The organism is Synechococcus sp. MIT S1220 (genome assembly GCF_047303025.1).
Taxonomy (GTDB): Bacteria; Cyanobacteriota; Cyanobacteriia; order PCC-6307; family Cyanobiaceae; genus Parasynechococcus.
On the sequence record NZ_CP138939.1, the window covers coordinates 2,941,225 to 3,056,567 of the forward strand.

101 protein-coding genes and 2 tRNA genes (2 of these 103 only partly in view) are annotated in these 115,343 nt (G+C 54.8%); 49 read left to right on the forward strand and 54 right to left on the reverse strand.

Translation table 11 applies throughout. The features are described from left to right. Positions 1-865, reverse strand: the 5' portion of a protein-coding gene (locus SIB64_RS14930) for a bile acid:sodium symporter family protein (RefSeq protein WP_413443052.1). The gene continues 104 nt to the left of window position 1, outside the view; only the first 865 of its 969 coding nucleotides appear in the window; its start codon is at positions 863-865; the stop codon falls past the left edge of the window. Between the two features lie 53 nt (positions 866-918). Between SIB64_RS14930 and SIB64_RS14935 the strand changes: the two genes are divergently transcribed. From SIB64_RS14935 to SIB64_RS14955, 5 genes are read left to right on the forward strand one after another with little or no spacing between them, the layout of a single operon-like run. Then, the gene (locus tag SIB64_RS14935; protein ID WP_413440977.1) at positions 919-2,049 is read left to right on the forward strand and encodes an aminotransferase class I/II-fold pyridoxal phosphate-dependent enzyme; all 1,131 of its coding nucleotides are present in this window, start codon (positions 919-921) and stop codon (positions 2,047-2,049) included. Then, the gene (locus SIB64_RS14940) at positions 2,046-2,747 is read left to right on the forward strand and encodes an alpha/beta hydrolase (RefSeq protein WP_413440978.1); all 702 of its coding nucleotides are present in this window, start codon (positions 2,046-2,048) and stop codon (positions 2,745-2,747) included. Before SIB64_RS14935 ends, SIB64_RS14940 begins: the two co-directional genes overlap by 4 nt. Beyond that, complete coding sequence (locus SIB64_RS14945) at positions 2,657-3,499, forward strand: methyltransferase domain-containing protein (protein ID WP_413440979.1); 843 nt, start codon at positions 2,657-2,659, stop codon at positions 3,497-3,499. Before SIB64_RS14940 ends, SIB64_RS14945 begins: the two co-directional genes overlap by 91 nt. Further along, entirely contained in the window at positions 3,496-4,155 is a 660-nt protein-coding gene (gene bioD / locus SIB64_RS14950) for a dethiobiotin synthase (protein ID WP_413440980.1), read from the forward strand. The genes SIB64_RS14945 and bioD overlap by 4 nt, the downstream gene beginning before the upstream one ends. After that, positions 4,152-4,307, forward strand: a complete 156-nt coding sequence (locus SIB64_RS14955) for a hypothetical protein (RefSeq protein WP_413440981.1) — start codon at positions 4,152-4,154, stop codon at positions 4,305-4,307. The genes bioD and SIB64_RS14955 overlap by 4 nt, the downstream gene beginning before the upstream one ends. 34 nt (positions 4,308-4,341) lie before the next feature. Here SIB64_RS14955 and SIB64_RS14960 read toward each other — a convergent pair whose 3' ends face one another. Next, positions 4,342-4,608: a hypothetical protein gene (locus tag SIB64_RS14960; RefSeq protein ID WP_413440982.1), complete on the reverse strand. Its 267-nt coding sequence runs from the start codon at positions 4,606-4,608 to the stop codon at positions 4,342-4,344. Between the two features lie 60 nt (positions 4,609-4,668). Here SIB64_RS14960 and bioA point away from each other — a divergent pair, with 60 nt between their 5' ends. After that, positions 4,669-5,955 carry an adenosylmethionine--8-amino-7-oxononanoate transaminase gene (bioA, locus tag SIB64_RS14965; RefSeq protein ID WP_413440983.1) on the forward strand — a complete coding sequence of 429 codons (1,287 nt, stop codon included), beginning with the start codon at positions 4,669-4,671 and terminating at the stop codon, positions 5,953-5,955. On the opposite strand, the gene SIB64_RS14970 is transcribed toward bioA, so the two are convergent. After that, the gene (locus tag SIB64_RS14970; RefSeq protein WP_413440984.1) at positions 5,946-6,155 is read right to left on the reverse strand and encodes a DUF3143 domain-containing protein; all 210 of its coding nucleotides are present in this window, start codon (positions 6,153-6,155) and stop codon (positions 5,946-5,948) included. The genes bioA and SIB64_RS14970 overlap by 10 nt on opposite strands. Next, positions 6,139-6,693: a J domain-containing protein gene (locus SIB64_RS14975; RefSeq protein ID WP_413440985.1), complete on the reverse strand. Its 555-nt coding sequence runs from the start codon at positions 6,691-6,693 to the stop codon at positions 6,139-6,141. The genes SIB64_RS14970 and SIB64_RS14975 overlap by 17 nt, the downstream gene beginning before the upstream one ends. A 48-nt stretch (positions 6,694-6,741) precedes the next feature. Between SIB64_RS14975 and rsmG the strand changes: the two genes are divergently transcribed. Then, a complete protein-coding gene (rsmG, locus tag SIB64_RS14980) occupies positions 6,742-7,485 on the forward strand; it encodes a 16S rRNA (guanine(527)-N(7))-methyltransferase RsmG (RefSeq protein ID WP_413440987.1) in 744 nt (247 codons plus the stop codon). Here the strand turns inward: rsmG and SIB64_RS14985 are convergent. From SIB64_RS14985 to rpoB, 12 genes are all read right to left on the reverse strand, one after another. Continuing rightward, entirely contained in the window at positions 7,482-8,687 is a 1,206-nt protein-coding gene (locus SIB64_RS14985) for an aldo/keto reductase (RefSeq protein WP_413440988.1), read from the reverse strand. The two genes, rsmG and SIB64_RS14985, sit on opposite strands and share 4 nt — an antisense overlap. After that, positions 8,684-9,025: a ferredoxin gene (locus SIB64_RS14990; protein WP_413440989.1), complete on the reverse strand. Its 342-nt coding sequence runs from the start codon at positions 9,023-9,025 to the stop codon at positions 8,684-8,686. The genes SIB64_RS14985 and SIB64_RS14990 overlap by 4 nt, the downstream gene beginning before the upstream one ends. 50 nt (positions 9,026-9,075) lie before the next feature. Next, on the reverse strand, positions 9,076-9,468 hold the full coding sequence (locus SIB64_RS14995; protein ID WP_413440991.1) for a DUF1257 domain-containing protein: 393 nt from the start codon (positions 9,466-9,468) through the stop codon (positions 9,076-9,078). Then, complete coding sequence (locus SIB64_RS15000; RefSeq protein WP_413443053.1) at positions 9,468-9,671, reverse strand: DUF2997 domain-containing protein; 204 nt, start codon at positions 9,669-9,671, stop codon at positions 9,468-9,470. The genes SIB64_RS14995 and SIB64_RS15000 overlap by 1 nt, the downstream gene beginning before the upstream one ends. Positions 9,672-9,756: 85 nt before the next feature. Further along, entirely contained in the window at positions 9,757-10,566 is an 810-nt protein-coding gene (locus tag SIB64_RS15005) for a HEAT repeat domain-containing protein (RefSeq protein WP_413440992.1), read from the reverse strand. Positions 10,567-10,597: 31 nt separating this feature from the next. Further along, entirely contained in the window at positions 10,598-10,723 is a 126-nt protein-coding gene (locus tag SIB64_RS15010) for a hypothetical protein (protein ID WP_413440993.1), read from the reverse strand. A 3-nt stretch (positions 10,724-10,726) separates the two neighbouring features. Next, a complete protein-coding gene (locus SIB64_RS15015) occupies positions 10,727-12,490 on the reverse strand; it encodes a sodium:solute symporter family protein (protein ID WP_413440994.1) in 1,764 nt (587 codons plus the stop codon). A gap of 42 nt (positions 12,491-12,532) precedes the next feature. Then, a complete protein-coding gene (rlmN, locus tag SIB64_RS15020) occupies positions 12,533-13,576 on the reverse strand; it encodes a 23S rRNA (adenine(2503)-C(2))-methyltransferase RlmN (protein ID WP_413440995.1) in 1,044 nt (347 codons plus the stop codon). Next, positions 13,573-13,725, reverse strand: coding sequence for a high light inducible protein (locus tag SIB64_RS15025; protein ID WP_413440996.1), 153 nt, complete (start codon positions 13,723-13,725; stop codon positions 13,573-13,575). Before SIB64_RS15025 ends, rlmN begins: the two co-directional genes overlap by 4 nt. Before the next feature lie 49 nt (positions 13,726-13,774). Beyond that, positions 13,775-17,875, reverse strand: coding sequence for a DNA-directed RNA polymerase subunit beta' (locus tag SIB64_RS15030; RefSeq protein WP_413440997.1), 4,101 nt, complete (start codon positions 17,873-17,875; stop codon positions 13,775-13,777). 44 nt (positions 17,876-17,919) lie between these two features. Next, entirely contained in the window at positions 17,920-19,824 is a 1,905-nt protein-coding gene (locus SIB64_RS15035; RefSeq protein WP_413440998.1) for a DNA-directed RNA polymerase subunit gamma, read from the reverse strand. 64 nt (positions 19,825-19,888) lie between these two features. Beyond that, positions 19,889-23,182, reverse strand: coding sequence for a DNA-directed RNA polymerase subunit beta (gene rpoB, locus SIB64_RS15040; protein WP_413440999.1), 3,294 nt, complete (start codon positions 23,180-23,182; stop codon positions 19,889-19,891). 42 nt (positions 23,183-23,224) lie between these two features. On the opposite strand from rpoB, the gene SIB64_RS15045 reads away from it, so the two are divergent. After that, positions 23,225-23,440 carry a hypothetical protein gene (locus SIB64_RS15045; protein WP_413441000.1) on the forward strand — a complete coding sequence of 72 codons (216 nt, stop codon included), beginning with the start codon at positions 23,225-23,227 and terminating at the stop codon, positions 23,438-23,440. A 31-nt stretch (positions 23,441-23,471) separates the two neighbouring features. Here SIB64_RS15045 and SIB64_RS15050 read toward each other — a convergent pair whose 3' ends face one another. Together SIB64_RS15050 and rpsT are read right to left on the reverse strand one after the other, a co-directional pair. Then, positions 23,472-24,260, reverse strand: coding sequence for a TatD family hydrolase (locus SIB64_RS15050; protein ID WP_413441001.1), 789 nt, complete (start codon positions 24,258-24,260; stop codon positions 23,472-23,474). Between the two features lie 48 nt (positions 24,261-24,308). Next, positions 24,309-24,605: a 30S ribosomal protein S20 gene (gene rpsT, locus SIB64_RS15055; RefSeq protein ID WP_413441002.1), complete on the reverse strand. Its 297-nt coding sequence runs from the start codon at positions 24,603-24,605 to the stop codon at positions 24,309-24,311. A gap of 137 nt (positions 24,606-24,742) precedes the next feature. On the opposite strand from rpsT, the gene hisD reads away from it, so the two are divergent. Continuing rightward, positions 24,743-26,050: a histidinol dehydrogenase gene (gene hisD / locus SIB64_RS15060; protein ID WP_413443054.1), complete on the forward strand. Its 1,308-nt coding sequence runs from the start codon at positions 24,743-24,745 to the stop codon at positions 26,048-26,050. On the opposite strand, the gene rpiA is transcribed toward hisD, so the two are convergent. Then, positions 26,043-26,762, reverse strand: a complete 720-nt coding sequence (gene rpiA, locus SIB64_RS15065; RefSeq protein ID WP_413441003.1) for a ribose-5-phosphate isomerase RpiA — start codon at positions 26,760-26,762, stop codon at positions 26,043-26,045. The genes hisD and rpiA overlap by 8 nt on opposite strands. A 36-nt stretch (positions 26,763-26,798) precedes the next feature. Beyond that, entirely contained in the window at positions 26,799-27,854 is a 1,056-nt protein-coding gene (locus SIB64_RS15070; protein ID WP_413443055.1) for a trypsin-like peptidase domain-containing protein, read from the reverse strand. A gap of 149 nt (positions 27,855-28,003) precedes the next feature. Between SIB64_RS15070 and grrP (SIB64_RS15075) the strand changes: the two genes are divergently transcribed. From grrP (SIB64_RS15075) to SIB64_RS15125, 11 genes are all read left to right on the forward strand, one after another. Next, positions 28,004-28,999 carry an extracellular substrate binding-like orphan protein GrrP gene (grrP, locus tag SIB64_RS15075; protein WP_413441004.1) on the forward strand — a complete coding sequence of 332 codons (996 nt, stop codon included), beginning with the start codon at positions 28,004-28,006 and terminating at the stop codon, positions 28,997-28,999. A gap of 37 nt (positions 29,000-29,036) precedes the next feature. After that, the gene (gene grrA, locus SIB64_RS15080; protein WP_413441005.1) at positions 29,037-29,417 is read left to right on the forward strand and encodes a GrrA/OscA1 family cyclophane-containing rSAM-modified RiPP; all 381 of its coding nucleotides are present in this window, start codon (positions 29,037-29,039) and stop codon (positions 29,415-29,417) included. After that, the gene (gene grrM, locus SIB64_RS15085) at positions 29,363-30,607 is read left to right on the forward strand and encodes a cyclophane-forming radical SAM/SPASM peptide maturase GrrM/OscB (protein ID WP_413441006.1); all 1,245 of its coding nucleotides are present in this window, start codon (positions 29,363-29,365) and stop codon (positions 30,605-30,607) included. The genes grrA (SIB64_RS15080) and grrM overlap by 55 nt, the downstream gene beginning before the upstream one ends. 119 nt (positions 30,608-30,726) lie before the next feature. Then, positions 30,727-31,131, forward strand: a complete 405-nt coding sequence (locus SIB64_RS15090; protein WP_413443056.1) for a hypothetical protein — start codon at positions 30,727-30,729, stop codon at positions 31,129-31,131. Positions 31,132-31,268: 137 nt separating this feature from the next. After that, complete coding sequence (gene grrP / locus SIB64_RS15095; RefSeq protein ID WP_413441007.1) at positions 31,269-32,126, forward strand: extracellular substrate binding-like orphan protein GrrP; 858 nt, start codon at positions 31,269-31,271, stop codon at positions 32,124-32,126. A 66-nt stretch (positions 32,127-32,192) separates the two neighbouring features. Beyond that, complete coding sequence (grrA, locus tag SIB64_RS15100) at positions 32,193-32,573, forward strand: GrrA/OscA1 family cyclophane-containing rSAM-modified RiPP (protein ID WP_413441005.1); 381 nt, start codon at positions 32,193-32,195, stop codon at positions 32,571-32,573. A 344-nt stretch (positions 32,574-32,917) separates the two neighbouring features. After that, a complete protein-coding gene (gene rimP / locus SIB64_RS15105) occupies positions 32,918-33,385 on the forward strand; it encodes a ribosome maturation factor RimP (RefSeq protein WP_413441008.1) in 468 nt (155 codons plus the stop codon). A gap of 28 nt (positions 33,386-33,413) precedes the next feature. After that, positions 33,414-34,895: a transcription termination factor NusA gene (nusA, locus tag SIB64_RS15110; protein WP_413441009.1), complete on the forward strand. Its 1,482-nt coding sequence runs from the start codon at positions 33,414-33,416 to the stop codon at positions 34,893-34,895. Continuing rightward, entirely contained in the window at positions 34,892-35,170 is a 279-nt protein-coding gene (locus SIB64_RS15115; RefSeq protein WP_413441010.1) for a YlxR family protein, read from the forward strand. Before nusA ends, SIB64_RS15115 begins: the two co-directional genes overlap by 4 nt. A gap of 69 nt (positions 35,171-35,239) precedes the next feature. Continuing rightward, positions 35,240-38,803 (forward strand): translation initiation factor IF-2, encoded by a 3,564-nt coding sequence (infB, locus tag SIB64_RS15120; protein WP_413441011.1) that lies wholly within the window; start codon positions 35,240-35,242, stop codon positions 38,801-38,803. A 13-nt stretch (positions 38,804-38,816) separates the two neighbouring features. After that, positions 38,817-39,662: a low-complexity tail membrane protein gene (locus SIB64_RS15125; protein WP_413441012.1), complete on the forward strand. Its 846-nt coding sequence runs from the start codon at positions 38,817-38,819 to the stop codon at positions 39,660-39,662. A 645-nt stretch (positions 39,663-40,307) separates the two neighbouring features. Here the strand turns inward: SIB64_RS15125 and SIB64_RS15130 are convergent. Continuing rightward, positions 40,308-40,571 (reverse strand): DUF3493 domain-containing protein, encoded by a 264-nt coding sequence (locus SIB64_RS15130; RefSeq protein ID WP_413441013.1) that lies wholly within the window; start codon positions 40,569-40,571, stop codon positions 40,308-40,310. A gap of 47 nt (positions 40,572-40,618) precedes the next feature. Between SIB64_RS15130 and SIB64_RS15135 the strand changes: the two genes are divergently transcribed. The 3 genes from SIB64_RS15135 (at position 40,619) to SIB64_RS15145 (ending at position 42,578) form a co-directional block, all read left to right on the forward strand. Further along, on the forward strand, positions 40,619-40,933 hold the full coding sequence (locus tag SIB64_RS15135; protein WP_413441014.1) for a hypothetical protein: 315 nt from the start codon (positions 40,619-40,621) through the stop codon (positions 40,931-40,933). Positions 40,934-41,083: 150 nt separating this feature from the next. Then, positions 41,084-41,156, forward strand: a tRNA-Thr gene (locus SIB64_RS15140). A 483-nt stretch (positions 41,157-41,639) separates the two neighbouring features. Next, positions 41,640-42,578 (forward strand): bestrophin family ion channel, encoded by a 939-nt coding sequence (locus tag SIB64_RS15145; RefSeq protein WP_413441015.1) that lies wholly within the window; start codon positions 41,640-41,642, stop codon positions 42,576-42,578. Positions 42,579-42,969: 391 nt separating this feature from the next. On the opposite strand, the gene SIB64_RS15150 is transcribed toward SIB64_RS15145, so the two are convergent. Then, positions 42,970-43,269, reverse strand: coding sequence for a hypothetical protein (locus SIB64_RS15150; RefSeq protein ID WP_413441016.1), 300 nt, complete (start codon positions 43,267-43,269; stop codon positions 42,970-42,972). On the opposite strand from SIB64_RS15150, the gene SIB64_RS15155 reads away from it, so the two are divergent. Genes SIB64_RS15155 through SIB64_RS15165 form a run of 3 tightly spaced genes read left to right on the forward strand, consistent with a single transcriptional unit; the run spans position 43,249 to position 46,459 of the window. After that, the gene (locus SIB64_RS15155) at positions 43,249-43,818 is read left to right on the forward strand and encodes a succinate dehydrogenase cytochrome b subunit (protein ID WP_413441017.1); all 570 of its coding nucleotides are present in this window, start codon (positions 43,249-43,251) and stop codon (positions 43,816-43,818) included. The two genes, SIB64_RS15150 and SIB64_RS15155, sit on opposite strands and share 21 nt — an antisense overlap. After that, entirely contained in the window at positions 43,818-45,734 is a 1,917-nt protein-coding gene (locus SIB64_RS15160) for a fumarate reductase/succinate dehydrogenase flavoprotein subunit (protein WP_413441018.1), read from the forward strand. Before SIB64_RS15155 ends, SIB64_RS15160 begins: the two co-directional genes overlap by 1 nt. Further along, a complete protein-coding gene (locus SIB64_RS15165; RefSeq protein WP_413441020.1) occupies positions 45,731-46,459 on the forward strand; it encodes a succinate dehydrogenase/fumarate reductase iron-sulfur subunit in 729 nt (242 codons plus the stop codon). Before SIB64_RS15160 ends, SIB64_RS15165 begins: the two co-directional genes overlap by 4 nt. A gap of 2,083 nt (positions 46,460-48,542) precedes the next feature. Here the strand turns inward: SIB64_RS15165 and SIB64_RS15170 are convergent. Together SIB64_RS15170 and SIB64_RS15175 are read right to left on the reverse strand one after the other, a co-directional pair. Then, a complete protein-coding gene (locus tag SIB64_RS15170) occupies positions 48,543-49,487 on the reverse strand; it encodes a calcium-binding protein (RefSeq protein WP_413441021.1) in 945 nt (314 codons plus the stop codon). After that, on the reverse strand, positions 49,484-49,687 hold the full coding sequence (locus SIB64_RS15175; protein ID WP_413441022.1) for a hypothetical protein: 204 nt from the start codon (positions 49,685-49,687) through the stop codon (positions 49,484-49,486). The genes SIB64_RS15170 and SIB64_RS15175 overlap by 4 nt, the downstream gene beginning before the upstream one ends. Before the next feature lie 370 nt (positions 49,688-50,057). Between SIB64_RS15175 and SIB64_RS15180 the strand changes: the two genes are divergently transcribed. Then, complete coding sequence (locus tag SIB64_RS15180) at positions 50,058-50,969, forward strand: hypothetical protein (RefSeq protein ID WP_413441023.1); 912 nt, start codon at positions 50,058-50,060, stop codon at positions 50,967-50,969. A 15-nt stretch (positions 50,970-50,984) separates the two neighbouring features. Here SIB64_RS15180 and SIB64_RS15185 read toward each other — a convergent pair whose 3' ends face one another. The 4 genes from SIB64_RS15185 to SIB64_RS15200 all read right to left on the reverse strand — a co-directional run bounded on the left by SIB64_RS15185 (position 50,985) and on the right by SIB64_RS15200 (position 55,177). Continuing rightward, positions 50,985-51,758 carry a hypothetical protein gene (locus SIB64_RS15185; protein ID WP_413441024.1) on the reverse strand — a complete coding sequence of 258 codons (774 nt, stop codon included), beginning with the start codon at positions 51,756-51,758 and terminating at the stop codon, positions 50,985-50,987. Positions 51,759-51,865: 107 nt separating this feature from the next. Continuing rightward, on the reverse strand, positions 51,866-53,650 hold the full coding sequence (locus tag SIB64_RS15190) for a glycosyltransferase family 2 protein (protein WP_413441025.1): 1,785 nt from the start codon (positions 53,648-53,650) through the stop codon (positions 51,866-51,868). A gap of 611 nt (positions 53,651-54,261) precedes the next feature. Then, positions 54,262-54,702 carry a tetratricopeptide repeat protein gene (locus SIB64_RS15195; RefSeq protein WP_413441026.1) on the reverse strand — a complete coding sequence of 147 codons (441 nt, stop codon included), beginning with the start codon at positions 54,700-54,702 and terminating at the stop codon, positions 54,262-54,264. Between the two features lie 220 nt (positions 54,703-54,922). After that, positions 54,923-55,177, reverse strand: a complete 255-nt coding sequence (locus SIB64_RS15200) for a hypothetical protein (protein ID WP_413441027.1) — start codon at positions 55,175-55,177, stop codon at positions 54,923-54,925. Between the two features lie 1,666 nt (positions 55,178-56,843). Between SIB64_RS15200 and SIB64_RS15205 the strand changes: the two genes are divergently transcribed. Beyond that, entirely contained in the window at positions 56,844-57,590 is a 747-nt protein-coding gene (locus SIB64_RS15205; protein ID WP_413441028.1) for a glycosyl transferase family 90, read from the forward strand. A 156-nt stretch (positions 57,591-57,746) separates the two neighbouring features. On the opposite strand, the gene SIB64_RS15210 is transcribed toward SIB64_RS15205, so the two are convergent. Beyond that, positions 57,747-58,907 (reverse strand): glycosyltransferase, encoded by a 1,161-nt coding sequence (locus SIB64_RS15210; protein WP_413441029.1) that lies wholly within the window; start codon positions 58,905-58,907, stop codon positions 57,747-57,749. A 666-nt stretch (positions 58,908-59,573) separates the two neighbouring features. On the opposite strand from SIB64_RS15210, the gene SIB64_RS15215 reads away from it, so the two are divergent. Then, positions 59,574-60,050, forward strand: a complete 477-nt coding sequence (locus SIB64_RS15215; RefSeq protein WP_413441030.1) for a hypothetical protein — start codon at positions 59,574-59,576, stop codon at positions 60,048-60,050. Between the two features lie 533 nt (positions 60,051-60,583). Here SIB64_RS15215 and SIB64_RS15220 read toward each other — a convergent pair. Then, the gene (locus SIB64_RS15220) at positions 60,584-60,919 is read right to left on the reverse strand and encodes a hypothetical protein (RefSeq protein ID WP_413441031.1); all 336 of its coding nucleotides are present in this window, start codon (positions 60,917-60,919) and stop codon (positions 60,584-60,586) included. Positions 60,920-60,928: 9 nt separating this feature from the next. Between SIB64_RS15220 and SIB64_RS15225 the strand changes: the two genes are divergently transcribed. Next, positions 60,929-61,075, forward strand: a complete 147-nt coding sequence (locus SIB64_RS15225) for a hypothetical protein (protein WP_413441032.1) — start codon at positions 60,929-60,931, stop codon at positions 61,073-61,075. 91 nt (positions 61,076-61,166) lie between these two features. On the opposite strand, the gene SIB64_RS15230 is transcribed toward SIB64_RS15225, so the two are convergent. The 4 genes from SIB64_RS15230 to SIB64_RS15245 all read right to left on the reverse strand — a co-directional run bounded on the left by SIB64_RS15230 (position 61,167) and on the right by SIB64_RS15245 (position 63,340). After that, a complete protein-coding gene (locus SIB64_RS15230) occupies positions 61,167-61,352 on the reverse strand; it encodes a hypothetical protein (RefSeq protein ID WP_413441033.1) in 186 nt (61 codons plus the stop codon). Next, a complete protein-coding gene (gluQRS, locus tag SIB64_RS15235; protein ID WP_413441034.1) occupies positions 61,336-62,229 on the reverse strand; it encodes a tRNA glutamyl-Q(34) synthetase GluQRS in 894 nt (297 codons plus the stop codon). The genes SIB64_RS15230 and gluQRS overlap by 17 nt, the downstream gene beginning before the upstream one ends. Positions 62,230-62,281: 52 nt before the next feature. After that, entirely contained in the window at positions 62,282-62,557 is a 276-nt protein-coding gene (locus tag SIB64_RS15240; RefSeq protein WP_028952679.1) for an HU family DNA-binding protein, read from the reverse strand. A gap of 129 nt (positions 62,558-62,686) precedes the next feature. Beyond that, positions 62,687-63,340, reverse strand: a complete 654-nt coding sequence (locus tag SIB64_RS15245) for an MBL fold metallo-hydrolase (protein WP_413441035.1) — start codon at positions 63,338-63,340, stop codon at positions 62,687-62,689. Between the two features lie 59 nt (positions 63,341-63,399). Between SIB64_RS15245 and SIB64_RS15250 the strand changes: the two genes are divergently transcribed. Next, positions 63,400-65,478 carry a glycogen debranching protein gene (locus tag SIB64_RS15250; RefSeq protein WP_413441036.1) on the forward strand — a complete coding sequence of 693 codons (2,079 nt, stop codon included), beginning with the start codon at positions 63,400-63,402 and terminating at the stop codon, positions 65,476-65,478. A gap of 4 nt (positions 65,479-65,482) precedes the next feature. Here SIB64_RS15250 and SIB64_RS15255 read toward each other — a convergent pair. Beyond that, positions 65,483-65,553, reverse strand: a tRNA-Gly gene (locus SIB64_RS15255). A gap of 134 nt (positions 65,554-65,687) precedes the next feature. Here SIB64_RS15255 and SIB64_RS15260 point away from each other — a divergent pair. The 6 genes from SIB64_RS15260 to plsY all read left to right on the forward strand — a co-directional run bounded on the left by SIB64_RS15260 (position 65,688) and on the right by plsY (position 70,779). Continuing rightward, positions 65,688-67,016, forward strand: a complete 1,329-nt coding sequence (locus SIB64_RS15260; protein ID WP_413443057.1) for an MFS transporter — start codon at positions 65,688-65,690, stop codon at positions 67,014-67,016. Next, entirely contained in the window at positions 67,013-67,762 is a 750-nt protein-coding gene (locus tag SIB64_RS15265) for an MlaE family ABC transporter permease (RefSeq protein WP_413441037.1), read from the forward strand. Before SIB64_RS15260 ends, SIB64_RS15265 begins: the two co-directional genes overlap by 4 nt. Continuing rightward, a complete protein-coding gene (locus SIB64_RS15270) occupies positions 67,759-68,169 on the forward strand; it encodes a DUF3119 family protein (protein WP_413441038.1) in 411 nt (136 codons plus the stop codon). Before SIB64_RS15265 ends, SIB64_RS15270 begins: the two co-directional genes overlap by 4 nt. A 94-nt stretch (positions 68,170-68,263) precedes the next feature. Then, entirely contained in the window at positions 68,264-68,422 is a 159-nt protein-coding gene (locus tag SIB64_RS15275; RefSeq protein WP_413441039.1) for a hypothetical protein, read from the forward strand. Positions 68,423-69,072: 650 nt separating this feature from the next. Continuing rightward, a complete protein-coding gene (locus SIB64_RS15280; protein ID WP_413441040.1) occupies positions 69,073-70,080 on the forward strand; it encodes a DUF3086 domain-containing protein in 1,008 nt (335 codons plus the stop codon). Positions 70,081-70,191: 111 nt separating this feature from the next. Beyond that, entirely contained in the window at positions 70,192-70,779 is a 588-nt protein-coding gene (plsY, locus tag SIB64_RS15285; RefSeq protein WP_413443058.1) for a glycerol-3-phosphate 1-O-acyltransferase PlsY, read from the forward strand. 40 nt (positions 70,780-70,819) lie between these two features. On the opposite strand, the gene SIB64_RS15290 is transcribed toward plsY, so the two are convergent. Further along, a complete protein-coding gene (locus tag SIB64_RS15290) occupies positions 70,820-76,171 on the reverse strand; it encodes a DUF4347 domain-containing protein (protein WP_413443059.1) in 5,352 nt (1,783 codons plus the stop codon). Between SIB64_RS15290 and SIB64_RS15295 the strand changes: the two genes are divergently transcribed. Beyond that, a complete protein-coding gene (locus SIB64_RS15295; protein WP_413443090.1) occupies positions 76,115-76,345 on the forward strand; it encodes a hypothetical protein in 231 nt (76 codons plus the stop codon). The genes SIB64_RS15290 and SIB64_RS15295 overlap by 57 nt on opposite strands. Before the next feature lie 143 nt (positions 76,346-76,488). Here the strand turns inward: SIB64_RS15295 and SIB64_RS15300 are convergent, their stop codons facing one another. Further along, complete coding sequence (locus tag SIB64_RS15300) at positions 76,489-90,486, reverse strand: DUF4347 domain-containing protein (RefSeq protein WP_413441041.1); 13,998 nt, start codon at positions 90,484-90,486, stop codon at positions 76,489-76,491. 284 nt (positions 90,487-90,770) lie between these two features. On the opposite strand from SIB64_RS15300, the gene SIB64_RS15305 reads away from it, so the two are divergent. Then, positions 90,771-92,171, forward strand: coding sequence for an autotransporter outer membrane beta-barrel domain-containing protein (locus tag SIB64_RS15305; protein ID WP_413441042.1), 1,401 nt, complete (start codon positions 90,771-90,773; stop codon positions 92,169-92,171). Positions 92,172-92,294: 123 nt separating this feature from the next. Here the strand turns inward: SIB64_RS15305 and pyrF are convergent, their stop codons facing one another. The 5 genes from pyrF to SIB64_RS15330 all read right to left on the reverse strand — a co-directional run bounded on the left by pyrF (position 92,295) and on the right by SIB64_RS15330 (position 96,178). Then, positions 92,295-93,023, reverse strand: coding sequence for an orotidine-5'-phosphate decarboxylase (gene pyrF / locus SIB64_RS15310; RefSeq protein WP_413441043.1), 729 nt, complete (start codon positions 93,021-93,023; stop codon positions 92,295-92,297). Positions 93,024-93,413: 390 nt separating this feature from the next. Next, entirely contained in the window at positions 93,414-94,040 is a 627-nt protein-coding gene (locus SIB64_RS15315; RefSeq protein ID WP_413443060.1) for a phosphotransferase family protein, read from the reverse strand. A 3-nt stretch (positions 94,041-94,043) separates the two neighbouring features. Continuing rightward, the gene (locus SIB64_RS15320) at positions 94,044-94,388 is read right to left on the reverse strand and encodes a hypothetical protein (RefSeq protein ID WP_413441044.1); all 345 of its coding nucleotides are present in this window, start codon (positions 94,386-94,388) and stop codon (positions 94,044-94,046) included. 161 nt (positions 94,389-94,549) lie between these two features. Further along, positions 94,550-95,797, reverse strand: a complete 1,248-nt coding sequence (tyrS, locus tag SIB64_RS15325) for a tyrosine--tRNA ligase (RefSeq protein WP_413441045.1) — start codon at positions 95,795-95,797, stop codon at positions 94,550-94,552. 51 nt (positions 95,798-95,848) lie between these two features. Continuing rightward, on the reverse strand, positions 95,849-96,178 hold the full coding sequence (locus tag SIB64_RS15330; RefSeq protein ID WP_413441046.1) for a DUF1825 family protein: 330 nt from the start codon (positions 96,176-96,178) through the stop codon (positions 95,849-95,851). Between the two features lie 255 nt (positions 96,179-96,433). Between SIB64_RS15330 and SIB64_RS15335 the strand changes: the two genes are divergently transcribed. The 8 genes from SIB64_RS15335 (at position 96,434) to SIB64_RS15370 (ending at position 101,305) form a co-directional block, all read left to right on the forward strand. Next, entirely contained in the window at positions 96,434-97,195 is a 762-nt protein-coding gene (locus SIB64_RS15335) for a LuxR C-terminal-related transcriptional regulator (protein WP_413443061.1), read from the forward strand. A gap of 40 nt (positions 97,196-97,235) precedes the next feature. Next, positions 97,236-97,562: a hypothetical protein gene (locus SIB64_RS15340; RefSeq protein WP_413441047.1), complete on the forward strand. Its 327-nt coding sequence runs from the start codon at positions 97,236-97,238 to the stop codon at positions 97,560-97,562. A 176-nt stretch (positions 97,563-97,738) separates the two neighbouring features. Further along, the gene (locus SIB64_RS15345) at positions 97,739-98,350 is read left to right on the forward strand and encodes a hypothetical protein (protein WP_413441048.1); all 612 of its coding nucleotides are present in this window, start codon (positions 97,739-97,741) and stop codon (positions 98,348-98,350) included. A gap of 3 nt (positions 98,351-98,353) precedes the next feature. Further along, positions 98,354-98,944, forward strand: coding sequence for a GIY-YIG nuclease family protein (locus SIB64_RS15350; protein ID WP_413441049.1), 591 nt, complete (start codon positions 98,354-98,356; stop codon positions 98,942-98,944). After that, entirely contained in the window at positions 98,944-99,420 is a 477-nt protein-coding gene (locus SIB64_RS15355; RefSeq protein WP_413441050.1) for a hypothetical protein, read from the forward strand. The genes SIB64_RS15350 and SIB64_RS15355 overlap by 1 nt, the downstream gene beginning before the upstream one ends. A gap of 15 nt (positions 99,421-99,435) precedes the next feature. Next, positions 99,436-99,633, forward strand: a complete 198-nt coding sequence (locus SIB64_RS15360; protein ID WP_413441051.1) for a hypothetical protein — start codon at positions 99,436-99,438, stop codon at positions 99,631-99,633. Next, positions 99,587-101,062 carry a leucyl aminopeptidase gene (locus SIB64_RS15365; RefSeq protein WP_413441052.1) on the forward strand — a complete coding sequence of 492 codons (1,476 nt, stop codon included), beginning with the start codon at positions 99,587-99,589 and terminating at the stop codon, positions 101,060-101,062. Before SIB64_RS15360 ends, SIB64_RS15365 begins: the two co-directional genes overlap by 47 nt. Before the next feature lie 3 nt (positions 101,063-101,065). Beyond that, a complete protein-coding gene (locus SIB64_RS15370; protein WP_413441053.1) occupies positions 101,066-101,305 on the forward strand; it encodes a hypothetical protein in 240 nt (79 codons plus the stop codon). Here the strand turns inward: SIB64_RS15370 and SIB64_RS15375 are convergent, their stop codons facing one another. From SIB64_RS15375 to SIB64_RS15415, 9 genes are all read right to left on the reverse strand, one after another. Next, the gene (locus tag SIB64_RS15375) at positions 101,306-101,500 is read right to left on the reverse strand and encodes a hypothetical protein (RefSeq protein WP_413441054.1); all 195 of its coding nucleotides are present in this window, start codon (positions 101,498-101,500) and stop codon (positions 101,306-101,308) included. A 225-nt stretch (positions 101,501-101,725) separates the two neighbouring features. Beyond that, complete coding sequence (msrA, locus tag SIB64_RS15380) at positions 101,726-102,373, reverse strand: peptide-methionine (S)-S-oxide reductase MsrA (protein ID WP_413441055.1); 648 nt, start codon at positions 102,371-102,373, stop codon at positions 101,726-101,728. Then, entirely contained in the window at positions 102,370-103,551 is a 1,182-nt protein-coding gene (lpxB, locus tag SIB64_RS15385; RefSeq protein WP_413443062.1) for a lipid-A-disaccharide synthase, read from the reverse strand. The genes msrA and lpxB overlap by 4 nt, the downstream gene beginning before the upstream one ends. Next, the gene (gene lpxA, locus SIB64_RS15390; protein WP_413441056.1) at positions 103,551-104,375 is read right to left on the reverse strand and encodes an acyl-ACP--UDP-N-acetylglucosamine O-acyltransferase; all 825 of its coding nucleotides are present in this window, start codon (positions 104,373-104,375) and stop codon (positions 103,551-103,553) included. Before lpxA ends, lpxB begins: the two co-directional genes overlap by 1 nt. Before the next feature lie 5 nt (positions 104,376-104,380). After that, positions 104,381-104,836: a 3-hydroxyacyl-ACP dehydratase FabZ gene (fabZ, locus tag SIB64_RS15395; protein ID WP_413441057.1), complete on the reverse strand. Its 456-nt coding sequence runs from the start codon at positions 104,834-104,836 to the stop codon at positions 104,381-104,383. Further along, on the reverse strand, positions 104,833-105,690 hold the full coding sequence (gene lpxC / locus SIB64_RS15400) for a UDP-3-O-acyl-N-acetylglucosamine deacetylase (RefSeq protein WP_413443063.1): 858 nt from the start codon (positions 105,688-105,690) through the stop codon (positions 104,833-104,835). Before lpxC ends, fabZ begins: the two co-directional genes overlap by 4 nt. Further along, the gene (locus tag SIB64_RS15405; protein ID WP_413441059.1) at positions 105,690-107,933 is read right to left on the reverse strand and encodes a BamA/TamA family outer membrane protein; all 2,244 of its coding nucleotides are present in this window, start codon (positions 107,931-107,933) and stop codon (positions 105,690-105,692) included. Before SIB64_RS15405 ends, lpxC begins: the two co-directional genes overlap by 1 nt. A gap of 41 nt (positions 107,934-107,974) precedes the next feature. Then, a complete protein-coding gene (gene purC / locus SIB64_RS15410; protein WP_413441061.1) occupies positions 107,975-108,727 on the reverse strand; it encodes a phosphoribosylaminoimidazolesuccinocarboxamide synthase in 753 nt (250 codons plus the stop codon). Beyond that, complete coding sequence (locus SIB64_RS15415) at positions 108,724-109,653, reverse strand: hypothetical protein (RefSeq protein ID WP_413441062.1); 930 nt, start codon at positions 109,651-109,653, stop codon at positions 108,724-108,726. The genes purC and SIB64_RS15415 overlap by 4 nt, the downstream gene beginning before the upstream one ends. 57 nt (positions 109,654-109,710) lie before the next feature. Between SIB64_RS15415 and purD the strand changes: the two genes are divergently transcribed. Beyond that, positions 109,711-111,018, forward strand: coding sequence for a phosphoribosylamine--glycine ligase (gene purD, locus SIB64_RS15420; protein ID WP_413441063.1), 1,308 nt, complete (start codon positions 109,711-109,713; stop codon positions 111,016-111,018). Next, entirely contained in the window at positions 111,018-113,078 is a 2,061-nt protein-coding gene (locus tag SIB64_RS15425; RefSeq protein WP_413441064.1) for an ATP-binding protein, read from the forward strand. Before purD ends, SIB64_RS15425 begins: the two co-directional genes overlap by 1 nt. 37 nt (positions 113,079-113,115) lie before the next feature. Here the strand turns inward: SIB64_RS15425 and kaiC are convergent, their stop codons facing one another. The 3 genes from kaiC to SIB64_RS15440 all read right to left on the reverse strand — a co-directional run. Next, complete coding sequence (kaiC, locus tag SIB64_RS15430) at positions 113,116-114,654, reverse strand: circadian clock protein KaiC (RefSeq protein ID WP_413441065.1); 1,539 nt, start codon at positions 114,652-114,654, stop codon at positions 113,116-113,118. Positions 114,655-114,720: 66 nt separating this feature from the next. Then, positions 114,721-115,080 (reverse strand): circadian clock protein KaiB, encoded by a 360-nt coding sequence (gene kaiB, locus SIB64_RS15435; RefSeq protein ID WP_413441066.1) that lies wholly within the window; start codon positions 115,078-115,080, stop codon positions 114,721-114,723. Next, positions 115,077-115,343, reverse strand: the 3' portion of a protein-coding gene (locus SIB64_RS15440) for a circadian clock protein KaiA (protein WP_413441067.1). The gene runs 612 nt beyond the window's last position; only the last 267 of its 879 coding nucleotides appear in the window; the start codon falls outside the window, past its right edge; the stop codon is at positions 115,077-115,079. Before SIB64_RS15440 ends, kaiB begins: the two co-directional genes overlap by 4 nt.

The following is a 115,343-nucleotide window of genomic DNA, read 5'->3' on the forward strand; positions in this document are numbered from 1 at the left end:
GCACTGCCGAAATAGCCCCAGGCAAAGCCGTCAGCGGGCTCACAAAACCTCCACTGCGGGCCAGAACCACGGCCAAGCCTGAGTTCTGCATCCCCACCTCAATGCTGATCGTTCGTTGCACTGAACCGGGATAGCCGAACCAGCGGGGCAACCAAAAGCCCAACAAAAAACCTCCCGCATGAAGGAGCAGACAGGCCAAAAGCAGCAACGGCCCCTGTTGCTGAAGGGCAGCGCGCTGGCTACCGACAATGCTCGAGACGATCAGCACGATCGCCGTCACTGCCAGTGGCGGCATGACTGGCTCAACGCGACGGGCCACGCGAGGAAGCCCCTGCTTAAGAAACACGCCGATCGAAAGCGGCAGCAGGACCACCTGCACAACTTTCAGGAACAGTGCCCAGCCATCCACTGGCACGTACTGACTTGCCAGCAGCTCCGTGAGACGTGGTGTTAAGACGACCGCTGCAAGGGTGCTGCACGTGGTCATCACCACGGATAAAGCCACATCAGCGCGTCCAATCAAAGCCACAACATTGCTGGCTGTCCCTCCAGGACAACACCCGACAAGAATCAGCCCCACGGCAAAGGGCGGATCCAGTCTCAGCCCCACGGCAAGCACAGCAGCGAGCGATGGCATCACCAAAAACTGAGCCAACACGCCAAGACCCACAGGGGCAGGGCGTCGACCGACCCGCACGAAATCCCTTGGTGCCAGCCCAAGCCCCATGCCAAGCATGATCAGACCGAGTCCGCTGGTGATCCATGGTCCCCGAAACCACGTGAACCACTCGGGCACAACCAGAGACAGGCTCGCACCCAACACGGTCCAGACGGGGAACAGCAGCGTGTAGCGCTCTGGGGTCATCGGATGCAAACGGGCCATCCATCCTGCGTCGGGGTGACACGCAGACTGAATGAATGCGTGGACTTCCACCATCCCGCCGTCGACACCTGCGCACGTGGCAGCCGGGGGAACACCCCTGGCTGCTCGAGGACGCCAGCCTGACCAAACGGACAAAGCTGCTGGATTTGGCCAGCAACGACTATTTCGGGCTCAGTCGCCATCCGGCCGTGATCCAAGCCGCCGTCAGCACACTCCAGAACGAAGGGGTTGGATCAGGGGGATCCCGATTGGTGACAGGCAGTCGCCCCAGTCATGCGGCACTGGAGGACGCCATTGCGCAATGGCTCGGTCGTGAGCGCGTTCTGCTGTTCCCCAGCGGATTTCAAGCCAACATCGCCGCAGTCGCCGCGTTGGCAGATCGCCATTCGGTCGTCCTCGCCGATCGCTTGATCCACCACTCACTCTTGGTTGGTGTGCGTGCCAGTGGCGCCAGGCTGCTTCGCTTCTCTCATAACAACCTCGAGGACCTCGAAAAACGTCTGAAACGGCACTCCAATGGCAGCTCCACCGTTGTCATTAGTGAAAGTCTGTTCAGCATGGAAGGCACAAGCCCCGACATCCAGGGGATGGCAGCGCTCTGCGCCCATTGGGGAGCACGACTGCTTGTGGATGAAGCCCATGCTCTCGGTGTGATGGGTTCGCAAGGGCGTGGACTCTGTTTCGGGGTCGACGAACCGATCCACCTGATCAGCGGCACGTTTGGGAAGGCCTTTGGTAGTGGTGGAGCCTTTCTTGCCACAAACCGCCATTGGGGGGATCAGCTGCTTCAAACGAGTGGGGCATTCCGATACACCACAGCCCTTGCCCCACCGATCGTGGGAGCCGCGCTTAAAGCTCTGGATCTGATTCGTTCCCACCCCGAATGGGGAACGGAGTTGCGCTTAAGAGCACAGCAATGGCGCTGCGCTCTCAACAAGAAGGGTTGGCCGCGGCCGAGGGGTGATGGACCGGTTCTGCCGCTGCTGATCGGCTCAGATGCCGATGCGCTTTCTGTTCAACAGACCCTGGAAACCTCTGGTCTGTTGACCGTAGCGATCAGGCCGCCGACCGTGCCTGAGGGCTCCTCGCGTCTGAGGCTGGTTGTGCGCCGGGATCTGCCCGATGACACCTTGAACACACTGCTCTCAGCCCTCGCCCGCGGATGAAGCAAGTGATCGCGATGCATGGCTGGGCCGGCGATGCAAGCCATTGGACGCACTGGCAAAGGGCCTTTGCGGCCAAAGGTTGGCTCTGGTGCAACGCGGAGAGGGGCTATGGGGAGGAGCACCCCGTTCAACCCAGTTGGCACACAAAGGCCAATCGAAGAGTGTTGATCTGCCACTCGCTGGGATTCCACCTGGTTGATGCAACCACGCTGAAAGCGGCAACAGATCTAGTGCTCTTGGCCAGTTTCAGTCGCTTTGTTCCTGAAGGTGCGGCGGGCCGTGCACTGAGAACCGGACTCCAGGGAATGGCACGCCAAATCGGCACTTCGGCAGAGCAGACCATGCTGAAGCGGTTTCTGGAACGTGTCGCAGCCCCCCTCCCCTTGCATGCGCTGCCAGGTTCACTGCTTCGTCAAGGCCCCTCCAGCCGAGGGCGCGATCGACTGCGTCAAGACCTGCAGTTGCTGAGCAGGATTGACGATCTACCGCCTGGATGTCCTCGGCAGGCCGGTGTCCTGGTGCTCCAGGGGGATCAAGACGCCATTGTGATCGAGCCAGTCCGCCGGCAAATTCTGCATCACCTCAAAGATCACCTCCTGACACCCCCATGCACGCCGCAACTTCAGGGCGAGGGGCACGCTCTTCTGATCACACCACAGCTGCAACGGCTGGTCATCAAGTGGCTTGCCGGCGAATGAGCACGAGCTGGACCGATCAGGTGTTGCGCGGCTTCGGGCAAGCCGCAACGCGTTATGAAAGCCTCGCCGTCCTCCAGCGTTCCGTTGCACAGCGCCTGGCTGGACTCTGCGCGAGAAGCCCCATTCCCCAGGGTCTCTGGGTGGACCTTGGCAGCGGCACAGGTTTGTTAGCTGATGCCCTGGAGGCACGCCATCCAGGGCAGCCGGTGCTTCGCATCGATGGCAGTGCCGAAATGTTGAAACTCCATCCCAAGAAAGCGGTAACAGCTCTCGTTGATCTGAACAATGGCCTCCCTGAGTGGTCAGCGGATCCGATGCTGCTGGCTTCGAGCTTCACACTGCATTGGCTCCCAGCCCCTCATGAAGTGCTGAGGCGCTGGTTTGATTGTCTTGGACCGGATGGGTGGCTTGCCCTCACCGTGCCCGTTGCCGGAAGCTTCCCGCAATGGCGAATGGCTGCAGAGATCGCGCAGGTGCCCTGCACGGCACTGCGATTTCCTGAAGCCCATGCACTGATCCAGGAGCTTCCTGCAACTGCCGTTCAGCACCAAGTCATCTTGAAACTGAGCCAGAGAGCGGATCATCCGATCCGACTGCTGAAGCCAATCAGCGCGATCGGTGCCGGCTCGACACCAGCTCCGTCACTGAATCCTGCAGCCTGGAGACGCCTGTGCCGCGCCTGGCCGAAACCGTCAGAGAAAGACACAGTCACACTCACCTGGCATGTGCTTTTGCTCCTCTTGAAGCGATGACACAACCACCCCCTCGTCTAGTTGTCTGCGGCACCGGTACGGATATTGGAAAAACCGTGGTGAGCGCCCTCTTGGTGCAAGGGCTCCATGCGACGTATTGGAAACCTCTCCAAAGCGGTTTGGACGGGGGGGGAGACCGTGGGCGTGTGCAAGCACTCCTTCAACTCCCAGCTGATCGGTGCTTGGCGGAGGCTTATGCCTTCCATTCCCCCGTGTCCCCCCACTGGGCAGCAGAGATCGATGCGGTGGAACTCGATCGCCATCGGTTGGACCTGCCCGATCATTCAGGGGCGCTTGTGGTGGAAACCGCAGGTGGACTGATGGTGCCGCTCACCCGTAACTGGTTGCAGATCGATCAGTTGAAACAGTGGAGGCTTCCCGTCCTCCTCGTTGCGGATAGCGGGCTTGGCACCCTCAATCACACCCTGCTCAGCCTTGAGGCTCTCAAGCATCGCGAGATCCCTGTGCTGGGACTCATCCTCAACGGTCCGCGTCACGCGGACAATCCGATCACCCTTGAGCAGTTCGGTCAGGTCCCTGTCCTGGCCGAACTTCCACCCCTAAAACCTCTTGATGCGTCAGCTCTGGCGATTGAATGGCACAGGCAGGATCTGGGCTCTAAGTTCCGACAACGGCTCAAAACAGTTGTTCCATGAACCCTCGTCAGTCCCTGGTCATTGCGGCGGTAGGGCTTCTCTGTGCCGGAGTGCTTGTGCTGTTTACTGACGTGGAAGTGCAGCTCGTTCGATGGGTGAACTGCGGGCCGCTTGCAACGGAGTCCGAGAAGGAAACTGACCTCTGTCGCTGAAAGGACGTCAGCCACTGAAATGAACGGGCCGGATTCAGCCCAGGAACTTTGATCGTGCCGGACAGGCGCCCATCTGCATGGAGACCTGCCTGGCAGCCATCGCCAACGGCCATCCCTGACGCAAGTGCTCATGGATCCGCTCCACGTGGAACGGCGCCCATCCCCTGGCTTCAAGCAGAACACGGATGGAGGGCCAGGTTCCTTCAGCAAACACCTCTCGATGCAGTGAACCGGCTGTACAAGCTCTCCGGGACGCCCAGTCCACCGGAATGAATCGTTTGGAGATCCGTCTGGAACGCATGAACGCGAAAGGGGAATCCGCTCCTCGGCTTTCAATATGGCAAAACCGGCGCGATTGACCATGGGGTCCCAACCCAAGACGGAATCTCATCCGAACCTGTGGCCACCTTTCACACAGATCGGTTCTTCCCCCCCTCAGCAGCGGATCCGCTCCGGAAAGGGTGCTCTTCTTCATCGTGAGGGTGCTCCACCCCTGATCGACGCCATCAGCAGTTGGTGGGTCACGCTCCATGGGCACAGCCATCCCGTGCTCGCTGATGCGATCGCAAAACAGGCTCGAACGCTGGAGCAGGTGATCTTTGCGGACTTCTGCCATCAGCCGGCCGAACGGCTGGCCGAACGACTCAGCAAGCTCACCGGGCTTGAACGGCTCTTTTTCTCTGACAACGGATCAACCGCCGTCGAGGTGGCCCTCAAGATCGCCTGCCAGTGGTGGCACAACCGCGATGAACCTCGCCATCAAATCATTGCCTTCGACGGTGCGTATCACGGCGACACTTTCGGGGCGATGGCCGTGGGTGAACGCAACCTGTTCAGCGCGCCGTATAACGACAAACTCTTCCCCGTCGCACGCGTTCCCTGGCCCGCCACCTGGTGGGGCGACGCCACGGTGGAGGATCGCGAACACAACGCCCTATCCGTCCTCGAAAGGTGTCTTGAGACTCCGACGGCGGCTGTAATACTCGAACCTCTGTTGCAAGGCGCAGGCGGCATGTCCATGGTGCGGCCGCACTTCCTGAAACAGGTGGAGCACAGGGTCCGGCAGGCCGGTGCCCTGTTGATCGCAGACGAAGTGCTCACGGGTTTCGGGCGCTGTGGAGACTGGTTCGCAAGTCGACGCGCCGAGCTGAAGCCCGACCTGATCGCCCTTTCCAAAGGGCTGACGGGGGGTTGCCTTCCGATGGGTGTGACGATGGCAAGCGAGAGGGTGTTCGGCGCCTTCATCGGCGTTGACCCGCAGCTGACCTTCTGGCATGGCCACAGCTTTACAGCCAACCCCTTGGGCTGCGCCGCCGCCAATGCCAGCCTTGATCTTCTGGAAGCGGATCCGTCACAGTTCCTCGGATTCGAACAGCGACATCGCCCCCATCTGCAGGCACTCGCATCCCATCCGCGAGTCCAGCGACCGAGACTGATCGGCACACTGGCAGCCTTTGACCTTGTGGTGGGCGGAACCGCTGGCTACTTAAACCCAGCCGGACCCACCGTGAAGCGCATTGCCATGAACCACGGCGTTTTTCTGCGCCCCCTTGGTCAGGTGGTGTACCTGCTTCCGCCACTGTGCATCAGTGATGCCCAACTGGAATGCTGTTATGACGCGATCACCAAGGCTTTGGATCAGCTGTAGTCAGGGCCCGCTTGAATCGCAGCAGTCACGTCGGCCCGCGACAGACCATATGGGAGAACACACTGCCTCGATCGTTGTTCTGGTTGTTGCCAGGTGACATGGAGATGTTCTCGATCGAGCAGCAGCTCCGCGGTCCAATCGGGGTGAATCAGGCTCCAACAGCAGGGATTCCCGACCATTGGATCAGCCCCCAGCTCCATCAACCACTGCTCCAATGCCCGGAGTGAATGCTGATTCAAAGGGGTCTGGTCGGGCGGCAGGGATGGCATCGGAAGGAAGCAGGGCGGTGCTGGCCTGGGTCTGCTCAACATTCAACCAACCTGGCGAGACCTGCCATTCACGGCCCTGCACGAGCGCAACACCAAGGCCGAGCACCAAGCTGAGCAGCAATGCACCACCAAGCAGCACCAACGAAAACCACTCCCCACCGGATAGAGGGCGGCGTTCTCCAATTCCGCTCCAGTGATCCTTCCGGGGCGCAGACGTTGACACTGGCACTGACGGTTGGCTGCGCTGGCCGTTGAGTTGATCGTCATAACGGCGACGACGCTCCGGATCGGCCAGGAGCTCATATGACTGACGGAGCTGCTGAAATTGCTGGGCCGCCTCCAACGCCGGCAGGGTTGTGGTGTCGGGATGCAAATCTTTGCTGCGCCGACGGAATGCCTGACGGAGCGTTTCCGGATCAGCATGACTAGGGACCCCAAGCCTCTCGTAATGGCTGGTCGATGGGGACAACGGTGGAGGGCCGGTCCTTCACTGTAGAGAGAGTTGGATCATGGTCCGATGCCCATCTCCATCGGACCCGGGCCCGATTTCTGGCAAGCCCTGGGGTGGCATCCACAGCCGGAGCAGCTCAGTCAACTCAATCAGCTGCAGGGACTCCTGCGGGAGTGGAACGGACGAGTCAATCTGACCCGTCTTGTGGAGGGGGACGATTTCTGGATCAATCAGATTTTCGACAGCCTCTGGCCGCTGCAGCATCTTCTGCAGACAGGCGGGAAATCGCGGCGCTGCATCGATGTAGGAACTGGCGGCGGGTTCCCAGGTCTTGCCATTGCCATTGCCTTGCCGGGCGCGGAGATGACCCTGCTGGATTCGGTCGGACGCAAGACCGCTGCTGTACAAGCCATGGCCGATGGCATTGGCCTAACAAACAGAGTGCATGTGAGAACTGAACGGATCGAGACAACTGGTCACGATCCTGGGTCTCGGCAGGGTTTCGATCTGGCCGTGGCGAGGGCGGTTGCCGCAGCACCCATAGTTGCCGAATACTTGGTCCCCCTGCTTAGCCGCGATGGCGAAGCACTGCTGTATCGCGGTCAGTGGAGCGTCAACGATGAACAGGAGCTGAATCAGGCTCTCAAGCCCTTGCAGGCAGCAGTGATCGGTGTCCAGCAGAACCAATTGCCAGATAACCGTGGCATCCGCCACGTGCTCACGGTGAAATCCCGTGGCCTCTGTCCAGCGACCTATCCAAGAGCAATCGGCATTCCGGCCAAATTTCCACTGAGCGGACTCGGCCGTTAAGCACTGCTCAGCCGGGCCTGCGTTTCTCCAGCCAGGCGCTGCCGGAGCGACCGAAGGATGGAAGGGATCCGCCGGCGCCATGGACTGGCTGAAAGAGCCTGATCCAGCATCCTGGGATCTAGATCCCGATCCAACCCATCGGCATTGGCTCCAGGGAACCAATGTCCACCCTGACCGAGAAGTCGGTACCGCGCTTTGGCAAAACTCTCCAAATCCCAGGCCTCGAGAATGTTGTGAAGCCAGAGAAGGATTGGCAGGTTGATCTGACCTGGAGTCTGATGCCAGGCCGGCAGACCGATGTGCCAGCTCCTGAGCCAGTCTTCCCCCAGGGCCTCTGAAGCAGCTGAAACCAAGCGGCGCTGCACAAGGGGTAACAACTGATCAGCCTCCTGAAGTCGGGAGACGGCTTCAAGATGCAGATCCAAGTCGGTGGGCTTTGCCGCACCAACACTGATGGTGTGAACACGAGGATCGCTCAGGCAGAACAGGTCGTTGAACACGATCGGATGCAAGGGCTGACAGAGCTCGAGCAACCGCTCTGATGGTGTGTGGAGATGACCTCCCTTATCGGTAGGGCTGATGATGAAGACACCCATGTCCTGTTGGCGGGCGGCGTCGAGGGCAGGACTGTTGTCCTGACGGATGTAATACCAGTGCAGATTCACATAATCAAAAGCACCGGTCTTGATCGCCTGAGTGATCAGCGTCGTGGGGCCATGGGTGGAGAAGCCCACATGACCGATCCGACCGTCGTTTTGCCAGCGCCGCACGACGTCCATGCACCCTCCCGGACGAAGGGTCTGGTTGAGATGCTCCTGAAGGTTGATGCCATGAATTGCCAAGAGATCAAGGTGCTGACAGGAGAGCCGCTCGAAACTCACTTCCAGCTCCGCTTCAAATTCAGCGGAATCCTCGCGGGGTGGAACCTTGCTCTGAATCAATCGCTCTGGGTCAGGGGACTTAGGTAGCGCCCAGCCCAGTTGCAGTTCTGACGTGCCGTAATGGCGCGCCGTCTCAACGTGATGAAACCCAGCACTCACAGCACGGTCCAACGTCGCCTGAAGCTGAAGCTGAGAGGAGTCCGCGATTTGCGCAGCTGATAAATCAGACCAGCTCTGCTGAAAACGCATCCCACCGAGAGACAACATCGGGATTGCAAGTTCCGTGCGGCCGAAACGACGCGTTGGAATAGCGGAGCTCATGCCCCAGCGCGAGGCTTCAAACGCCTGTGACCGACTGGTCTCGGCAGACCGAGAGGCTGCATGATCTGTGTGGAGAGCTCGTCATTCAACTGATCGAGCTCCTCAAAAGGAACCCAGTGGATGCAATCGACTGGGCAGGTGTCAATCGCTTCTTGAATCAGCTCGGTGCTGTCGCCGTCCTGGCGAACAGCGCGGGAACGTCCATAACTGGCTTCAACGATAAAAGTATTGGTGGCCACGTGAGCGCAATAACGACATCCGATGCAAACAGCTTCGTCAACCCAGACAGCTTTTTCGCGGAGGGAGCCACCTAGCAACGGCTCCCTTCCCGATGTCATCTGCTCATCAGTTGAGGCAGTCTTGAAAGCAAGTGACGGATCGTTCAGCGTCAGGCGTCCCAGCGGGTCACAACCAACTCGATCGATCCATCCTGTTGGTTGGTCTGTTCAGAAACCTGAAAACCCTCCTCGTTGGTGGCTGCCAGAACAGTATTCAAGGCATAGCGCTGGGTCAATTTGGCCAGGAACCTCTCTACTGGAATGGTTTGTTTCCACAAGTCGAGATCGGTAACAAGCTCGTAGGAGTCGGACGAGGCGTTCCAACGAAAACCGAGATCTCCCCCGTCCTGCATCACAACGGCCAACTCTGCCTGTGTGGTTTGGCCGCGGTAGCCACGGACCGGACGTTCGCCATGTTCAGGGCTGTAGCCAAGATCATGGAGAGCTTTCTTTAGGGGCTCCAACTGACGCAGCTTGGTCTTTACGGTGCTGAAATGCGACATCAGTGAAGGTGTGCGGGGAGAGTCTGGGGCTGGGTTTCCGGCTGAAGGAATGCTTCAGCGGTGGGCTCGCGTCGCTGGACCGAACCGAGTGCCTCCTCCAGATGTTGAGTGAGCTGCTGACAGGCTTCGCCAGCGACCCCTTCAACCCGCTCTTCCACACGACCATCGGGTCGAATGATGAAACGGATCGTTCTCTGGGGCATCCCGGTCGTGAGCTGAGGCACGCATGCTAAGGGCGTTGAACCCAAGCTGCTGAGCTCTTCGTAACACCTGCATCAATCGCTTGTTTCAAGCGAAAAAACCGTCTTCGATTAACGCCTGAAGCCGCTTGAGAACTTCAGGATCCTCAAGCTGTTCGAGCGCCGTGCGCGCTTCATCCCGCACAGAAGCCTCCCCATCATTAAGCAAGGAATCAACGAAGGCCTCCACGATCTCCTGCCGGCGAGGTTCAACGAGCTGGTCGTAAAGCCGGCCCAGGGCCCAGATGCAATTGCTGCGCACCACCGGTTCACTGTCGATACGAAGACTGGAGAGCAATTGACCTGCAGCGGGATCAGCCTTGACAGGCGAACGACTTCCCGCCTCAGCAAGTGAACCAGGGCACCAGAGGCGAACGGCTGCCACATCGCACTGCAGAGCACGAATCAGGGGATTGAGGATTGGAGCGTCTGGATAGTTGCCCAGGCTCCATGCCGCCGCTTTCCTTACGTAGGCATTGCTGTCGACCTGCAGAAGCTGCAGCAATGGCTCCACCGCTGGAGGAGAGGGATTTCTGCCAAGGGCATAGACCGCACTCATCCGTTCCACAGGGCAGGAACGGTTCAAGAGCGGGAGCAGCTGGGGGACGGCGCGCGGATCGCGATGCTCACAGAACACCCGCAAAGCCTGAAGCCGCTCGTTGTGCCCTTGCCCAAGCCAGATGAGTCCCTGATCACAGGATCTGGCCGCCTCAAGCGAACTATCCGCCTCTGGATCGAGCTCGAGCGCATCCAACGGATCCCCATCTTCTTCAGCAGCCAGCTCTTGGGCCAGCAGATCCGGATCGATGGAGAGCCTGGCGGGACTCTGTTCCCGCTGAGGACCAGGAGCGTCTGTCATGGCGCCGATCGTAGAGCTGGCCTGTCCGAGATCATCCGATCGGTGCTGGAGCGAGCATGTCTCCAGGAAGCCAAATCCTTGCGCTCACCGCTACTAGTGCAAGGACGAACAGCACCACGATCAGAGCAGGCAAAATTGTGGAACGGAAAAAGGCCAATGCTCAGCAGCTGGAGCGGACATTCTGCTCAATTCGTCGGCGCAGCAGCAGAGCAGAAACAACCAGAACGCAAAGCCCTCCCCAGGCTGAACTCTGCTGGTGCAGCAAAAAGCCCCCGGTACCGATCAGTCCCCCGAACAACACACCGCAGGCGAGCAGAAAACGCGTCGCCATCACAGGAACAGTTTCCAAAGGAGTGACATTGAACTGCTGCCTCAGCTGGCTCCAACCGGGACCCGGCGGACGAACCCGCCTGACGAATTCCGCCAGCACCTCATCGGACTCAGGCGGGGTGACCAGCATCACGCCAACCCAGACAACCGCTGTCACAGCAGTGATGACCGCCAGACGGATGCCGTAATCCTCAATGCGGACGAGCGGGATGACCGAAGTGAACAGGCCAACGCCGAACCCGCAGAGCATGGCGGCAAGTTCAGCGGCAGCATTGACTCTCCACCAGAACCATCGCAAAACAAGCACCACGCCTGGACCGGAACCAATGGCAATCACCAGGCGGAACACCGTGCCGATGCTGTCGCTGATGAGTGCTGTGATGACCCCCAATGCCAGCAAAAGTACTGTGGTGAGCTGACCGACCAGTAGCAGTTCACGGGAACCCGCCTTCGGGCGGATGAAGCGTTGATAGAGGTCGTGGGTGAGATAACTCGCCCCCCAGTTCACCGATGTACTGACGGTGCTCATGAAGGCCGCCACAAGGGACACAACCACCAATCCGAGCGCAACCGGTGGCAACAGTTGAACGGCGAGAGCGGGGTAGCTGATTTCCCAATCGGCCTGATCCGGCAGGAGAACAAGAGCCGCAAGCCCCACCACGACCCAGAGCCAGCTGCGAAGCAAGTAATTGACCACCAGAAAGACCCACCCAGCCAATCGCGCCTGCTGCTCATCCTTCGTGGCGAGCATCCGCTGAATGAATTCGCCGCCACCATCGCTGCGGCGGAAGCTCCACCACTGGATTGCGATGTACGACAGGAACATCGGCACGCTGATCTCGGCCCCCTGCAGCCAGTTCAAACGCCCGTCGGACCAGGACCAAGGCACGAGGGACAACAGTTCCGGACGGCCGAGGTCCTCAAGCTGAACAAGCAGCGAGCCCATCCCTCCGCATGCATGCAACGCTGCCACGGCCACGGCGACAGCCCCTGCAAGGGCAAGTAACAACTGAAGCAGATCCGTCACGACCACAGCCCAGAGTCCACCAGCGACCGTGTAACTCACGACCAGAAGAGCAACAACGGCCAGCAGCCAGACCGTATCGGTGATCCCGAGAGCTGCTGGATGACCCTGAACAATGCCGAGGGCTTCCACCACCTTGCGCAAAGCCAGGAAGGCGTAACCAATGCCGATGCAGTTCACGGGCAGGGCAAGCAGAAACGCCTTGATGCCCCGCAGCCATGCCGCCGCTGCCCCGCCATAACGGAGCTCGGTGAACGCGGCATCGGTCAGCACGCCACTGCGCCGCCAGAGAGGTGCGAACACCACGGCCATCGCCACATGGGCCAAGCCGAACCCCCACCATTCCCAGTTTCCGGCGAGGCCACGGGTGCCGATTAATCCAGCAACGTAGAGGGGGGTATCGATGGAGAAGGTGGTGGCTGCCATTGAGGCCCCCGCCAGCCAGCCGGAAAGACGTCGACCGGCAACGAAATAATCATCCTCCGCCTTGTTGCGTTTAGCGAGCCAGAAGCCCAGCACGAGGGTCAGCGTCAAGTAACCGACAAGGAGAATCCAATCAACGGCAGCCATGGAACAGGGTCATTGACGGCAGTTAACCGCAACAGAATGGATTCAGACGGTCTGGCGCTGGCGTCGTAACTGACCGCAGGCCGCGTTCTGGTCCAAACCACGGCTGGCGCGGAGACTGACGGCGACACCACGCTGTTCCAACACGCGACGGAAGGCCTCGATCCTTTGCGGTGTCGGGCGTTTGAACTCCTCCTCTTCGATCGGGTTGTAAGCGATCAGGTTGACGTGGCTCTGGAAGCCTCCAACCCTGTCCGCCAGCTCCGCGGCATGCTCCGGGAGATCGTTGAGCTCACCGAGCAGGATGTACTCAAAACTCACCCGACGTCCCGTAACGTTGAGGTAATGGCGGCAGTCCTCCAGCAGAGCGTCATAGGGATAGGCATGGGCCGTGGGGATGAGTTCCTCTCGCAGCCGCTGGTTGGGCGCATGGAGACTCACGGCAAGGGTGAACTGGGCCCGGCCGAGGCGCTGCATGGCCAGTTCAGCCAGTTGCGACAAGGTCTTCGGAACACCCACCGTGCTGACGGTGATGCGCCGTTGGCCGATGCCGAGATCATCATTAAGACAGCGGATCGCCTCTAGAACAGCGTCACTGTTCAACAGAGGCTCTCCCATGCCCATGAACACAATGTGGGAGGGACGTCGCTCCATCGCCTCACGCACACTCAGCACCTGATCAACGATCTCGTGGGTCCGAAGCGAACGCTGTAGGCCCCCTTTGCCGGTGGCACAGAAGCGGCAGGCCATAGGACAACCCACCTGGCTGGACACACAGACCGTGAGCCGCTGGTCGGTGGGTATACCGACGGTTTCGATCGTTTCCGAATCATCCGTGGACAGCAAAAGCTTGGTGGTCGCATCAGCGGCCACGGATCGATGAACTTCGGTTAAACGACCGACCTGAATGCCCTGATCCTGCAAGGTCCGCCGCCAGGCCTTGGGAAGCACCGTGATCTCATCTAGGGAGTGGGCACCCTTGGTGTAAAGCCAGTCATGGAGTTGGCGCCCCCGGAAGGACTTTTCACCCTGAGCGACGGCCCAGTCCTGGAGCTCGGCCGCGCTGCGGCCGAGCAACGCATGTGTCACCAGATCAGCAGTCCATGACCCAACTTGAACTCCACCACAAGCAGAGCGATGAAACCCAGCATGGCGGCTCGACCGTTGAGCTTTTCGGTATGACCGTGAAAGCCGTAGCGAGGCAGACGACGCTGGGGAATGTCCTTGGGTTCAAGCATGGAAGAGATGGGAGAGGTGAATCATGACGGGACAATCACTAATCACTAATCACTCATCGGAGAGCAGACCCTCCTCTTGAAGACCTTCAACGGCTTCGGCATCCACCACCTGCTCCTCGGCCATTTCGTTCTCGCCATCCGGACGGGCGAAGGCTGCGAAGTTGCTGGATGAGGCCTCGATGTTATGTCGCGTACGGGTGGCTTCGAGATCTGCATCACTCGGATCATCCAGCACGGAACTCGCACTGGCGGCTGGAGGCATCTCCACGGTGTAATCCGGGCGGAGATTCTGCATGCGGCGGTAGCCGGCGGGATCCTCAGCAAGAATGTCGGGATGGGGGCCAGCTTCTTTCTGAAGCTCCTCCTCGAAACCGCTGAAGCCAGTGCCAGCGGGAATCAGGCGACCGATGATCACGTTCTCCTTCAGACCCCGCAGCCAGTCACTCTTGCCTTCAATCGCCGCCTCGGTGAGAACACGGGTGGTCTCCTGGAACGAAGCCGCTGAAATGAAGCTGTCCGTGTTCAAGGACGCCTTGGTGATCCCAAGAAGCACAGGCGTGAACTCCGCCGGCGCCCCGCCTGTGATGGACATGGCCTGATTGGTGTCTTCCACCTGGCGCAGTTCGATCAACTCTCCAGGCAACAGGGTGGTGTCACCGGCATCCTCAACACGAACTTTGCTGGTCATCTGACGAACAATCACTTCGATGTGTTTGTCGTCAATGGAAACGCCCTGAGATTTGTAGACGTTCTGCACCTCAGTTACCAAACGGTGCTGAAGGTTGGCAATCGCCTCCTGAGCAGCGTCCATCAAGGGTTTCCGACTCCTCAGATCCTCGAAGAAACACTCCAACAATTCGTGGGGGTTAATCGGACCGTCGGTCAGCAGCTCTCCAGCAGTGACCTGCTGGGCGTCGCTGACCATGACATTCCGTCCAAGAAGAATCGGGTATTCACCAATGGCATCATCAGCCTCGATCACGTTGACGACAAGTGATTCATTCTCATCGTCCTGCTTGATCTCAACGGTTCCTGGTCTCTTGCAGAGGATCGCCGACTCGCGTGGACGCCGTGCCTCCAGAAGTTCCTCGATTCGGGGAAGACCCTGAACGATGTCGCCGGTCTTCTGGCGTTCGAACACAAGCAAGGCCAAGCCATCACCCCGCTGCACCAGATCACCGTCTCGAACGTGCAAAACGGAATCGGGGGACACCATGTACGGGCGCCCGATGCGGAGCGTGATCTTTTTGCCCTCGACTTTCTCCACCTCTCCACAGCAACTGGAGGGTTCCCCCTCGGCCAGCAACTCACCGTCGACAATGCGTTGTCCAACAGTCACCAGAGGAGTGCCACCAGTTGTGAGGTTGGCCGTGTCTTCCGCACGTTCAACAATTAGGCGACGCACCGGCTCATCGTCGGCGGCTTCAGGAAGCTGAGCCAAGCCTTCCTGTTTGCAAAGGATCTGGGTCGTCGCCACCACGTCTCCCGCCTTGACGGAAATCCCGTCTTCCACCTTGAGTTCGGTGTGAGTCGAACCGTGGCTCGAGTCGGACATCGTGTCGCGACGCACTAAAATTGATTCCAAAATCACCAGTCGCAACCGGGAGATCGTCTTGGCACGCCGGTCTGGTGCCTTTTCGACATCCACTGTCATCTGAGGTGTGGTGTCGAAGGTCTCCAGGAGAAGCTGCGTCTTCAACAGCTCCACTCCCTCAACGGACTTGATCAGCTCATTGTCTTTGAAGGCCAAACGCTGGGTCGCTTTGATCCCGAGGTGCGGACCATTGGCCTGTTTGACATGGGACAACTCGGGGAGCTGCGCTTCGTTGGGAATGGTGTACTCCTCAACCGGTCGAAGCAGCAGACCCATGCCATCGGGGGTTTCCACGGTCTGCACGAACTTCATCTCCTCGGAGCTGAGATCCTTGGAGATCTCCTCACCGGGGTTGACCATCTGACCATCACCCTGGAATCTCTCCAGCGCCTTGCTGTCACTGCACAGATGGAAGTCTCCGCTGCGAACAATGATCTCCCGGAGGATGTCGTTCTTCTGGGTCACAGTGACGATGCCGGCCGTCTGGCTGAAGATGTCCTTGACCACTTCCGTGCCCGCTTCGATCCATTGGCCGTCTTTGATCATCAGCAAGGAAATGTCCTTGTTGATTTCATGGGTTTCCTGGGGAATCCACAGCAGGGTTCCCCCCTTGCTGACCTCGTAGCCGTTCTTGGCTGAACGCGCCTTCTTGATTGCCAAGCCCGGAGCGAACCGCACAAGACCACCGGTGTTGGTACGGAACCGGTCGTCTGCGAGTTCAGCAATCACCTCGCCGGATCCGATCTTGCTACCAGGGATGGTGTTCAAGCGATATCGGGTGCCGTCCTTCGCTTCCAGATTCCAGATCTCACCGGAATGGGTTGATTCCTCAAGGAGTTTGAAATCCTTGAGGGTCATCGCAGTGGTGACGATCTGCACTTCCCTCGAGTCACCGATGGAGTCACGCAGGCGAACTTCACCGCCAAACTCGCTGCGCTGACTCGCCTCGGCCAGCACCTGCCCCTCGGTGACGTTCGTTTCTCCAGTCACCACTGGCTGGGCGTTCGGCGGAAGGTTGTAGACGTCTCCAGCGAGCACCCAGAGGCGGCCCAAGCGTTGGGCCTTCATCGTGATGTTGCCCTGGCGGTCAGTGACCTCCCTTGGCTGGATCTTGTCCTCATAACGCACCTGACCTGCCAGATCACAGATCACATCCTTCGTGGCTTTCTCAACGCTCTTCTTGACCGCACCGGCAGCGATCTGCGCCACGGTGACATCCGCATCAATGGGTTGGCCGTCGTTGACAAACAGCAAAGAGCCGTTGGTCACTTCGATCTTCTGAGCCTTGCCCTTGCCGCTTGGTTTGATCGTGAGGATGAAGTCCACCTCTGCCTGCTGGGCCTCCACACCGTGGGGGGTGCGATAGGGGCGCACGCGGGCCTTGCTGCCGAACTCAATGTCGCCAGCCAACTTGGAACGAACCACACCTGTTTCCGCGGTGGACACGCCACCGGTGTGGAACGTCCGCATGGTGAGCTGGGTTCCGGGTTCGCCAATCGACTGAGCCGCGATGATGCCGACGGCTTCTCCGAGGTCGACGAGTTCGTTGTGAGCCAGAGCCCAGCCGTAACATTTTCTGCAAACGGAACGGTTGGCTTCGCAGGTAAGGGGTGAGCGGACGCTGACCGCTTTGACTCCCGCTTTTTCGAACGCCTTGGAAAGGGGAGGATCGATTTCCGTATCACGCTCAGCAAGGACTTCGCCATCCGAACTGAGAACCTGCGCAGCCGTGAGACGTCCGACAAGACGGCTCGCAAACTTGCCATCTTCCGCCTCAACAACGATGTGACGGAGGGTGCCACAGTCGTCTTCCCGAACAATCACATCCTGGGCGACGTCAACGAGACGACGGGTGAGATACCCCGAATCGGCCGTGCGAAGAGCCGTATCCACCAGGCCCTTACGAGCTCCGTAGGAAGAGATGACGTATTCGGTGACCGTCAACCCCTCGCGAAAGTTCGTCCGAATCGGAAGGTCAATGATCTCCCCCTGTGGATTCGCCATCAAACCGCGCATGCCGACCAGCTGGCGCACCTGAGACATGTTTCCTCGGGCACCCGAGTTGGCCATCATCCACACCGAGTTCAATGGTGCGTTCTCGTCGAAGTTCTTCTTCACCGCATCGACGAGACGCTCATTGGTCTCTGTCCAGGTATCAATCACCTTGGTGTGACGCTCCACCTCCGTGATCTCGCCAAGGCGATACCGCTCCTCGGTCGCTGTGATCTGTTCCTCAGCCTCTCCCAGCAGAGCCTTCTTTGCTTCGGGGACCCGCAGATCATCCACGGAGATGGAAACAGCGGCCTGCGTGGCGTATCGAAAACCAAGATCCTTGAGGTTGTCGGCCATGGAAGACGTCACGGCGGTTCCATGGGTCTTGTAAGCCCAGGCGACCAGCTGTTTCAGAGCACGTTTGTCGACAACGTGATTTCTGAATGGTGGTGGTGTCTTTGCAAGCGGGCGTGACGCGCTCTTGGGAGCGGCCGCCTGGGCCGCCTTGGCGGCCTTGGCGGCTTTAGAGGATTTAGAAGACTTGCGGGATTTGGAGGAGGTCATGGCTGCGCGCAGATCGAAGGACAGAGATGGAGGTTCAGTCGGTATCAGGCGACGGCCACCGCGTCGATGATGGTGTGATTCATCACCACGCGGCCAACGGTGGTGAGCAGGTAGCGGCTGAGCAGGGCGCCATCTTCATCAAAACGATCCCGTCGGAAGGTCCATTGCTCGATGCGGGTGCCATCGCCGAGGTCCTCAGTCTTGAGTGGCTGCTCGAGATCGTCGTCATCTTCAACCTCACCGTTGAAACGCACCCAGACCCAGTCGTGCAAGCCGATGCGCTTGTCTTCAAAAGCGTGAAGCACATCTTCAAGGTCGGCGAAGGTGCTGCCGCGGTCACCGAAGTCAGGTTTGGGGGACTCAGGCTTAAGAGCCGTGAGGTAGTAGGAACCGAGCACCATGTCCTGGGAGGGCGTGACGATGGGTTGCCCCGTGGCTGGAGAAAGAATGTTGTTGCTGGCCAGCATCAGCATGCGGGCTTCGGTCTGAGCCTCGATCGCCAGTGGGACGTGCACGGCCATCTGGTCACCGTCAAAGTCGGCGTTGAAGGCGGGACAGACCAGCGGGTGGAGCTGAATGGCACGACCGTCGACCAACTTCGGCTCAAACGCCTGAATACCCAGACGGTGCAGCGTCGGAGCACGGTTCAGCATGATCGGGTGGCCGTCGATGACCTCCTGAAGCACCTGCATCACTTCATCATCAGCACGCTGAATCAGCTTCTTGGCCGCCTTGATGTTATTGACGATGTTTTGACGGATCAGACGGTGGATGACGAAGGGCTGGAACAGCTCGATCGCCATCTCCTTGGGCAGACCGCACTGATGCATTTTCAGCTTCGGTCCGACAACAATCACGGAACGGCCTGAGTAGTCGACCCGTTTTCCGAGGAGGTTCTGGCGGAAGCGACCCTGCTTTCCTTCGATGATGTCGCTCAGTGACTTGAGTGGCCGGTTGTTGGCCCCCACCACCGTGCGACCACGGCGGCCATTGTCAATCAGGGCATCAACGGCCTCCTGAAGCATTCGCTTCTCGTTGCGAACGATGATCTCAGGGGCCAGGATTTCCTGGAGGCGCGCCAAACGATTGTTCCGGTTGATCACCCGGCGGTAGAGATCGTTCAGGTCACTCGTGGCGAAACGTCCGCCATCCAGCTGCACCATTGGACGCAGATCCGGAGGAATCACCGGAATCACATCGAGCACCATCCACTCAGGACGTGCATTGGTGGCGATGAAGTTATCGATCACGCGAAGACGCTTGATCAACTTGGCCCGCTTCTGCCCCTTGCTGCCGTTGATCTCCTCACGCAGCTGTTCAGCCACCTCCTCAAGGTTCAGATCCTCCAGCAGCTGTTTCAGAGCTTCAGCACCGATGCCCACCACGGGCTCATTTTCAATTTCGGAATCCTCGGCATAGATCTCGTCTTCGATCTCCAGCCATTCGTCTTCCGTAAGAAGCTGCTTGTATTTGAGGTCTTTGTGATCGCCGGGATCTAAAACCACATAGCAGTTGAAATAGACAATCTGCTCGACATCCCTCAGGGGCATGTCGAGCAGAATTGCGACATAGCTGGGGATCCCCTTCAGGTACCAGACGTGGGAAACAGGAGCCGCCAGTTTGATGAAACCCATCCTGTGGCGTCGCACCCGACTTTCCGTCACCTCCACACCGCAGCGTTCACAAACGATGCCGCGATGCCGCACCCTCTTGTATTTCCCGCAGTGGCACTCCCAGTCTTTGGAAGGGCCAAAGATCTTCTCGCAGAACAGCCCGTCCATCTCGGGCTTGAGGGTGCGGTAGTTGATGGTCTCCGGTTTGGTGACCTCGCCCACCACCTGGCCGTTAGGCAGGGTGCGCTGCCCCCACTCCATCACCCGTTCGGGTGAAGCGAGGGTGATCTTGACGTAATCGAAGTGGTTCTCGGTGCGGAGGTTGCTATTGGTCATGGACGATTCAGAGAGGAGGGGCTGTCAGTTGCTGTTGATCAGGTGGGCCTGATCAGGCGGTCCGTCAGTCTTCGTCGTAATCCGCGACGCCGAGGGATTCGTAGGTGGGACGACTGGGAGTGCTGCGACGGGGATTCACGTCCTGCATCAGATCCACTTCCTTGCCTTCATCGGTGTAAACGGCAATGTCGAGACCCAGCGACTGGAGCTCGCGCATCAGCACCTTGAACGACTCCGGTGTGCCGGGACGCGGGATCGGTTTCCCTTTAACGATGGCGTTCAACGCTTCGTTACGGCCCTGCATGTCGTCTGATTTGACCGTGAGCAGCTCCTGAAGCGTGTAAGCAGCTCCATACGCCTCCAGTGCCCAGACTTCCATTTCTCCTAAACGCTGACCACCCTGCTGGGCCTTACCACCCAGAGGCTGTTGTGTCACCAGGGAGTAGGGGCCGGTGGAACGGGCGTGGATTTTGTCATCCACCAGGTGAACGAGCTTGAGGAAGTGGGCGTAACCGACGGCAACAGGCTGGTCGAACGGCAAACCGGTTCGACCATCGCGAAGCACCAGTTTCCCTGGATCGTTGGGGTCATAAACCCAGTCTTTACCTGGTTGCTTGGCAGCTTCCTTCAGGAACGTTTCACAGGTCTTCTGGGACATTTCTGGGCCATGCATCTCATCGAATGGAACGATTCGGACGCGGCTGTCGAGGTTGGACGCAGCCCAGCCCATCAGCAGTTCGAAGACCTGGCCGACATTCATGCGGCTTGGCACACCCAAGGGATTGAGGCAGATATCCACCGGCGTCCCATCGGGCAGGTAGGGCATGTCCTCACGAGGAAGGATGCGGCTGATGATGCCCTTGTTGCCATGACGTCCAGCCATTTTGTCGCCGACCTGAATCTTGCGACGCTGCGCCACGTAGACCCGCACCACCATGTTGGCGCCGGGGGGAAGCTCATCACCCTGTTCACGGGTGTAAATCCTCACGTCGACAACCCGGCCTCGTTCCGTACCTGGAACCCGCAAGGAGTTGTCGCGAACATCGCGAGCCTTCTCGCCGAAGATCGCACGGAGCAGCTTCTCTTCCGGGGGCTGATCGGATTCCCCCTTGGGGGTCACCTTGCCCACGAGGATGTCTCCGCTCTCGACGAAAGCACCCACTCGGATGATGCCCATCTCATCCAGGTTGCCGAGACTCTCCTCAGCAACATTGGGGATTTCCCTCGTGATCTCTTCGGGACCGAGCTTCGTCTGTCTCGCCTCGATCTCGTACTTCTCGATGTGAACCGAGGTGTAGAGGTCGTCGGTGACCAACCGCTCGCTCACCAGCAGAGCATCCTCGAAGTTGTAGCCCTCCCAGGGCATATAGGCGATAAGAACGTTCTGACCAAGAGCGATCTCACCGCCTTCACAGGCCGAACCATCGGCCAGAACCTGGCCGATAATCACCTGATCACCGCAACGGACGATCGGACGGTGATTTAAGCAGGTGTCCTGGTTGGAGCGCTGATATTTCTGCAGGAAGTGGGTGTGTTCGTTCCCATCCTCGTCCTGAACGAGGATCGCTGTCGCATCAACAAAGATCACCGTGCCGTTAACCCTGGAGATCGGCACCATCCCGGAGTCGCGAGCCACCTGGGTTTCTAGACCGGTTCCCACCAGCGCTCGCTCAGGACGCAACAGGGGGACGGCCTGACGCTGCATGTTTGAACCCATGAGCGCACGGTTGGCATCATCGTGTTCCAGGAATGGAATCAGTGATGCCGCAACGGAGATCACCTGAACCGGTGAAAGCGCTACGTAATCAACCTGTTCCGGGGGAACTTTCTCAAAATCCTGGCGGTAACGGACGGGAATCAGATCGGCTTTGATCCGTCCGTCGTCCTCGGTGGCGACATCACCTGGTGCAACGCGAACCTCATCTTCACGATCAGCAGAGAGATAGATCGGATCTCCCGTTTTCTGCACTACACCATTTTCAACCTTCCAGAAGGGGGTTTCAATGAAGCCGTACTCATTGACCCTGGCGTGGGTCGCCAGTGAGTTGATCAGACCGGCGTTCGGGCCCTCGGGGGTCTCGATCGGACAGAGACGGCCGTAGTGCGAGGGATGGATATCGCGAACTGCAAAACCGGCACGCTCCCTGGTCAATCCCCCAGGTCCGAGGGCAGAAATACGGCGTTTGTGGGTGAGCTCCGCCAGAGGATTGGTCTGATCCATGAACTGGCTCAGCTGGCTGGAACCGAAAAATTCCTTGATCGCTGCGACCAAGGGCTTTGGATTCACAAGCTGTGCTGGGGTCAGCGAATCCGTTTCGCCAACGGTCATGCGCTCCTTGATGATCCGCTCGAGCCTGTTCAGACCGACGCGGACCTGGTTTTGCAGCAATTCGCCAACGGATCGAACCCGGCGGTTGCCGAGATGATCAATGTCATCGAGGCTTGCTCCGCCAACATCAAGTTCCAGATTGATCAGATAGTCCAGGGTTGAGAGCACGTCCTCATGGGTGAGGGTGCGAACTGTGTCTGGAATCGTGAGGCGCAGTTTTTTATTGATCTTGTAACGGCCGACCCGACCGAGGTCGTAACGCTTGGGATCGAAGAATCGTGTCTGAAGGAGTTGCTGTCCACCACTCACCGATGGAGGCTCACCGGGCCGAAGCTTTTTGTAGAGCTCGAGCAGGGCCTGATCTTCCGAACTGATGCCCTCATCGTTCGCCGCATCAATTGACTTCTTATAGAACTCAGGGTGGCGCAGCTTGTCGACAACGTCGTTGTCGGACAAGCCCATCGCACGCATGAGCACGTGGGCATTGATCTTGCGTGTTTTATCTACACGCACGTGAAGTAAGGAATTCTTATCCGTCTCAAATTTCAGCCAGGCACCCCGATTCGGAATCACGCTGGCGTTGTAGGTACGGCGACCGTTTTTATCCTGCTCATCTTTGAAATAGACGCCCGGGCTACGCACGATCTGATTCACAATCACGCGCTCGGCGCCGTTGATGATGAACGTTCCGCGTTCAGTCATCAATGGAAGTTCCCCGATGAAAACCTCCTGCTCCTTGATTTCACCCGTCTCTTTGTTTACCAGCCTGCAAGTGACGTACATCTGAGACGCAAAGGTTGCGTCCCGTCGCTTCGCCTCTTCAACGTCGTGACGCGGTCGCTTGAGCCGGTACTCACTACCGATGAAATGAAGTTCGAGTTTGCCTGTGTAATCGGTGATGGGTGAGAAGCTTTCAAGCTCCTCGATCAGACCTTTATCCAGAAACCACTTGAAACTGGCCCGCTGAACCTCCACCAAATCAGGAAGATAGGTGGCGGTCTTGGCGACCTGAATCGCACTGCTGCTCATGCGGGAACCCGACTGAGAGGACGAATGGGACAAGAGACCTGAATGGCCGTCGCCAGCAACCGGACAGTTTCTGGACCCAAAAAAGCGGCGGCTGTCGTTCCTCCATGGAGGAACGACAGCACCACTGGTGGGGTTCAGAAATTGCGGGCCAGATCAGCTGACGACGACAAGTGCACCGGAAGGGAATGGACGCTTCGGGCTCCACGGATCAGGACGAACCCACCCATGGCCAGGCCAATACAACATCTTACATCCTAAAGGTAAGGGCGCCACACACCGGCGACCTATGTCATGGCAATGCAAACAAGCTGCGGGCGTTGTGGGTACTGCTGGCAGCAACGGTTTCAAGATCCACTCCGCGGAGCTCAGCAACTCGCGACGCGACAGAAGCCACAAATGCCGGCTCGTTTCGTTTGCCTCGGCGTGGAACAGGAGCAAGAAATGGACAATCGGTTTCAACGAGGAAGCGATCCTCCGGCACCTGCCGTGCACAATCGTGGGTAGAAACGGCCTTGGGGAAAGTGACCGTACCGCTGAAACTGATGTAGAAGCCCAAATCAAGGAATCCCACCATTTCCTCAGGGGTGCCTCCCCAGCAATGCATCACCCCACGGGGACATCGTCCATCCAGCTTGCGAGACCGCAGCTCTTGAAGCATTGGCTCTGCAGCATCCCTACAATGAACGATCACAGGGAGATCAAGTTCAACCGCCAGATCCAGCTGGGGTTGAAGCACTTGCAGCTGCTCATCAAGATTTTTCTCACGGAACAGATCGAGGCCAAGTTCACCGATGGCCACGACCCGGGAATCGTCCAGAGCAGCCCGTTTCAGCACTGAAACGGTGTCATCTCGCCAGTGTTCCGTATCAAGGGGGTGGACTCCCACGGAGTAACGCATCTCCGGGAAGCGATCTGCCAACGCGCGAATCGCCGGAATCTCCGAAGGTTCCACACAGGCATGAAGCAGTGCGGAGACTCCAGCATCCCGCCATCGAGAAGCCACATCATCCAGATCTTCTTCGAAGTTCCGGAAAACGATGTGGCAATGACTGTCAATGAGGGTCGGAATGGACGACAAGAGAGCCAAAACGCGCCTTCAGCTCATTCTGCCGGCTCGATCCCCAACTCAGCTGGCAGGCTCGAGAACCCGGCGTACTGCGGCTGAGATCCGAGACTTCTGGTTGGCACCATTGTTGCGATGCAGCACGCCGACCTTGACTGCCTTATCAATCTTGCTGAATGCCGCGTTCATTGATGCCTGAACGGAAGCCTTGGCATCATCCCCTGGTTCCTGGCTGTAGGCGTCACAGGCACTGAAACACCGCTTCATCAGGGTCCGCAGTGAGGACTTATAGGTGCGGTTGCGCAGGCGATTGCGCTCAGCGATCTCAATACGCTTTTTCGCTGCTTTGTTATTGGCCACTGAGGCGGAATCGGGGCGAACAATCCATCACCTTACTCAACTACCGTCGTCATCTCTCTGATCCCCAATCAGGGGCCTAACTTGATGAGCCTGGTTCAGCGATCCACCTTTTGCCCCTGAGCAGTCCTTCCGACGTGATGCCAGATCCGGCGCCATTCCCGATGCGGGTGGTGAGAGATGTTCAGCAGGCGGAGCGTGCGCTGAAGGGACTGGCCTCCAGAACCGTGGACGACAGGCAGCTTGAGGCGAGGTCGAAGGTGGATTCGATCCTTGCGGCTGTTCGCCAGCACGGCGATACAGCCCTGATGGACTACACGGAGCGTTTCGACCGATTCAGACCCGACCCGGTTGCAATCCCTGAAGCAGCCCTGGAGGAAGCCTGGACTCAGATGCCGATGGACCTGCGGGATGCCCTCGAGCTCGCCCATCGCCGCATCAAGGAATTCCACCAACGTCAACGCCCTGTTGATATCGCCATGGAAGGCCCCCATGGCGAACAACTGGGTCGGCGTTGGCGCCCGGTCAAACGGGCAGGGCTGTACGTCCCAGGCGGCAGAGCGGCTTACCCCAGCACGGTGCTGATGAATGCCGTCCCGGCACGCGTTGCCGGAGTCCAGGAGATTGTGATCTGTTCACCGGCCGCCGCAGACGGACAGGTCAATCCTGTGGTGCTCGGGGCAGCGCACCTTGCCGGGATACGCACGGTGTTGCGCGTCGGAGGGGCTCAAGCCATTGCTGCAATGGCCTTCGGCACGGAAAGTGTGCCGAAGGTGGATGTGATCAGCGGGCCTGGCAACATCTACGTCACCCTCGCCAAGCAGGCGGTTTACGGCTTGGTGGGCATTGATTCGATGGCCGGACCGAGTGAAGTGCTGGTGATCGCAGATCACAGCGCGAATCCCCGCCATGTTGCAGCCGATCTCCTGGCCCAGGCGGAGCATGATCCACTCGCAGCTGCCGTTCTGATCACAACCGATCCGCGCTTGGCTGACACTATTGGAGCGGAGATCGCTCAACAACTTCAAAACCACCCACGACGTGAGATCTGTGAAGCGTCCTTAAAAGATTGGGGACTAATCGTGATCTGCGAAGACCTCGAAACCTGCGCCAATCTGAGCGACAAGTTTTCTCCGGAACACTTGGAACTGCTCGTTGAGCGTCCAGAACCCCTCGCTGAACGGATACAAAACGCCGGCGCCATTTTTCTCGGCCCTTGGTCACCTGAAGCAGTCGGTGACTATCTCGCCGGACCGAATCACACCCTGCCCACCTGTGGAGCAGCCCGATTCAGCGGCGCTCTGAGCGTCGAAACGTTCATGCGCCACACCTCAATGATCGGTTTCAACCGAACAGCACTTGAAGCCACTGGTTCAGCGGTGCGTCAGCTGGCTGGCAGCGAGGGACTCCACAGCCATGCAGAGTCGGTTCGGTTGCGCCTCAGCTGAAACGCTTTTCGAGACTGCGCACACCGGCAACGCCTTCGACAATCTCACCAACGAGAACTTCATCGGTGAGGTTCACGAACAGTCCGTTTTCAAGCACCCCTGGAATGTTGTTGACGGCGAGCTCCAAGGCAGCGGGATCTTCAATTCCCCCAGTCATCTTCACGTCAAGAACGAGATTGCCCTGATCGGTGACAACGGGCCCAGCCTTGCGTTGAGCCATCCGCAGTTCAGCGGTTCCACCCATGGATGACAGCTCTTGTTGCACCTGACGCCAGGCTCCAGGCAGCACTTCCACAGGAAGAAGAAAACCAAGATTAAGGCGATCCACGAGCTTGGTGGAATCGACCACCACCACAAACCGTTCAGCCCTAGCAGCCACAAGCTTTTCCTGGACGTGACATGCCCCTCCTCCCTTGATCAACTGAAACGCGGGGTCCACTTCATCGGCCCCATCGATCGCCAGATCAATCTTGCTGACGGCATTCAGACTGAGCAAAGGGATCTCGAGCTCAGCAGCCAGCACCTCACCCTGGAAGGATGTGGTGACACCGACGATGTCCTTGAGGTCTCCACTTGCAAGCCTGGAACCCAACCCTTTGATCATCAAAGCGGCAGTTGAACCGGATCCAAGGCCAAGCACCATGCCGTCCTTGATCTGATCAACGGCAGCATCAGCCACCGCTTGTTTCATCTGCGTCTGTAGATCCGCCATGGAATCAAGTGATTTCGCGGGAACGTAGCAAGGGTGTCAGCCCATACCCGGCAAAGCCTGTGGTTTCACGGCGAGGGTGAGCTCACGGTCATTGCGTATCACCTTCAGTGGAAGGGGTTCTCCGAGCTCTGAACGATCCACCACCGCAAGCAGACCCTGAGGATCAGAAATCGCCGTATCGCCAACGGCCACCACCAGATCACCGCGGTGCAAACCACCGCGTTCAGCAGGGCTGTCGGGAAGAACGGACTGGACCAGGGCGCCGTTCCGTTGGGGCAGCTGCACCAGCGCATTCGGATCGCGGTTGTGCTCCCGCGCGATGCGCGCCGTGAGGGGGATCAACTGCAAGCCGATGTAGGGGTGAACAACCTGTCCCTTGTCGAGCAGCTGATCAACCACCCCCCTGGCGAGATTGATCGGAATCGCAAACCCCAGCCCTGCCCCAGGACCAGAACGCACAAGCGTGTTAATCCCGATCACATCTCCGACGGCATTGACCAGCGGCCCACCGGAGTTACCTGGATTGATCGCTGCATCGGTCTGAATCAGGTCCAGTCGTTTGTCTGAAAAACCGAGGCTGTTGATGTTGCGATGCAGACTGCTAACAATGCCAAGTGTGACTGTTTTCTCCAGTCCATAGGGCGTTCCAAGTGCAATCGCCCAGTCACCGACCTCCAGCGCTTCGGAGTCACCAAGAGGAGCGGACGGGGGAGGGTTCCTGCCATCCAGACGGACGAGGGCGAGATCCGTGACTGGGTCTGTTCCGATGACCTGCCCATCCCGTTGCTCACCATCGGCCAGGGTGAGACTGACGGACTCAACCCGCTCAACTACATGCGCATTGGTGAGCACAAGACCCTTTTCGTCGATCAGGACCCCTGAACCCTGTCCGCGCTCCCGCTCAGGCCCGAAAGGCGGATCCCCTAGCAAATCGCGAAGAAGCGGGTCGATCAGAGTGGGATCAAAAGGCTGGCGTTCCACCGGCCTTTCTGTGTCGATCCGGACAACCGAGGGAGCAACACGGCGCACCACATCCGCCACGAAGCTGTGCTCCAGAGCAGCAGCAGGTTGTGCGACAACAACCATTGTCATCACCAGCGACAGCAGGAACCGCACCATCGGCGTCTATGCATTAGCGCTCCATCTTGGTCCCGATTAAACGCCGATCGCGTCAATCTGCTGCAGTCGAAAGCCACAAACTCCTTTGGTGTCTAGAAAACGAGGATGTAATAAGCACTTTTATGCGCTTCCGGATTCTTGGAGTGATCGGAGCCATCGCCCTGCTTACCTCCTGTGCCACCACGCCTGACAGCGGAACGTCAGCAGACTCCGGGAGGAATAACAGAACAGCAACTGCCGAGCCAGAGAGCGGAGTTCTTAAGGCCGTTGTGCTCGAAGGAAAGCCGTTTGCCGCAAAAGAAGGCGATACCTACGAAGGCTTTGCGGTGGATGTCATCAACCATGTCAAAGATGAAGCAGGGCTCTCCTCCGTTGAATTTGTGCCAGCCAGCTCGATCACCAATGGATTCAAGGCGATCACGTCCGGCGAAGCCGACATCAGCTGCGGTGTTTCCTTCACATGGGATCGAGCCAAGACCGTTAACTTCAGCCTGCCTTTTGCGATCGGCGGCACGCGTCTTCTGGCAGGAGCCGGCGTGGATGGGACCCCGGAATCTCTCAACGGAAAAACGATTGGCGTGATTGCTGACTCAGCTTCAGCCAAAGTTCTCGGGGATGTGGTTCCCAGGGCTGAATTCACAGGCTTCGCTACCTCCGCCGAAGCGATTGATGCCCTTGAGAAGGGGGACGTCGAAATCCTGGGCGGACCTACGCTCTGGCTGGCCTCCAACAAAGGCGAAACGTCGACATCCCTCGTCCCGGACGGTCCCTACGGTCGTTCCGGCATCGGTTGTGTCGTCAAGCAAGACAACGGCAAGCTGCTGTCCGCCGCCAACCTTGCCATCGGGCAGATGATGCAGGCCTATGTGGATGGAGATGCCGGATCCCGGGAAATGATCAACCGTTGGGTTGGCCCGGATAGCGCCATTGATCTATCGGAATCAACCATCAGTGCGCTGTACCGGATCATGCTTAGAACGACGGCTGAGATTTCCACGAATGTGAAGGATCCAGTTGTAACGAAGCAAGCAGAGACAACGGAATCACCGGAAGCGGCTGCAGCCACGCCGGACGCCGTGACCCCTGATGAGGTCACTGAACAGCAAACCACTGACTAAATCCCCACGTCCAGCACGCCCCCTTACGAACAAACAGATGAAACGTTCCCTGATCGCCTTCCAGGCTCTGATCGCCTCCAGTGCTGTTCTCTGCCAGAGCGCAGAAGCCTCCTCCTCCTTCAGCACCCCAGACCAGCGCAACAGCATCGATGCACGCATCGAAAACGTTCGTAATGGCAGCTGGAGCACTCTGCTCAAGACCCCCGAACTCGATGGTGAGCTCATGGCCAAGAGCAAATGGGGCAACGGCGGCGGCCATAAATTCAAAAACAGCCGGGGCTCCGGCAAGTGGAAAAACGGCAAAAGCGGCAATAAATGGAGCAACAGCCGCCCCTCCTGGGGGAATGGTTCCTACCGCGGCGGATGGGCCAATGGTGGTGGCTGGAGAAACGGCAGCGGAGGATTTGTGAACTGGTGATCTCCTCAACAACAGCATCTGCAACCGATCTCAGCGCCTTCGGGCCCATCGGCCTTGTCGTCGTTCAATCCACATCCCTATGCAATCTCGATTGCTCGTATTGCTACTTGCCTGATCGCCAGAAAAAGCGCGTCTTTGACTTGAAGATGTTGCCGCTGCTGATTCAACGGATCCTGGAAAGTCCTTATGCAGGGCCTGAATTCTCACTGGTATGGCATGCAGGAGAACCGCTCACCCTTCCAACCAGCTGGTACGACGAAGCAACAGCCATCCTGCACTGTTCTCTTGACACCTTCGGCGCCAAGGGATTGCAGTTTGATCAGCACGTTCAGACCAACGCGACTCTGATCAATGACGACTGGTGTGACTGCTTTCACCGGAATCGGATCGTTGTCGGAATCAGTGTTGATGGCCCCATTGAGATTCACGACGCCCACCGATGCTTCCGCAACGGACGTGGTTCCCATGCCTTGGCCATGAACGGGATCGAGGCGCTGCATCGCAATGACGTGCCCTTCCACTGCATCTCGGTGCTGACCTCAGAAGCGATGGAACAGCCTGAACGAATGTACCGATTCTTCCGCGACCACGGCATTCATGACGTTGGATTCAACGTGGAGGAACAGGAAGGGATCAACACCACCTCTTCGATGCAGGGTTCCGAAATGGAGGAGAAGTACACCAATTTCCTCCGTGCTTTCTGGCGTCTGAGCGAACAGGATGGCTATCCGGTGATTCTTCGGGAATTCGATCAGGTGATCGGCTTGATCCAGGGCGAACAGCGCATGAAGCAAAACGAGCTCAATCGACCTTTTTCCATCCTCAGCGTCGACTCCCAGGGCAATTTCTCAACATTCGATCCGGAATTACTCTCCGTCGCCAGCGACCGTTACGGCACGTTCAATCTCGGAAATCTGCGGGATCTTTCCCTTGTGGAGTCCACACAGACCGATCAATTCAAACGGCTACTGAATGACATGAGTCGCGGTGTCGACAGTTGCCAGAAGAGCTGCGAGTACTTCGGCCTTTGCGGTGGAGGCAACGGCAGCAACAAATTCTGGGAACACGGCACCCTGGCCTCAAGCGAAACCCATGCCTGCCGCTTCGGTACCCAAATCCCCGTTCAGGTCCTCCTCGAACGCTTTGAGGAAGGACCACCACTTCAACAAGCAGCCAACCAAGCTATTTGATCTATTTTTCAACTTAGATGTCTCGACGAAACGCAACAACCTCCTCCTGCTTGGCACCGCATTTGGCGTCGGTCTCCTAACGCCCGTTGAGAGCCTTGCTTGCTGCCTGCGAGTTTCTGATGCCTCTCGGAGGTAATGGAAATGGGCCCGAGCCGTACATCGTGAAGAAACGCGTTGAGCGTCCAAAGGGCCTCATCGGCAATGCGGTTGGTCGCACCAACTGGAACACCGATTTTGTGGTGGATCAGCTCTACCAAAGCTTCAAGCTGTTTTTCACAGCGGATTCAACTGATGAACAACCCGGCGACTATCCGATTGAGGCTTTTCTGAAGTTTGCCGGTGGAGGCTCAATGAAGGTTGTGGACCAGCGAATGAAACCACCAACCGATACTGGCACACAGTTCGGCCCCTTCTCTCCACCACCAGCGAAGGGGATTAGCCAGGTGAACTTCAAAATTGGCGCCAACAAGGGTCCCGGAGGCACTGGATTCAGCTACCGAATTTCCGTGCAGGGATGCAACTAGGGAGGCTGTAGCTGGGTGAGGGGAGAGGCAGGACGTGGGGCAGACGGCCCGAATCAACCGCCTTTTTGGTCCAATTTGAGACGACCAGCTGCCAGCGATGGCATGTGCAGCTAATCATTGGGAAATCCTCTCAAGGTATGCCTGTTCGCTTTATCCAGACGGCCGGCGCGCTCGCTCTCCTCTCCACGGCCCTTGCCCCGGGCAGCGCTCTAGCCGCTCCAGGCAAAACGCTCAAAGCTGTGATCTTTGAAGACGTGAAGCCTCTTTACCAACGCAGCGGTGGCAGCTACGAGGGACTTGGTGTCGACGTATTGGAGCAGATCAAAAATCAGGCTGGATATGCAGCGGTGAGCTTCAGCACCGTCGGAAACGTGAGGGATGGATTGAACGCCATCGCATCAGGTCAATCGGACATTGCCTGCGGGGTTGCTTTCACCTGGACTCGCGCCCAAAAAGTGAGCTATAGCTTGCCGTTTGCAATCGGCGGCACCCGGCTGCTGACCAAAGTGAAGCTGGATGGAACACCCGATTCACTTACCGGTCAAACGATCGGTGTCGTGAAAGGGTCCGCTTCCGCGAAGGTCCTCAAAAGTGTGATTCCTAATGTGAGCCTCCAGAGATTCAATACCCCCGCAGAGGCGCTTGCAGCCTTCGACAGCGGGGCTTTGAACACCATTGGAGGCGGAACATTGTGGCTAGCGGCCAACAGCAATGCCAGCAGCACTGACCTGGTACCACTTCGCCCCTATGGCCGATCCGGCATCAGCTGCATCGTGAACCAGAACAACGGCAAGCTGCTGTCCCAAACCAACGTCGCGCTAGGCCAGATCATGCAGGCCTACGTCGATGGAGATGCTGGCACTCGCGAAATGGTGAACCGTTGGATTGGCCCAGACAGCAGTGTGAAGCTTAGTGAGCCCGCGATCAGCGGTCTCTATGCACTGATTCTCAGTACCACTGCAGAAATGTCGACAAGCGTCAAAGCAGCCAACTGAAGAAAGGCCTAGGCAACAAGCAACTGTTCTGTTCCTAGCGACTAAAGCCCAAATTCCTGCAAACAGATGAAACGTTCCCTGATCGCCTTCCAGGCTCTGATCGCCTCCAGTGCTGTTCTCTGCCAGAGCGCAGAAGCCTCCTCCTCCTTCAGCACCCCAGACCAGCGCAACAGCATCGATGCACGCATCGAAAACGTTCGTAATGGCAGCTGGAGCACTCTGCTCAAGACCCCCGAACTCGATGGTGAGCTCATGGCCAAGAGCAAATGGGGCAACGGCGGCGGCCATAAATTCAAAAACAGCCGGGGCTCCGGCAAGTGGAAAAACGGCAAAAGCGGCAATAAATGGAGCAACAGCCGCCCCTCCTGGGGGAATGGTTCCTACCGCGGCGGATGGGCCAATGGTGGTGGCTGGAGAAACGGCAGCGGAGGATTTGTGAACTGGTGATCTCCTCAACAACAGCATCTGCAACCGATCTCAGCGCCTTCGGGCCCATCGGCCTTGTCGTCGATCGTTCCAAGACCAACTGATTGCAGGTTTCAGGCCGGATATCGACCATCGCTGCGATGCAACCTCCGGCCTAAATCAATGTTGTCTGCGAAACCAACTCCACACCGAATGAGGCCAACAAACACCGCTGTGTCGTCAGTACCCAACTGCCATAGATCAGCACGCCCGCATACTGGGTACTGACGGTCTTCTAGTATTGGAATGTGTCCGGCAGGCCTCTTCTTCGGAAGACAGGTCACAACTGAATTGCCCGTCGGACAGCGTCCGACACCACTTCACTTTTGCCGCACCCTCTCCTTCCAGAACTCGAATCTCTGACAGGCAATGTTGCCTCAGATCAGGAATTTGATTTATGTGGCATTTCTTTGCTCACCCATACCCGTCCAATGACCCTGGAGGTTCAGATCAGGCATCGCAGTGGCGCCGATGTCAACCTTGATGATTGCGCGCGCTTCAGTGGCATCCTTGGGGAAGCTCTTGAAACCACCCAGCTGCTGACGGAGGCATACGTTCTGGAAATCAGCAGTCCAGGCATCGGCGAGCAGCTCTCCAGCGACCGCGACTTCCATACCTTTCGAGGCTTCCCCGTTGAAGTTGTCCACCAGGACAAAGACAATGCCGAGAGATGCCTCGAAGGTCTGTTATTGGAGCGCAATGACGAGACATTGCAGATCAACATCCGCGGGCGAATCAAAACCATTCCCCGCGAGCAGGTGATCAACGTTCGTCTGACCACCCCCGGTAACTAACAGCACCACATCCCTTTTTACTGATTCGATGGCTCTCGTACTGCTTCCTGGACTTACCACACTGATTGATGACATCAGTGAAGAAAAGAAGCTGCCCCCACAAGTTGTTGAAGCGGCATTGAGGGAAGCTCTTCTGAAGGGGTATGAACGTTACCGAAGGACCCTTTATCTCGGAATCAGTGAAGATCCCTTCGACGAGGACTACTTCAGCAACTTCGATGTCGGCCTCGATCTCGATGAAGAGGGGTATCGGGTCTTGGCCAGCAAGATCATCGTTGAAGAAGTCGAAAGCGAAGACCATCAGATTGCCCTCGCCGAGGTGATGCAAGTCGCTGAGGATGCACAGGCTGGCGACACCGTGGTTCTTGACGTCACGCCGGAGAAAGAAGATTTCGGCCGGATGGCTGCTGCCACAACAAAACAAGTTCTCGCCCAGAAACTGCGTGATCAACAGCGGCGGATGATTCAGGAGGAATTCGCTGATCTTGAGGATCCTGTCCTCACCGCTCGTGTGATCCGCTTCGAGCGCCAATCCGTGATCATGGCCGTCAGCTCAGGACTCGGTCGCCCCGAAGTCGAGGCAGAGCTGCCTCGACGGGACCAGCTTCCAAACGACAATTACCGAGCAAACGCCACCTTCAAAGTATTTCTCAAGGAGGTTTCCGAGGTGCCTCGCCGTGGGCCACAATTGTTTGTCAGCCGTTCCAATGCAGGCCTGGTTGTTTATCTCTTCGAGAACGAAGTTCCTGAGATTCAGGAAGGATCCGTTCGCATCGTTGCTGTAGCGAGAGAGGCGAATCCCCCCTCACGCTCGGTCGGACCTCGCACCAAGGTTGCTGTCGACAGCATTGAGCGAGAGGTTGATCCTGTTGGAGCCTGCATCGGAGCCAGAGGATCCAGGATTCAACAGGTGGTCAACGAGCTTCGTGGTGAAAAGATTGATGTGATCCGTTGGTCTCACGATCCCAGTCAATACATCGCCAATTCACTAAGCCCTGCGCGTGTCGAAATGGTGCGTCTTGTTGACCCCGTCGGACAACACGCCCATGTGCTCGTGCCTCCCGATCAGCTCAGTCTGGCTATTGGTCGGGAAGGGCAAAATGTTCGTCTTGCAGCCCGATTGACCGGTTGGAAGATTGACATCAAAAATTCGACCGAATACGACCAAGCCTCAGAAGATGCAGTGGTTGCTGAACTGATTTCCCAGCGGGAACAGGAAGAAGCGCTTCAACAGGAAGCTGAAGAACGCCTTGCGGCTGAGCAGGCTGCACGTGCAGAGGAGGATGCACGTCTGCGTGAGCTTTATCCCTTGCCCGAAGATGAAGAGGATTATCCGCAGGAAGAGGGTTTACCTGGCGATGATCTAGGAAGCCAGGATCAGCTGGCTGAGGAGCAATCCCTGGACAATGCACCCTCAGATGAGGAGGTTCAAACCGTGAGTGACGACAACTCAGAAGACACGAAAGCGGTCAGCACCGAAGCGGGTACTGACAGCGAGGTAGCCCGGTGAGTTCAAGACCCATTCTTCGTCGCTGCGTGGCCTGTCGCCAGCTCCTGGATCGTCGCCAGCTCTGGCGGGTGATTCGCGACCACAAGGATGGGGTCCTCCTGGACGAAGGAATGGGTCGATCGGCCTATCTCTGCACCAATGAGGACTGTCTCGAGGAAGCACGACGCCGGAAACGTCTTCAGAAATCCCTGCGTTGCCAGGTGCCTGATGCGGTTCTCGCGACGCTGCTGGAGCGCCTCACTCCAGGGAACCAAGGATCCGCTGAGGCAAACTGAACATTGGCCACACCCTGCGTGAGGCCACCGAGGCACATCGTGCCCGGCACGACCGGAGACCCCAACTGAATGACCAGCAGCGGCAAAGTCAGAATTTACGAGCTGTCCAAGGACCTTGGCCTTGAGAATAAGGACGTGCTGGACGCCGCTGAGCGGTTGTCGATCACGGCCAAAAGCCACAGCAGTTCGATCAGTGATGACGAGGCTGGACGGATCCGCAACCTCCTGAAGAGCGGCAAGCCCCTTAATGGAAAGGGAGCGGTTGCCGTCAAGCCAGCACCTGGCAAGGCGATTCTTTCCGTGAAGAAATCTTCAACGCCAACCAGCTCGGCAGTTCCGCCTGCACCGGCAAAGCCGGCGCCCGTCAAACCGGCAGCCGTCAAACCTGACATCGTGCGACCGGCACCGGCCAAACCCGCAGTTGCCAACGTTGACGCGGCACGTCCAGCGCCTGTCAGACCGTCAGCAGACAAACCTGCTGCTCCAACCAGGCCTGCAGCGCCCAATGCTCCTGTGAAGGAACCTCCGTCGCGTCCTGTTGCCAACAAGGCTCCATCGAGACCTGCTGCGGCCGCACGCAACGCCGCCGCTCCGGCTCGGAGCCCGTCCCAAGCACCACGGCCCAGTGCCCCAGGGAAACCGACCCAGGCTCGCCCTCAGGTGATGGGCAAGCCGCAACAATCTCAAAACGTGGGGAACCACCAGGCGCCAACCAGCAAGCCCGCAGCACCGCCGCCAAGACCCGAGAGCGCATCGGCGGCCGCAAAACCGGCGCCAACAAGACCTGCACCAACCAAGCCAACACCAAGGCCTGCTTCGCCGAATCGCCCGGATGCGGGACGCAGCCAGCGCCCTCAAATCGTTTCAAGGCCTGGTCAGGGCAATGCTCCACGCCCAGGGGCCCCAACGCGAGCTGGAGCAGCGCCCCGTCCAGGTGCTCCAGGAAAACCAGCGAACCCGGCTCGCCCCACGCCCCGACCGGAACTTGTCGGCAAGCCTCAGCCTCGCCGACCAGGGCCCAGCTCAGGCGGCCAACGCCCGGGAGGGCCAACGCGTGCAGGCTCCCCAGCCAGCCCGGCACGTCCAGGTGCACCGACCCGACCCGGTGCACCGAACCGGGTGGGACCACCTACCCGGCCAGGGGCACCGCAACGACAGGGACGCCCTCAGCCGCAAGGCGGCAGACCCGGCGGTCCTGGCCGCAGCGGTAACACCCTCGAGTTAGTTGGAAAACCAATACGCCGCGACGGCAGCAGCGCGGCCGGTGGCCAACGCCCCGGATCATCCAGACCCGGTGGCCCTACCAGACCTGGTCTTCCCAGCGGGATGCGCAAGCCGGTTGCCCCCGGCGAGCTCATGCAGTTGCAAAAGCCGGTGGGTCGTCCGACGGCACCACCACCACGGCGTCCCGATGCTCCTACCAAACCTGGTGAGACACGAGAGGCCACACCACCGGTGGCCCGCCCCACAGCACCCAATGCACCCCGCCGGCCCGGGTTCAGGCCAGGTGCCCCAGGTGGTCAGCGGCGGCCAGGTCGCCCCGATTGGGATGACAGCGCCAAGCTTGAAGCCCTGCGGAGCCGCTCCCCTCAGAAGCAGCGCCAGAAGGTTCACATCATTGGCGAAAACGACGATGCGCTGACCGCCGAAACAGGAGGGTTTGCTGGGGAGCAGCAGGCCATGGTGCTGTCCGCCAGCCTCGCCAGACCGGCCAAGCCGAAGGCGCAGAGACGCACGGCACCGAAGCCGATGGCGGCGATGCGGAAGCGCAAGAAAGAGACAACCCGCCAGCGTCAACGCCGGCGTGCGATGGAACTGCGTGCCGCCAGAGAGGCCAAGCAGGTGCGGCCGGAGATGCTGATTGTTCCGGAGGACAACCTCACGGTGCAGGAGTTGGCCGACATGCTCAGTGTCGAGAGTTCCGAGATCATCAAATCCCTGTTTTTCAAAGGGATCATTGCGACGGTCACCCAAACACTCGATATGCCCACGATCGAGACCGTGGCCCAGGAATTCGGTGTGCCTGTCCTTCAGGACGACGTTGAAGAGGCCGCCAAGAAGACGGTCGAGATGATCGAGGACCAGGACCTCGCACACCTGATCCGACGCCCACCCGTGGTGACGGTCATGGGTCACGTCGACCACGGCAAAACAAGCTTGCTTGATGCGATCCGAAAGGCGCGCGTTGCTGCAGGCGAAGCCGGAGGCATCACCCAGCACATCGGCGCTTACCAAGTCGAGATCGAACACAACAACGAACCGCGGAAACTCACGTTCCTCGACACCCCTGGGCATGAGGCGTTCACGGCGATGCGGGCTCGCGGCACCAAGGTCACGGACGTCGCAGTTCTCGTGGTGGCGGCTGATGACGGCGTGCGACCACAGACTCTGGAGGCGATCAGCCACGCCAGAGCTGCCGAGGTTCCCATCGTTGTGGCGATCAACAAGATCGACAAGGAAGGGTCTTCCGCCGATCGCGTCAAACAGGAGCTCTCGGAACAGAACCTGCTGGCGGAGGAATGGGGCGGCGACGTAGTGATGGTGCCTGTGAGCGCCATCAAGAGCGAGAACATCGACAAGTTGCTGGAGATGATCCTGTTGGTGACCGAGGTCGAGGACCTGCAGGCCAACCCCGATCGTCTCGCCCGGGGCACGGTGATCGAGGCCCACCTCGACAAGGCCAAAGGCCCCGTAGCGACGCTGCTGGTGCAGAACGGCACCCTTAAAACAGGCGATGTGGTCGCCGCCGGTCCCGTGCTCGGGAAGGTTCGAGCCATGGTCGACGACAACGGACAGCGGATTAAGGCAGCGGGCCCATCCTTCGCTGTTGAAGCCCTTGGCTTCAGTGAAGTGCCCACCGCTGGCGACGAATTCGAGGTCTATCCGGATGAAAAATCAGCTCGGGCAGTCGTCGGAGATCGTGCTTCCGATGCGCGGGCAACGCGTTTGGCGCAGCAGATGGCATCCAGGCGTGTTTCCCTCACCGCCATGTCCGGCCAGGCCAGCGAGGGTGAGCTCAAAGAGCTCAATCTCATCCTCAAAGCCGATGTGCAGGGCAGCGTTGAAGCCATCCTTGGATCCCTCGAGCAGCTCCCGAAAGATGAGGTCCAGGTTCGGGTATTGCTCTCTGCACCTGGAGAGATCACCGAAACCGATGTCGACCTTGCTGCGGCCTCGGGTGCGGTGATTGTGGGATTCAACACGTCGATGGCATCTGGTGCTCGCAAAGCCGCGGATGCCACTGGTGTGGATGTTCGTGACTATGACGTCATCTACAAATTGTTGGAAGACATCCAGATGGCCATGGAAGGTCTTCTGGAACCTGAGCTGGTCGAGGAATCCCTTGGCGAGTGCGAGGTCCGTGCTGTGTTCACTATCGGCAAGAGCGCTGTTGCGGGCTGCTATGTCACCAGCGGCAAGCTGCAGCGGAACTGCAGGGTCCGCGTTCGCCGCGGCAAGGAGATTGTGTTCGAGGGCGATCTCGACTCCTTGCGTCGCAACAAGGATGACGTCAAGGACGTAGCAACCGGCTTCGAATGCGGAGTCGGCTGTGATCGCTTCGCCAACTGGCAGGACGGCGACATGATCGAAGCCTTCCGCATGGTCACCCAGCGCCGCAAACTCACCACCTGATTCCAGCAGCTCTGTGTCTCCTCGCCGCGAGCCCCTGCTCTGGCTTCAGTGCCTCGCCATCGGCGTGATCCCACTGGAGCTCCTGATGATCAGGCTTGCCCTTGCGGGGGCTGATCCAGGCCCAGTTCCTGAACTAGAGCGCATCTTCACTTGGGGAGTCAGTGTTCTCGGTCCGTGCCTTTACCTATGGAAGCGCCCAGCGGACTGGGCATCCCTGTTGCTGTTACGGCTGCCAATCACCACTCGCAGCCTGCAACAACAGCAGCTCAGTGCTTCGCAAACCGGAGCTCTTTCCAGAGTCCCCTTGATCATCGGTGCACTGGCGTTATTTGTGATCCTGTGGTGGATGGATGATTCAGCCGTTCTGGTTCAGGAGTTCTCGCCACTCTCCAATCAATCACGCTTGACTTCTTTGTTGGTCTCAGCCCCACTGCTCACGTTGGTGCTCTGGCAATTCCAACAACTGGGGCAAGCCCTCCAATGGCTGATCCAACCAATGGCAGGGAATGCGATGGATCAACAACCATTCCTCGCAACACAGCTGGAGAACGAACGCACATCCCTTGGACTTCAACTCCTCAACCTGCCCTTGATCGAGTGGCCAGAACGGCCCACTCCAACACCAACACCAACAGCTTCAACCTCAGAAGAAGCCAAGGCGACAAAACCAGAACTAGAACTAGAACTAGAACTAGAACAGCAAAGCAAACAACAGGCCAGCGACACCTTGGACAGTGAGGCCGACCCCATCGATTCCAAGCTCAAGGACGAGAGAGTCCAACCGATTGAACAAGCCGAGGGCGATGCAATTGATCAACCAACAACGAGCACACAGGATGAATCAACAGAGAATTCCTGATCTTCAGATTGAATCGACCGCAACCGCTAAGACATCTAGACAAACAAAAAATATAGAGAAGATATAAGCATCAAACCAAGACATTTTATCTTGCACTACATAACGTGAGCCAATTCAAAAGCCTCAATTTAACGCCAAGAAAAATTGATTGAGGCCCTTACTTAACACCACGCCTCCCAATGGAGATTACCAACTAACAGGAGCCCAAACCCTGCCGAATCGGACATCAACCAAACACCAAAATGCGGTCATTCCGTCATCGATTTAATCACTCGTGCAGCGGACGCAAGTCCATGCCCAATCGAACCGATAGACCAATCAAATTCCAACGCTATTTTCTCCATAGAAATCAACAAATAGTCAGAAGATCAAAAAATATTTAAACCACAATTTACAAACCCTTAATGCTCAAAATAGCAAGGAACCATCAGCCCTTGTCGCAACGGCAAGACAAACCCTGAAGGGCTTAAGGCTCCGAAAAATCCCCATAGCAAAAGAGTCATTCAGAACAGCACATCCAAGAGACAACCACTGAGTCAAAAAACGAAGACGTCAAAAAAAGTCCAGAGCCGAATCAATAATCAACAAGTATTTAGGGCTAAATAAAAAGGTATTTTGACGTCAACAAGGTCGTTGCAAGCCCTCTCAATCCTTACTCCGGGTGCGATCAAACCAAAGCAGAGCGGCGAAAAGCACCAGCGCTCCCGCCTGGATTCCAAAGTCACTCAAATCAACCCCTGCACCCGCAGAGGCCCTGAAAATCATGGCAAACAAACCAAGACCAGCCGAAGCAAAGAGCGCAAACCACAAAGCACGACGCAAGCCTCGCCACGGAGTCTGTGCTTCAAGAATCAATCTTTGACGCAACTCAGGATCAAGGTTTCGCTGCTGTCGTGAAGGGCTTGGCAATCAATTGTCCCAGATGATCACATCATAATTAGCAGCAGTGGCAGCTGTTGAAAGCATCTCCTAAGAAGGAAGGTTCTGAACTTAGGATCATCGATGCATTGATCACAACAGCATTAACACTGAATCTTCAGAAGAACAGGCGCGCAACCCATGCCCTCTTTGATTGCGTGAATCAAACCAAAACGGATGCGAACGAGATGAGGCCAGATTCGCAAGAGACTTCTCGGACAGGGCGACCGAAACAAACATCAGAGCCAAAAGTACAAACACCTCCGAGAGGAACCAACACATTTACCGTTTTATACCAACTCGGTGTATTGCGAACCCAGCCAACACCAAATATAGAAACCGAACAACAGTGACTGGACTGTTCTACTGATCGAGTTCAAAGCCCTTGGCCTGAGACGAACAAGACGCTCTAACCACCAAACACATTCCACATCATGGAAGGCCAGGGAATAGGAGCATCAACTCCATGAACGATTCCATTCGAATGATATATTTGATTGATTGCCGGTGTAGCTCAGCTGGTAGAGCAACGCTTTCGTAAAGCGTGGGTCGCCTGTTCAAGTCAGGTCATCGGCTTCGAATTTCAAGAAGAGTGCGGACGGCACCTTTGATTACCTTGGGCGGGAGTTCACTTCATCGAAAACACCAATATTGCGGCCCAGGATCGAGTCAGCCAACAACATTAAACGGATCTATTTATAACTTGCATCTCAATAAATATCAACCTTGACAGCGAGACTGATGCACCAAAAACAGATGCTTTCTCTAAAATTACATCTTGATTTACCGAGTAAGCGCGGCGCTTCGATTCCCGAACAAGGACCTTCTCCTGGTAGTTATCAGGCACCGAGAATCAGATTGGAAGTTCAATTTACAATTCATTCAATCAAAGGTCTAAGCCAAACATTTGGCAAGGACAACATCTCAATCCCTTGAACAGCAGAGGGGGGGGTGCCGACTCAAATCAGAAGCGTAACTCCGGTCACCATTCCCTATCGCAGAGAGAACTGGTAGCCGCATGGGACAGTTGTTTGGCTCTGACCCAAACAACCCAACCCGATGCCTGCAAGGCGCATCCCCTATGAGATCGGGGGCTATGGCGATCCGGCCGCCACCAACCAACGCGATTATTTGCTGATCCTGCTTCAGCTTCTGAAGCGGATGCGCCTCGATCTGATCGTCACCGTTGGGATGACGGCAGTCATTTTGAATCTCAGCATCCCCGAAAAATGGTTATTGAGCACCCGAGCGGTATCCGTGCTGGGAATTGCAATGTCGATCTTCATCGGTTTCCGCAACACCCAAGCTATTGGCCGCTGGTGGGAAGCCAGAACCCTTTGGGGAACAGTCGTAAATACCAGCAGGGGCTGGGCTGACGCTCTTCGAGCCCATCTCGATGACCAGCAATGGGGAAGCACCAGAGCCAAAAGCCTCGTACAACTTCAAGTTGCTCTCATCTGGCAACTGAATTTCGAATTACGCAACTTCTGGCACCCCGATCTGCGCACGATGCAGCTCCGATTGCTCGAACGCCTTGACCTCCCACGCCAGAGCACCGTCCGAAGCCTGGCCGTCGAACGGTCACGTCAGATTCAACATCTCCTCAGAGACGAATGGATCGGAGAGATGGGACGCATGCAGCTTGCTCAAGTGAGCATCGCCTGCATGGACGCAATCGGAGGATTAGAACGCATCCGAAATACACCGATTCCACCTCCCTATGACATGTTTGTTCGAATCATTAACTGGGTTTTTGGAACCCAATTGTTGATTGAATTCAATCGCAATGGATCACCGGCAACAGGCCTTCTGCTTTTTCTTGGATTTCTGATGGCAGAGCGCATTGGAGCTTATGTAGAAGGCCCATTCGATCAGGATGGCAGCAGTTTTTCAATGCCACTCAATACAATCTGTACCGTGATCAGCAATGATCTGATGTGTAACGAACTTGATTTTGGACGCTTTCAACCATCTCGCAACCCTGTCTTCTGGGATTAAAGACTAAAACATTAAGCCCCTCACCCACCGCAAAGTGGATAAAAGGAACGGACGTTCAAAAACACAGTCTCGAAAATCATGTTCACACACGAAAACACATCCTGAAATTCAATCGTCCGACCGTTTCACCCTGGCTACATACAAGTAGTGAATTGATTGGTTGTATTGGCGAACTGTGGACCAAATCTATTGAAGGGATCTATCTCCTGCATTTGTTGCACATTAAACGTACACATTCGACGTTGCGCCAGCTCCAGCCAGGGCAGGCCATGGCTGCTGGTGGATCCAGTCATTCAAACAAACGAACCCCCCATTCTTTACGTCACTGAAGGGCACAGTCCAGTAACAAACGTCCACAACTCGAAGCACATTCACATGCAGGGTTTGTGAATCAGCCGCTCCATTTCGCTCTGACAAGAACCATCGGCAATGGGAGCGCCACGCGCTCTGGAAGACCCCAAGGATCAGCATCAGAGAAGATCGTCAACATCAACCCAAGCAATCGATCCACCATTTCGGCGGAGCAGAGGCGGGCAGTGCTTGGCGACAGCCGCACAGAACGCGCGATGCCCAGTCGATACGATCGCGCCATGAGTCGCATGAAGGTGTCGTGCAGAACTGGATGCCAATCGCGATCCGATCGTGCACCGCGCTGAGTGGGCTGCTTCTGGTGCTCTTCCTGCTGGTGCATCTGGCGGGAGTGATCCCAGCCCTCGCGGCACCGGAGGCCTTTGAGCATTACGCCGACACCATCCACAACAGCCCTTGGCACCCTGTAGGGGAACTCGCCCTGGCAAGCGCAGGGCTGGTTCACATCATTTCGAGCTTGTTCAAAAGTGTCCAGAATCGCCAGGCCGGTAATCGGGCGAAGCTGAGCAGTCGACGGGATCAACCGCTCGCCGCTTTCGCCAGCCGCAACAAACTGATCGCCGGTTTGATCACGCTCAACTTTCTGGTCATTCACTTGCTGCAATTGCGCCTGCATCGGCCAGGAGCAGGCCATGAGCGTGAGCTACTGCTTGCGGTGCTGCATCAGCCATTAAGTCTGGGGCTGTATGTCGCCGGCTGCCTGGCCATTGGCCTGCATCTCTTCCATGGCACTGAAGCCGCTCACCGCAGCCTTGGTTTGTTATCACCGATGAACAGCAGCTATCTGCGCAGTGGTGGAAGGCTCCTGGCCATTGTGATCGGTGGAGGATTCCTGCTCACAAGCCTTGGCCTGGCCTTTGGAGAATTCTGATGAGCGGCTTACCCGATCCGCGCCTTCCCTCTGGCCCCATTACCGATGCCTGGCAACGCACCAAGGAGGAGCTGCCCTTAATCAGTCCACTCCGAAAAAGCAAAATCGATGTGCTGGTGGTGGGCACTGGCCTGGCCGGTGCATCCGCAGCGGCAACCTTGGCGCAGCAGGGTTACCGGGTCACGGTTCTGAGCTTCCACGACAGTCCCCGTCGAGCCCATTCCGTCGCCGCCCAAGGCGGGATCAATGCGGCACGTCCAGTCGCTGTGGATGGAGACAGTGTCAGCCGCCTGTTCGCCGACACCTTGAAGGGGGGTGATTTCAGAGCCAGGGAATCCGGCTGCCAGCGGCTTGCGGAAATCAGCAGCAGCATCATTGACCAGTGCGTCGCCCAGGGGGTGCCATTCGCCCGTGAATACGGCGGCAGCCTCGCCACCCGCAGTTTCGGCGGTGCCTTGGTGAGCCGCACCTTCTATGCCCGCGGCCAGACAGGACAACAGCTGCTGTATGGGGCCTATCAGGCCTTGATGCGCCAGGTGGCGCTTGGTCGCATCAAACTCCTCACCCGCCGCGACGTCCTCGACCTGATCACCGTTGACGGCGTTGCCCGTGGCGTGGTGGCAAGGCATCTGATCACAGGTGAGTTAGAGGTGCACACCGCCAGGGCGGTGCTGTTGTGCACCGGTGGCTATAGCAACGTCTACTTTCTCTCGACCAATGCACTGAAATCCAACGCCAGTGCGATCTGGCGCGCCCATCGCAAGGGTGCTCTTTTCGCCAATCCCTGTTTCACCCAGATCCACCCCACCTGCATCCCCAGCGGAGATACCTTCCAAAGCAAGCTGACGCTGATGAGTGAGAGCCTTCGCAATGACGGACGCGTCTGGCTTCCGAAACAGGCAGGAGATAGGCGTCCAGCCGATGAGATTCCCGAGCAAGAACGGGATTACTTTCTTGAGAGGATGTACCCCACTTACGGGAACATGACGCCGCGGGATGTGGCCTCTCGCCGAGCGAGAGAACTCTGCAATGCGGGCCATGGTGTCGGGCCCGACGGTCGCTCCGTATACCTCGACCTCACTGATTCAATTCGAGAGGAAGGCCGGGGTGCCATCGCTGCTCGCTACGGCAACCTGATGACGATGTATGAGCGGATCAGCGGCGACGACCCCTACCGCAAGCCGATGCGAATTTATCCCGCACCGCACTACACGATGGGAGGACTCTGGGTTGATTACCACTTGATGAGTTCCATCCCCGGTCTGTTCGTCTTAGGGGAGGCCAACTACTCCGAACATGGAGCGAACCGCCTCGGTGCAAGCGCTCTGATGCAGGGGTTAGCAGACGGCTACTTCATTGCGCCATCCACAGTCTCAGCATGGTTGGCTGGAACACCCGCCATGGAGATCAGCCCTGATGATCCTGCATGCCGGGATGCACTCGAAGCCACGCGGGTGAGGATCGAAAACCTGCTGAACAATGGAGGCAGCACTCCCGTGGACGCTTTCCATCGTGAACTCGGCGGCATCATGACCGAACGCTGCGGAATCAGCCGCAATGCCGGCGGTATCCGCGAGGGATTGAAGCAGGTGGCTGGCCTGAAGGAACGCTTTCATAACGACCTAAGGGTCCCTGGAGAGCCCAGAGAACCCAACGCAGAACTCGAGAAAGCGCTGCGCGTCGAAGACTTTTTTGGACTGGCGAAGTTGATGCTGCACGATGCGCTCGCAAGGGAAGAGTCCTGCGGAGCCCACTTTCGTGAGGAACACCAAAGTGCTGAAGGCGAAGCGCAACGCGATGACGCCAATTTCGCTCACATTGCCGCCTGGGAACACAACGGGAATGGGGAACCGATCCGGCATATCGAGCCGCTGCGGTTTACCGCCCTGCAACCCAGCACCCGCAGCTACCGATGAACATCACGCTGCGCATCTGGCGGCAGGTCGCTGCCCATGAAACCGGGCTGTATGAGAGCCATAACCTGAAGAACGTCTCAAGCGACTTGTCATTGCTTGAGGTGCTCGATCAACTGAATGAACGGCTGATCAGCACCGGCGAACGACCGATCAATTTTGACCATGACTGCCGAGAGGGCATCTGCGGCAGCTGTGGTTTTCTGGTGAATGGCCAGGCGCACGGACCGCGGTCTGCCACATCGGTGTGTCAACTCTATTTGCGTGAATTCAGCGATGGCGACGTGTTGACCCTCGATCCATGGCGTGCCCAGGCCTTTCCAATCATTCAGGATCTGATGGTCGATCGTGGCGCCTTTGATCGGCTGATTTCAGCCGGTGGGTACTGCTCCACAGGCACCGGCCAGGCGCCGGATGGGAATGCTTTGCCGGTAGGCCGTGATCAAGCAACAAGCGCCTTCAATACGGCGACGTGCATTGGCTGCGGGGCATGCGTCGCCAGTTGCCGCAATGCATCCGCGAGTCTTTTTGTGGCTGCAAAATTGGCTCATCTGGGCCAACTGCCTCAAGGGCAACCGGAACGGGCCGCCCGCGCCAACGCGATGCAGAACCAGATGACTGCAGAAGGGTTTGGAAGCTGCAGCAGCAACCTGGAATGCGAAGCGGTCTGCCCTCAGGAGATCTCGGCAGACTGGATCAGCTGGATGCATCGAGAACGTAGGTCCTGACTTGTAATAGAACGATTAAAATTGCCATCTAGTATTTAACCTGCAATCACATTTTAGAAGACCAACTACTAACACAGCTGCAGCAACTCATCTATCATCGGAAAATAATGCATGACGATGAAACTCCTGCCTGCAGCGATCTCAGAACTGGCAAGATTGAACCATGACTAAAACTTCTCATCTGCGACATGTGAATTGATTTTCTGCAAAACAGGTACTGCTGAAATGTGCAGCGCACCGATGTGTCGAAGTGGTTTCATGGATACGAAGAATACGCCAAATCATAAAGGTCTAATTAGACATTTCGTATTACTTTCTAATGCATATTATTCCTAAGTCCCAAAAAGACATTGATAATGAATTGGCCACTCTCATCTAGCCAATTGCTCAGCTATCAATACTCATGCAAATATTATTTAGGTAAAATATTAAGGAAAATGCAGGTACGGCAATTACGATAAAGTAAAGTTACTGTAAACAATATGGTCATTTTTGACGTCCTTAGGTTGTAGGCCGCTATTTCAACAAAAATGAAACGACCGAGGCTTTCAACATCCCACGATTTTCAATATGCAATTAAGTGGGAGGAATTACGTTCTGAATATTTTCGCGTGCGGGGCCAAATCCAGCTTGCTGAACATTCAAACAATCTTAAGCATGAGTTGGAGTGGCGGCTTGCGTTCTTGAATTCTAAAAGTAGCGATCAGCCTACTAACCAGTTAACTAATGCAGGGTGGCATCCCCGCTCAATGTCGATAACGCATGCTGGATGGTCCACAGATCCGAAAGTCCCTGTATCGGCTTAGCTCGGCCAATCGGCTACCGCAAATGTTCAGCATCACAAGATTTATTCAACCACTCAAATGCTTCAAAAGACTTAACTGGAGCTATAAAAAGAAATAGTGCACCGATGAGTGGAAGGAGTTTCATATGAGATTTACTAGTTCTTACTGAATTCTAGACCAGCTTTAGGACCGGGAAGGTGTCTCTGGATCGCTGCAAGTAGCTTGGTCATTTGTCTCATTGGGAGGGATAAGAACCAATCATATCCTTGATCTAAATATAATGCCAGACAGTCAATAAAACCACTATTCTGATCATAATATAGCCTACCCTATAGCTCCCAAATGACTATCTTCAAGTTGGGAGCCAAAATAAGAAATGACGAAATAGGAGCAGCATAAGACCACGTAAATCCGGACATGTATTTTGACGTACAGTAGCCGAGAAACCAGAAGAAGAGGGATTACCGGCTAAGATGAGGATGGAAATGTACTATGATCTGCATGACAAATACAAAACAAATAGATCTGAATAAAGAATTAAATACTGTTATGTCAATTTTCATGTTGAGAGATATTTCTGATAAAATTATTCAAGGGGACATATCATTGGTAGCAGGACGTCGTCGCCCCCCGTTTTCGCTTTGCAATGCCTGTTCCACCTTCTCTGTCGTTTACTTGGCGACGGTAAGTATTGGATCTGATTTTCTCTTTCTATTTCTCGGCTCTTTCTGATATGACGTGATTATTTCTCATTCATATTTGCTCCAATTATTGGAATTCCATCTCCTAGGGAGTGACTACCCTCACTATCACTGAATTCCTGTGGTTCATGCACAACCCAACAATGAATCTGCAACACGAATTGAGTGGATTGGGGATGATGCGGAGATTGATCCAACCTTGAAGGGTTAAGGAAAGATTAAAATCGCTTTTATTTTTGTCGTAATCAGTTGGCAGCCATGTGCAGAGAGAATTGCGTTTTAAAACTGGAGCAGAATGTCATATATCAACCGAAACGGGAGGTTACTGATTGGATTCTGTTCAAACTAAATTCAAACATCTAGGCTCGGCGTTGGTGATACAGAAACCTCGACACTCAACGGCTCTTTGATGGCTTTAAACCTAGGGAAGAACTGGCTCTCGCTAGGTAAAGCGTTCCAACCAGCCAGGTAGTGTGCCATTCGACAAAGCGAACCAAGGGTTGATCAGGAACCACACAACCTGCCCTACTTCTCCCTTGAAGAGTCTTGTATGGCTTTCAGTTCATCGAATGAACTTCAGGGGCCCCGAAAAAAAAGTCACATCTCAGCGATTAGTTCGATAACACCATTGCCGGTGTGTTGAATCTGCTGCTCCAGGTCTACGCGAGAATTTAAACCCTGTATTTCTGCTAGGACGCCTGAAACACGGAGCCTCTCGTCGTCATCCATGAGAACAATATTCGTTGAAACCATAAGACTGCCTGCATGATTGAAAGCAAAATCCAAATCTTGGAATGACAGATTGCGGAATGAAACAAGTTCAAACTGAATTTTATCGCCAACATCTTGAAAATCTGTAATCAGATCAGTGCCAATACCATGACGATGCTCGTTCCGTTGTCCTACGACAAAATGATCAACACCGGAACCACCAGACATTGTGTCTGACTCACTGCCACCTCGTAAGTAATCATTTTCAGAGCCACCAATCAATGTATCCTGGAAGAGGCCACCTTCTAGGCGGTCTTTATTATCACCACCGTCCAAATAAGCACCTCCTGAATGTGGAGCTGAAAGCCTATCTTCACCATCCTCACCGTAGCCAAAATGTGAACGGATAACATCATTACCATCGCCGCCATAAATAGTATCGATACCATCAGTTCTACGAAATGCATTGTTGTCACCGCGCAAATTATCATCACCATCACCACCGTAAATCAGGTCACTTCCGTGCAATCCATTAATGGTGTCATTGCCACTTGTGCCAGGAATATAATCATGATCATTTGTGCCATTGATCTCTCCCTTCTCATCAGTATTGCCCCTTGGCCTTATGAAGTTAAAGTCTTCCCAGATAGGCTTGGGTGGATTTTTTGCATCCCACAGCATTTTGGGCTTCAAGTCGCTTTGGTCAATTTTGAACTTCTCATAGATTGACTGGATTTTTGAGATGCTTTTGAAAGTCATTGTTTTAAGTGGTGTGTGATTGATGTCGTGGGAGTCGTCCCCCGTCGATGAACACACCATCTCCGGAATCACTGCTCGACTCGATGATCTGAGTCAGCGTGCACTGTGAGGTTGGTCACAGGGACCAAAACCCCTTTCAACTGCTGGTCTTTCCACGACCCCCACTTCCCCAAAGTGGTGCTCCACCAAGTTGCACCAGCAGCAGAGAGGGTGGGATTCGAATCCGCGAGCGTGAAGGACCAGCCTCTTAAAAGCCGGATGGTCGACCTCATGGTTATGAATCCTGTGCTCTACCAGTCGCCTGATTCAAGCAGAGCAAGATTTGAACTCCAGATCTTCGGGTTGAGCTCGACAAGCTACCGGACTGCTCTACCCCATAGCTAGTTCTGTATGAATTCAAATTACGAGGAGTTGAATAACAAACCTCACACAAGCGCAGCCTTAGCAGAGCGTATGGATGGGGCGATACAATGAAAATCAAAACCATTGCTTACATGCCAAGCCTATTGAAGGCATGTGAAATATCAATGCGTCAGAGGACAGCACCATTATTCCGTAGGAGGGATAATTGCAAAGACAACCATAGACTCGCTATAGCTGAACAACAAAATATGTTATCCTGCAGGATATTTATTTAAGAAATTGAAGCTGACAGCAATTAACATTCAGGTTCAAGATTTTCAGGTAATTCAATGGAAAGAAGTCAAGTCGAACAACTATAAGAAATCACAAAACCATCAGGCCGGAGAGAAAGAAGCATCAGTCACGGGAGTCACTTGGCTAACTGAATCAATTCTTATCGCAGCAAATCACCGATCCGGAAAAATTATTTTTTTCAACACAAACCAAAATGAAAAGCTTGGGGAAGTAAATTTGTATACACAAACAGACGATGTCTGCGCTATAAAAAATGGGTCAGACTTTTTAATAAACTGCTCAGCCGCCTGGAGCGGCGAGCAGGTCCTTATATGTGGCAAAACTTTAGACAAAGGAGTTCAAACTGGACACCCGAAGATTGTTGAAGCAATTGATAAAAGTTATTCACACAGTGTATTTTTCAAAGACAATATACCATCAATAGCCTTCCAGGCCGGAGAATTCCCCAGAATCCAAATTGGCAACGACATACTCACGCTGCCCCCTGGCTATTTGCCTGCTAGTGCTTTTTGGTCACAGAAAAAAAACTGCCTATTTATTTGCTCCAATTACTTCAATCAAAATAGAAGGCAGAGTACATCAATTAATAAGTCATCTGTCTGGAAATTTGATGCGATGACGATGTACACGCCAAGGCATGAAATGTCAATAAATCAATGCCAGATTGACAAGTGCCAGATCAGAAATAACTTCATCTGGTTCAACAATCGGCACACACATTCTATAGTTGGAATTAATCTTAGCGATTACAATAATCAAATTATTTTGAAAAACTCTGCGATCGACTCTCCACGGGGAATCGCAATCAACAGCGATGGAATCATGGCAGTTGCTAATCACTCAAGAAACTATATTCTTCTTTTCAACTTAGATGAACTTATAAAAGGGATGAATTAACAAGCACACGTAAAACTACATTGGAGTCAATTTGCCAAAACCATCGATATTGCATTGACGACCATTTAGCCTGCCTCTGAAGCTTGAAAAAGAATCTTTAATGACTATCCCAGACATTTCTTTTCTCAACATAGCCCTTTTCATGTTTAACGTATTTATCTCCTCAAAGAACTTATCATCCCTAGCATAGGCAAATAGCTTTGGCTTATCATGATCAATTGGAGGTGGCGAATCATTCCAACTTAACCTTGCATGTCCTCCATGGTAAGAGGAAGCTCTAGTCAAAAGATCTACATCTTGATACCCCATAGGGAGCATTCCTTCATCATAACCTCCAATAGCATAAAAAGTGTCAGAGGGAATACCAATTCTTCCATAAGAACCAAGAAATTGAGATGAGCACTGATGGGATGGGATCTTCTTCACCGCAATATTGAGAAAAACCTTGACATCCAATCGAGAAATAAAGTTATCACAATCTAAGTTGACCATATAATCAGAATGTACAAGTCTATGCGCTAAATTCTTTGCCTTCGGAGAAGACCAGTCAATTTCATTAGTCACCCTAAATACAATAAGCTTCCCCAACCGAATTTCCTCAGCAAAGGTGTTTAAAATCCAACGCTCTCCGGCATCACTTTTTGAGGCGTAGTCGACAACACAAATACAACAGTCTTGAGGTATTTTAGCAATATTTTCAGGCAAAGTGATCACTAAGGAGTTGTATCTATCTTTTATCGCTGTACAAAAAGCTAACCTGCTATTTTGCATAATAAAGTCAATCTTCAAAAAGCTATTATTTTATATACAAATATAGCACGCATGTAAATGGCATCACACATACTCCCAACAAACTTTGCTAAATCCTCTGTAGTCATGTATTATACATCGCGCATCTATTTTTTTCTTATTAATTCAAGAGATTTCAGATTGGTCATATGATTTCTGTCTTGTAGAAATGCGTTTGCCAAATGTGTTTGTTCACTACTATCCTCCAACAGTGCCCTATAAATACTGTCGGGCTGACAACTCTCAATTTCACGAATCCAGCCAGCCTGTCGTGATATCAAGAGCCGCTTGATGCCAAGAGACTCCAACTCAATGTTCAAACAAAGATCTACACGATTGGTTTTACTCCACTTGCGAACATCAATCTTGCTGGTTGATGTGGAAAGACAAATTGTATCTGTACTAGCAATATCGACTTCGATTAGCCTATGCAAACCGTATGTACGATGTATTACATGGCGATCTAAATTGTAGTTTTTTATGTGAAAGGAGTTGTTAAATAAAGTCCCATGAACTCCAACTGCAGTGTTTGGATTTAGCGTCAACTGCTGAGAAAGCTTTTCACAATAGTCAGGTGGATACACTATATCATCATCAACGGCAAAATAATGACAATTTTCTGAACAAAATAGCATTCCCAACATCTTGCCATTTGCCCGCAAATCGCCAAAGTCTTGTGACCTCAGTGCCACTATTTTCTCATGCTGAATGTCCGGAGAAGACTGGTATCGGTCAAGAAACAAATAGAGACGGTCAACCTGTTGTAATATCGTAGGAAGCATTATTTTCACGCTCTCAATTCTTGATGGCATAGTTGCCAGTCCTGCAACACGCATGGACCTTGTGCTAGTGAACTGCCCATGAATCTTTAGTTGTTGTTGAGGCTGGCTAGCGAAGAAATGTTGTATACGATCGGCATTTATAGCAGGGAGAGATTTAGGAATAAGGTCACGTGGGCGGCTTTTCATTGTTAATTGAGTAAATTTTTTATCAATCTCTATTAGCCGATAAATTGCGTTACGACTTGACACATCAATTGCATAAGCATCAGAAATTGCCCGATATCGATGTCCACGTATCCAGTTATTCAAGACTCGCTCAACATTAATATCTACTTGCCATGTTTTTTGAAAATGAATTAATGACCTTTCAGCCAAAGGCTGACTCCAACGAAAAATGTAGTATGGCAAATCCTCTATCAAGGTAGATCTATACGCCATATAAGTTACCACTGACTTCAACTCAAAACTTACTTTTTTGTCCAGCATCTTATTGCGCAAGCCAAAATCAATTTGCTCACGCGTAATCAAAAGCTCATCAAACCCACCAATTGATTTAATCGACTCACTACGAGAAAAGAAACAATGAAATTCGACAATATCAGCATTTATTGATAGCGAGTTTGTTTGAATTGACTCAATAGGCTGTTCCATAAGCCTATGTTTTTCACTTACAATAAAACGCCCAGTATTCACGTTTGGAACAATGACCAAGTCACCGCCTGCATGGTGAATTTTTTTTGCAACAGGAGGGCCGATGCAGATCAGTGGGGCAACAAAATCACTATTGTGTTTTTGTGCGTTTTCATATAGATACTTCAACCAATTTTTTTGGTAAACAATATCATTGTCTGCAAATACAACATATTCGCTATCAACATTCTTCAAGCCAATATTTCTCGCTTCATTGGGAGTAATAAAGTAGTCTATAGAAATCAGCTTGAATGAGCGTAGCTTTTGCAGGGCCAAAAGATCTTTTCTTACATGTTCGGGACTTGCGCCTTCTACAACGACCACATTTACATTATTATCAATTGTAGAAAATAGAGAGCGCAAAGATTCAAGTACTGAACTAAAACGCTCTCTCTGCGCGACGACAATTGAAACATCCACCTGGAACGTTAGGCTGCAGAATTGACACTATAAATCATTTCAAAGAAATTATCTGAGTCAGGAACATATGGAAACCAACTTATAAGTCGAATACCATGAAATTCTTCTCTCCTTATTGCCAGACTTGCTCGTATCAAATCAAAATTTATCTAGAATGCATAATTCAAGATAGTGAACTGTCTTATTTAGTTGGCATTCAAGCCCCATAGTCATGCCTAGCACAATAAGTGCCCTTGCAGCTGTGATCACAGCCCATTTGTAAGGAGTTCTATTCCTCTATGGTGTGGATGGAGCGTGTAGATAGTGAGGATATGGTGTGATACAGCACAGCGGCTAAGAACAGCGGATCCAGGACTTCAAGGCGGTGCGGCTTCCTGGCAGATGATGATCCAGTTGGAAGCAGATTGACTAAAAACCCCGGAATTACTAAAGGGAAATGTCTCGCGTGCATTCGAATCAGAAAGCGTTAGATGTCAGCATTGATTCCGAATCCATTCGAGAATATGTCCAGAGAGACCAAGATCGGCTGCTTTTCTCCAATCTGAGCAGACACCTTTTAAATCAAGCAACTTTACTCTGCTACTTCCACGATTTGCATAGGCAGCTTTAAATTAAGGATTGATTTGTGTTGCTATAGTGCAATCATCAATAGCACCTAGAATGTCTCCCAATATCGATTTTGCAATTCCACGATCTAGATAATAATAGCTATTTTTAGGGACAATCTTAAGCGCCTGGTTCAAATCAGAAATTGCTCCTTTGTAATCTTCTATTTCCATTTTAGCTAGGCCACGATTGTAATAATGACCAGCGACAAATGGCACGATTTTTATTGCCATTGTGAAATCAACGACGGCTCCCTGATAATCACCTTTCTCGTATTTTTTATTTCCTGAATCAAACCACTCTTCTGCTGTCTGTGCAAAAGCTGTCTGCGCTGTCAACAACCCTGCACCAACTCCCATAGCAGGTGTCAGCCCTACCACAAATGGGCTTCGTAATGGGAAGAACAGGGCTAAGGCAGCAACAAGCGCAGTTGTGGTACGAGGCATCCTCAGCAGTGCATGGCTGCTCCATCTCTAGCCTTTATCAACAAGCCCTGTCTATGTCTGATATGCAAATAGAGGAACACCATCATTGCTGATAGGAAAGTGTGTGAGGTTTTGTCGGGGATTACATCAGGAACCAAACGTCATGCCCTGCCTTTCCCTATCAGGATTTTGTATGGCTTGCAGCGCAGTGATTGAACGTCAGGCTCCCCAGCATTTGCAACTAATTTTCAGGTACGACAGTGACGACTTTGTATCCATTAACGATCATCTCTTCCATTGACGCGTTCGCGGGTATGACCATGAAATTTTTAATATCAATGTCAAGCTTGATCACGTTACAAACATCGACCTCTTCAAAGCTATGTTCATTAGCATACGCAATCTCTTTTATATCGTCAGTGGCATGAACATCTGAAAGGTCAAAGGAGCTATCCATTGTAAACGATTCTCCTACCTCCATATCCATAGCAGCCATTGATGAATTTGGTGCAGTTGATCTAAAGTGATCTAGGTCGTCTCCACCAAAGAACCTAATTTATTGCACTGTATAAGGTACACAGGTGTTTTGATGCCTATTATCAATCATGTCATTCTCTACACCTGCATTAAAGGTGGTGCGATACCAGTTTTTTTTCAACTTGGCAATCGCGCTGCCCGATTTTGACGTAGTCCCGATCCGATAAGCCTTCAAAAGTTTGGATTTGGGCCTTGCTTTGGAATAATGATCCATCGTTATGTGGGATATCTGCTTGAGTTATCCGGTCAATCTCTGCATCACGCCCGCTTAATCGGTTGTAACGTGGAAAATCTAATCTAAAGAGTGTTCAACACCAATTGCCATTTCAATCAAATGGCAACTCAGATTCTTTCCGTCTATAAAGCTTTCTCATCGATTACAAGAACTTGGTTATTTCTGAAGACAATTCGGCCATCATCTATTAGAAAAATTGGTCAAGACGAAAGTTCCACTTCATACTCAAGGCCCGCAAAAAGTGAGGCCTTAAGCCTGTCAACAATCGACGAAATTTTACTCTACGGGCCAATGAGGTCGCCAATATCTAACGACGGAAGAGCAATGACAGAAACACCGTAAGCAAGACGCTTCCCACGATGGAGATGTGCAAATGAAAGAAGAAATTCAGGCCCACCAAGATCAAAACAAAAGCGGCAAGCTGCCTAAAATAAAGCATACTTAGAAATGACAATCATCTACTAATGTAATGGCGTCGACAACTATGACAACAGCCTTTAAGAAAGCTAACACGCACGTCTTCGAACCGCTTTCCTCTCAAAGAACGCGACCGAGCGAAGATCAAGCAACCGTTTAAATAGACGGTGAGAGATTGTCAGTTGCCTCGACAAAAAGACCGCCTCACCTCGAAACCGATTCCAATCAGCGAGAATTTTTGCAACAACAAAAGCAAGCAGCATCCCTAGAGAGTTCAAGAAGCATATTTTTCTCTGCAAACCGCTAAAACAACCTCACTGATCGAAACAGCTTCGCCAGCTCAAAACACTGTTGAAGAAGCAGACCCGATATCAAGGCATGGGCAGCTGAGAAGCAACACCTCACCAATTCACTCCTGATAGAATCACAAAAGATTGTGAAAGAACAAATGCAAGCTGCCTCAACGGGTGCAGAGCATTACCGTGCCCGCGTATCCTTAAAATTTTCAGGCCCACTCGCTCAAAATAACTACTTAGAGCTGCAGCAGAGGACGTTACGTTACAGCCAACTCTGCCCTTGAAATCATGAAAACAATCCGCAATCGTCAAACAAATGATCGACAATTAGCATGCACTTTGGTGATAATCCCCTAACAGGCTCGAGTTGGCTTCTGGAGCACAAAGGGCTGAATTCAATTAATTATATTAAGACGATCTGGAAACATCCACCGTCTACATTAGCCAAAGCAGATAAATATATCGATCATATTAGGGTTGTATGGAATCAAGCCGATTCAACACATAGCATCATTCCAAACATCGGCCTTCAGATGGATGGACGATTAAAACCACTTCTCAATGTTGGGCTTCTAGCTGTCAATTTACTACGCAGAAGGGCAGCTAGTGGATCCGTTCAAATTCAATTTCATGATGAAGAACCCCCAGGAATTGGGTTAAAGATCGATGCACCTGTGATGCAAAGCAGTCCACATGATGGTGTAATCCCAGACCCTTATTGTCTTGGCAGCCATGGGTTTCTTGGCTTCCGCCAACAACTGGTGACTGATCCTCCCCCACCCTGGCAACAACGGAAACCTTTGGCTTTGTGGCGTGGATCCAGTACTGATGCAAAGAATCTTGAACTCAGCTCATTACCCCAAAGTCGTCGCTATCAACTGTGTCAGATGAGTCGTCAATGGCCCAATCATCTAGACGCATCTTTTACACAAATTGTGCAATGCAAGAGTGAGCAAGACGCCCATGAAATCAGAGATCATCTTCGGTGCCAGGCCCTGTTGGCGAAGAGGATAGATCCACTTGAGATGGCTCACTATCGCTGGCTCTTGGATCTTGATGGCAATGTGAATTCCTGGGGTTTGCTCTGGAAACTGCTCAGTGGCAGCTGTGTGATCCGCGTCAATAGCCAACGGGGCCAATGGTTCCATCACCGTCTGAAGTCTTGGCAGCATCTCGTACCCGTTGCCCATGACCTGAGCGATCTTCGAGAACAACTTGATTGGTGCCAAGAACATCCGAGGCCGTGTGCCGAAATCGCTGCAGAGGGTCAACAACTGGCACTCGACGTACTCGAGGATCTCGGTTGCGACATGATCACAGCCATCACTGGATTGGTTCGCCAGTGGGAGCACACAAACGCAGTGGGAGGAGAGAGACAAGGCGTTGAATTCATCAATAAGAAGAGTTTTGTCGTTGATTTATGAAACAATCTAAAGAGGCAAAATAGGACTGATGAGGTTGTTTAAGTGGAGTTGAAGATCACGCCAACAACCCGCCATAGGCGCACTAAACCAAAAGGATTCCCAGTTAATTTCAACGTCGAAACAGTCACTGCGCAGTTGAACAATTCACAGGGATGTTTAGAGGACAATCATCGAATGGTTTTTGAGCAGGCTGAGCAGATCACGGGCCACATCACTCCAACGCCGAAACAAACGATGCTCAATCTGATCTGACAAGAATTGACGAAAACCCGGCTCTGTTAAGAGCCGCTCCAAACCATCGGCAATCGATCGCCACTCTGCAGTATTCACACTGAGACAACCTCCAGCTGCTGCGCGTTCACCCAGCGCTCCATTGCTCCCACACAAACAGGGCCTGCGATGCCAGAGACTTTCCGCCACAGGGAGTCCAAAACCTTCTTCAAGTGATGGGTATACGCAAAAATCAGCGTCTCCGTAGCAGGCCAGCAACTCCTCATCGCTGAGGAAACCGCGCTGAATGATCGGTAATCCCAGGGATCGGGCCTTATCAATCAGCTCTGAGATCTCGGGCGAAGCGCACCAACCGACCAATTCCAACTGCCAGTGACGCAATCCTTGACACCAAAGCCACAGCAAAGCCTTGACAAGTCCGGCATGATTTTTTCGTGGCTCCAAGGTGCTGACTGTGAGCATCCGCAAGCTTGCAGCGCCCGCGACCGGAGCTGGAAGCCGAGATCTGCCGAAATCTTCCGCCAGGGGAAGTGCCAAAATTTTCTGTTGAAGCAAGGGTTCAAAAGTTGATCGCTCACTCCTCAGAAATTGAAGAAGATCATGACGACTGCTATGGGAATTACAAACAACGAGTTCAGCACCTCCTAAGCCGTGCATATAGGTTGCATGCACTTGAGCCGCAGCTTGAAGTTCAGCCCTTCCATTCTGCGCAAGTTTCCATGGCAAGGCATCATGAAATAACCACACATGGGATAGGCAAGGTGCTGCCGAACGGAGATCTTCCATCGAAGGATTGTTCCGACCACATACCAGTTCGACGATGAGGAGAACTCCTTCAGGCTCAACTTCAGGGTCACGCCAAACCTGCCAGGAGTCTGGAGAGGGACCATTCCATTGAGCTAAATGCTGAAGTGCAAGAGCACTAGGCTGAACGAACCGAGCCTTGTGATGATCCCAAGCGACTGGGATCAGCGCTGCACCTTCCGAGATAAGCGCTTTAGCCAAGGCGCGGACACAGCGCTGAATGCCACTGTTGTACTGAAACTGGCTTGTGTGATTAACGTAATAAAAAAGTGCCTCAGCCATCACCATTGAAATGACTTTTGTATTGTAACCTTTTCACGATTGGCAGCCCTGCAAGAAAGTGAACAGTTAGGAATCGATTCTAAGAAGTATAGAAAATTTTACCAGCGGGAGATTATCATCGAAATACTTTTCTTCAATCAAAGATAGTCCATCCAAGCAGCCAATTAATCACCACCAGGCTGAACTAAAACATCAAAGATCATCCAACAATCTTTCGCCACCAAGAAGGAATCCAAAATCCATCTCTTCTAGATCTACAGGCAATTAATTGATCAAGTATAAATTCTCCAATCAGTCCGGACGCAGCAATCAAACGTGTTTCCTACCTAATCTATTTCCATCGACTTATGCGGCACTGTCGTCGTTTTCTTATAAATCAAGCGAAGCACACATCCAGCACATCAGCAGAACAAAGCTGATTCATGGCACGTATCAAACCAGATGGAGAACCCATCTGGCGAATTGAGCTGATCGGCAGAACAAAAAAATAAAACCAAGACCGAAACGCTACTAAGCAAATCAGATCCTTGCTTATGGTCTTTGATCCTGCTTTCGACGACAGCACGAAATGGATAGCAGGTGCCTGACTTGATCGAGAACACGCAACTGCAGAAACCCCTCAATCTGGCTAACACCATGGAAGCCGTTCATTGAGTAGATCAACAGATGCCGTCTCTTTTTCGTGATCTATCGATCAACCAAGCCTTGAACCTTCTGCTTGGCTTTTTAAGACTGTTGCTTTGGGGTGCGATCATCCTCAATCTGTCTGTTGAAAGTCTCGAAGTGTTGGCGGCCAAAGACATCTATCATCTCGCTTTATTTACGATCTTGATTCTTTTCTCCAATCTTCAGCTTTCGATCAGCAAATTGCTGCTGAGCATGAATGACGATGCAGGCGCAAAAAAACTTTTTATCATGGCGATAATAATGCTTTCAGCAGCGTTCCTTCAAATTGTTGATCTTGGCCTTGATCAATTGCTGATTAACCTGAGCAAAGGATCAAAGGAGCACCTCTTCCAAATCATCTCGTTCGTTGAATTCTTATTTGGAACCACAACAACAATTATTGCTGGATACTCCATGGATCGCTTTTTTGTACTGCTGAAATCAAAGGCGAAACAGTTGAGTGCTGTCAAAATCTAATGATCGGCTTCAGCAACACATATCTCAACACAATCCTTGTACGACGCAAACAGAAATCACACATACACAACATCAGAGCATGTTGTCAGACTGGTTGGATAATTTAGAAACCAAACCCAAAAAGTGATGGAGCCAGAGCAACAAGGATTAAGATTCACTTGGCTTAAGAAGATCACAGCAGCTCAGTCTTTCCCACCCCAGGCAACGACTCTATTAAAGCAAGCTAGTTCTACTTACATTCCAGTCAAATAAAACAAGCTCAAAACAACATCAAAACAGTGATTGATTCCTACCACCTCAAAATAACTTTAAAAGCGAGATTCGAGCATTGATGAGCCACAACCGCTCCCGATGCTCTTGCCTTCATCCCTGCATCTGACTTAACAGTCTGTCCTGAGCCAAAACCTCTGACCAAGGCGTGATTGGGAGACAATCACCAAAGCTTGTTACATGGATGTGATCGCGCCCCAGTCGGTAATCCGGCGCGGTGCAGGGTCGAAACCAATGTGATGGAGGATTCCTGATGCACAGATTCAGAGCCCAGCGCATCCCCGGGCAGTGGCTCCGACGGCTTCCACAGCCTTGATTCCGCGTCCATCGCCGAGCTGTTGCATGATCACATCCGCCTGAAGACCAAGCAGGAGCGTCTGACAGGGGTAGGCACTGCGGGCGGAGGCTCGTCTGGCCAGGGCTTCCGCCTGGATCAGAGCGGTCTGGCAGGAGGAAAGCCGATCGCCTTGGAGACAGGCCATCGCATGGGATTGAAGGCCCGACAGTGTTGCCGCATGGAGAGGCCCTACTGCAAAACCTGCCCAAAGGAGGGAGATCACGACTGTGACGGGACGACCGATCACGATCTGATTCGACAATTTGCTGAGATGATGCCTCAACTCCGTTTCATCTCCGTGTACACCGACTGGACCGCCATTGCGCTTCTGCTGTTCACCGCTGTGCCGTTGCTCGCCGTTGTGGCGACAGCAACCTTCTTCGTTCTTCAAAACAAGCAGAAAGCACCTCTTAGTTGATCGCGATTACGCGCGAGGCGCGGCGACGCAGCTCAGCTTCTGGTAGCTGGGGGATTTCCGGGACATTGGTTTGAGTGCTGTGGAGGCCATCTCAGCCGAAATCTCCCCTGTTCCAAGGCAGGTGATACAGGTACGGAAGCGTTGCCCGGAAACCCGCTGGATTCCGCTGCCTCCACAGGTTGTGCAGGTGCACATCACGCTGGGATGGTCGTCTTGAGTCAGTGTGGGCGGAATCGGACCAGACGATCCCGAAAGCTTCCTTAAGAATCGAATGCACAGAGACCTTTCTGAGTCAAGTGCTGCCGAAGCTCGTTGGCCGAGATGCGTGTTTCACGCTCGACAAGGTTGAGCCCCGCTGCCAGTCGCCCAATCACCGCTGCGGCGTCCGAACCAGCCTGCCGCAAGGGAGCCAAGCCAGCGCTCGCTTCACGTTTCGACAACTTCCGTCCCGCAAGATCTCGGATCAGCGGCACATGCCGGAAGCGGGGAGGTGGGGAGCCCAGCGCATCGAACACACTCAGCTGAGCAGGAAGCGCCTCGCGTAGGTCATCCCCGCGTACAACGTCGCTGATGCCGAGCTGCAGCTCATCGATCACCGTGGCCAATTGATAGGCCACAAAACCATCCGCGCGCCGAAGCACAACGTCACCGCTCTGATGCGGATCATCAGCAGCCACCCTCAGGCGCCAGCTCGGCAGTCGCCCGTCCGACCAGCCCCAACTGAGCTGACGATCGCGGCAGGTGCCTGGATAGCGGCTCGAGCCAGCAAGCATCCGCCTGGAACAACGGCAGGCGAACAGGGCATTGGTGCGGCGTAACCACGACAACCAGGAGTGGTAAATCCCCTTGCGCTGGCTCTGAAGAATCACGGGCCCATCCCAGTGCAGTCCAAGCCAGTGCAGGTCATGCTGAATGGAATCGACCGCCCCGCTTCGGTTGCGGGGGGTGTCGAGATCATCAATTCTCAACAGCCACAGGCCATCCCTGCAACGGGCTTCAAGCCACGACGCAAGGGCTGTGCTCAGGTTTCCAAGGTGAAGCTCACCCGTGGGAGACGGAGCAAAACGGCCGCGATATCCACCTCGCCGCAGCAAGAGGCCGTCCTGCAGAGGCTCGATGAGATGGTCCGGAAGCCCCGGCAAGGAGGACAGCATTAAAAAAGGACGGCCAGATGACCGCCCGCTGAAGCAAAATCACTGGCTCGGATCAGCCTTGAACACGGTCTTTGAACATCTTGCCGGCAGTGAAGGCGGGAACGCGCTTGGCCGGAATAGCAATTTTCTCACCGGTTTTCGGGTTGAGTCCCTGGCGAGCGGAGCGTTCGCGGGGCTCAAAGGAACCGAAACCGAGAATCGACACCTTCTTTCCCTCCACGACGGAGTCGATGATTGTTTCGATCGCGGCATCCACCACGAGTGAGACATCGGTTTTGGTGAGCTCCGTGCGAGCGGCAACCAGATTCACCAGATCAGCTTTGTTCATTTCGAGGGGAGAGTTGAGGCGGAGACGGCGCTTGAAACGGCGTGAAGACCGCCGCTGCCTTCCCTAGGCCCGCTAATCGTATGGACGTCATGGTGGCCCTGCAAGCGACAAGTCCTGTGCCGCAATGCTTTAGCTCGATTCAGAGGACCACTCACAACCGTTGAAGGGCACGAGACGCTCACCGCGAAGCGCCCCCAGAGCAGCCCCAGAAGCCAGTTCTGGCCTGGCTTCTGGGAGGAGCCACTCCCGCAGACGATCCAGGCTTCGCAACTGTCGGGGCCAGTGAAATGTGCGGCCATGACGCAACGGACCGAGGCGGCCTGGGGCCAGCGGCGTCAGCAAACGCCCGCAGAACAGCAGGTTGGTGGGGGCGGGTGCATGGATCACACAACTGCCAGGCGTCGGACCCGGTGTCCAGAGCAGCTGAAGGCCACCGCCGGTGCGATGTTCCCTATCGAAGGTTTCCAGGGGTTGAATTCCAGGCAGCAAATACGCCTCCTGTTCCTGAACCAATACAGGCCAACCGAAGGCCGACTGAATCCGGCGCAGACGCCCATGGCCCTCCCGGCTGGTGAGAAGGATGCGTGCTTTGCGTCCAGCGGCCAACTGCTCAAGCGCAGTGAGAGTCGCCTCAGTCAAAGGAGGACAGTCGACCAGCACCGGCTCGTCACCGCACTCCAGCCACCAGGAGCTACCCCCCTGGCAATCCCGATTCGGAGGAAAGATCCATAGATCAGGGCGCAGCTGCTGTGGAGGCCGACCGGCCTCCAGGGCTGTGGTCATTGTCACAACGTTGCAGACCGGTCCAAACCACTAGTTTGAAGTTGCCAGGTCCCTGAGCTGTGAGCAGCACCTTTCCAGGATCACCCTGGCCCTTAGGCAGCAGCCTGACCGAGAAGGGAGTCAATTTTTCCGTCGCCGCCCCTTCAGCGGACCGAATGGAGCTTTTGCTGTTCGAAGACAGTGAGGACAAAACCCCTGCGCGGGTGATCGAGCTCGACCGTCGCAAGCACCGATCCGGCGACTACTGGCATATCGAAGTGGAGGGGCTCGGCATCGGCTGCTGCTACGGCTATCGAGCCTTTGGCCCACTCGCCCCTGGAGCCCACGGCTTCCGCCCCTCCAAGGTGCTGCTTGATCCCGCCGCACGGGCCATCAGCGGCTGGGAGGTCTACGACCGGATGCTGGCAACGGGGCCTTGCACCAATGCCCACGCCTGCCTAAAAGCCGTGGTGACCGAGCGCGACCCATTCGATTTCGCTGCGCACCCCCGTCCGCGGAACAGCTGGCAGCACACGGTGATCTACGAGCTGCACGTCGGCAACTACACCAGCCGAGCCGATTCAGGCGTGGCGGCAGAACGGCAGGGAACCTATCTGGGGCTGATCGAGAAACTGCCTTATCTCAAGGATCTCGGCATCACAGCGATCGAGCTGCTGCCTGTGTTCGCCTTTGATCCGGCGGATGCCCCGCCAGGGCGCGACAACATCTGGGGTTACAGCCCGCTGAGCTGGTTTACGCCCCACCAGGGTTTTGCCTCCAGCACAGATCCCCACCAGGCCCGGGACGACATGCGGCAACTGGTGGCGGCCTGCCATGACGCCGGCATCGAAGTGCTGCTGGATGTTGTTTACAACCACACCACCGAGGGGAATCGCCTCGGCCCGATTCTCAGCTGGCGTGGTTTTGCCGACCTCACCTACTACCACCAAAACGAGGACGGTGACTATCTCGATGTGAGCGGATGCGGCAACTCAATCGCCGCCAACCAGCCGATCAGCATGCAGCTGATTCTGGAATCGATGCGGTGCTGGGCCCTGGAGTTGGGGGTGGATGGCTTTCGATTCGACCTGGGCATCGCCCTCAGCCGGGGTGACGGGCTCAAACCCTTGGACAAGCCGCCACTGTTCGAGGCGATCGAATCCGATCCGCTCCTGAGCGACCTGAAACTGGTGAGCGAACCATGGGACTGCGGCGGGCTGTACCGGCTTGAGGATTTTCCAGCTCGGCGCATCGGCACCTGGAACGGTCATTTCCGCGACGGAGTGCGGCGGTTCTGGAAAGGAGACGACCACAGCACCTGGACCCTGGCCCAACGCTTCAAGGGCAGTCCGGATCTTTACAACAAAAAGCCTGTCGCTCTGGGCCGTTCAGTGAATCTGATCACCGCCCACGACGGCTTCACCCTCGCGGATCTGGTCAGCTACAACCGCAAGCACAACCTCGCCAACGGCGAAGACAACCGTGATGGAGAGAACCACAACAACAGCTGGAACCACGGTGTAGAGGGGCCGACGACCAATGCAGCAGTCATCGCCTTACGCCAGCGGCAACAGCGCAATCTTCTGAGCACCCTGCTGCTGGCCCGCGGTGTGCCGATGCTGTCGATGGGCGATGAAATCGGCCGGAGCCAGGGAGGCAACAACAACAGCTGGTGTCAGGACAGTCCGATCAGCTGGATGCCCTGGAATCCAGACCAGTGTGACCAGGCTCTGCTGGTGTTCATGCGCCGGCTGCTGAGCCTGCGCAATGCGCTACCGCAACTGTTCAATCCGCTGGTGCCACCACGTGAAACAGCCAGCAAACAACCCCACGACCATGGGGATGTGTTGCGCCAGTGGCACGGCGTTTCACTGAGCAAACCAGACTGGGCCGAATGGTCCAGAACCCTGGCGACGAGCCTGCACATGGGGAGCAGGGGGGCGCTGCTCTGGATGGGTTTCAACGCGTACAAAGACCACCTGAAATTCGAATTGCCGGTACCGGCATCCCCCTGGATGCGAGTGATCGACACATCGATGCCAAGCCCGATGGACCTCCCTGAGGAACCGGTCCCCTTTACCGATCTGGAGATCCCAATGGAAAGCCGTAGTTTCGTGCTGCTGCTAGCCCGCGAAGCAGCGAACGGACTAAAGCTCTGAGGAAAGCGGGCGGCGGGAATCGAACCCGCGTCATCAGCTTGGAAGGCTGAGGTCTTACCATTACACAACGCCCGCACTAGTACAAATGCACCACCCATGAAAATGTGGTGGAACGTGCATTGGTACCCATTCATTATGACTGTCCGCCTGCAACATGCGACCGCTTGACATCGTCTGACGAACCCAGAGGTGGATCCCGGCGAAGGCTGATGCTTGCCTACGGGCTCGGCGACGCCGGCACAGGCCTGGCAGCCACCCAGCTCGGCTTCTACCTGTTTCCCTTTTTCACCTGCGATGCAGGGCTACCTGCCTTCATTGCAGGGTCACTCCTGACCGTGATCAAGGTGTGGGATGCCCTCAACGACCCGCTGATCGGCTGGCTGAGCGATCACACCGAGAGCCGCTGGGGGCCACGCCTGCCCTGGATACTTACTGCGGCTCTACCCCTGGGCATCAGCCTCGCGGCGATGTGGTGGGTTCCCCCGGGTGATGTCGGGCAGCGCACGGCCTACTACGCCGTGATTGCCATCCTGCTGATGACCGCTTACACCAGCGTCAATCTGCCCTATGCGGCCCTCGCCACTGAGCTGACGCCGGACACATCGATTCGAACCCGGCTCAATGCCGCTCGCTTCACAGGCTCGATCCTGGCCGGAACGATCGGCTTATCCGTCGCGGTTGTGGTGCTGCGGGAAGGCGGAGGCGGCTACACCCTGATGGGTCAGATCACAGGCACGGTTGCCGCAGCCGCCACGCTGCTCTGCTGCTGGGGCCTGGCCCCCTTCGCCAAACGGGCTCAGCGCCCAAGCGTGAACGCGGAACCACCACAACAACAACTGAGGCGTGTGATGACCAACCCGCGCTTCACCAAAGTGCTCAGCCTTTACCTGCTGCTCTGGTTTGCGGTGCAGCTGATGCAGGTGGTGGCCCTGATCTGGCTGGTGCAGGTGGTGCATGTGCCGTCATCGCAGGCGACGGCGCTGCTGCTGGCGTTCAACATCGCCGCCCTACTCGGACTGCAGCTCTGGAGCCTGATGAGCAATCGACGCGGACGAATCAGCACACTGAGGTTGGGTGCTGGCCTCTGGATCGCGGCCTGTCTGCTGTCGATGGTGTTCCCAACCCTTTCCGACAGCCCCGGCCTTGCGGAGCTCCTGCCTCTTGTGGGGCTGATTGCTCTGGTGGGTTTCGGTGCCGCAACCGCTTACTTGATCCCCTGGTCGTTGCTGCCGGATGCGATCGATGCCGACCCAGAGAAACCCGCCGGCCTTTACACCGCCTGGATGGTGTTCGGCCAAAAGTTAATCATCGGTCTGACGATGTCGGTCTTCGGCAGCCTGCTCTCGCTCACCGGCTACATCTCCGGCAAGGAAGAAGGTTGCAGCGGTGCTTTGAGTTTCATCGAACAACCGGAATCTGCCGAGCTGGCCATCCGGCTTTGCATGGGGCTGATTCCTGCGATCCTTGTGTTGCTTGGGCTTGTGGTGATGCGAGGCTGGCCTGATCGTGGCGCCCATTTGCACGTCAACGCCGGATGAACACTCCCCGTTGGCTGAAACGACTCGGCGCTAGCTTCCTGATCGGCGGTCAGGCGGTGGCAGCCACCTTGAAAGGACGGATCAACACGGTCGATCTGCTGGATCAACTAATGGAGGCCGGCCCTGGCAGTGTGCTGATTGTGCTGATCATCTCGGTCGCAGCTGGATCGGTGTTCAACATTCAGGTGGCTGCTGAACTCACCCGCCAGGGAGCCGGCTCAACCGTGGGAGGCATTCTGGCGATCGGCCTGGCCAGGGAGATCGCCCCTTTGCTCACTGCCTGCCTCCTGGCGGGAAAGGTGGCGACGGCCTACGCCGCACAGCTGGGAACGATGAAGGTGACCGAACAGATAGATGCAATCACAATGCTGCGCACCGACCCCGTGGAATACCTGGTGGTGCCCCGGATGATCGCCATGGTGGTGATGGCTCCGGTGCAGTGCTTTTTCTTTTTCATCATGGCGATCTGGAGTGGCCAGATCACCAGCACCGAGTTTTACAACATTCCACCTCAGGTGTTCTGGAGCTCCGTCCGGAGCTGGATGGACCCTCAGGACCTGCCGTTCATGCTGGTGAAGGCCTTGGTGTTCGGCATGATCATCGCGATGGTGGCCTGCGGCTGGGGGCTCACCACCAAAGGCGGCCCGAAGGAAGTGGGGACCAGTACCACCGGCGCCGTCGTCATGACCCTGATTCTTGTGTCGATCATGGACGTCGTTCTGACCCAGGTTCTCTTCGGTATATGAGCTCTTCTCCCGCAAACGTGACCCTGGCCCCGGATCCGCGACTGCCGCTTCTGGTGGTGGGGCTAGGAGCAGCATTGCTGCTGCTGCCGCTTCCCTGGAACCCCTGGCCGACGCTGGTGGTGGTGCTGTTTGGTCTGTTCCTGCTGATCCAAACCGCCAGCCTCAGGCTGGAGTTTGAAGAACGGGCCCTGATCGTTTGGCAAAACGGCCGCGAGCTGCGGCGCTTCCCCTACGACCAATGGCTGGCCTGGCGCCTGTTCGCGCCATGGCTACCGGGCTTGTTCTATTTCCGCGAAACCAAAAGCATCCACTTCCTACCGATCCTGTTCAGTCCAGGAGAGCTGAGAGAACAGCTTGAATCAAGGCTGGGGACCCTTGAGCAACCGGAGAAAGACAGTAAGCCTTAACAAAACACCCCCTCAAATCTGTAAAAAAGTCGGTCAAAAAGCAAACAGTTCAGGCTGAACTGATGTAAGACAGGCGACCGACGAAGATAAAAGCATGAAAAAGAAAGACTTCCTGAGAAAAACAGCTCCACAGTGGTACGGGCATGAGTCAGCCCAACGCAAGCGTTATCTAAAATCAGAAGAGCAGGAACTTTGTCAAACCTTTGGTCCTGAGTGGCGCAGCGTGATCAGCGAAGCCGGTCAGTCGTCCTAAGACGACATTTCGTCCAACTAAGAATGCCGAGCTCGCGATCGGCGATGCTCTCCATGTGTGTGCTTGGAGGACAAGTGCAATAGAGATGAAGCCTTGTCCTGCTCTTCGATTTTCGTGAGCCTTGCAACCAATTTCCAGGTGTCTTGTGGCGACAACTCTCCCTCCTCACTCCATTTCAATGAAGAAAGTTCGGAAGGGCACATTTAAGGGTTGCATTGCGTTCCAGCCAAGGTAAGGAGATTTGCCAAGACAATTCGTCAATTCCAAGACAAAGAAACAAAAAAGCAAAGGCTCAATATTTCCGTAATCATTAATGTTTCCTCAATATTTATCCGCCCATTCAAAATCTCGACCAGCTCGGGAGCCATGCGGCCCTGAATAAACCAGCACCGATCGGGAGCAGATGCTTGCAATCACCCCCTTGGACTTTCAGCGAGCAGCCAACCCGCTTCGATTCCGGGAGAACAAGGAGCAAGGAGCATCCATCGTCAATTTGATGATGGCGCCCGAGGCGGAGGCATAAATAAAGAACCAGACACCCAGCCGTCTTAAACGATATCAACACGGTGCAGTTACGCAATTAGCACAATAACGTGCCAGCCATCGCTGGCAATGTATAGCGGGATCCTGTGCTCGGCCGATTGACTTGAATGGGAGATGTGACGACATCAGGCCAAGCCGAGATGCCCGACGACACCGACCTGACGCCACAGGATGCACCGGAGGCGGAGCCCCCTTCAGATTCACCTGAGACAAGACCCGCCAATGCAGCTTCCTCAGACGAAACAGAGCCCTTAATCGAACTGGCTCTCAAGGATCTGCAAAGCCGCCGAGATGCCCTTGAGCAGGAGATTCAGTCCTTAAGCAGCCGCAAGCAACAGCTGGAGAACGACCTGAAAGCCTCCTTCACCGGCCAGTCCGACGCGATCGCGCGCCGCGTGAAGGGCTTTCAGGAGTACCTGGGCGGCGCCCTGCAAGACCTTGTTCAAAGCGTCGAAAAGCTTGAGCTGGTGGTGCAGCCCATGGTGGTGCAACCCTCTCCACTGGATCAGCAGAAGGACGCAAGCCAGCCCAGTGCCGAAGCCCCCGTCGCTCCAGCGGCAGCGCTGGCTGACACCTTCAAGCCCGATGAGGCCTTGATTCGCAGTGCCCTGGAGCGTTTCCTGCAGCAGCCGGATGTTTATGCCGATCCCTGGACCCTGCGGCGCAGCATCGACAGCCGCGACATCACCCTGCTCGAGGACTGGTTTTTCAATCAGGGCGGACGCGGCGCTCAGCCCAGTCGCGGCACACGCCCCCGCAACGTCCTGGTGAGTGCGGCCCTGATCGCGATCATCGGAGAGCTCTACGGCGAACAGTTCCAATGCCTGGTGCTGGCGGGCGGTCCTGAACGGCTCGGTGAGTGGCGGCGCGGTCTTCAGGATGCCCTGGGCCTGGGCCGGGAAGACTTCGGCCCCAACAGCGGCATTGTGCTGTTTGAACGCCCGGAAGCATTGGTGGAACGGGCGGATCGCCTTGAGGAACGCGGCGAAGTTCCCCTGATCCTGATCGATGCCGCCGAGCGGAGTGTCGACATCCCCGTACTGCAGTTCCCGCTTTGGCTGGCCTATGCCGCAGGGCCGGGAGAACAGCTCGACGACAACGATGATCTGCTCTAAGCAAGCTCAATCCTGCCAAGACCAGGGGCTCGATCCTGCGCCAACCCCTGCACACAGCACCGCGCTGCTGTGCTTCAGTTCCTGCCTCATTGCACGATCCGCACCACTGCTGTGATTCCCATCGCCCTGCTGCTCCTGGCCATCGGCTACCTGCTTGGCTCCACGCCAAGCGGCTATCTCACCGGCCGCTGGCTGAAGGGCATCGATCTGCGCGACTGCGGATCCGGCAGCACTGGCGCCACCAATGTGTTGCGCAATGTGGGCAAGGGACCGGCGCTGGCGGTGTTTCTGGTGGATCTGGGCAAGGGCGCCCTGGCAGTGCTTCTGGCCAAAAGCTTTGGGCTGAACGATTGGATGCAGGTGCTGGCGGGACTGGCAGCCCTGGCTGGTCACATCTGGCCGGTGTGGCTGGGCTGGAAGGGAGGAAAGGCGGTTGCGACGGGATTCGGCATGTTTCTGGGCCTGGCCTGGCCAGTGGGGCTGGCCAGCTTCGGGATGTTCATGGCCGTGATCTCAATCTTCAGGATCGTGTCGCTCTCCAGCGTGGTAGCCGCATTGAGCCTGCCGCTGCTGATGATCCTTTCAGGGCAGAGCGCGGCCTATCTCTCCGTTTCACTCGTGGCGATGGTGTTGGTGCTGTGGCGGCACCGCAGCAACATCCAACGGCTGATCGCCGGCACCGAACCTCGAATCGGGTAACAGCAAAAGAGCGCTTGATGTGCCTTATGGATTGAAACCGTTAATCCAGAAAATCAGGCAAGTTCTGATGATTCATCACGTTGTAAGTCCATGTTGAATCACTGTCATCAAACGTTTGCTCGTTGAAAAGGTTGTCATAAATGGCGGGAAAATCAACATTAGAATCCTCGCCAAGCCCAACCACATCCACAATGATTTGTTCACTGGGCCGATCGAACGTTTTCGCAATTCGATTGATTTGTCGATTCAATTTTTTTCTCATCTTGGGCCACTGCTTTGAACCGTCGTTATCGCGGTTGTATTGCCACCCTCCATCGTTGTTATAAAGAAGGCCCGCCGCGGTGATCTCATCGCCGCCCAGCTCCGCAGGAAGCGGAATCGCCAAACCCTCATCCTTTTTTGCACGGCGATCCCACCAGGGCCGCCGCTCGGGGCGGCCGTCCGTTGCCATCGTGATGAAAATTGATTCATCGGATTGAAGATCACCCTCCTGACGCTCTTCCTGAAGCAGGTGCGTTAATCCCTTGAACGCCCCCAACATCTCTGTTCCGGAGTACAGATTCGAGGCATTAACACCCAACTCCTCCCAATTACGGGGGAAATAATCACGTTCCGTTGGATCCGGCAAACCATAGGCAAACCACTTCGGATTCTCATTGATGCTGTTTCCAAACAGCTCATTGGGCGTGGAGGTGAGCAGAATCCTCTGGGCCAGGTTCAAACCCAGAGAGCCACCAGCACCATATCCACTGGTAACGATGTTTTCCCTTCGGTAGTCAACAATGTATCCATAGGTGATCATGTGCACCACCAACGCACCGGCCCTCATCCCATCATTAGGATCATCAACCAATTCATAATCCTGAAGCGTTTTCGCCAAGGATTTTGTTGAGTTGTTGAGAATCGCTTCCCTGGACCCTTCACCAAAACTCTCAAACGAATCATCGTTCACATTGCGGAATCCATAACCAGCTTCCGCCGCTGCCCGCTCAAATGAAGCGAAAGCAATTCGATTCTGAGCCTCCAGACTGTTCGGTATCGATGATTGCTGCGTGGTTGGATCCGGAGACAACATTGATGTTGAGTTGTTCATTAACAGATAAAGATGCGAATCCGGAGCCTGCTCAATGCAATCGCTGGTTTGAAGCGAAGCCGTGGCTTCCGCACTGGAATCTGCGTCGGACAGGCTGAAGGTTAGTGATTCAGACTCCACACGATTTTCACCGGTTTGGATCTCAATCTCCAGTGTTAAATCACTCACCCCTTCAGCCACTTCAAGGGTTCCCTGCAGCTCACCGGCTGCAAGATCATCAGATACATAAAGATCCGAAGGAACAACGGATACGTCGTAAGCATCTGGATTGCCTTGAAAACCCGCTGGAATAAATGCATACTGATAAACCTTGGCGCCCGTATGATCTGGAATCAAGCCAACGTCATAGATGAATCGTGCAACCAGAGCATTCTCCTCATCAATAGGATCACAATCCACCGCAGCTTCAATCGAAACCACCTGCGGACCAGTTGGATCCTCTGAGCAGGCGTCACCAAGATCCAGATCTGAGCCAATCTCAGCACTCTTGCCTGTTCCATCCTGCACTCCACCACCCTGTTGCGGATCACCAATGGTGAGAGTCAGCGCTTCCTGAGCCGTGATCTCTCCCTCAGCAATCGCATCAATCGACACGATCACATCATCAACATCTTCTCCAACAAGAAAAGAGCCAACGGCGTTGGAGTCTGTTTGGAGGACAACATCGACGTCTCCACCATCGAGATCCGTGAACTGCAAAGACTTAATCAGATAATCAGCATTCAACGACAAATTTTCAATTCCCAGTTCGTAGCCGTACAGAGTTGCCGGGCCGGGATCAAACGACGCCTTGTAGAAGAATTTCAAATTCGTGGTTGATCCGTCCTGGGTCAGGCAATAACCAACACCATCAAGATCCTGGAGTGTGGATCCGGATTCACACTCCAAGGCCGAGAGATTGGCCACACCGGATGCGGATGAGATATTGTTCTCAATCTCAAGTTCAAGGGTTTCGTCACCGGTCACGGTTCCGCTTGACGACACCGACACCTCAATGGTGAATGCCTCGACACCCGCATCGACCTGCAATTGCCCCTCTGACAGGCCAGGCGTCAGCACCTTCACCCCATCCGTGATGCTCGTGTCGATCGCCGTGATTTCAACCTGTTCTTCTGCAGAACCAGCGTCAAAACCAGAAGCTTTAAAGATGTAGTCGTAGATCTGCTCAAGATCACCAGGGTCAACCATCACCTCAAAGCTGAACGTGGCGCGGTGTTGATTCGTGAAACCTTCCCGTTCGCAAGCGGCGATACCAGTCACGGCCTGCACCGATCCCTCGCTGGGAGCGCAGTCGTCCTCATGCAAAGTGGCATCACCTGCCGCTTCACTGGCGTTATTGCTAATGGTTAGTTCGATGCCTTCATTGCCAGTGAGCAACTGTTTGGATTTCAGATAAAGATCAACCTCAAATTGCTTCATTCCCGCCGGCACGAGAAGATCCCCGGATCCCTTGCCTGAGGGTGAAACCACCAGGTCATCTGGGAAGACGATGTCTTGAATGCGATAACCACTCTCAGCCAAATCGCCGAGAGCGCTGAATTCATATCCATACACCTGATCGGATGTTCCAACTGGGTTGAAGCGGATGTCAAATTGGAACACTGCATCCTTCTCGCTGCGTGTGGCATCAATGTCACAGGCCGATGTTCCATTGACGCTTTCAACCTCACCCGCCGACGGCTGAGGTGTTGGAGTTGGAGTTGGAGTTGGAGTGGGTTCTGGCGTTGGTGTTGGTGTGGGGGGAACGGGATTGATCACACAATCGGTGCCTTGAAGATCGGCCTCTCCCGTGACTTCCGTTGCTGGAATGATCTGGTCTATGCCATTGCTGTTGGTGTAGACATTGGTCAGTGACAACGTCAGCTGTTCTTCACCCACAAAGTTGTCACCCAACATTGAAATCTCAACATCAAAGCTCTGCACGTCGCCTTTGACATTCAAAAAGCCTTCGCTGTCGTCACCCGATTGGCTGGCAAAAGTGACGCCATCTTCAACAAGATTATTTGTATCGTCGTACGCGTCAATCGTCGTGTCCTTGATTTCATAGGCACCTCCATTCATTCCGTCTGCACTGAACTTATAGGCATAGGATTGTTCGTCATCACTTGTCTGTCGCGTGATATCAAATGAAAATTGCGCAGCCTCCTGGTCAGCCCCAAAATCAACCTCAATGCATTCAGCTGAAGTTTTAATCTCAGTAATCGATCCCGGAAAACAGTCTCCAGGTGAATTGAATGTAGATGTAGCAAATTGGGGATTACCCGTCTCAGTGAGCAGCAACTTCATCTCAACTTCTTCATCACCATTTAAATTCGCATCTTGAGAAGCCTGTAATTTAGCTACAACCGAAAACAAACCATCCTCTTCTCCATTTGTACCTTGAGGCGAGACCAGCGAGGAGCTAACCTCAAATTCAACTTGCCCGTTTTCGACAGATAAATTATCAATGGGTTGACTCGGTTGATCTGGATCTGGAATTCGAATGGATTCAACCTCGTAAACTGCCCCTTCACTTGCCAAGCCACTATCAACATCGAAACTGGCGATAAACGGCCCATAAGAAATGACATCATCAGTTTTATTACCAACAAAAACCTGATTCCATATCGCCAAATCATCGAGAGTTACATCAAACTCAAATTCAGCTGTTTTGCCGTTCCAATTCTCTTCCTCTTCACAGTGCTTTGTTCCTGAAACAGTAAAGTCGGGTGGAATTGCTTCTGCCTGCTTGGACGTAGACCCGCCTAGGTCCCTGAAACCATGATCAATATTGTTTGCACTTGCGTCGGGATCCCACTGCGGAGCCTGGTAAAGAGGCTCCGATGCCTCAAGCGCTGAATCTGCAAAATTTTCAATCAAATAGTAAACACCGGCATACCCCTCATCCCCCTGATTGGAATCATAAGTTTGTGCCCACAGTTTGCTGGCGTCTTGATTGAAGGCCAGCTGCAATCCTTTTTTCTTATCTTCAGTGTCGCTTTGCGGCATCGGTTTCACGACAAGATTATCTGCGAGTTCTTGATAAGGATCAGCAAGGCCCAAAGACTCGAGATTTTTTTCATTGACAACAATCACAGACGAGTCAATACCTGGTTCGCCCTGATCTGGAAGATTTTCATTCTGCGAAAGCAATGTCAATAAAATCTCCAAATCAAGGGCAAAAAAGATTCCGGCAAATACGGTTTGATTGTTGCTGCTATTACCTTTCTTTTGAGAGCCGTAGAGCATGGGCCCTTGCTCACCTTGCTTAATTGCTATATCCCCATACCTAAGAGAAGTTTTAGAATAAGGAATATTTAGTTTAAATTCAACGAGCTCTTTCGCTACGGGCGCCTGCCCATCTGTACCAATCTTTAGCTTGTATAGAGAGGTCCTACCATCAGCAAAATACCAGAGCGAATCTCCATAAAATGCAGCATTCTCAGGGCTATAAGTATTCCCAGCAACTCGCCCAAAACCTTTCGATCCTGAATCAGGCCAACGCAGCCAATTCCAGCGTGGAGCAGAGTCTGGATCAGCAAGATAACTGCCAAAGTCCCACCAGACGACATTAAAATCGCACTGATTACCCCCCGCATTCCCCATACAATCTGGTTCTTTTAATGGCTCACTACTCCCTTTTATCGAACGAATTCCATTTTCAGTCGCTGTGGAGTGAGGTGTTTTGTAGAAGAAATATAAAAAATCACTGTCCTGGTCAAATGCAACCCCATTTGAGTATGTCTTGGAAAGCTTCGTGCCACCAATCAGTGGGTCGTTGAGCCTTAAGACCTTGATAAAAGGAGCGATAAATTCCGGATCTTCGTTTTCAAATGTGGGATTCACCTGCCATACATCGTTCTCATCATCAACACCAAAAAAGGTATCTCCCTCACCAAATGGAACGTCTGATTGTTTATTCCTCTTGCCTCGTTTTGGACTACGTCCCAAATCAAACAGTGGTGGCCATCCATCAAACAACTCAGTGATCGAGACCCCCTTGCACTCTGAGATGGGAGTGCCGCTTCGTTGTTGAACAATCCTTTGGTCCTGGCCAGCAGATGCACCAATCGATCCCTGGCTACACAACACCGACGCACCGGTCAGCTCTTCCAGCAAGGCAATGAAATCCACATCGGCACCCACATGGCAACTCCATAGGGCGATCTGCTCCAAACCCCAGCTGGCCAGTGCCTCGGCATAGGCCAGCAGAGCAGCGCGATCGATGGCCTGATCCCCCACCCACACCACGCCAGGATCACCGTGGGCGATGAGGTGCAAACGCCGCACGGCTTGGCCCTTGGCTCGCTGCTGCTGCAACGCCTCACTGATCGCCTCAAGCGGGCTAAGGGCTGGAGTCAGCTTTGCTGCAGGGAGGTGGGAGGCATCGAGAAGTTGTCTGATCCCTCCACAACTGGCATCACCGAGCACCAGGGCATCGCATGTGCAATCGAGAGCGACGGACGTCATCACCCAGACGAATCAAAACCTTGACAACAACGTAATGATGGACAGCGATTGCGACATCCAATCCCGTAATGCCCTCGACCGAACCAAAGCAATCGCCTCACTGAATTGGCGATCCCTTCCATCAAGAGAAGGCAATCATGAACTGATGGTCATCAACTGCAGCTGGCTCAACCAGAGAACTCGGGCAATCCATAACTGGTTTGAAGGCTGTAACTCCAACCACCATTCTCTGGATTGAAGGTTTGATCACGGAACAGGTTGTCGTAGATGGTTGGGAAGTCGGCATCAGTGCCGTCACCCGTGGCCACCACCTCCACCTCCACGCCATCCAAACGACTGGCGGACTGGCGATCGATCTGATCTAGCGCTGCGTTCAAACGGCGTTGCATGATTTTCCACGGTTTATCGCCGCTGTTGTCGTTCAAGAAGGTGGGCTGCCCCGATGCGTCGTAAATCAATCCAGAGCTGGTGATCGGATCACCGCCAAGAGACTGAGGCAAGGGCACCGACTGGCCTGTCACTGAATCAGATCCTGCCCCCCTGCGGGTGTCCCACCAGGAGCGGCGCTCCGGTCGTCCATCCGTCATCATCGTGATGTACGTGTAACGGCCACGATTGTTGTCATCGGCCTGTTGGGTCAAAAGATGTTCGAGGCCCGTCAGTGCAGCCAACATCTCAGTACCGGCATAAAGGTTGGAGCTGGGGCGATCATCACCCTGGAACAAATCCTTCTCGGTGGGATCGAGAAGATTTCGCTTGTTCCAAAGGCGATTGCCCTTGATTGAATTGCCGTAAATCTGATCAGGGGTTTGCACATCGAGGATCCGTTGTGCAATGGAAGTTGCTTTTGTGGACTGCTTGGCAGTGAACGACGATTTTGTGTGCTCAACCACATAGCCGTAGTTGATCAGATGCACCGTCACATCACGTGCACCAAATTGTTCATCTTTCACAACAACTTCAAAATCATCCAAAACTGATGCCAAACTCTGTGATGAGTTATTAATTACCGCATCCCGGAATTGCTGGGTGGACAAAACCTCATCTTCACCGATCCGGCTGAAGCCATAGCCAGCTTTTTGAAGCGACTGCTGATAGGAATACAACGCCACACGATCCTGGGCCTCCAGACGAGTTGAAACCGAAGCACGATTGGTGGAGGGATCGGGCTGAAGCATGGATGTTGAGTTATCCAGCACCAGATACAAGACAACATCACTGAGCGGCACTGGCTCATCCGTTTGAGAACAGTCGAAATCGTCAAGGCTCGCGGTGGCCTGGGACAAGCGCTCACCGTTTTGTTCGATCCGGAGACGTAGAGCCTCATAACCACTGAGCCCATCGTTCGCAGTCACGTTCGTGGTGAATGTGAACTGATCCACACCCGGAGCAACACGGATGGAGCCGGCCTCACCACCCTCCAGAAGAGTCACTCCCTTGGCTGGATCCAGAACAACAGAATTGACGTCGTAACCACCAGAAGAAACACCCTTAGCCGCAAGCTTGTAATCCAGAATCTGGGGGTCGTTCCCGGCAGCATCCACTGCAACGGAGAAGCTGAACTCGGCATCCTTATCGCTCAAAGTGCCATCCAATTCGCAGCTGGCCTGGGCATCAATCGTGATTGAGGGGGGCTCAGGATCTGGACTATCTGGAATCTCAGGATCACAATCCAATTCGGCAAGGCTCGCCATTGCTTGGTCACTGCTGCCTGTTGCTGCATTTACAAGCTCCAGCCGCAGCGCTTCATCTCCCTCTAAAACATCTTTCGCTTTAACCTCCACCTCCACGGCAAAACTGACAACTCCCTCACTCACTTCAAACTGCCCAGATTTCTCACCAGGCGTTAAAACCTCAACGCCTGGTGAACCCAAGATCTCAATCCCTTCAATCAAATATCCCTTCAGCACCTTATTGCTTGAAAAGTCATATCCATACAGCCGCGTCTGATCGCATTCATCAACATCCACATCAAACGTGAACGTTGCCTTCTTGCCATTCTTCGTCTCATCATCACAAGCACCAAGACCCGTCACCTCCATCACATCCGGACAATCAACGGGAATCTCTGGTGGTTCTGTGTTTTCGGGGTTCTCGGGGGCGCAATCGACAAAGTTATCGATCTGTGCTGTGTCATTCGGATGCAGCGTCTTACTCGACAACTCTTCGTTATCAATCGTCAGCGTGATCGCTTCATCTCCCTTTAACTTGTCCTGCGACTCCACAAACGCAACAACACTGAATTTTCCTCCCTCCGGTAGGTTCCCTTGCGGAATTGTGAACTCACCTTTGCCATCCTCATCCACAGCCACTTCACCTACATACTCACCAGCCGTTACCGTCAGTCCCTTCACTTCTTCCTTCGCTATACCCTCTCCACTAAACGCAAAGTAATACGTCTGTGATTGGTTATACGCTCCACTCAATGCAACATCAAACGTAAATTCCGCAGTCTTTGCTTTCCCATCCTCCACACACACTCCCGTCGCTTTCACATCCTCAACCAATCCAGCAATCACACAATCGACAAAGTTATCGATCTGTGCTGTGTCATTCGGATGCAGCGTCTTACTCGACAACTCTTCGTTATCAATCGTCAGCGTGATCGCTTCATCTCCCTTTAACTTGTCCTGCGACTCCACAAACGCAACAACACTGAATTTTCCTCCCTCCGGTAGGTTCCCTTGCGGAATTGTGAACTCACCTTTGCCATCCTCATCCACAGCCACTTCACCTACATACTCACCAGCCGTTACCGTCAGTCCCTTCACTTCTTCCTTCGCTATACCCTCTCCACTAAACGCAAAGTAATACGTCTGTGATTGGTTATACGCTCCACTCAATGCAACATCAAACGTAAATTCCGCAGTCTTTGCTTTCCCATCCTCCACACACACTCCCGTCGCTTTCACATCCTCAACCAATCCAGCAATCACACAATCGACAAAGTTATCGATCTGTGCTGTGTCATTCGGATGCAGCGTCTTACTCGACAACTCTTCGTTATCAATCGTCAGCGTGATCGCTTCATCTCCCTTTAACTTGTCCTGCGACTCCACAAACGCAACAACACTGAATTTTCCTCCCTCCGGTAGGTTCCCTTGCGGAATTGTGAACTCACCTTTGCCATCCTCATCCACAGCCACTTCACCTACATACTCACCAGCCGTTACCGTCAGTCCCTTCACTTCTTCCTTCGCTATACCCTCTCCACTAAACGCAAAGTAATACGTCTGTGATTGGTTATACGCTCCACTCAATGCAACATCAAACGTAAATTCCGCAGTCTTTGCTTTCCCATCCTCCACACACACTCCCGTCGCTTTCACATCCTCAACCAATCCAGCAATCACACAATCGACAAAGTTATCGATCTGTGCTGTGTCATTCGGATGCAGCGTCTTACTCGACAACTCTTCGTTATCAATCGTCAGCGTGATCGCTTCATCTCCCTTTAACTTGTCCTGCGACTCCACAAACGCAACAACACTGAATTTTCCTCCCTCCGGTAGGTTCCCTTGCGGAATTGTGAACTCACCTTTGCCATCCTCATCCACAGCCACTTCACCTACATACTCACCAGCCGTTACCGTCAGTCCCTTCACTTCTTCCTTCGCTATACCCTCTCCACTAAACGCAAAGTAATACGTCTGTGATTGGTTATACGCTCCACTCAATGCAACATCAAACGTAAATTCCGCAGTCTTTGCTTTCCCATCCTCCACACACACTCCCGTCGCTTTCACATCCTCAACCAATCCAGCAATCACACAATCGACAAAGTTATCGATCTGTGCTGTGTCATTCGGATGCAGCGTCTTACTCGACAACTCTTCGTTATCAATCGTCAGCGTGATCGCTTCATCTCCCTTTAACTTGTCCTGCGACTCCACAAACGCAACAACACTGAATTTTCCTCCCTCCGGTAGGTTCCCTTGCGGAATTGTGAACTCACCTTTGCCATCCTCATCCACAGCCACTTCACCTACATACTCACCAGCCGTTACCGTCAGTCCCTTCACTTCTTCCTTCGCTATACCCTCTCCACTAAACGCAAAGTAATACGTCTGTGATTGGTTATACGCTCCACTCAATGCAACATCAAACGTAAATTCCGCAGTCTTTGCTTTCCCATCCTCCACACACACTCCCGTCGCTTTCACATCCTCAACCAATCCAGCAATCACACAATCGACAAAGTTATCGATCTGTGCTGTGTCATTCGGATGCAGCGTCTTACTCGACAACTCTTCGTTATCAATCGTCAGCGTGATCGCTTCATCTCCCTTTAACTTGTCCTGCGACTCCACAAACGCAACAACACTGAATTTTCCTCCCTCCGGTAGGTTCCCTTGCGGAATTGTGAACTCACCTTTGCCATCCTCATCCACAGCCACTTCACCTACATACTCACCAGCCGTTACCGTCAGTCCCTTCACTTCTTCCTTCGCTATACCCTCTCCACTAAACGCAAAGTAATACGTCTGTGATTGGTTATACGCTCCACTCAATGCAACATCAAACGTAAATTCCGCAGTCTTTGCTTTCCCATCCTCCACACACACTCCCGTCGCTTTCACATCCTCAACCAATCCAGCAATCACACAATCGACAAAGTTATCGATCTGTGCTGTGTCATTCGGATGCAGCGTCTTACTCGACAACTCTTCGTTATCAATCGTCAGCGTGATCGCTTCATCTCCCTTTAACTTGTCCTGCGACTCCACAAACGCAACAACACTGAATTTTCCTCCCTCCGGTAGGTTCCCTTGCGGAATTGTGAACTCACCTTTGCCATCCTCATCCACAGCCACTTCACCTACATACTCACCAGCCGTTACCGTCAGTCCCTTCACTTCTTCCTTCGCTATACCCTCTCCACTAAACGCAAAGTAATACGTCTGTGATTGGTTATACGCTCCACTCAATGCAACATCAAACGTAAATTCCGCAGTCTTTGCTTTCCCATCCTCCACACACACTCCCGTCGCTTTCACATCCTCAACCAATCCAGCAATCACACAATCGACAAAGTTATCGATCTGTGCTGTGTCATTCGGATGCAGCGTCTTACTCGACAACTCTTCGTTATCAATCGTCAGCGTGATCGCTTCATCTCCCTTTAACTTGTCCTGCGACTCCACAAACGCAACAACACTGAATTTTCCTCCCTCCGGTAGGTTCCCTTGCGGAATTGTGAACTCACCTTTGCCATCCTCATCCACAGCCACTTCACCTACATACTCACCAGCCGTTACCGTCAGTCCCTTCACTTCTTCCTTCGCTATACCCTCTCCACTAAACGCAAAGTAATACGTCTGTGATTGGTTATACGCTCCACTCAATGCAACATCAAACGTAAATTCCGCAGTCTTTGCTTTCCCATCCTCCACACACACTCCCGTCGCTTTCACATCCTCAACCAATCCAGCAATCACACAATCGACAAAGTTATCGATCTGTGCTGTGTCATTCGGATGCAGCGTCTTACTCGACAACTCTTCGTTATCAATCGTCAGCGTGATCGCTTCATCTCCCTTTAACTTGTCCTGCGACTCCACAAACGCAACAACACTGAATTTTCCTCCCTCCGGTAGGTTCCCTTGCGGAATTGTGAACTCACCTTTGCCATCCTCATCCACAGCCACTTCACCTACATACTCACCAGCCGTTACCGTCAGTCCCTTCACTTCTTCCTTCGCTATACCCTCTCCACTAAACGCAAAGTAATACGTCTGTGATTGGTTATACGCTCCACTCAATGCAACATCAAACGTAAATTCCGCAGTCTTTGCTTTCCCATCCTCCACACACACTCCCGTCGCTTTCACATCCTCAACCAATCCAGCAATCACACAATCGACAAAGTTATCGATCTGTGCTGTGTCATTCGGATGCAGCGTCTTACTCGACAACTCTTCGTTATCAATCGTCAGCGTGATCGCTTCATCTCCCTTTAACTTGTCCTGCGACTCCACAAACGCAACAACACTGAATTTTCCTCCCTCCGGTAGGTTCCCTTGCGGAATTGTGAACTCACCTTTGCCATCCTCATCCACAGCCACTTCACCTACATACTCACCAGCCGTTACCGTCAGTCCCTTCACTTCTTCCTTCGCTATACCCTCTCCACTAAACGCAAAGTAATACGTCTGTGATTGGTTATACGCTCCACTCAATGCAACATCAAACGTAAATTCCGCAGTCTTTGCTTTCCCATCCTCCACACACACTCCCGTCGCTTTCACATCCTCAACCAATCCAGCAATCACACAATCGACAAAGTTATCGATCTGTGCTGTGTCATTCGGATGCAGCGTCTTACTCGACAACTCTTCGTTATCAATCGTCAGCGTGATCGCTTCATCTCCCTTTAACTTGTCCTGCGACTCCACAAACGCAACAACACTGAATTTTCCTCCCTCCGGTAGGTTCCCTTGCGGAATTGTGAACTCACCTTTGCCATCCTCATCCACAGCCACTTCACCTACATACTCACCAGCCGTTACCGTCAGTCCCTTCACTTCTTCCTTCGCTATACCCTCTCCACTAAACGCAAAGTAATACGTCTGTGATTGGTTATACGCTCCACTCAATGCAACATCAAACGTAAATTCCGCAGTCTTTGCTTTCCCATCCTCCACACACACTCCCGTCGCTTTCACATCCTCAACCAATCCAGCAATCACACAATTAGCGAAGTCCTCAACATTTGCCATGGCCTGAGGATGCAAACCATCAGGAGCCAACTCCTTATTATCAACTTGAATTGCAATACTTTCATCCTTGAATTGGCCAGACGCCTTCTCAATAATTACTTCAATAACAATTTCCCCACCATTAGGATAATCTATCGAGGAAATTTTAAAACTACCATCCAATTTTATAGAATCAAATTCTTCACGCTTCTCGCCATTGACAATCAACCCCTTTAACACATACTTATCGCCATCAACTCCATTAACAATGAATTTGTAGAAGTATTCTTGATCAACATTTTTCGAACCCGAAACCCTAACTGTAAAAGTAAATTCCGCTTGATTGGCTTGGTTGTTGTCCGTACAAAGGCCAACGGCCTCAACATTTTCTACAAAACCAGGAATCTCCGGCACAGTGCATTCAGGAGTCAAAGGTATTGATGTCGAACCACCAAAATCACGAAAGCCCGTCCACTTGGAATCTACTGGCTTAGGCTGAAACCCAACCTCTTTAATTTCACCATTAAATTCACCATATTGTTTGGTAAATTCGTAAAAACGAAAGGCTGTATTAAAACGATCAACAGATTGATTGCCATGGGTCTGGCCAAATAAACGCTCACTGTCGGAATCAAATGACAACTGAAGATTTGGTGTTATTTTTTCCCCGGCACCTATTTGGATAGATGATTGCCCTAATGTTCTATAGGCATTTTGCCCATCACTGGAAGTACCTTTCTTATCAAGAATTGATCTTAAATCAAGGCGGTAAAACTTACCCCTGTCATAACTACCATACAAAATACCAGATTTTAAATCGACAGCTATATCTCCATAGCCTCCCTTTTCATAGCCATAATCTTTAACTACATCGTGAGATATAAGTTCAGATTTAGCGAGCTGATGACCACCATTCAAGCGGCTTAGTTTGAGCTGATAGAGGACTTTATTAGTACCATCGCCTCTACCAAAATACCAAATCGAACCATCATAATAAGCTGCATTTGCAGGTGATTTACTTGATCCATATGCCTTCGAACCATCCAAGCCATCAGCACCCTCGACCTCAACAACACTCAATGAATCAGGGCCAGTCTTTGTGCGATCAGACCAGTAATAAAGTTTATAATCATCTGCCTCTACTTCGTCCCCATGAAAAAAGAAAAGCTGCTCATAATTAGGGTCATAGGCGATTCCATTTGCACCCCGATTTCCAATTAGCCCAGTCTTATTAACATCAACAATGGTTTCACGTAAAGGATTGACTTCCCAGATCGTATTCGTGTCGTCGATTCCATAAAAATAAGAGCTGCCAAACTCATTAAGGTTAACAACACTTTCTTTAAAGTTATCACCCAAGACATCACCCTCGCCCAGTAGTGCTCCTCCAAGCTTCAGGGAAAGCTGCTCATCACCAGTAAAACTGGAGGCCTGAGACTTTACTTCGACCAATATTTCAAACTCTTCAACACCAGGTTCAATTTTAATAAGGCCTAACTGATCAGCAACTGGATCTTCTTCAACAAAACTTGCATCATCTCCTTTTGTAGAATAAACAAATACGTAATCATCATTTATTTCAGGCTTAAAATTGAATTTGTACTCCAAGAAGGATTCTACATCTAACTTCTCGACATTGACAATATACGAGAAGATGGCCTGACGACTGGATTCACATTTGACCGAACCTTCCAAATCAAGAAGCTCAGCTTGCAAATCTTCGAGGCAATCAACCTTAATTGTCGCCTCATCTTCGAGGGGAACAAGCTCAGGCGGCTCAAGCCCCTCCGTAATAATGGCATCACCAAGAGAGACTGAAAATAAACGACTTCCAGTACCGTTTCCAAATTTTTTACCATGTACTCCATAAGCGAATTCAAGCGAAGATTTTGGTTGAAAATAATTAATTGCGGCGGCATATTCCTGCTTTTTAGGATTATCATCGCAAAGCAAATTACATCCTTTTTTTGCGCCGTTAATTCTCGTCCACCCATCCTTTAAATTTTTCGGGGTTAGATTATTTCGCTTAGAGACGTCCAAATTGGTTGGATCTGAAAGCGTCAATTCATTGACGCTTTCTTGCAAGAACACATCAAAAAATTCCCACTTTTTCTCTTCGCCATCAAGATCGATAGGATTCATCCAAAATCGACCAAGCGCTACTTCTTGATCACTATCATCAACTAGATTATTGTCACCGACATAAAAGAACTCCCAAGAAAAATCTACAGTGCCGCCTGCTTGATCATTATCCTTGGACGTAATAATAGGCTGGAATCTTTCCTCTGCTCCTTTATTAGCACTCCAATCATCAAATCGAAGCTCTTTAACTCCTGCAGATGCTTGCCATGTTACTTTTGCACCAACAGTGCCGCCCTCATGCTCTAATAATTTATCATAAAAGTAGACTCCGGTATTACCAACATCCTTTATTTTCATTGTTACTGCTGGGTCTTTCATGCGATTATTTCCTTTTCTTGCATTCTGAATTTTCAATTTCCGATAGTTAACATCAATAATTGGAATTTCAGGCTCTTCAAAAATAATCTCTTGAGCTCGAAGAGTAAGATCTGAAGGCTGAATAAGCCCAGCCTCTTCAAGATCTTGAACATTGACGCGAGCTTCAAGAGAGCCATTTTTCTCAGCAGAAACTGCGGTACCAGGTTGATAGTATTGCCATTCATTAACTGAAGAAACTTCATTGATTTCCAGGAAAGAAGTAAAGTAATTAACAGAATCTACCGAACCCCTTTGGTTATCTTGCGATAAGCTCTCTCCTTTTAATTCCAACAAAACACTCGCTTCAGAATCCTTAGACTTTGTGAGAATACGATAATTTAAATAGTCATCTTCGCATTCGTATTCAGAGGAATCGACAGTAAGCTCGTCAAAATCATTATCGTAAATCACTGCCTTTATTTCTTTGTCGCCAATTTCTAAGACAAGATCTTCCTGCCCTTCAATGAGATCATCATCAAAAACGGGGAGGCGAACCTCAAATTCTTGAATCCCACGTGGGAGTGTAAGAGTATTTTCATGCAGTACAATTCCATCTTTTATTTTACCATTTTCTCGAAAAGTCATGTCTTTCAACACAACATCTTCTTCATCTGCCTTTGACTTCGGTTCTCCAAACAAAAATTCAAATGGTAGTGTTTGAATCTGTTCTAGTGCACCATCAAATCGAACAGTATAAGAGAGATAATCATTCTTGCCTATATTAATATCATTGGGATCCTTCGCTTTGATTTCAGCGCCATCTTCCTTTTGCGTGGCTTCGATAATATTTGGAGCAAATTCTCCTTCACAATCTCGCACCAAACCTACATTGTCGATTAGTCCACCCAACGAATCATTTTCGGATTGAAGTTCCGTAAATTTAATTTCAGTATTGTCCTTGTCTGCAATAAAACTATAAGTATGCGTTTCCCATTGATTCGCAGTATCAGAATTTACTGCGAAATCATTTACACTTACAATCACAGTCTCGGGCTCATTCTTCTGGCGACGATGCAAATCAAAACTTAACGTGTATTGCTCTCCAGGAACTGTCTCGATGGTCTGTGAAATAGAATTAGGAGGGTTATTATCTTTGTGTTTAGCATCAAGTTCAGCGTAATAATTGCCACCAGAATTATCTTTAATTCCTTTAAAATCTGATCTCCAAATTTCACCATCTTCATCACTTACTTTCCAGCCCTCAATACTACGAACATGTTTCCAATCGCTATTAATGTAACTTTGTTCAAAGTCACCATTGATAATCAAATTTTCGTCTGAGCACTCGGGATCACAAACATCAATCTCCGAATCTTTCAAACTTGCTGTCGCACTCTTTGGGTCACTACCTTGCACATCTAACGCCTCAACTTCAAGCTTCAATGAGTCTTTTGGTGATAACCTATCTGAGGCCTTAACTTCTACTATTAATTCAATTTTTTCTACTCCTGACCCTACTTCAATGATTCCTTGCCGTTGCTTACGCAAAATATCATCTGATGAAGCTCCATCTATACTTGCACTTAGAATTTCGTAGTCTTGATTTTTGGTAGGAGTAAATAAGTAACTATAGTTTTGATTGTTGGTTCCAGGGCTTAGCTTAATACTATAAATAAATGTTGCCTTCTTCTTATGATCATCATCGCGACAAACAGCAATAGCTGAAACGCTTTCAACCTCACCTATGACTACATCATCCTTAAATTGACATGTACTTTGATCTGAAATGTCAGCATATTGCCCACCTGTCTTTATTGGGAAACCCTTTAATCGATCATTGCCCATCCAATCTTCAGCTTTTTCCCATTTTGTAACGATTACGTTGGTTGAACTGCTGTGACCATCGACCGACATATTGAATTCGATTCTTCCACCATTGCCTTTTTTAAGCCTTATCTTTCCTCCTGAAATTTGAACATTTGGATTATCAATTTTAATCTGCCCTTCGGATATACCGCGAGGGAATACGAATGAGGGGCCATTTGAACCAACTATGTCTTTAATTACGATTTGATCATTTCCTTCGTCTGGAGAAATTTGAATGGAGAAATCACTATCCGCCCATTCTTGATCTTTATTAAAGACAATTTTGTCACTTCCAGGGCCACCATCAACCACAAAGCCACTATTTGATGCCACCTCTCTAGCCTGAATTGAAATTGAATCATTTCCAAAACCACCGTAAATCAAACTCTTGTTAAAATTATCTTGCAAGCTATTTAAATTAATTTCATCGTCACCACTACTCCCATAAATTGACGATTCTATGAATCCATTGTTAGCTTTTAAGTTGATCTTACTCCCACTCAGCGCTGAATTTGTACCAAATATCTTAGTATTCTCAATCAAGCTATTTCCATCTACATAAAATTCAATCTGTTCTGCTGTGAAGTTTGATTTTTCAAGGTTATTACCAGCCTTAATATTTATGGATTCTGCGCAAATCTTTGTGTCGGTAATTAATCCATTGCCATCCGCATTAACCGTGACAGTCTCAGCTGCAGCCTCGACGCCATGAATCTCATCAGAAGATAGAGACAAATAATCTTCGCCATCACCGCCATCAATTGTGGAATTTTTGATGTAAAGGTTATTCTTTCTTGTTAACGATATTCGGTCATCATTGGGACCAGAATCAATGACCGCGTTCTCAATATGTCCATCGCCATTACCGGATCCCCCAGACAATTCAACATTAATCTCATCATCACCAGAAAGGCCATTAACAGTGACATTATTGAATCCAGAGTTGTTCTTAATATAATTAAAAAAGTCAGAATCTTCGGATCCTTCCCAAGCTTTACCATCACCTGGAAAAGGGGGTGTATTTGGGGAGCCCACAGCGAAAGTATTAAAAACACGCTTCCCGGTAGAATCGATTTGAATTAGGTTTTCAATCGACAGATCAGCCTTAACCACACCGGAAAACAAGGTGGTGTGCTCAATTCTCTGATCATCGGGATCCACCAGATGAACCAGTAAACCCTCAGACGTTTCTTCAGCGCGGTATTGCTGATCCTCAAGAATGGCAATGCGATCACGGTCGGCATTGAAGCCATTAATCGTGTCGTTTCCTCGAGACAAGATATAAACATCGCCATCACCACCACCACTCAGCCAGTCATCACCGCGGCCACCCAACAAGGTGTCGCTGCCATCGCCTCCTTCGAGGATGTCGTCACCACCACCACCACTGAGCTGGTCATCACCGCCACGCCCAGCAATCACATCACGTTTGTTGGTGCCCTCCAATCGGCCTTTGCCCGAGTCTTCCTCACCATTTGCTGTTTTGACGGTGGCATCGCCTTGGTTCGAACCACGGGTAACAGACTGAATATCTCCTTCGTCTAAATAGGGAACTTCTAGATCCCCATCCCGAATCAGAACGTTGTGGGATTGCAACTGGCCCTTGCCAATCCCCACAAGCAAGGTGCTGCTCTTCGGATCATCTGTACGGGGATTCTCGTCGTCATCAAACAGCTTGATCAGCAGGCCTTGGCCGCGTTCATCGTCAATTTCTTCTGTGGAATACAGCTGGCCTTTGCGCACCAGCACACGATCATCGGCAAGGCTGAAGCCCTCGATCGTGTCGTTGCCGCGAGTAAGCACATAGGTGTCTCCACCATCGCCGCCGATCAGCAGATCATCGCCACCACGGCCTAGTAAGCGGTCGGCTCCCGCTCCACCCCGCAAGGTGTCGTTACCAGCTCCGCCATCGAGGGTGTCATCGCCATCGCCACCGCTCACTTGATCGTTGCCTGAGAGGGCATCCACCTTCAGGGGGGCATCAGGCAATGATCCTTGAGGCAAGGGCGCGTCAGTCGCACCCTCAGCAGCGAATTCGTCGTCTCCATCCGTGAGGCTGATCTCACGCACAACCGCTGTGGTCAGTTCTGCAGGGGCCAGCAAATCATCGAGGTAGCGATCCAGCTCCTCACGACTCACCCCTTCCAAAACACGCGTACTGCCGTCTTCCAAACGGATCAGCAGATCATCGCCGCGTTCCACCAGATCAAAGCTCTGCCCATCGGGCAGCACGATTCGATCCCCTTCTTCGGGATTGAAGTCATTAACAACATCGTTGCCCTGGGTGAGATCAAAGAGGTCTTCACCAGCACCCCCTTTGAAGGTGTCATCGCCGAACCCACCGATCAGGGTGTCGTCTCCACGACCACCATCCAAAGAGTCATCGCCTTTACCCCCATCCACGGCATCGTCACCGGCGCCGGCATCGACACGGTCATCGCCCAGGCCCGCATGGATCGCGTCGGCACCCCGCCCGACATCAATGGTTTCGTCATCTTCCGCTCTGGGTTGCTCCAGCCCCTCGATGAACTCGTCCAATGATTTGGAGTCATCCTGCTCAGAGCCCTCTGGCGCCGGATCGTCTATCTCAGGTTCTATCTCTGCTTCAGGCTCCGATGGTTCCGACGGATCCTCTTCAAGATCATCCAAACGGAACTGTTCAGGCCAAGCCTGCTGATCCACCAGATCGCTCAGCTGCCAATCCCCCAGCTGCAGCCGTTTGTCGGCTCCATCGCGCCCCAACCAATCGGCACTGGCCAATACCCGCGCACCACTGAGCTCTTCCAACAACGCCACAAAGCCGGTATCGGCTCCCACATGGCAACTCCACAGGGCAATCGTCTCCACACCCCAGGTCGCTAGGTCCTTGGCATGGGCCTTCAAAGCTTCGGCATCAATCCAGTCAGCACCGAAACGAAACGCACCCGGCTGGCCGTGGGCGATCAAGTGCAGGATTCGAATCGAATCTCCCTGTTCTCGTCGGCGCCTCAACAACGCGGTGATCGCAGCCAGAGGCTTGAGTGCCCCAGTTAGTGCCGAACGGCTTGGTCTGGCCCCCTCCAGCAAGAGCGCGATCTGACGGCAATTGCCATCACCAATCAGGAGATGACCTCTTAATTCACCCGTGGCGGTGATCACGGGTGCAGAGTCCAGCTGAATCACGCTGCTGATTGGCAGACATCTCCTTCTCTTAGCCAGTTCTCAGCAAATTCCAACTCCCCCAAATGGGGGATCTCGGCGATTGCGCTGAACTCTTTAGTCAGCGATTGGCTGGTTGTCTTGGTCCAAATCGGACGTCATTGATCAGCGCTGACACCTGGACAGAGAATTGGATTTGTTGGGGTCAATTGAACAATCGGCAGAACCCAGTAGCGGTTGAAAAGGAGAGCTAACAAACTCCAGCTGAAAGGAAATTTCCAGTGCGGATGCGGATCAATCCCTGGCTGATGAAACTGCTTCCCTCCATAGCGGTTGCAGTGCTGGCACTGCTTGCCTTGGAGCCCCAATCCGCCCGCGCTCAATCCTGCGACACCGATCCCTTCGGTGCCGAGGTGTGCCTGCCGGAGATCGATTCAGAGGAAGACGATGACGATGACGATGACGATGGAGACAATTCCAGCAGCGAGGAGCTCGACGATCCAACCCGGCTGGTGATCGTGCCGCCCTGCTTTGGGCCCTGCACCCTGTTCCCGCCCCGGGCTCCCTACCGCGGCTTTGAGCAGGAACCCGACATTAGCCTCGAGCCCACACCAGAGCCCGCCGCCGCACCCGAACCAACCCCAGCGCCGATCAACGAACCGATCAAACCCCTCTGGCTCAAGACAGATGCTTTGGGCAACTCAGAGGCCGAGGCCTACCTCGAGCAAACCCTCAAGAACCACTTCCTCGCGCAAGGCAGCAACACCTCGATTGACGCCAGCGAAGCGGAGGTGATCATCACCTACAACGGCACCCGCTACCGGGAGGTGATCAGCCCAAACACGGTGCTCGACGCCCAGGACACCACCGACCCCGCCGTCAATGTGTGGGTGCGGGGATTCGGTGGCCGCAACCATCTCGGTGCGGCCAAGGGGCGCACCGCAGCATTTGACGGCGGCGGCGGCCAACTCGGCTTCGACATCCCCTTAGGCAACACCTCACGCATTGGACTGTTCGGCACCTACGCCGTGTCTGACGGCGATGACAGCAGCCGCGGCAGCTGGGACAGCGATGGCTGGGGTGGGGGCGGTTATGCCGAATATTGGACGCGCAATTTCTATCTGCGCGGCATGGTGAGCGCCGGGGGCTTCTCCGGAAACCATCGCCGCAAACAGAATGGCGACACCATCAGCGGCGATCGCAGCGGCAATTCCTGGTCAGGGATGATCAGCGCCGGAGCTCCCTTTGATTCCGGCGACTGGCTGCTCGAACCCCAGATCCTGTTCAGCTACACCAACACCAGCCTCGACAAGTTCAGTGAATCCAACGGCAACCGCACCGATCGGCTCCGCTACAGCGAGATGGAGCTCGACCGCTTGGATACGGAGCTCTCGATGAAATTCGCCCATCCGATCAGGGATGGGCAACGCTCCCTGTTCATGCCCTTTGTGCGTGTGGGCTGGGTCGCCGACTGGGGCCAAGGCGGCGACAGCCAGAAGGTGAGCTTCATCAACGCCGATCGCAACGAAAACTGGAGCATCAATGGCGACTCCAGCCACGGCGCCTTGATCGAGCTGGGGCTCGACTACACCACCTACAACTTCAAAGACACCTCCATGGGCGTCTATGCCCGCACCGGAGCGGTTGTGTGGGGAGGGGACCGCAGCACTTCCTGGCAAGTGTCCGGCGGGTTGAACTTCAAGTTCTGAGTTCAGCGCTTTTTAAAGTAAGGCCACGCCAACCCGCTGGATCTGCGCGAGCAATCCAGGGTGGTCGATCCAATGTTGCACCTGCAGCACAAACTGCCATTCTCGCTGTTTGAAAGGAGGGGATCAACTGAGCTCCCCACAGCAGGTGGCAAAAGCGGCACTGGGATCGGCTGCTTTGAGGATCGGCCGACCGATCACCAGCTGGCTAGCGCCGGCAGCGATGGCATCAGCCGGACCCATCACCCGGGCCTGATCACCCACCGCCGAACCCTTTGGTCGGATGCCAGGCGTGACCAAGGCAAACGGCTCCGGGTGTTGCGCCCGCAGCGCCGCAGCCTCCAGCGGTGAACAGACACAGCCACCGATGCCGGCGGTCGACGACAGCTGCGCTAACGCCGGCACCCGTTCGGCGATGCCTTGGGTAATGGCGAGTTCCCGTTGCAGCCGCTGCTCCTCCCAGCTGGTGAGCACCGTTACTGCCAGCAGCGTCGGCGCGAACAGTCCAGCCTGCTGAGCACCCTCAAGCGCCGCGGCCTGGGCCACCTTGAGTGCTTTGCTGCCGGCACAGGCATGCACCGTGATCAGTTCCGCCCCCAGCGCCGCCGCCCGCCGGCAGGCCCCCGCCATGGTTGCTGGGATGTCGTGAAACTTGAGATCGAGGAATACCCGCAGGCCCCTCTCACGCAACTGGGCCACAACATCAGGGCCCACCTGCACAAACAGCTCCAGGCCCACCTTCACCCAGCGCAATCCTTCCACCTGGGCGGCAAAACTCAGGGCTTGGTCTGGCGCCATGCCATCGAGGGCCACGATGATCCGCTCGGCGGGATCAGCGGAAAGCAACGGGGCCACAGCAAGCAGGTGATCAGGATTCCATCCTGTCGCGCCAGCATCGAGATAACGAAGCCGGCAGCTCGACTAAGCAGGAAGCCATGACAGTGAACCGTCAGGACGCTGAGGCCCATGCCTCCCGGCCGTGCTGGTCCCGGACCTAGAGAACAGGCCGAACATTGTCTGACAGTTCAGAACTTGCCTTGGCACCACAGGGATCCCTTTGATCGATTGCTAATGGCTCAGGCTCTGCAAAAGCAGATCAAACTAGCTGAGTTGCAATCAGAGCCTGAGCCATTACGGAGCCAGCGTGGCCGTTCTCAAGCGGTGATCCGGCTGATCATGAATGGCAGGACAGTGAATCTCAGCTGCAGCGACAGATCAGATATGGCGACAGATCGCCACGCACCTTCACGCTGCAGGTGACACCTTGAGGCCTGTCGTTTGCTCAATAAGGGCCACATAGTCACACTTTGATTTAGGCCTGCGCATGAACTCGGGAGCATGGGCCGCATTGAATAAAACCCCTAAAAGATGAAGAACACGAAACGCCTTGATTCGCTCGCAATTCAGGGGCCTGATGCCCTGATAAGCCTTGAGCATTCCATCAACAATCTCCCGCCAAAGACGATGCGGCACACCTGGATAAATCTGATTAGCAAACAACAAATAATCATTCATCATATTCGCCAGATCAATTGCAGGATCTGAGATACGAAGTGCCCAGTCCAATATTCCGTTACCCGAACCATTTTGAAACATCAAATTTCCACCATGATAATCACCATGAATGACAGAAAGATCCTGACCGCCAGATAGCAAATGATTGCGAAGCCAGCCAACTAATTCAGAAGACCAAGGGGTCGTCTGTTCAACAAAATCCAAACCCTTTTGTAGCGATGTAGGAAATAAAAAATTCTCATCCGGGATAGCGGCCCTCCTGAATTCGTCAACAAAAGGCTGAACGTCCAACGCATGCATCCTGGCCATCGATTCGCCTAAAACCGTTGCATGAATCTCTGGTGCCTGGACTGCCAGGGGCTAACCTGGCAAGAGATCCATGACTGCAAAAACACCACCGACGACTGATTTATCACCAGAAACGCGATGAATCACAGGGGCGCTAAGGCCACATTGATTGAGGGTCTGATGAACAAACTGATGATGTAGAAGCTCCTCTACCTCGCGCGCAGGACGCAAAATGCGAATAACTCTTGGCTCCTGGCCAACCAACTTATAGCGATACAGCCGAGCATCAAGACCTCCAGTCAGCCGCGTCGGTTCAATTTCATACTCAATTTGTTCAGATAACTCAGATTGCAGATACGACAAAAAATCAGTAGCGATCTGCCGATCGGATCTGAATTCAACCTCAGGTGTCACCATTGTCTTTGGCCTAGATGAGGTTACTTTCGCTCCGGCACCCCCATCAGCGAATCCCCCAAATGAGGGAAACTAGTTTTTAGATAGCAACGTCCTGAGGTTCAGTTCAATGCTGACGAATGGAGACCAGAGACTGAACCAACGCGGCGCAAGCACGACCCTGCTCAGGCGGTGAGCCGCCGGAAGGTTTTCTTGCCCAGCTGAAGCACCTTGCCCTTCAGCTCGTCAGCACTGGCGAACTCCTGGTTGGGGTCGGTGAGCTTCTCCCCTTCCAGCCGAGCTGCACCACCCTTGATCTGCCGGCGTGCCTCGCTGCTGCTCGCGCAGATGCCAACGGCGCTGAGCAGATAAAACGCCTTGGCCGGGAAATTCACCTCCGCAAGAGAAGCCTCCGGCACATCCGCTGCTGCATCTCCAGCACCACCCACGAGCTTGGCGGCATCGGTCTGGGCCTTGTGCGCCGCCTCCATCCCATGACGGTTGGCCGTCACAGCCAACGCCATCGCCTTCTGCTTGTCGCGCGGGTTGTCGGGCAACGCCTCCAACTCCAGATCGGTCAACAACGTCACGTAGTCGTTGATCGCCGCATCGCCGACCTTCTCAAGCTTGGAGTACATCGAGAGGGGGTCTTCTTCCAAGCCAACGGTGTTGCCAAGACTTTTGCTCATTTTCTGAACACCATCAAGTCCCACCAGGATCGGCAGGAGCAGCCCGAACTGGGTGCCCTTGCTGAAGTGACGTTGCAGGTCGCGGCCCATGGCTACGTTGAATTTCTGGTCGGTACCGCCCAGCTCCACATCGGCGTTCACGGCCACTGAGTCGTACCCCTGAAGCAACGGATAGAGGAATTCATGCAGGGCGATCGGTGTGCCGCTGCCGTAGCGCTTCGAGAAGTCGTCCTTGGCCAGCATTTGCCCCACCGTGCCGGTTCCCAGCAACCCGATCACGGCCGGAAGATCCATCCCTTCCAGCCACTCGCTGTTGTATCGCACCTCCAGACGACCGGGCGTCTCAAAATCCAGAAGCGCCGTTTCCTTGGGCTGGTCTTGGCCGAGTTGCCGTAAGTACGTCGAGGCATTGGCGGCCACATCCTGCTTGCTCAGTTGAACCCGCGTGGCGCTCTTGCCGGTGGGATCGCCGATGCGGGCGGTGAAGTCCCCGATGATCAGCACAGCGGTGTGCCCGGTGTCCTGAAAGGCGCGCAACTTGCGAAACAGAATGCTGTGCCCCAGATGGATATCACTGCCTGTGGGGTCAATGCCCAACTTCACCCTCAGAGGACGTCCTTCCAACGCAGCCTGCGATAGCCGTGCTGCGAGAGCCTGATCCGGGTCTTTGGGATCGCCCGCCGGGAAGAGATCGGCCATGCCGCGTGCCAGCCAGGACGGCAGCGACGGGGTTGTCTCCGGCATGGGGTGATCGGGTCGTGCGCAGTGGATCGTACGAGTGCTTCCCTGCTGAACTCAGCTGGGAGGAGGCAACTCGATCTGAGCCTTCATGCGCTCGAGGGTGGATTGCATTTGTTCGAACATCTGTTCAGGCGTGATGCCGAACTGACTCAGCTGTGTGCGCAGCTGCTCCACGGTGAGTTTGGCCTGGAAATCTTCGGACAACTCAAAGCGCTTCATGAACACCCGATAACGGTCCATCAGCTCCTCCATCGTTTCGATGAACTTCTTTTTGCCCTCCCGATCGAACTTCCCGTATTCACTGCCCAGCTGCATCAGCTGCTGATAGTCGCCAAACAGGCGCTTGGCTTCGTCCTGAACGATGTCCGATTCAAAAAAAGCCAAAACACACCTCGAATGGAACGAGCAGCCCTCGTATAAGCCGCCTCATCAACGGGGGAGACGCCAGGACCACTTGAAGGAATTCCCATAATTCTGACGAACCCATTCCATGGAGAGGGGTGCGGATACCAACCCGGAAAGGAAAAGACAGACGAGGCAGCAGTCCACCACGACGATTGTTTGCAGCTTCAGCGCCTGATGCGCAGTTTCTGCAAAGTTCTTGCACCTAAAGGCCTCTTTCCAGCCTCCGTGCCCACCATGCAGGAAGTGCAATCGACTCGCGACAGCGTGAATCTGACCACGCAGCTGCCCTCCATGCGCAACAACCTGGAGCTAGGCAAAACCATCCTGCAACGCCGACGCACCGTGATCGCCACCGCTGATCGGGTCTTGATCACCGGGCTGGTCAGTGTGTTCGGGGATATCGGCCCGCTGGTCGGCGCAGCCACCAGCGAGTCCGAGGCGCTTACCTGCCTGCAGAGCGGCGCCGTCGACCTGCTGCTCTGTACCGACATGCTCGACAGCGGCTCCGGGGCCTCACTCGTGGAGCGTGCAAAAGCGGTGCATCCAGCCCTGGTCTGCCTAATGCTGATCCAACGGCCGCTGCGCAGCACGATCGAGGCGGCCATCAAGGCAGGCTGTAATGGGCTCTGCAGCCGTGACCGGGTGGGCAACGGCCACCTGTTGCACGCGATTCAGACCATCGAAAGCGATGGGATGGTTGTGGATCCCACCATCGCCGGCGTGCTGCGACACAGCCGTCTGAAACGCAACAGCAAGCCCGATTTTCTCTCCGATGAGTTGAACGTGCGTGAAGAGGACGTTTTGCGCGGCATCTGCCGTGGACTCACCAATCAGGAGATCGCCGATCAGCTCCATCTCTCGATGGACCGGGTGAAGCATCTCGTCAGCGGTCTGCTGATCAAGCTCGGTGCGCGAGACCGGACCCAGGCCCTGCTAATCGCACTTCAGAACGATCTGATTGATCTTCCAATGCAGCTACCGCGCTGGACCTCCTGAGCACAACAAGCGAGGCTGAACACAACAGTTCTACCCATCGATGCTTGCAACCCGCTCCGGGTGGGTCATGCCCCTGATCGCAGGCCTGAGCGTGATCGGCCTTACCGCCCCCAGCGCAGCGGTCCAGCTGGATCGCACCACGGTGGTCGTGACAGTCACAGAGGCCAATGCCCACTGCCTGGTGGAAACCCAAACCATGAGCATGGAGGAAGCCCAGACGATCGCCTCCGGCTTTCTGAAAGCCCAGCAGATCAGCAGCGAAGAACGCAACGCCGTGAAAGGACGGAGCGATTTCACCGATCTGATGGCGACCTACATCGCCGATCAAGGCGGCTGCCGTGCCCTGGTGAAAAACCTCAAGCAATAACGCGAGCTGTTCTTTTGTGAACTGTTTTGAATTGAACTGTTCCCATGCGGGCTGTTCTCTTGCGGGCTGTTCTCATGCAAGGTCTCCTCTCGCAAAGTGGTGTCCTCTCGCAAAGTGGTGTCGCATGAGCTTGGGTGGCTCGTTAATCTCAGCCGAGCAGATGTTGAAGCAGCCCGATGCCTGCCAGCCATTGGTTGGACCCTCTGGCCAGACGAGTGCTGCAGGCCACAGGACAGCTCCCTGCCACCCCCCGTCCCCCTGCTCCCGCTGCACCGGTGAACCAAGCACCGGCGAACCAAGCACCGATGAACCAAGCACGGGTCAATCAGGCGCCGGCCTGGAGTTTGGATGTGAATCGGGCCACAGCCAACGAGTGGCGTCAACTACCCGGCTGCAGCGAAGACATGGCTGATCTGCTTGTGAGGCTTCAACAGGGGGGCGTGCAGTTCAGCGCCGCCAATGATCTGTTCCGGTTGCTGGAACTCCCCGATTCCCTCGCCGCCCTCTGGGACCCCCATCTGATCTTCCACTGGTACGGCGATGCACCACCGCAGCCGCTGAAGGCCCCAATCGACCTCAACAGCGCCGCACCGATCGAACTGAAGAGCCTGGGCTGGCCCGAGGACAGGCTCCAGCGACTTCTCCAGGCCCGTCGCCGGCAAGGATTCCGCAACCTGGCGGACCTCCAGGAACGCCTCTGCCTTCCAGCTACTGCGATCGAAGAACTGATCGGCCGGGTCTGTTTTGGCGAACGTCGCGCCGGCCCGTCGCTGCCACCGAGGGTCTGAGTCGTGCAGGGCAGCCGAGGCCAGGGGGAGCTGTTCAGCAGCGCATTGCCAACGGGCAGCGGTCTGGCTGAGATCCTTCCTTTACAACAGCAACAATTGCTGGAGTGGCAGGGGCGCCTTCATGCCCATCAGGCGCCGTTGTTCCGGCGAGAGCCGGTACAGAGCGAGCAAACCGATCTATTCAGAACTGGGTTGTCCGACCCCGCTGCCCTGATCGATCCGTTGGCACTTACCCCTTTACCGCTGAATTTCTGGCGCTGGCCCGAGAGTCCCCACTGCGGCGCTGCGGTCTATCTAGTGCTGGACCGGCCGACAAAGCTTGATCAACCGCTGTTGCTGTACGTGGGCGAAACGATGGCGGCCAACCGTCGCTGGAAGGGAGAGCACGATTGCAAGGCCTACCTGGCGGCCTATGGGGAAGCTTTGCAGCAATGCGCCCTCAAGCCGCGACTGAGCATTCGCTTCTGCACGGATGTTCCCAAGGCAACCCGCGCCAGGCGAGCGCTGGAACAGCGGCTGATCCAGCGCTGGTTGCCTCCGTTCAACAAGGAAACGCGCCAGCGCTGGGCCACACCGTTCACCGCTGAAAGCTGATGCTGACGCTGCGAGCGGGTCTGGCCCTGTTGACCGCCCTGCTGGGGGTGCATGTCACCGGCACCCTCACCGCCACCGCCGCCGCCGCCGCCGCAGACCTGCCGACTCTTCTGGCGACCCTGAAACGCCATGGCTTTGCCGTGGTGCAACAGCAACCACCCGGTGGAACGGCCTATGGCCTGTTCGATGCCGACCGAAAGTTGCTGATGATCGCGCCGATCACCCACGACCTGGGCATCGCTCGACATGTGCTGCTGCATGAAGCCGTTCACGCCGCCCAGAGCTGTCCCGATGGAAGAATGCGCCTGATCGGTTGGTCGCTCTCCACCTCACCGGCTGTCACCAGCAGGATCCGCTACCTGATCACCAATCGCTATCAGCAGGGGGATCAAACCCTGGAACAGGAGGCCTTTCTGATTCAGAGCCAACCCAACGCTGAGGCCTTGATCGTCAAAGCGCTCAATCAACGCTGCTAGTGACCGGGCGGGTAGATGATCACCCACACCAAGGGCGTCACCCCGATCAAGGCCGCCAAAGCCAGCAGGGTCACATTGGTGAACACGCAACGATGGCAACACTCAGGCGACCGTACCGGGACGTCGGAGGGCCTCGCTACGCTCACTCCGCGCAACTTTCCCGTTCATGCGGCTCTCCCTTTCATCTGCCGGCCTGCAGGACTGGAACGGTGATGTGCTGGCGGTTGGCCTGCTGAAAACGGAGGAGAACAGCTCAACCCAAGCGCTCTGTACGCAGTTCCCAGGCCTGGAGGCCATGCTCGAGCTCCAGGACTTCAAGGGCAAACCCGGCGAAAGCCTCGTGCTGCACCCGATGCGCGAGGGGGCCCCGGCACGTTTGATCGTGTTGGGCCTGGGAGAGCCTGAATCCCTTGGTCTTGACGGTCTGCGTAAAGCTGCCGCCAAAGCAGCCCGATCGGCCATTGGATGCACCGGCAAGCTCGGCCTGTTGCTGCCCTGGGACGGACTGGAACCCAACAGTGCCGCATGCGCCGTTGCAGAAGCTGTTCGGCTAGCGCTCTACACCGACCAGCGCTTCCGCAAAGACACGGATCCCCGTCGAATCCCCGACAGTCTCGAACTGATTGGCCTTCCCGCTCAGGCAGCGGCCGGACTCAACGACGTGAATGCCCACTGCGCCGGGGTTGAACTGGCCAGGGAACTGGTTGCAGCACCACCGAATCACGTCACCCCAGCGGCCCTGGCCGACACGGCCGCTCAGCTGGCTCGTGATCACGGCCTCGAGCTCAAGGTGCTGGAACGTGCTGACTGTGAAGCCCGTGGAATGGGCGCCTACTTGGCCGTGAGCCAGGGGTCGGATCTGGACCCCAAGTTCATTCATCTGGTCTATAGACCGCAAGGTGAGGTGAAGCGCCGCCTGGCTCTGGTGGGGAAAGGGCTCACCTTTGATTCAGGTGGATACAACCTGAAGGTGGGCGCAGCTCAGATCGACATGATGAAGTTCGACATGGGCGGCAGCGCAGCTGTTCTCGGTGCGATGCGCTCGATCGCCGAACGCCGACCGCAGGGCGTTGAAGTGCACATGATCGTCGCCGCTTGCGAGAACATGGTGAACGGATCTGCAGTGCACCCCGGCGACATCGTGAAGGCCGCCAACGGCACCACGATCGAAATCAACAACACCGATGCCGAAGGTCGGCTCACACTGGCGGATGCTCTTCTCTACGCCTGCGAGCAGAAGCCTGACGCCGTTGTGGATCTCGCCACCCTCACCGGAGCTTGTGTCATTGCACTCGGCGATGAGATGGCAGGCCTCTGGAGCAACGATGATGCCCTGGCGGAAGCGCTGGACACTGCTGCTGGCGCGGCTGGTGAAGGCATCTGGCGCATGCCCCTGCGCAAGTCCTACAAGGACGGCCTCAAGTCGCTGCTGGCCGACATGAAGAACACGGGTCCGAGGCCGGGGGGATCGATCACTGCCGCCCTGTTCCTGCAGGACTTCGTGGAGAGCGACATCGCTTGGGCCCATATTGATATCGCCGGAACCGTCTGGAGTGACAAAGGGCGCGGATTGAATCCGGCGGGAGCGACGGGCTACGGCGTGCGGACTTTGGTGAACTGGGTCTGCGGTCAGGCCAACTGATCGATGAGCAGCTCACCGGTCCGTTGGTATCTGAAGGCCCAGATGGGGGTGCTATTGCTACCCGTTGGTCTTTGCCTGTTCGGTGAGGCCGTGAGCCGCAGAGTGGTGCAGCTGATGGGTGGTCAGGCTGGCGAATGGTTCTGGACCGGAGCGCTCAGCTTGATCTGCATCAATGCGGGAATCGGACTCATGATCGATTCGGGGATGACAAAAGGATTCCCCGGACGGACACCCAACCGCTGATCAGGACGCCATAGCGTGGAGTTGAGCAGATGCAGCCAGCCCGCGCTCGGGAGCCTCAAGGGCATGAATCTGCCAGCGTGCACGCTCTGAGCAGGTTTCCAAAACCCGATCAAGATCGTCCGAAGCATGCTTCGGTGAAGGATATGGACCGATATGACGCGTTCCCAGGCCATCCTTGATGGTCAGCAGATACATACATTTCCTCCCACGCACATGGTGGGAATGGTAAGCAGTCTATTTTATGTAGCCGATCGACAAGAAGCCTGTTGTTCACTGGGAACTTACACGGTGTACAGCCGATACAGTTTTATATTTTCCACAGATTGATTGGCGATTTCTTAAGGCTTCAGTTGTTCTCGACACATTCTGCAGTCGTTCATCTGACCACTGCCCAAGATCAACGTTCAGCAGGGGGTCTGCTCAGGATCCACTCCAGTCAGCCGCCGTCCTCGCCTTGCTCCCCCAAACCTCATCGAGGCGACGATCGCGTCCACAGGCGAATCGATAGAACTTGTACTTGGCGGTTGTTGTTTCGGCGTAGTTCTGGTGATAACCCTCGGCCGGCCAGAACCGCTCCGCATCGCGCAACTCCACCTGCAAAGCGGAGCGGGGTTGGCCGAGCTCCTCTGCTGCGGCCTGCGCACTGGCTTCGGCTTCATGGGCCTGGGACGCATCTGTGGTGAAAATCACCGGCCGATAGGAATCGCCGCGATCACAGAACTGACCCTCTCCATCGAGCGGATCAATGTTGCGCCAGTAACTCCGCAGCAGCGTTCCGTAGCGCAGCTGCGCTGGGTCGAAACGCACCTGAACCACCTCCTGATGGCCCGTCGTTTCACGACTCACCTGCTGGTAGCTCGGCTGCTCCACATGGCCACCGCTGTATCCACTGACCACGTCCACCACACCCGGAAGCTGCTCAAGATCGTGTTCCATGCACCAGAAACAGCCACCAGCGAACACAGCTATCTCCAAATCAGCAGCCGTCTCCAAATCAGCAGCCAAGACGCTCAACGGCGTGCTCAGACCGACGACAATCGCCAAAAGCCAACTGAAAACCTTGGTCATTCCATCACTTGATCGAAGATCGCCGCAGCGGCACGGTCTGTGACGCCAGGCTGCCCCAGGGTGGCGCGCAGACGCCGATACCCGTCGAGCATCCGCTCACGCGCGGCACCACCCTCAAGCAATGGAATGGCCTGCTCCACAAGCCCCTGGGCCGTCAGCTCGTCCTGAAGCAGTTCGGGTACCAGGCGCTCCTGAAGCAGCAAATTCACTGGGGAGATGTGTTCCACCTTGAAGCGCAGCAGATAACGGGCGATCAAGGCTGTCACCCGGCTGACGCGATACCCCACCACCTGGGGCACCCCCTGAAGAGCTAACTCCAGATTCACAGTGCCGGACTTACCGAGCGCGAGATCCGCCGCGGCACAGAGGGTCTTCTTCAAGCCATCCGCTTGCAGAGCTGGAATCACCCTCGCCTGACGGACCCCCGCCTGGGCCAGCGCATCCGCCAATGGCTGCTCAAAGCGTTCGAGCCCCGCTGGCACCAGGACCTGCATCGAGGGATACCGCTCCTGGAGGAGTGCAGCTGCTCCAGCCAGATGCGGCATCAGATAGTTCAGTTCCTGCGGCCTGGACGCAGGCAGCAGCAGCAGCACACGCCCATCTGGATCAAGACCGAGTTGGCGGCGTGACTCCGCCCGGTCGGGAAGCTCGGAGAAACTGTCCAGAAGGGGATGGCCCACCCAGGTCACTTCGACACCGCGATCGGAATAAAAAGATGCCTCCGCAGGAAAGATCGCGAGAATTCTGTTAGTGAATCCAAGCAGCTGGGTGGTGCTTCCGTCGCCGAATCGCCAGGCCCATTCCTGGGGCGCGATGTAATAGGTGATTGGCAAGTCAGGAAAACGACTGCGCAACTTGCAACCCAGCCGTACATTCGCACCGACGTAATCAATCAGCACCACCCCATCAAGGGGGCGCGAGCGAAGCAACTGATCCACACGGGCCTGCAGCCGCAGTGTGGGCAAAATCAGCGGTAGAGCCTCCCAGAGGCCAATGGCACCCATCGGCGCCGTATCGGCCAGCAAGTTCGCCCCCGCCGCCTCCATGCGTGTGCCCCCCAAGGCCAGCAATTCGAGCTCAAGGCCTCGACGGGATGCCTCACGCTGGAGGGCCTGAATCAACAGGCTGCCCTGCAAATCACCGGACACCTCGCCGGTGCTGATCAGCAGCCGCACCATCAACGGCTGCCCAGAGCGGGCATCGGTCCGCGACGCCCGCGACCGATCGAGGCCTCCAGGAAGCTGCAAAGGTGCTCGGCAGCCGGCAGCAGCTCCAGGCGGCGCGCCTCCCGAAGCCCCTCGGCGATCACTTGATCCGAGCGATAAATCAACGACCAGATCTCATGAAGCTGCTTCATTTCACGCCCGTCGTGTTTTGAAGGCAGCCCACTGCGGCGCAAACCGACTCGATTCAAGCCACGCACCCGGCCGGGATGTCCTTCGACCAAGCAATAGGGGGGGACATCGCGAACCACCCGTGTCATGCCACCCACCATCGCCATGCCACCAATGTGGACGAACTGATGAATACCGAGGCAACCGCCGATCACGGCACGATCTTCAATCACGACATGACCAGCCACCTGAACGGCATTGGACATCACGATGCCGTTTCCAAGTTCACAGTTGTGGCCGAGGTGGCAATAGGCCATCAGGAGATTCCGATCACCGATGCTGGTCCGCTCACCTTCATCCGTAGCGCGATTGATCGTGACGCATTCGCGGATGGTGTTGCCGTCACCGATCACCACCTCCGTCGCGGCCCCCTTGTACTTGAGATCCTGAGGAGGCTGTCCGAGGCAAGCACCAGGAAAAATCTTGTTGTCCTTCCCAATCGTGAGACGCCCATCCAACACGGCATTTGGACCGACCCAGCTGTTCTCACCGATCACCACCTCAGGGCCGACAACAGCACCGGGACCAATCACCACGCCGGAGGCGAGCTCAGCTTTGGGGTCCACCACCGCATGGGAATGAATCTGCACAGCTCTGTCCTGGCTCATCGTTCTCAATCCACCAGGGAGAACATCAGATTGCCGGAGCAGACGAGCTCATCGTTCACCGTGGCCTCCGCCTTGACTTTGCCGAAGCGCTTTCGTTTCAGGCTGAGCAATTCGCAGCGGATCACCAACTGATCGCCCGGCACTACAGGGCGGCGGAAGCGTACCCCGTCAATCCCGGCAAAAACGAACAGCCCCTTCGGAAGGTCGGGCATCTGCGTGACGATCAGTCCTCCCACCTGCGCCATCGACTCCACAATGAGCACCCCTGGCATCAGCGGACGACCAGGGAAATGGCCCTGAAACTGCGGTTCATTCATCGTGACGTTCTTGATCGCCACCGCAGACACCCCGGGCTCATGGGAGATCACCCGATCGACCAGGGCAAAGGGATAGCGATGGGGCAGCAACCCAGCGATTTGCTCGCTGGTAAGAACGATGTCAGCTGCGGGGGAGTCGGTCACAGAGAAGGAGTGAGGCTGGCGTCCTGAAGGGCGGCGGCCAGCTCGGTATGGAGTCCATGGGAACCCCTGTAAACGAGCACTTGAGCCTGTGGAAAGCCCACCAGAGCCAGATCACCGATCAGATCCAAGAGCTTATGGCGCACCGGTTCATCGGGAAATCGGAGCGGAGGATTCAACCAGCGATCACCGTCACACACCAGAGCATTGTCCAGCGCTCCACCCTGGATCAGCCCTGCCGCACGCAGCTGCTCCACCTGATCTCGAAACCCGAAGGTACGCGCTGGCGCGATCTGCTCAACAAAGCGCTCGGGCGTCAGGGTCAGGGCAAACTGCTGGCGGCCGATGGCGGGCTGCGGGAAATCAATCACCCCCACCAAGCTGAACTGGTCGGCCGGAGTGGCGGTGATCACGCTGCTGCCCCGATGGCGCACCAGGGTTTGTTCCAGCTGTGGAGGCTCAGGTCGCGGGGTGGAGGCCGGGGAGAGACCCGCCTCAGCGATGGCCTCGACCCACCCCAATGCCGAGCCATCGAGCAGGGGAATCTCGTCGCCCTTCAGGCAAATTTCCACGTGACTGACACCACATCCAGCCAGGGCTGCCAGTAGATGCTCCACCGTGGCCACACGCCGGTTACCGAGGGCCAGGGTGGTGCAGAGCTGACTGTCCCTGACCTGCTCAGGCTGCAGACGGATCGGCGCATCCGGGTCCTGGTCAAAGGACAGAAAAATGCCCGGCTGCGAACAGGGCAGCAGCGTTACTGTTGACGCACAGCCGTGATGCAGGCCAACCCCGGAACGCTCAACAGAGCGGGTGAGGGTCCAGGGCTCGGAATAGTCCTGAGGCCAAAGTGTCACTAGAACTTCCAGCCCACTCCGAGGTTGAAGCGCCAATCTCCTGAGAAGTCCTTGCTGGCCACCTCAAGACGCAGAGGGCCAACGGGAGTGGTGACGATCACACCGGTACCGACCGACACACCGGAACCATCCTTGTCGAGCAACAAACCTGGCTTGCCAGGAACATTTTTCTGGGTTCCGAAATCGGTACCGGCATCGACGAACACCTCCCCAGAGAAGATGCTGATGATCGGGAATCGATATTCGAGGGTGATTTCCCCAAAGCTGCGTGCCACAGCCATATCGCAGTTGTACCAGCCACGAACGGAATTCGTTCCACCAACGCAGAAGGCTTCGTAGGGAGGCAGGGAGCCGACGATTGTTCCCGCCTTGACCTGCAGACCAATCGCCTGTGGGCAATCGCCTTTTTCACCGCGCTTGGGCCTGCAACCCTTGTGAAGTTTCAACCAGTTCACAGGGAAGAACTGGGTGTAATTGGCCCGTAAACGATTGAACGTGGGTGAATCCTCGTTCACACCGATGAATTGCTCGGTGGTGGCTGTGAAGAAATTGCCGCTGGAGGGATTACGAGGGTCGTTGACATTGTTGTAAGTCGCTGCAAATCGAACGCTGATCAGGTCGTTGCTGTCCGCACAGTTGTAGGAAATGCAGATGATGTCTTTGTTCTTGATACGTCCTTTCTTGTAATTGTTAGTGGATGCTCCATAGGGTCGTGAATCCGCTGCGAAATTTATCGGTCGAACATTGCTGTAGGACACACCCAAAAGCGCTTTCCAGGGGGTGTCCTTGAAAGGATCACCGCCGTTGAGAGGGCGTACGAAGAAGAAATTGCCTCCGGTTTTGCGCAATGCGACTGAATCACCCTCGAAATCGAACCAACTCCGATTTGGGAATTCATCCTCGGCCCGGCTGACGGAACTAAACTTGCCGTCGGAGGGGTTTTTATCAGAATTGATGTTGTAGGCGTACTTGTTGCCGTTATCCACATACCCATCAACGGTGCGGATGTTTCCATTGTCTTCACTCTGGAACGCCTGGGGCACTTCCTGGCTGAGGAACAGTGAACCGGCAAACGATGTGCGGTGTTTGTCGCCGTAGATCCACGGATCACGGAAGTTGATGTTCGCCAGGCCGCCGTACTGGCCATAGGTGACATTGAGACCCATGTTCCAGGCGCGGCCGAAGAAATTGCTGTCCTGCAGCTGCACCTGGCCAAAAACACCCTGGCTCTGGCTGTATCCAAGACCACCGGACAGCTGACCAGTGGATTGCTCGATGATGCCGAGCACGATCACCACATCACCGGGCTGCTGAGGAACAGGCTTCAGCGTGACTTTCACATCACTGAACAGCTGGGTCCCGTAAAGGCGCTTGATATCTGCCTCAAGCTTGTTGCGGTTGAACGGATCACCGGGCTGAATCGAGATCTCACGACTGACCACCCACTCTTTGGTCTTGCCCTTGATTGGGTTTCCGTTCTCATCCTCGGCATCCCCCTCCTTGTTGAGGAACACAACCTCCAAACCCCGCACCGTGCCCTGGGTGAGTCGCAACGTCACAACGCCGTCGGGACTGACCCGCTCCGGTCCGGTGATCCGGGCCAGGGAATAGCCCTGATCCGCAAACCACTTCTGCAGCTCCTTCATCCGTTGTTGAAGGTCGTTGAGGTTCAAGGTCCTCCCGAAATCCGACCCAAAGGTGTCCTCGACAACGGAGTCGGGCAGCTCATCGCTGGGTGGATCGAGCAGAACACCGCTCAGCGTGGGGAACGGTTCCACCTGAACAATGATTTGAACCCCCAGCGGACCATCCACAGGAGTGATCCGCACATCTGAGAACCAGCCGGTGGCCTGGATGGCATTGAGATCACGCTGCAGTTCATCACGGGTGACGCGACTGCCAGGTCGCACCTGCATTGCGTCGTAGGCCTCGAGCTGCAGGCGCTCTTCTTCAGGATGACCGCTGATTCCCTCAATCAGCACTTCTGAGATCAAAACCCTCGGCTCTTCAATAACGGTCTCGGTCGCCTCGACCTCGAATTGCTCCTGAACCACCGGAGGCTCACCAGGAACCTGCTCGACATCAATGGTCTCGACTTCCGTAACGGTTTCCTCGACCTCCTCGGTGGTCTCCACCTCCTGCGCATGCAAAGGAGCCCCCCAGAGGAAGGGAAGACCCAAGGCCAAGCCGAGAACACCCTGACGGACGGAGACCGCTCTGCGGCAGGAGGAACGTCGGGTCATCGAGGGGTCCCGGGCTGAAGCCTGAAAAAGTTCCGCCGACCTTACAGGCAGTTGACAGGGTTGGAGGTCGAGGCTTGGACCCGTTTGAGGACCTCCCCGTAGGCCTCCATCACACCGCCTAAATCCTTACGGAATCGATCCTTATCAAGGATTCGATCGTCAACATCTCCGGTCCTTCGGTCCCAGAGACGACAAGTATCTGGACTGATCTCATCGGCCAGCAGCAGATCACCCGCAGCGTTGAGACCCATTTCGAGCTTGAAATCCACCAATTGCAGGTCGATGGCATCGAAGAAGGCCAGCAACAACCCATTCACACGTCGGGCCAATTGTTCGATCGCTGACAATCGCGCCTCATCCGCAACCCCGAGCAGGCGGACCCTGGCATCGGTGAGCAGGGGGTCCCCCAGCGCGTCGTCCTTGTAATAAAGGTCGAGCAGGGGAGGATCGAGCTGGGTGCCCTGCGCGATCGGGGTCTGCCGGCAGAGGGATCCTGTGGCGATGTTGCGCAGCACCACCTCCAGTGGAATGATCTCAACTCGCTGCACCACCATCCAAGTCTCTCCGGCGAGACCGACGTAGTGGGTGGGGATTCCGGCAACGGCCAGCAGTTCGAACAAACGGGCTGAGATCTGGCAGTTCAGTCGTCCTTTGTCCTCAAGCTGAGCTTTCTTCTGGGCATTGAACGCTGTTGCATCGTTTTTGTATTCCACCAACACCTGTCCAGGATCAGGGAGAGCGAACACCCGTTTGGCTTTGCCTTCGTAGAGCAGCTCTCCGTGGTCAGGAGTCATGGCGTTGCCTCAACAGAGGGTTCCTCTACAGCAGCATGACCACCGGGTACGCGTGGCGACCGCAACGACGGATCCGGTTCCACGGCCCCCTCCTGCAGCGTCCAGAGGCTGTAGCGGTCATCCAGCCGTGAGGTGAGCCGTTCCAGCCGTTCCCGGGGACGAGCCCCATCGCCACCGGCAGCCAGCTGCAGACGCAACTGAACACGCAGGAGCTCGACCGCCAAACTCCAGGCCTCATCCGCTGCGGCCTGATCGAGCGCCAGTTCCAGCAAGGCATCCGCCTGTTCTGAATCTTCCTCGGCCAGGAGATCAGCGGCCATGCCCAGACGCCTCGCCGCCACTGCCCCCGTCTCCCGTCCGGCGAGCAATACCGCTGCAGCCGCGATGGAATCCCCGGCTGAGGCTTCATGGTGCGCGAGCCGGTCCAGGCCGTTGACCCTCACCAGCGGTGACTCCGCAGCGCCATCCCCGGCTTCCACCAGCTCTTCCCGTTCAAGTGCCTGCAGGTCGCCGTTCACCAGCCGCCGCAGCATCAACGCGGCGCGTGGATGGTCCAACGCCGCATCCGCTGCCTGCCAAGCCATCAGCAACCAACGCCGTCGTTGCTCACCAGCTGCAGGACTCCAGCGGTTCAGAACCACTAGCGCACTCTCAGGCGAACGACACACCATCAACGCCTGGGTTGTGGTGAACACCTGATCGACGCTCTGGGGCCTGGGGTCAAGTGCAATCAGACGATCGCGGATCAGCTGTAGTCGTTCAGGCATCCCATCGGTCAACGCCAAGCGACAGCCCTGCTGCAACTCAACCAGATCCCGGCTGAGCAGCAATTGTTCAAAGGCGGCCTGGGTCATCGGTGGGGGCTGTCCCACCGGAGGAGCTGCAGCAAGCAGCGTCATTACGAGAGCGAAGGGGGACGTCCCCATGGCGGCCTGCGTTCTACAAAGGAAACCTAAGAGGCACATCCAGCCACGCCGTCAACCATGGCCATCTCGACCACCCGTCCCAACGCATTGCCTCCTCTGCAGCGGGTGCTTGTTGTTGGTGGCGGTGGTCGGGAACATGCGCTGACGTGGGCTCTTGGCAAATGTCCAGGCATGGACGCGGTTCGGATCACCCCTGGGAACGGTGGACTGGTCGATGAGCAGCGCGACAGCATCGCTGAAACCGACGGTCCAAACCTGGTTGAGCTTTGCCGAAGGAAAACGATCGATTTGGTCGTCGTCGGTCCAGAGGCTCCGCTTGCTGCAGGTGTTGCTGACCATCTCCGCCAGGCGGGCATCCCCGTGTTTGGGCCCGGTGCCGAAGGGGCAAAACTGGAAGCGAGCAAAGCCTGGGCGAAGCAGCTGATGCGGGACGCCGGCATTCCGACAGCCGGTCACTGGTCAGTGACCAGCGAAGCGCAGGCCCTCGCTGTGCTGGAGGAGGTCAAACGGCCGCTGGTGGTGAAAGCAGACGGACTTGCGGCTGGAAAAGGTGTGACCGTTGCGGACACAGTCGCAGAAGCGGAACAGGCCATCCGCTCCGCCTTCGAGGGTCGCTTCGGCGAGGCGGGATCGCAGCTTGTGCTGGAAGAACGGCTTCAGGGACCGGAGGTTTCCGTCTTCGCGCTCTGCGATGGGGAACGCATGGTGATTCTTCCCCCGGCTCAGGACCACAAACGTCTGGAGGAAGGAGACCGAGGCCCGAACACTGGAGGCATGGGTGCCTATGCCCCAGCGCCGCTGCTAGACGCCGCTGGTCTGGAGCAGGTGCGTCGTGAGGTGCTCGAGCCGACACTGCAGGCACTGCGGGGCCGAGGCATCGACTACCGCGGCGTGATCTATGCCGGGCTGATGCTCACCAGCGATGGTCCGCAGGTGATCGAATTCAACTGCCGCTTTGGAGATCCGGAATGCCAAACCCTGATGCCGTTGCTGGGCCCTGAGCTTGGGCTGGTGCTTCAGGCCTGCGCTCTGGGCCGTCTCGATCTCGCCCCGCAGCTCACGATCAGCAACAAGTGCAGTGCCTGTGTGGTGGCTGCGGCAGCGGGCTACCCCGATGCACCCCGAAAAGGGGATGCCATCCAGCTCGAGTTCAGCGACGATGAATTGCTACAGGTGTTCCATGCCGGCACCCGTCGAGTGGACGACGGCAGACTGGTGACCTCTGGAGGTCGGGTCTTGGCGGTCACAGCTCTCGGCAGCGATTTCAATCAGGCTTTCGCCTCTGCCTATAGCGGCCTTTCGAAGCTGCACTTTGACGGAATCATCTACCGTCGCGATATCGGCCATCAGGTACGGACCGACTGATGACCAGCGGCACAAACTCCGCGACAGCAGATTGGGCGCTTCCAGCTCCTGGAGGTGGCGGACCGGGTCAGAATTCCAACGGAGTCTGGCGCAAGATCGCGCTCTGGTGGGCCGAATTCAGTCTTCAGACGAAGCTGCTCGCCATCGCCACTCTTGTGGTGAGCTTGATGATGACGGGCATTACCTTCCTTGCTCTGAACGGCATCCAGCGGAATGCCGTCATGAACGACACCCGCTATGCCCGCGACTTGGGCTTGCTGCTCGCCGGCAATGTCACCGAGCTGGTGGCCAAGGAACAGGACAGGGAACTGGCCAATGTCGCCGAAAAGTTCTGGCGGTCGTCCCGCAGCGTTCGATACATCTTCTTCGCTGATCCGGAAGGTGTGATTTATCTGGGCATTCCGATCAGCGCCACACCGACGGAAAACGATGGAGAGCTGCGCCTCAACCGCAGACTCGAACTGCCGGACGAACTGCGCCGTCGCCCCCAGAACCCGCTGGTCCGCCAACACCTCACCCCGCAGGGCCGGATTACGGATGTCTTTGTTCCGCTGATTCGCAGCGGCACCTATTACGGCGTTGTCGGTCTGGGGGTGAACCCGAATGAAACCGCACTGGCCAGTGCGGCGCTGACCCGGGAGGTCACCGTTGCCGTGTTCATCTCAATCTGGGTGCTAGTGATCCTTGGAGCCGTTTTCAATGCGCTCACGATCACGCGCCCTGTGAAGGAACTCCTCCGTGGGGTGCGTTCGATTGCGTCAGGCAACTTTCAGGCGCGGATCGAACTGCCGGTTGGAGGTGAACTGGGCGAACTGCTGAGTGGTTTCAATGCCATGGCATCTCAGCTGGAGGCCTACGACGAGGCCAACATTGAGGAGCTCACAGCGGCCCAGGTCAAGCAGCAGTCTTTGATCGCCACCATGGCGGATGGCGCGATTCTGCTGGATGCGGAGGGACGGATCGTGCTGGCCAATCCGACGGCGCGGCGCCTGTTCCGTTGGGAAGGTCGAAATCTCGAAGGTCAGGAACTCGTGGAGGAGCTGCCTGATCTGCTGGCGATCGAAGTGCACGCTCCGCTTGATGCGCTTCTGCTCAGTGGAGCTGACAGCGAGGATCTGCGTTGCAACGTCGGAGACCCCCCCCGCACGCTGCGCATCGTGATGCAAGCCGTGCGCGATGCCAGTGGCGAATCGCTCAAGGGCATTGCTGTGACCGTTCAGGACCTCACCCGGGAGGTGGAACTCAATGCTGCCCAGAGTCGTTTCATCAGCAATGTGTCCCACGAGCTGCGCACGCCTTTGTTCAACATCAAGAGCTACGTCGAAACCCTTTACGACATGGGCGACCAGCTCAGCGACGACGAGAAGCAGGAATTCCTCGGCGTTGCCAACGCGGAAACCGATCGACTCACTCGCCTGGTGAATGATGTGCTGGATCTCTCGCGGCTTGAATCAGGGCGTGCGGTGCAGTTCGAGGCGATGAGCCTGGGACCGGCGATGGAGCAGACCCTCAGAACCTACCGGCTCAATGCGGACGAGAAGCAAGTGAAACTTCTGCTCGATGTCTCCCCCGAACTTCCAGAGATTCTTGGCAACTGGGATCTGCTTCTCCAGGTGCTCGACAATCTGGTTGGGAATGCACTGAAATTCTCCCGAGCCGGAGGGGTGCTTGCCCTGCGGGCCTATCCATGGCCGGACAGCTGCCGGTTTGAACCATCCGAGGCTGATCAGAACGAAGGCCCCACCTGCACGCTCACCTCGCCCCTGCCCCGTCTTCGGGTGGAGGTTGCCGATACGGGCTGTGGCATCAGTGGACCTGATCAGGAGCGGATCTTTGACCGTTTCTTCCGCGTTGAAAATGCCGTTCACACCGAGGTGGGAACTGGCCTGGGGCTCTCAATCGTGCGCGGGATTCTGGAGAAACACGGAACCCAGGTTCAGATGGCGAGCGAAATAGATATCGGCACAACCTTCTGGTTTGATCTCCCTCTCAAGGAAGCCGACACCGACGAACTCCAACTGCAGGCGGAACGTCGATCCAAGATTGATCAGCTGGTCTGACAACCGGACCTACCTGCTCGATAGCACGACAGTCAGCTCAGTCGCCGCTTGACACTCCTCGTGCGATCCGGGAAAGCTCACTGCGTTCATCGGTGGTGACACGATGCGGCACACCGGAGATGATTCGCTCGAAATTTGAGAAGGAATCTTTAATCTGAGGACCATTGCTAGTGATCACAAATTCACGGATGCCTTTGTCATGCCAGGAGCCGCGCATCTTGAACACATTCAGCGCTCTGGCCATCTCGCCTCGGATTTCCACGTACTGCAGCAACAGGATCGTGTCAGTGATCGTGGAGATGTGGGAGTCGGTGATCGAGTGACTGCCCATGAACTCCTCAGAGGTGTTCGTAAAGAACCCGGCAATCTCCTCTTGTTTGGCGTATCCGGTCACTCCGATCACAAACTGACGGAAGGCGTTGTGACTGACACCACGGGCCAGAGCTGACAAGGAGTCGATGGCCATCCTTGACGGTTTGAACTGGCTGATCTCCGTCTTGATGATCTGCAGGTGATCCTCCAATCCCGTTGATTCGGGATAGGCACAGATGATCTTCAGAACACCGTCCTGCTCCATCTGCTCGAAATCAATGCCCCAGCTGGTGCCATTGCGAAGCAGCTGAGCACGGGATTCCTCGTAGGCGAACAGAATCGCCCGTTCCTTGTTGCGACAGGCATCCTCGATGAACTTGGACACGAGCAGGGTCTTGCCCGTACCGGTTGCGCCGGTCGCGAGGATGATCGAATCTTTGAAGAATCCGCCACCACACATGTCGTCCAGACGGGGCACTCCAGAACTGACCCGTACATTCGAGGAACGCTGGGTGAGGCGCATCGCGCCGAGCGGGAAGATGCTGATTCCATGGGTTCCCATGGTGAACGGGAATTCACCCTTCATGTGGGTGGTGCCACGCAGCTTGAGGATCTCAACCGTGCGGCGCCGACGCTCTCCCTCCAACACATTGCGCAGGATCACCACGTTGTCTGAGACAAACTCCTCCACGCCATAGCGAGCGATGGGGCCGTACTCATCAATGCGCTCGGTGGTCATCACGGTGGTCACACCGATCTCCTTGAGCCTGGCAATCAGCCTGAAAATCTCCCGCCTCACGACAAACACGGCGTCGTACTGCTGGAAAACAGCGGTGATCGAGTCGATGGCAACACGTTTCGCCTTGTATTTGCGAATCGCGTAATTGATGCGTTCGATCAGGCCCGAAAGATCAAAGCTCCCAGCGACATCCTGGCCATCTGGATCGGGGGAGGCATCCAAGATGAACAGCTTGTCCTGCTCAACCATCTCCTGGAGATTCCAGCCAAAACTGGCAGCGTTGCGAAGAATGTCGAGGGGTGACTCCTCGAACGTCACGAAGATTCCGGGCTCGTCGAAATGCTTGATGCCGTTGTGCAGGAAATGCAGCGAAAACACGGTCTTGCCCGTACCGGAAGTGCCGCTGATCAACGTGCTGCGTCCAATCGGCAGTCCGCCTTGGCAGACGTCGTCGAACCCCTCGATACCGGTCGGAAGCTTTTGAACCTGCATCTGAGCAGGCCCGCTAGCGGGTGGAAACTGCATACCTACACGGTTACAAATTGACGGTAGTGAGAACGGTCCGATAGGGCCGACCGATCACCATCTCGCTTAAGAATCCTCAAGCGAGGAATCGGTTTCATCAACGCTGTCGATGTAACCGCTGTTGAGAGAACTGTCCGCTAGTTCGTCGTAGAGAAGGTCAAGACCGATCAGGACCCGCTCTCTGTCGGAGAGATCACCAATGATGCGACGGACTGGTGGTGGAAGGATCTTTGAGAGCGTTGGTGTGGCCAGGATCTTGTCCTCCTCCGCCAGCTGGGGGTTTTTGAGGACATCAATCACTTTCAAGGCATAAACGCCGCGAAATTCTGTTTCGAGGATGTTGCGCAGCGTCTTCAAAGCCCGCATGGAATTGGGCGTGTTCCCAGCCACGTAGAGCTTGAGGATGTAAGTCTTGCGTGGGCTCATGACGTCAGGTCCGGGGAATCGTTGGACTCGATCTCCCGGCGGGAGAGGGGGGAGGCCGCTCCGGTCAGAGGGATGTCCGGCGGGATTGACCTCCGGTACATCTCACACAAATGCGCCATCACATCAAGAAGCGCAAGGCGGTAATCCTGAAGAAAATCATTTTTGTGGCCCTCTAACCGCAACTGTTTCCAGAATTCATCGATCAAATTGACGTGTATCTCCACGGCTCTCGTGATGGGTAGATCACTAAAGAACGCAGTGTT

What these genes read in the sequence shown, in the direction of transcription:
- SIB64_RS14935 (WP_413440977.1), top strand. Translation starts at nt 919, where the DNA reads ATGCGTGGACTTCCACCATCCCGCCGTCGACACCTGCGCACGTGGCAG.
- SIB64_RS14940 (WP_413440978.1), top strand. Translation starts at nt 2,046, where the DNA reads ATGAAGCAAGTGATCGCGATGCATGGCTGGGCCGGCGATGCAAGCCAT.
- SIB64_RS14945 (WP_413440979.1), top strand. Translation starts at nt 2,657, where the DNA reads ATGCACGCCGCAACTTCAGGGCGAGGGGCACGCTCTTCTGATCACACC.
- bioD (WP_413440980.1), top strand. Translation starts at nt 3,496, where the DNA reads ATGACACAACCACCCCCTCGTCTAGTTGTCTGCGGCACCGGTACGGAT.
- SIB64_RS14955 (WP_413440981.1), top strand. Translation starts at nt 4,152, where the DNA reads ATGAACCCTCGTCAGTCCCTGGTCATTGCGGCGGTAGGGCTTCTCTGT.
- SIB64_RS14960 (WP_413440982.1), bottom strand. Translation starts at nt 4,608, where the DNA reads ATGCGTTCCAGACGGATCTCCAAACGATTCATTCCGGTGGACTGGGCG.
- bioA (WP_413440983.1), top strand. Translation starts at nt 4,669, where the DNA reads ATGGGGTCCCAACCCAAGACGGAATCTCATCCGAACCTGTGGCCACCT.
- SIB64_RS14970 (WP_413440984.1), bottom strand. Translation starts at nt 6,155, where the DNA reads ATGGAGCTGGGGGCTGATCCAATGGTCGGGAATCCCTGCTGTTGGAGC.
- rsmG (WP_413440987.1), top strand. Translation starts at nt 6,742, where the DNA reads ATGCCCATCTCCATCGGACCCGGGCCCGATTTCTGGCAAGCCCTGGGG.
- SIB64_RS14985 (WP_413440988.1), bottom strand. Translation starts at nt 8,687, where the DNA reads ATGAGCTCCGCTATTCCAACGCGTCGTTTCGGCCGCACGGAACTTGCA.
- SIB64_RS14990 (WP_413440989.1), bottom strand. Translation starts at nt 9,025, where the DNA reads ATGACATCGGGAAGGGAGCCGTTGCTAGGTGGCTCCCTCCGCGAAAAA.
- SIB64_RS14995 (WP_413440991.1), bottom strand. Translation starts at nt 9,468, where the DNA reads ATGTCGCATTTCAGCACCGTAAAGACCAAGCTGCGTCAGTTGGAGCCC.
- SIB64_RS15000 (WP_413443053.1), bottom strand. Translation starts at nt 9,671, where the DNA reads ATGCCCCAGAGAACGATCCGTTTCATCATTCGACCCGATGGTCGTGTG.
- SIB64_RS15005 (WP_413440992.1), bottom strand. Translation starts at nt 10,566, where the DNA reads ATGACAGACGCTCCTGGTCCTCAGCGGGAACAGAGTCCCGCCAGGCTC.
- SIB64_RS15015 (WP_413440994.1), bottom strand. Translation starts at nt 12,490, where the DNA reads ATGGCTGCCGTTGATTGGATTCTCCTTGTCGGTTACTTGACGCTGACC.
- SIB64_RS15025 (WP_413440996.1), bottom strand. Translation starts at nt 13,725, where the DNA reads ATGCTTGAACCCAAGGACATTCCCCAGCGTCGTCTGCCTCGCTACGGC.
- SIB64_RS15030 (WP_413440997.1), bottom strand. Translation starts at nt 17,875, where the DNA reads ATGACCTCCTCCAAATCCCGCAAGTCTTCTAAATCCTCTAAAGCCGCC.
- SIB64_RS15035 (WP_413440998.1), bottom strand. Translation starts at nt 19,824, where the DNA reads ATGACCAATAGCAACCTCCGCACCGAGAACCACTTCGATTACGTCAAG.
- rpoB (WP_413440999.1), bottom strand. Translation starts at nt 23,182, where the DNA reads ATGAGCAGCAGTGCGATTCAGGTCGCCAAGACCGCCACCTATCTTCCT.
- SIB64_RS15045 (WP_413441000.1), top strand. Translation starts at nt 23,225, where the DNA reads ATGGCCGTCGCCAGCAACCGGACAGTTTCTGGACCCAAAAAAGCGGCG.
- hisD (WP_413443054.1), top strand. Translation starts at nt 24,743, where the DNA reads ATGCCAGATCCGGCGCCATTCCCGATGCGGGTGGTGAGAGATGTTCAG.
- rpiA (WP_413441003.1), bottom strand. Translation starts at nt 26,762, where the DNA reads ATGGCGGATCTACAGACGCAGATGAAACAAGCGGTGGCTGATGCTGCC.
- SIB64_RS15070 (WP_413443055.1), bottom strand. Translation starts at nt 27,854, where the DNA reads ATGACAATGGTTGTTGTCGCACAACCTGCTGCTGCTCTGGAGCACAGC.
- grrP (WP_413441004.1), top strand. Translation starts at nt 28,004, where the DNA reads ATGCGCTTCCGGATTCTTGGAGTGATCGGAGCCATCGCCCTGCTTACC.
- grrA (WP_413441005.1), top strand. Translation starts at nt 29,037, where the DNA reads ATGAAACGTTCCCTGATCGCCTTCCAGGCTCTGATCGCCTCCAGTGCT.
- grrM (WP_413441006.1), top strand. Translation starts at nt 29,363, where the DNA reads ATGGGCCAATGGTGGTGGCTGGAGAAACGGCAGCGGAGGATTTGTGAA.
- SIB64_RS15090 (WP_413443056.1), top strand. Translation starts at nt 30,727, where the DNA reads ATGCCTCTCGGAGGTAATGGAAATGGGCCCGAGCCGTACATCGTGAAG.
- grrP (WP_413441007.1), top strand. Translation starts at nt 31,269, where the DNA reads ATGCCTGTTCGCTTTATCCAGACGGCCGGCGCGCTCGCTCTCCTCTCC.
- grrA (WP_413441005.1), top strand. Translation starts at nt 32,193, where the DNA reads ATGAAACGTTCCCTGATCGCCTTCCAGGCTCTGATCGCCTCCAGTGCT.
- nusA (WP_413441009.1), top strand. Translation starts at nt 33,414, where the DNA reads ATGGCTCTCGTACTGCTTCCTGGACTTACCACACTGATTGATGACATC.
- infB (WP_413441011.1), top strand. Translation starts at nt 35,240, where the DNA reads ATGACCAGCAGCGGCAAAGTCAGAATTTACGAGCTGTCCAAGGACCTT.
- SIB64_RS15145 (WP_413441015.1), top strand. Translation starts at nt 41,640, where the DNA reads ATGCCTGCAAGGCGCATCCCCTATGAGATCGGGGGCTATGGCGATCCG.
- SIB64_RS15150 (WP_413441016.1), bottom strand. Translation starts at nt 43,269, where the DNA reads ATGCACCAGCAGGAAGAGCACCAGAAGCAGCCCACTCAGCGCGGTGCA.
- SIB64_RS15160 (WP_413441018.1), top strand. Translation starts at nt 43,818, where the DNA reads ATGAGCGGCTTACCCGATCCGCGCCTTCCCTCTGGCCCCATTACCGAT.
- SIB64_RS15165 (WP_413441020.1), top strand. Translation starts at nt 45,731, where the DNA reads ATGAACATCACGCTGCGCATCTGGCGGCAGGTCGCTGCCCATGAAACC.
- SIB64_RS15175 (WP_413441022.1), bottom strand. Translation starts at nt 49,687, where the DNA reads ATGAGGTCGACCATCCGGCTTTTAAGAGGCTGGTCCTTCACGCTCGCG.
- SIB64_RS15195 (WP_413441026.1), bottom strand. Translation starts at nt 54,702, where the DNA reads ATGCCTCGTACCACAACTGCGCTTGTTGCTGCCTTAGCCCTGTTCTTC.
- SIB64_RS15200 (WP_413441027.1), bottom strand. Translation starts at nt 55,177, where the DNA reads ATGGCTGCTATGGATATGGAGGTAGGAGAATCGTTTACAATGGATAGC.
- SIB64_RS15205 (WP_413441028.1), top strand. Translation starts at nt 56,844, where the DNA reads ATGCAAAGCAGTCCACATGATGGTGTAATCCCAGACCCTTATTGTCTT.
- SIB64_RS15210 (WP_413441029.1), bottom strand. Translation starts at nt 58,907, where the DNA reads ATGGCTGAGGCACTTTTTTATTACGTTAATCACACAAGCCAGTTTCAG.
- SIB64_RS15215 (WP_413441030.1), top strand. Translation starts at nt 59,574, where the DNA reads ATGCCGTCTCTTTTTCGTGATCTATCGATCAACCAAGCCTTGAACCTT.
- SIB64_RS15225 (WP_413441032.1), top strand. Translation starts at nt 60,929, where the DNA reads ATGATGCCTCAACTCCGTTTCATCTCCGTGTACACCGACTGGACCGCC.
- gluQRS (WP_413441034.1), bottom strand. Translation starts at nt 62,229, where the DNA reads ATGCTGTCCTCCTTGCCGGGGCTTCCGGACCATCTCATCGAGCCTCTG.
- SIB64_RS15240 (WP_028952679.1), bottom strand. Translation starts at nt 62,557, where the DNA reads ATGAACAAAGCTGATCTGGTGAATCTGGTTGCCGCTCGCACGGAGCTC.
- SIB64_RS15245 (WP_413441035.1), bottom strand. Translation starts at nt 63,340, where the DNA reads ATGACCACAGCCCTGGAGGCCGGTCGGCCTCCACAGCAGCTGCGCCCT.
- SIB64_RS15260 (WP_413443057.1), top strand. Translation starts at nt 65,688, where the DNA reads ATGCTTGCCTACGGGCTCGGCGACGCCGGCACAGGCCTGGCAGCCACC.
- SIB64_RS15265 (WP_413441037.1), top strand. Translation starts at nt 67,013, where the DNA reads ATGAACACTCCCCGTTGGCTGAAACGACTCGGCGCTAGCTTCCTGATC.
- SIB64_RS15270 (WP_413441038.1), top strand. Translation starts at nt 67,759, where the DNA reads ATGAGCTCTTCTCCCGCAAACGTGACCCTGGCCCCGGATCCGCGACTG.
- SIB64_RS15275 (WP_413441039.1), top strand. Translation starts at nt 68,264, where the DNA reads ATGAAAAAGAAAGACTTCCTGAGAAAAACAGCTCCACAGTGGTACGGG.
- SIB64_RS15280 (WP_413441040.1), top strand. Translation starts at nt 69,073, where the DNA reads ATGGGAGATGTGACGACATCAGGCCAAGCCGAGATGCCCGACGACACC.
- SIB64_RS15305 (WP_413441042.1), top strand. Translation starts at nt 90,771, where the DNA reads ATGAAACTGCTTCCCTCCATAGCGGTTGCAGTGCTGGCACTGCTTGCC.
- SIB64_RS15320 (WP_413441044.1), bottom strand. Translation starts at nt 94,388, where the DNA reads ATGGTGACACCTGAGGTTGAATTCAGATCCGATCGGCAGATCGCTACT.
- tyrS (WP_413441045.1), bottom strand. Translation starts at nt 95,797, where the DNA reads ATGCCGGAGACAACCCCGTCGCTGCCGTCCTGGCTGGCACGCGGCATG.
- SIB64_RS15335 (WP_413443061.1), top strand. Translation starts at nt 96,434, where the DNA reads ATGCAGGAAGTGCAATCGACTCGCGACAGCGTGAATCTGACCACGCAG.
- SIB64_RS15340 (WP_413441047.1), top strand. Translation starts at nt 97,236, where the DNA reads ATGCTTGCAACCCGCTCCGGGTGGGTCATGCCCCTGATCGCAGGCCTG.
- SIB64_RS15345 (WP_413441048.1), top strand. Translation starts at nt 97,739, where the DNA reads ATGCCTGCCAGCCATTGGTTGGACCCTCTGGCCAGACGAGTGCTGCAG.
- SIB64_RS15355 (WP_413441050.1), top strand. Translation starts at nt 98,944, where the DNA reads ATGCTGACGCTGCGAGCGGGTCTGGCCCTGTTGACCGCCCTGCTGGGG.
- SIB64_RS15360 (WP_413441051.1), top strand. Translation starts at nt 99,436, where the DNA reads ATGATCACCCACACCAAGGGCGTCACCCCGATCAAGGCCGCCAAAGCC.
- SIB64_RS15365 (WP_413441052.1), top strand. Translation starts at nt 99,587, where the DNA reads ATGCGGCTCTCCCTTTCATCTGCCGGCCTGCAGGACTGGAACGGTGAT.
- SIB64_RS15370 (WP_413441053.1), top strand. Translation starts at nt 101,066, where the DNA reads ATGAGCAGCTCACCGGTCCGTTGGTATCTGAAGGCCCAGATGGGGGTG.
- SIB64_RS15375 (WP_413441054.1), bottom strand. Translation starts at nt 101,500, where the DNA reads ATGTATCTGCTGACCATCAAGGATGGCCTGGGAACGCGTCATATCGGT.
- msrA (WP_413441055.1), bottom strand. Translation starts at nt 102,373, where the DNA reads ATGACCAAGGTTTTCAGTTGGCTTTTGGCGATTGTCGTCGGTCTGAGC.
- lpxB (WP_413443062.1), bottom strand. Translation starts at nt 103,551, where the DNA reads ATGGTGCGGCTGCTGATCAGCACCGGCGAGGTGTCCGGTGATTTGCAG.
- lpxA (WP_413441056.1), bottom strand. Translation starts at nt 104,375, where the DNA reads ATGAGCCAGGACAGAGCTGTGCAGATTCATTCCCATGCGGTGGTGGAC.
- SIB64_RS15405 (WP_413441059.1), bottom strand. Translation starts at nt 107,933, where the DNA reads ATGACCCGACGTTCCTCCTGCCGCAGAGCGGTCTCCGTCCGTCAGGGT.
- purC (WP_413441061.1), bottom strand. Translation starts at nt 108,727, where the DNA reads ATGACTCCTGACCACGGAGAGCTGCTCTACGAAGGCAAAGCCAAACGG.
- SIB64_RS15415 (WP_413441062.1), bottom strand. Translation starts at nt 109,653, where the DNA reads ATGGGGACGTCCCCCTTCGCTCTCGTAATGACGCTGCTTGCTGCAGCT.
- purD (WP_413441063.1), top strand. Translation starts at nt 109,711, where the DNA reads ATGGCCATCTCGACCACCCGTCCCAACGCATTGCCTCCTCTGCAGCGG.
- SIB64_RS15425 (WP_413441064.1), top strand. Translation starts at nt 111,018, where the DNA reads ATGACCAGCGGCACAAACTCCGCGACAGCAGATTGGGCGCTTCCAGCT.
- kaiC (WP_413441065.1), bottom strand. Translation starts at nt 114,654, where the DNA reads ATGCAGTTTCCACCCGCTAGCGGGCCTGCTCAGATGCAGGTTCAAAAG.
- kaiB (WP_413441066.1), bottom strand. Translation starts at nt 115,080, where the DNA reads ATGAGCCCACGCAAGACTTACATCCTCAAGCTCTACGTGGCTGGGAAC.